The organism is Rhizobium sp. BIGb0125, assembly GCF_024810055.1.
In the GTDB taxonomy this organism is placed as follows: domain Bacteria; phylum Pseudomonadota; class Alphaproteobacteria; order Rhizobiales; family Rhizobiaceae; genus Agrobacterium.
This window is the reverse complement of sequence record NZ_JANUDV010000009.1, coordinates 115,344-225,807: the sequence shown is the minus strand read 5'-3', so window position 1 is coordinate 225,807 and position 110,464 is coordinate 115,344. Positions and strand designations below refer to the sequence as shown.

Genomic DNA, 110,464 nt, shown 5'->3' with positions numbered 1-110,464 from the left:
AACCAGCCATAAAAGCCAATCTATCGTGATTTCTCTAGAACGAAGCAGTCCGTCGCCAGCAGCGCCGCCGCCCTCGTTCAGTGAGCGGACTTATAGAGGGGACATTGCCTTATCGTCAATAGGCCTTTGGAAAAAAATCATAAAAAATATTCGCTTATTATGACGACCTGTGGAAAACGGGACTTCAAAACCCGCCGAAATCCCTGGCTGGCAAGGCGAAAGGGCGCCATCCCCCGACAGCGCCCGGCTTTATTCAGTAGCCAGCCTTATAGACGAGCGGCACCCAATCGTAATTGCTGTCATCACGACGGACATGGCCGATCCCGGGAAAGGCGTGATGGGCGCCGGCCACCAGATATTTCTGATCGGCGGCTTCCGCAAATGCAATGGCGCGGCTGGTTGCTGCCGCCTTCTGATCGACGTCAAAATCAACGGTGACTTCGGGTTGATCAAATTGCAGGACGTCGCCATGGGCGATATCTCCCCAGAAGATGATCTTCTCGCCTTTGCTCTCGACGATAATACCGCTGTGTCCAGGCGTATGGCCGGCATGCAGCACCGAACCGAAGCCCGGAATTGGCGCAGCGTCATCAGCAAAAGTCTCAAACTTGCCAGCTTCGACATAGGGACCGACGCATTTTTCTGCCTGGGCAATCTGCGGGCCGAGTACCTTGTCTACCTTTGCCTTAGCATCTGCCTTCAACCAGAAATCAGCCTCGCGCTGGTTTACATGCAGCACGGCATTTTCAAACACCCGCTTGCCGCCAATAACAAGACCGCCGGAATGATCGGCATGGATATGGGTGAGGATAACGTGGTCGATCTCAGACGTCTTGTAACCTGATGCTTCGATATTGGCGACCAGCTTGCCAAGCGCCGGTCCCATCAGATCACCTGTCCCGGCATCAACAAGCACAAGTTTTTCGCCAGTATTGATGAGGAAGGCATTGACTGAGGTTTCGGCGTCACCGGCCTGAAAATGACCTTCAAGATAGGCCTCGGCATCCGTTTCCTTGATATTCCGGTAAATCTTCGCCATCGGCAATATGACTGTACCATCGGAAAGCGCGGTGATTTCATAATCGCCAAGCTTCAGACGGTAATAGCTGGCGGCTTGCCTGCCGATGATTGCTGCCTTGGCAAGCACCGTGGGCGGCAAGGCAGTGATGACACCGGCGGCAAGAGCGATACCGGCAGAGGATTTCAGTAGGTTGCGACGGGTTTGCATAAAAGGCTCCAGGGATTGTGTTGACATGGTCTTGAAATGACCCGGAGAGCATTTATGTATCGGACTATCAGTGAACAAATCGATGCGGCTCATGGTAACTATCGATCATTTCAATCTTCGCTCTTTTGATCTCAATCTGCTCATCGCTTTTGATGCTTTGATGTCGGAAGGCAACGTGACCAAGGCGGCGAAGCGGCTGAAAATCCAGCAGCCCGCCATGAGCCATTCGCTCTCCACCTTGCGGGTACTTTTACAGGATGAGCTTTTTATCCGTGTCGGCCAGGTCATGCAGCCGACTGCGAGGGCAAGCAGTCTTGCTGTCCCGGTGCGCCACGCGTTGCGGCAGGCTCAACTTGCACTGTCAGGCGGCGTTGCCTTTGATCCGGCGAGCGAGGAGCGCACATTTCGTATCGCCATGTCGCCGGAGATAGAATTGTTGCTGATCCCTGATCTCACCGCACGACTGCGGCAGCTTGCACCGGGCATCAAGGTGCTTGCCCGGGTTTTCCCCTATGAGGCGATGGAGCCTTCGCTGGAGGATGGCAGCATCGATCTGGCCGTCGGCTGCACTTACACCAAAACCAGCCGCCGTGCCTTCGAACCACTATATGCGACGGATTTTGCCTGCTGTTTCAACCCTGCGCTTCTGGATCTATCGAACCCGGTAGATCTTGAAGCATATCTTGCCGCCAAACATGCAACGATCTCACAGAACGAAACCTTGCAGGGCTGCATCAAGGACGCACTGGAAATTGCCGGCGTCGAACTCGACGTGGTGATGGCAGGGCCGGGTTACATGTCGGTACTTTCCGCAGCGCAGATAAGCCCGGTCATCGCGACTGTGCCAAGCCGCATTGCCGAGCGTTACGGGCCTCTGCTTGGTCTAGAAGTAAGCCCGCTGCCAGTACCACTCAGCTTTCCACCCGTTAACATGGTCTGGGCGCAACACGCTGATGGCGACGCCGCCAACGCCTGGCTGCGTCAGCAAATCCGTGAGATCGTCGCTGATGTCGGCATAACCAGGGAATAACTGTCAACGACAGCTGCTCATTGAGATGACGCGGTTGAAACTCCATCCCAAACGCTTTTCCGGGGCCTTTTAACTGTCCGCTCCCCAAAGCTCCGGGTTCTGTCTGAAGTACTCGACCAGCATTTCGGTAAGTACTCGCACTTTCCGGGTGGGATGCTGGCTGGGTGGTCGCACGACATAGACTGCACCCGGAGGAACCGGAAAACGCGTCATGATCGGAACCAGGGTGCCGGCGGCTTCGTACTCATGCGTGATGCACTGCGGGAGCCAGGCGACGCCGAGACCTGCCGCGGCGGCGGCGGCAAGTGCTATGGCGCTATCGGCTTTGAACTTGCCCTGCGGCTGCACCGTAACGATCCTGTCGCCGTCCATGAACTGCCAGGCCTCCGTTCCCTGCATGAGGGCCGGATGGTTGACAAGTTGTTCTATATTGTCCGGCGAGCCGTGTTCCTTGATGTAAGCCGGGCTGGCGACAAGCTTGCCATGGATAGGCCCAACGCGTTTGGCAATCAGGTTCGAGTTCTGAAGATAGGCGCCCCGGATCGCGCAATCAAACCCCTCTGCGATCAGATCGACAAAGCGATCGCTATAAGACGTATGAATGTGAAGCTGCGGATGCAAACGCGCCATTTCCGCAAGTACGGGGGCAAAGTGGGTTGGGCCGAAGGTAAGCGGCATGGCAACCCGCAAACGACCATGCAGTTGGCCTGTAGGATGGATGGTTTCCCGGGCAGTATCAATCTCAGCACTGGCGCGGGCTGCGTGATCCCTGAATGTTACTCCCGCTTCCGTCAACGCAGCACCTCGGGTCGTCCGCGCAAGAAGCTGCACGCCAAGCTCGGCTTCAATCCTAAAAAGCCTGCGACTGACAATCGACTTAGACAGGCCCAGGCGACGGGCAGCAGCCGATACTCCTCCGGCATCAGCCACGGCAACAAATGTCTGCAGGTCCTCAATATCCATCTCAGCGTTCCTGATTCCGCGACACAGCTAGTCCGAACTTGATACTATTACAACATCAACAGGAACGGCAAATTGTCTTCTGGCAGCATCGCTCGCTGGCGTGTGTTTCCTGTGAACCCATGGCCGTCCACAACGGCAAAAAAAAGGAACTCTTGATGACCCCTCGTAACGGCCTCGATTCTCTTCTTCGTCCCGAAGATTCGGTCCTCGTTCTGATCGACCATCAACCTTATCAGCTCGCGAACCTGAACAGCCACGATCCGCAAGCTGTCGTCAACAACACGACCGCGCTGGCGAAGCTGGCAAAAGCCTTCAATGTTCCAACCGTTCTTACCAGCGTCATCGCGACGCGCGGTGGACTGCTTTTCAAGCAGATCACCGACGTCTTTCCAGGCCAGGATGTCATCGATCGCACTTGGGTAAACACCTGGCAGGACGAGAATGTCGTCAACGCCGTCAAGGCGACCGGAAGGAAGCAATTGATCATTGCCGGTCTGTGGACGGAGGTTTGCGTTGCAATGCCCGTGATCCAGGCCGCCGGAGAGGGCTGGGACGTGACCGTGATCACCGACGCATCGGGAGGGATCTCAAAGGAATCCCACGAAGTTGCCGTTCAGCGCATGATCTCGGCCGGTGCCAACGTCATGACCGTCATGGCTCTTGCTGGTGAATTTCAACGCGACTGGGCACGCACCGAGCATGTCGATGAGCTGACTGAGATTCTCATTCAGCACTTCGGCGGCAGCGGCATCGCCTATCTTTGGGAGCAACAGCTCCTCAACACGCCAGTCGCTGACTGATTAGGCGGCTTTAGCAAGCACCTCGGTGAGGGTCAGAACAAGCCGCCCTCACCGCCTTTCTCTCAAGCAATGACAGAGCAACCATGAAAGCAGCGGTCTACGACCACGCCGGGACACCGGATGTCCTCCGTTACGTGGATGTGCCCGATCCAGCCTGCCCAAGCGATGGTGTTCTGATCCGCGTCGAGGCCGCCGCCATTGAAGGTGGCGATCTGATCAATCGTGCGTCCACCCCTCCTCCCCATGCAGCCTTCATCGTCGGTTATGCTGCCGCAGGAGAAATCATTGCGGTCGGGAAAAACGTGGCGGACCGTCACGTTGGCCAGAAGGTGACAAGTTTTGATCTTGCCGGGTCACACGCAGAGCTGCGCGCTGTTGCCGCTGGCCGGACATGGCTTGTGCCTGATGGGCTGGACATGGCCGCCGCCGCTGCTTTGCCAATCGCATTCGGCACGGCGCACCACTGCCTCTTCGCAAGGGGAGATATCAAGCGCGGCGAGACGGTCCTCATTCAGGCGGGCGCTGGCGGCGTGGGGCTTGCCGCCATTCAACTGGCGCATCAGGCAGGTGCTTCGGTGCTTGCAACCGTCTCGGGGGCTGAGAGGACGGAACGCATTCTGCAGCTTGGCCTTGACCATGCAATCGACCATCACGCGACAGATGTCGTCGACGCGGTGATGCACCTGACGGCAGGTCGTGGCGTCGATCTGGTCATCGACCCGGTCGGAGCAACCCTGCAAAATTCTCTGGCGGTTCTGCGTCCCGAGGGACGTCTGGTTTTCGTCGGCAATGCCGGCGGTTCAAAGCTCAGCCTTGACCTGTGGCCAGCACTGCAGGCGAACCAGTCGCTTTTTGGTGTTTTTATGGGAACGCAATTGGAAAAGCCTGATGTCTACGACACAATTTCCCAAATGCTAAAGTGGGCTGCGGCCGGTACTGTCAAAGTGGTCGTGGACAGGACATTCCCGCTTGACGCGGCTGCAGAGGCCCATGCCTACGCCGAAAACAACTCCATCCTAGGTCGCGTTGTCCTCCTTCCCTCGGGTTGAACACTAACGACAAAGAGCAACCGATTTCCAAATCGCCATTTGCGGAAAGCACGCGCCGAATGGCAGCCCAGCATTTTATGAAGCGCCACCAGACGATGGCTTCCTGTGCAGGAAAGCAGTGAGGCGGCAGGCTGATTACGGCTTCAGGGTTATCGTGTTGCACACGCCCTAATCTCCTCAGGCTTTGTGTCTCTCCTGCTTCCGATTGATTGCGGCAAGTTCCAACGCATTGCGAACCCCCATCTTCATCAACACCTTGCCGCGGTGAGCCTCCACCGTTCGCATGGCGATGCCAAGAGTGTCGGCGATTTGTTTGTTCATCGCACCAGTCAACATCAAATCCATGACCTCGACCTCGCGCGCAGAAAGTGAAGCATGCCGGGTCTCCAGATCGCGGCGGCTTTCTGCCTGGGCTTGCATCATCTGGCCGGCTTCGATGGCATTAAGCGCGAGATCAACGATTTGATTGTCGTTAAACGGCTTTTCGACAAAATCGAAAGCTCCCGCTTTCAGGGTACGTACCGCCACCGGCACGTCAGCGTGACCGGTTAGGAAAATGACGGGAACCTCAGATCCCATGATGCGTAATCGCTCGTAGACCTCAGGCCCGGACAGCGCTCCCATCCGCACATCCATGATGACGCAAATCATGTCGTCCAACGGCTGCGCCGCTAGAAAATCTTTCCCTGAAGCCCACGTCCGAGTCTGCACGCCACGGGAGGCAAGAAGGAAAGACAGTGCGTCGCGAATTGCCTCCTCATCATCGACGATGTCAATCAAGTTACCCATCCACATCCTCCCTCATACATCCTCCAGTTCCTCCTGCTTCGAGTAGCCCGCTTCAGCAAGCGGAATGGAAACACTGAATATGGTTCCTCCTCCCTCCACTGGCTGATGCATCAGGTGGCCTCGATGCAATTCGATAATCGTCCGGCAGATTTTCAACCCCATGCCCATGCCCTGCGTTTTTGTGCTCGCAAAGGCATCGAAGATCGTATCGACCATTTCAGCGGGAATTCCGGAGCCTGCATCCTCAACTTCAATCACCGCCTGCCCGTCCCGTTCAAACAAACGAACGGTGACCGCACCATCTCTTCGCGTGTCGGCCATCGCCTCCATTCCATTGCGAATGAGGTTGATGAGAACCTGCTCAAGCAGAATGGCGTCAGCCGCAACCGCGCAGGCTCCCTCCCCCTCGCGCAGAAGCCGCACGCCATGTTCGCGCGCATCGGCCTGAAGGAAATCGAGTGTCTCATCGATGACATCGGACAACTGCAGATTGGTAAACCGTGGCTCGCGTTTTTTGACCAGATCCTGAATACGTCTGATGATGAGCCCTGCCCGATCCGCCTGACGCGCCAGCTTTTCCGTCGCTCCCCGCAAAAGTGTGAGATCCGTGTCCGGCCGGTGCATAAGATTGAGCATGCCAGCCGCATAAGACGCAATTGCCGATAGCGGCTGATTAAGCTCATGCGACAATGTTGAGGCCATCTCGCCAAGCGTCACCAGCCGGCCAGTTCTCGCCAGCGTCTCATCGTGGAGACGAGCCCGCCGGGCGGCCTGTCGTGCTTCGGTTACATCGATGATCGAGCCCATCCAGCCACGATGCTCACCACGCGCGTCAATCAATGGCGCCTCATAGACCTCGACTTCGATCTCGCGTCCATCGCGTGACACAAAATAGGTCTCAAATCGCTGGCTGACGGCACCGCCCGCCGCAAGTCGACGATGGCGCTCTTCCGTTTCAGGCAGATGGGCCGGGTCCCAGTAAGGCAAGGGTGGAGAGCGCCCGATAAGTTCATCTGCGCTCCATCCAACCAGCTTGCAGAATGCCGGATTTACAAAAAGAATCCGGCCATCGTGATCTTTGGCGCGCAATCCGACCGTCAAGCTTTCTTCCATTGAGCGCCTGAACGCGGTTTCTGCCCAAAGACGCATCTCCGTCGCCCGCCTTCTTTTGCTCGACCGGTGCAGGATAATCATCGTCAAAACAGCGAATGCAGCAAGGCCGGCAATTGCTCCAAAAAGAGCCGTCGAAAGAAAGGTCAGCGGGCGACCATAGGCGCTTATGCGAAGCCAGGTGCCGTGTAGAGGCGGATCGATACTGATCACATGTGTCGGGTTTTCAGGATCGATTTCCAACCGTTGCCGGCTAGCGAGCACATTGCCGGACAGATCGACCAGCGTCACGCCATATTGCTCGGCAATCCACCAGGGCAGATGCCGATCAAGCACCGACGGCAGTGAAATGGTGGCTGTCAGAACGCCACGCTGGTCGGCCAGAAAGATGCCGAAAGTCACATGGCCTTCGGGTGTGATTTGTCCATAAACGGGTCTCGATGTGACCGTCGCAACATCCAGGATCTGCGCCGCCAGTGTCGGGTCACCGGGTGCTGCGTTATCCGGGAGGCCTTTTTGTACCTGACCGTCAGAGCCATACCAGAGAATGGAGAGAACTTCAGGGTTGCTCGTGATATGACTACGTGCTCTGGCCGCAATGACCGGATCTGCCGTTTCTCCGGCATGATCCATAGCCAGGCGAACCAGCATATCTTCATCAACACCGAGCTGAAACCGCAGTGTCTGCTCGACCCACAAGGCATCCGTCGCCAACTTGATACGCGCACTTTCGCTATCGTCACGCGCAACAGCCCACACGAATGCCCAGACCATTCCTGCCAAAGCGATGATTGCAATCAATGGAACAATCGACAACAAATCAATGCGCATGGCCAGTGGACCGGGATTATCATCCGACCATGGATACCAGGCCGCATTTGAAGGATTGTTGGTCTCCGTTAGAGAAGAACGCGCTTTTTTTTGAGTTTTCTTGTCTCTCAATACCGGTTCCGTCCCCCCAAACGTCCGCAAGCCTTTCCAGGCTTTGTCCGCACCATAGCCCTTTGTGCGTCAGGCCACTATTGCGGGAATCCACAATAGCGAGATTGCAAACATGGTGGCAAGGAAGCGGATGATAATTGTGTCGCAGCTGGAGGGTTGCGACTTTCAGGAGGAAAAGAATGTTCACTCGTCGTTCGTTAGCGGCCCTCGCCAGCGCTGCTATCATCTCGTTGGCTTCGGCCCTGCCAGCTCTGGCAAACCCTGTCGTCATCAAGTTCAGCCATGTTGTCGCTCCAGATACCCCCAAGGGCAAAGGCGCGCTAAAGTTCAAGGAACTGGCAGAGCAATATACTAATGGCGCAGTACTGGTCGAAGTTTATCCCAACAGCCAGCTCTACAAGGATAAGGAAGAACTGGAAGCACTTCAGCTTGGTGCCGTCCAGATGCTCGCACCATCCCTCGCCAAATTTGGTCCATTGGGCGTTCAGCAGTTTGAGCTTTTCGATCTGCCGTATCTGATGTCTAACTACGATGATCTGCGTAAAATAACCGATGGCGAGGTCGGCCAGCATCTTCTGGGCCTGCTCGACAGCAAGGGCATAAAGGGCCTGGCCTACTGGGATAACGGCTTCAAGCTGATGTCGGCAAATTCGCCGATTGCATCACCCGATGATTTCCTCGGCCTGAAGATGCGTATTCAGTCATCGAAGATCATCGAGGGGCAGATGCTGGCTCTTGATGCAGTCCCGCAGGTTCTGCCATTCTCGGAAGTTTATCAGGCACTGCAAACGGGCGTTGTCGACGGCACCGAGAATCCGCCGTCCAACATGTTCACGCAAAAAATGCACGAAGTACAAAAGCACGCGACCCTGACCAACCACGGTTATCTCGGTTATGCCGTTATCGTCAACAAGGGGTTCTGGGACGCATTGGACCCGGAAATTCGCACACACATTGACCGTGCGATGGACGAATCCACGACCTACGCAAACTCGATCGCCCGCGAAGAAAACGAATGGGCGATGGCCGAAATGGTCAAGACCGGAGCGACAAAGTTCCACGAGTTAAGCGACGAAGAGCGTGCCGAATGGATCGAACGTCTGCGTCCACTGCACGAAAAGATGTCGTCTCGCATCGGTGCGGACCTCGTCAAACAGGCCCATAGCGTTTTAGGTATCCAGTAATTTCTTCAAACAACTTGTCAGTTGCCCAAGGGGGTGCCTATCGCGCCCCCTCTCTTATTCGTGAGGTTTGATTATGCTGCGCATGCTCGACCGTTTCGAAGAAATCCTTATCGCGGCGCTAATGGCGGCTGCCGTGACACTGATCTTCGTCGCTGTTCTTCACCGTTTTTCGATTGGTTATGCTGCCGATCTCGTTCGTTTTGCTCGTGCCAACAACATGCCCGAACTTCAGGCATGGGCGCGCTGGGTGTTTGCCAACATCAACGCCATCAAGCTGACATGGGCCCAGGAGGCTTGCATCTATCTTTTCGTCTGGATGGCTAAATTTGGCGCGGCCTACGGCGTACGTATCGGCATCCATGTCGGTGTCGACATGCTCGTCAACATGCTGGACGACAACCGTCGTCGGGTTGTGACGATAATTGCAATGTCAGGCGGCGTGATCTTCACCGCAATACTTGTCTGGATCGGCTCGACATTTGTCTACCACGTGGGTGTCGGAGGCCAGATTTCCGCCGATCTCGAAATGCCAATGTGGATCGTCTATCTCGCGGTTCCCCTGGGCTCCGCGTTGATGTGTTTCCGGTTTATTCAGGCGCTTCACCTTTACATCACCAAGGGCATCATCATTCACCACGAACTTGGACACGTGGATGGTGTTGAAGACGAGGCCGCCGTTCAGCATGGAGGACATCGATAATGACCGCCCTCATCATTTTTACGATCCTTGCCATTCTACTGGCGACAGGCATGCCAGTTTCGATCGCCCTCGGTTTGACGGTGTTCAGCTTCCTGTTCGCCTTCACCAATATCCCCATGGATTCCATTGCCCTGAAACTTTTCACAGGCATCGAAAAGTTCGAAATCATGGCAATCCCGTTCTTCATTCTGGCGGGCAATTTCCTGACCCATGGCGGTGTCGCGAAACGCATGATCGGGTTCGCCACCTCCATGGTCGGTCATTGGCATGGCGGCATGGGCCTCGCGGCGGTTCTAGCCTGTGCGTTGTTTGCTTCGATCTCAGGCTCAAGCCCCGCAACGGTCATGGCCGTCGGCTCCATCATGATCCCGGCTATGGTCAAAATGGGTTATCCACCTCAGTTTGCCGTCGGTCCGGTCGCCGCCGCTGGTGGTTTGGGAATTCTCATTCCGCCTTCCATCGTGATGGTCATGTATGCCGTCGCAACATCCGGCATGCTTGCAGTTGGACCTAATGGTGAAACGGTGTTTTCTCCATCGATTGGACAGATCTTTATCGCAGGTGTGGTGCCGGGGTTGATCCTCGCCGCCATGTATGCCGCAACCACCGTCTGGCGTGCCTGGAAAAATGGTTATCCGCGTCTGCCAAGAGCCGGATGGCGCGAACGATTTGTCGCGTTTCGAAAGTCGGTGTGGGGCCTTTTGCTGGTCGTTATCATCATGGGCGGCATCTATGGAGGATTGTTCACGCCAACCGAAGCGGCTGCAGTCTCGGCCGTGTACGCCTTCGTGATTGCCGTCTTCGTCTATAAAGACATCCGCATGAAGGATGTGCCGCGTATCCTTTTATGGTCCGCAGCCATGTCAGCGATGCTGCTGTACATCATCACAAATGCCGTGATGTTTGCGTTTATCCTGACATCGGAACAGATTCCGCAGCTGATGTCCGACTGGATCGTCTCGCTTGGTTTCGGCAAGATTGGCTTTCTGTTGATCGTCAACATCATGCTGTTGGTGATCGGCATGGTTATGGAGCCATCGGCAATCATCCTCATCATGGCGCCAATTCTTTATCCGATCGCCGTCAAATTGGGGGTCGATCCGGTCCATTTCGGGATCATACTGATCGTGAATATGGAAATCGGTCTCGCCACGCCGCCAGTTGGACTTAACCTCTATGTTGGTTCCGCGATTTCACGACTGGGTCTGACGGAAGTCTCCAAATCTGTCGTGCCCTGGCTGCTGACAGCCATCGTTTTCCTGATGATGATCACCTACATCCCGGAAATCACGCTCTTCTTGCCAAGGCTACTGGGAATGTAAAAAGCAACCCTTTATTGCCCCAAGCCGCGGTCGACCTTGCGTCAGCCGCGGTTTTGTTTTGCACATGCCTTTGCCTTCGTCGCTCCTCAAAAGCCGCTTGCCAGGACCTTCTCCTGCGGTAGCTTGGTTCTGCACAAAACACGGCAACAAGGGGGAATATATATGGGGAGTTTTCGCAAAGGCCTGCTGTTTCCTGTGGCGCTTATCATTGCTGGCGTGGCGATATTCTTCCTCTACCTGTTCATCATCGGCCATGATCCGGATGAGCGCCCACTGACACTCACGCAATGGGTAATCGGTGGAATTTTGATCGGTCCCGGCTTCGGCTATCTGCTGAGGTGGCGGAAAGCGAAGGATAGAGAAAAGGCGAAATTGGACTGAGCCAAAAATCACATTTTTTTATCATTCAAACGACCTTACTCCGCGTGACCGGACAGCAATGCCTCGAGTTGATCCAATTGCTCCGGCAAAGCGGTCGCCGATCCCTGTAGCGCTTCTTCAAGCCCGTCACTTGAAGGATAGGCCTCATGGTAAGTCAGCAGTGTTTGACCGTCTCGATCCTCAAAGGTCACCGTCGTGATTGCGCCTTCTTCGCCCTCGTCATTGGTCCAGACAATACGCACATTCGGTACGACCTCGAGATACTTGCCATAAAAGGCCATCGTTTCCGCGCCTGTGACGGCAAACTCCAGCCGATATTTACCGCCGGCTCTAACATCCAGCTCACACGAGACAAGCGAAACACTGGACACCGATTGTGGGAACCACCACCGCTGGAACAGTTCAGACTGGCTCCACGCTTCGTACACCCTGCTCCGCGGCGCATCGAACACCCTGATCACAACGAGTTCGCGATCTCCTCTGCGCTCGACTGAAGTACGGCTCTGCGCAGAACCTGCATTGCTAGTGCGCTCGCTCATCGCTTCCTCCTGTTCCACCTCTTGGGTGATGTCATCCAATGCTAGAAATGGATTTCGAAGAATTTGCGGCGGCAATGTCTCCGTCGCTCCCGCATGCACAGCACACACATGGTCTTTCACAGGAGCCCTGCGCCCAGCCTTTCCAGCCGGGCGCAGGTTTTAATTGGTTTAGTGAGCCTTCATCTCGCTAACAATCTGTTTTGCGTTCATCGATGACGGATAATAGGTCGGCCAATTTGTGACTTCTTCCAGAAGCGCGGCACGGTCATTACCCCAGTAGAGATGATAATGGTCGGCTTTTTTCGGTGCGATACCGTGGTCGCTGAACTGGATAAACTGCGGGGCAGCGGCATCACCTTCGGTTTTCTTGAAGATAAACCGCACACCACGATTGCCCTTCTTGTAGGTCAGAGTTTCCTTGCCATCATAGGCATAGCTGGCTTTTGTCGGCTTTCCGTCCTTGTAGAAACTGACAACATCACCCTCGATGGTGATCCGATCCACATCGGTCTTGTAACCAACCTCGTATTCGGCTCGGTATTCCTCGGCACTCATGGAGCCCTTCTCGGCCTTGTGGGACCAGACTGGATCAAGCGTGCCGTCCTGCAGGAACGGATAAACCGACTGCCAATCGCCGGCATAGTCGGACAGTGGGCGGTCTTTGACCTGCGCATCTTCGAAGTAGCCTGCGTAGACCTTCGCATCACCGTGGCTGTGGCCAGCATGGTCATGGTCTTCACCATGTTCATGAACCTTGCCGCTGCCACCTGCTACCGCAATGTTGTACGGTTTGCCTTCAACAACGATCGTGCCAATTTCCTTGAGGTCATCCTTGGAGATACGGCGTACCAAGCCGGCATTCGGATCGCTCATGACAATCTCATCACCGGCCATCGCGATACGGGGGCGAGGATCATTCCAGTGGCCATCCATGGAGTAGGGTTCGGTCACTTTGGCACTCTTGGACAGTGTACCGTCCAGCACATCAACCTGATGAAGGGATCCATCTTCTGTCAGGACATATCCAAACCGGGCATTGGCCGGATCGAGGACAAAATCGATGCGACGGAAAGGAAGCTCGATATAACGGAAGTTGGGGGCATCGACAGGGTCAACGACAACGAGGCCCTTTGCTCCATAATTTCCAAGGAACACCTGCATGCTTTTGGCACCAAGCAAGGTGCCTGTGGTCTCGCCTGGAGGAAGGTCATCCGGATAGTTCAGCATGCTGGTGACCAAACCACCTTTACCTGATGTCACCGTGATGATCCCTTCTTTGCACCCGGCTGCCAGATAGGCACCTGAAAAAGCTTCGCCGTGGATGCCGGTGCACGTTGCAACATCGCCAACGGGCGTGCCGTCGACGCTTACAACTTGCAAGCCGACGCGTGATGGTGCTGCGTCGCCTTCTACAGGTGCTTCAGAGGCAACCGTCGTTACCCAACCCTTGCCGACCGGTGCGACAAATCCATGATGGGCACGCGCTTGTGTCAACCGTGTTGATTTTATTTCACCTTTGGACAAATCGTGTGCCGCGATGATGTCGGCATATCCACCTTTGTCGAAGTGAACGACCACCTTGCCGTCATGATCGATGACGTGGAATGGGCGCGGACCGGTCAGCGTTTCTTTTACGGCAGCCGGGTCAGCAATCTCGATATCGGAATGATCGCCGTGCGAATGAAGCGAAATACCGCTATTGATGAAGTTGACCGCATCATTGTCTGATTGGACGGCAACAATGCCTGCACCCTCATTGACGCTATAGAGTTTGTTCTGGCCGGTGGTATCGAATGTCCAGCGATTACCAGGCTTTTCAAGATCAAACGCGGTAATCTTGCCCTCGGCATGGTCTCCAACAAAGACGCGGTACAATGTTACATTCTCACTAGCTCTATCATCGGCAAAGGCCATGGGTCCGATCAAACTTGCCGATAGCGCAAGGGCGGATACGCCCAAAATTAAGTGTCTCACGTTTCTCTCCTTTTTAATGATATATCATTACGTTTTAAGGTTGTTTGAAACCGGGGAATATCGGGGTTTCAGCCACCGCCTATCGCAGCGGCCAATGTCGAGGTTTCATTCCACACCTCACGAATGCTGAAGCGCTCGAAAAGCATCAGTGACATCGTGTTCCAAGACGTCCGCCATGGCTTTGTGAATGGAGACCTGGATCGTGTCGCCATTGCTCATCACGAGAATGACGGTTTCCTTTGGCGGGCAATCCGGCAGAGCACATGAGATTTCATTGACAGAAACAACCGCAACATCCGGAATTGCCAACACCTGCCGGGCCCATTGTTTGATGGACCGCGCCTTTGCGATGATATCTGAGGTGCCACGCGCCAACGGGTTGTGGAATGCTGCACTCATGTCCTTGCACCTCGTTTTCGCGAAGGACTTGCTGCCACAGCGCGAAACAGGTCGCGAATTGGACCAAGCGGCATATCCAGTCCGATCAGTACGACACGACTGGAACGGTCGTGATCAGGCCACGCACTCAGCCGTTCAATCGGATAGACCCGGTGCTGCACCGCGTGAGCAATGGCCGGCTTTTCCAGATTGTCCGCAAGGGCGAATATGCCTTTCAATCTCAACAGGCCGGACCGGGTATTCGTCGTGATAACATGGAGAAAAGTTTGCAAGGCTTGCGGAGACAGGGGCACATCATGCGTCAACACCACAGCTTCTATCTCGTCACCATGCCGATGAATGTCGTGTGTATGATCTGCATGTTTGGTCAGCGCTTCCATTGCCAACCAGCCGGCCACATCCTCGGCCTTGCCTGAAATGGAATAAGCATCACCGTCCAAGAGATCCGCAATCTTGAAATCGGTATCATTTTTATCGTGAAAATGTGCTGCCGGGTTGAGCAACTTGAGCTCACGCACCCAATCCTTCCTCTCATCGGCCAGATCTGTTTTTGTCAAAACAATATGATCAGCAAAAGCCAGCTGCTTCCAACCTTCGATGACGCTTTGAAGTGTCATGCGGCCGTTCAAAACATCGAAAGTGGTCACAACTCCAGAAAGTCGGAATTGCCTGGCAACCACATGATCTCTCAGAGCGGTGGCAGGCGCACCTCCGGGTATGATGCTGTTTATGATGGGAGCAGGATCGGCCAGTCCGGTGGTTTCTATGAGGACACGATCGATAGCCGGTATTTTCCGCTTTTGCATAGCATCGTGCAATTCATATAGCGACACGCGAATATCGCTGGTCGCGGTACAACAAATGCAGCCGGTTGTTGTTTGGAAATACCGTTCCGATCCGACACGCACCAAACCGTGATCAATAGGCACACTACCAAATTCATTGACGATAACAGCCGTGCCCGCCATGCGTGGATCAGTCAGAATCTCATTGAGCAAAGTGGTCTTTCCAGAACCAAGAAAACCCGTCAGGAGCAATACCGGCACGGAAGCTTCGTTGCTGTGGCCATCGACTTGAGACGGACCAGACGGTTGCGATCTTTTGAACAGCTGGTGGAGCATTACCATCTTGCAGTAAGGACATGAGAATAGTCTTGTTGTCCGCGGCACCCAGATTCGCTGAACTAGGTGCGTTGGGTCAACGCAACCCGAGTATGTTATGACATTACGTGCGTCAAGCATTATGTATTGTTATAACGTAACTTTCTATCTGATAACTGATGCTGATAATGTCATCGATGCTCTCAATGGGCCAAAAGCGCAGAAACTTATCTGCCAAATCGAACCGCGCGTGAAACCATCACTCTGATAAATTGAGTGCGATCCTGCTCAGCAGACGCCAATTCGACTCTCACGAGTTAAGATCGATTTTTCGCCTTACACCAAATATTATGGATGCCCCGCCGAAGAAGGTGGTTCAGGCAAAGGTTTCATGGTCCGTGAAGGCCTGTTCGACGATTTGGACATTGCTTTTTGTTGGCACCCGGCACCGTCTGCCGGCGTCAATGATCCAGTTTCACTCGCCTGCAATGAGATAACGTCATTTCACCGGCCGTGCCGCTCATGCCGCTTCCGCCCCTCACCTGGGCCGAAGCGCACTGGATGCAGTCGAACTGATGAATGTCGGCGCAAATTACATGCGCGAGCATAGGCCCTCATCTGCACGTATTCATTACGCCGTGATGGATACTGGCGGGTTTGCACCCAATGTCGTGCAGGCAAAGGCCGTTGTCCGTTACCTGTACGCGCCCGCAGCCTTCCGGACATGCAATCCCTGCTCGAACGTGTCAAAAAGATTGCGGAAGGTGCAGCCCTGATGACCGAAACCACAGTACGAAGCGAAATCGTCAGTGGTGACGCCAATCTGATCGGAAATGTCCCGCTCGAACTCCTCATGCAGCGCGAGCTTGAGCGGCTCGGGCCGCCTGTCTTCGATGAAAAAGATCAGGAAACAGCGCGGCGCTTTCAAGCAACGCTGACCAAGGAAGATATCGCTGACGCCTTCCGCCGTTTTGGTGTCGAGCCAAAGACCGATCTCGTGCTATGCGATGCTATTTATCAGCCCTACCACGGCGATAATTCCCTAGTCGGGTCGACCGACGTTGGCACGGTAAGCTGGGTTGTCCCCACCGTGCAGATGCGTGGTGCGACCTGCGCTATTGGCACGCCGCTTCATTCGTGGCAGATGGTGGCGCAGGGAAAATTGCCTGCTGCTCATAAAGGAATGGCTCATGCTGCCAAAGTCATGGGCAGCACGGCGGTCGAACTGTTTCGAAATCCCGATCGGATTGCAGAAGCCAAGCGAGACCACGCGCGTAAGCTGGACGGCGTTACGTTCGTAAATCCGATCCCTGACAGCGTGCAGCCGGCTCTGCCCGTCGAAACGAAATGAAAGACAGCTCCTGGAGTTGACGGAAAGTGAAATGACGTTCAATTGCCCCCTCAAATTATGGCCTGATACACCATGAAGGCCTTTTTCGACATTCTCAGCTTCGGTCCTGACGGCTGGGGTTATGTTTTAACCATGGCGGTCCTTGTGACGGTATCGCTGGCGGCGATGGGCTTTGCGCTTGGTGCAGCCATTGGCGTCTTTGCCGCCTGGGCAAAGATTTCCGGCGGGCGTACATTGCGGACAATCGCTGATGGTTACACGACGATCATTCGTGGCATTCCCGACCTGCTGGTTATCTACCTGTTTTATTTCGGCGGCAGCGCAGCCGTGACCGCCATCGGCAAGTTTTTCGGGGCGCAAGGTTTTCTCGGTTTTCCGGCTTTCCTTGCCGGGGTGCTGGCCATCGGCATTTCCTGTGGCGCCCATCATACCGAAGTGTTTCGCGGTGCATTCCGTGCCGTGTCGAAGGGAGAGCTGGAAGCAGCCTCCGCCTGCGGCATGGGACAGGCACTGAAGTTTCGCCGCATCATCGCGCCGCTGGCGCTTCGCCACGCATTGCCCGGTCTTGGCAATGTCTGGCAAGTTGCCCTGAAGGAATCCGCGCTCATTTCTGTCGTTGGTGTTGTTGATATTCTGCGTCAGGCGCAGATCGGTGCCGGGTCTACGGGGTTGCCGTTCAACTTCTTCCTGATCGCAGGCGCGCTCTATCTGCTGATCTCCTCGGTTTCAGGCACGATGCTGCAGGCCGCCGAGCGACACTTCTCACGTGGTGTCAGGAGGGCAAAATGAACCTGGAATTTTACACCGAAGCCTTGATGGCAATGATGGGTGGCGTGCCCCTTACTCTGCAACTGGCAGCCAGCGCCATTATCTGCGGCGCAGTGCTTGCCCTGTTACTGGCGCTGATGCGCCTGTCCGGCGTCACTGTGCTTGACTGGATTGCACGCCTCTACATCTTCGTGTTCCGCGGCACACCACTTCTGGTGCAGATATTCATCATCTATTATGGGCTTAGCCAGTTTCCGGCGATCCGTTACTCCTTCCTGTGGCCCATTCTGCGCGAACCCTACTGGTGTGCGATCATAGCGCTGACCTTGAACAATGCCGCTTATGCCGGTGAAATCATCCGTGGCGGTCTTCTGTCCGTGCCTCACGGCCAGGTTGAAGCAGCCAGGGCCTGCGGCATGTCGCGTTTCACCTGCTTCCGACGCATCGTGATGCCACTTGCCATCCGGCAGGCCCTGCCCGGTTACGGCAATGAGATGATTTCCATGGTCAAGGCAACATCGCTTGCCTCGATCATTACATTGATGGAAGTCACCGGTATTGCGGCGAAACTCATCTCGGAAAGCTACCGCGTCATTGAGGTATTCGTCATTGCCGGTGCAATCTATCTGGCCATCAATTTCGTTCTGACCCGCCTTCTTCTGATCGCGGAATACAGGCTTACACCCTATCTGCGCCAGCCAACGGTCAGCATCCTCACCGAAGGAAAATCACTTTGAGTAAAGTTATCTCTGCCAATGCCCCGGTGGCGCTGAACGTTGAGAACCTGCGAAAAAGCTTCGGCCCGAATGAAGTGCTGAAAGGCATTTCGCTTGAAGCGCGAGAAGGCGAAGTCATTTCAATTCTTGGCTCGTCGGGCTCGGGAAAGTCCACGTTGTTGCGCTGTATCAATCTGCTGGAAATCCCGACCTCCGGCACGGTGACTGTTTCCGGCGAGACCATTCGCATGGCCAAAAATTCGAAGGGTGAGGCTTTTCCTGCCGACAAACAGCAGGTTTCGCGCATCCGCTCTGAGCTGGGCATGGTTTTCCAAAGCTTCAATCTTTGGTCACACAAGACTATTCTCGAGAACATTATCGAAGCGCCGATCTATGTTCAGGGCCGCCCCCGTGCCGAATGTGTCGATGAGGCGGAAGCCTTGTTGGCCAAGGTCGGTATCGCGGACAAGCGTGACTTTTACCCGGCTCACCTGTCCGGTGGACAGCAGCAGCGCGCCGCGATTGCCCGTGCATTGGCAATGAAACCCAAAGTCATGCTGTTCGACGAACCGACATCCGCACTCGACCCGGAACTGGTCGGCGAAGTTTTGCGTGTCATGCGTGGGCTAGCCGAAGAAGGACGGACCATGCTGGTCGTCACCCATGAAATGGGTTTTGCCCGCGACGTATCCAACCGTGTCATCTTTGTTCATCAGGGCGTGGTGGAAGAAGACGGCGCGCCGGAAGACGTGTTCGCCAACTCCAGATCGGAGCGGTTTCGTAAATTCATCAGCCACGAAAATGCGGGCTGAATATTTTAAACGGCATTCATTCATGCCAAACGCGGTTTGGCATTTAACTGCAGTAAGGGAAGTAAAATGAAGACCAAGGGATTTTTGAAAGCCCTGTTCGTTTCAGCCATCGTTGTGACCGCCGCTTCGGCACACGCTGAAGAAAAGACATGGACCAAGATCACCATCGCGACCGAAGGCGCCTTCCGGCCCTACAACTTCACCAAGCCTGATGGCACGCTGGATGGTTATGAAATTGAGTTGAGCAAAGACCTTTGCGCACGCATGAAGGTGGAATGCACCATGATTGCGCAGCCGTTCGACGGCATCATTCCGGCACTCAACGCTGGCAAGTTCGATGCGATTATGGCAGGCCTCACAGCGACCGCGAGGCGTGAAGAAACCATCGATTTCTCGGTATCTTACGGCCTAACACCACAGACCTTTGCGACGCTGAAGGACAGCCCGTTCGCCAAGCTGCCACACACTGGTGAAACGCTTTATCTTGCCAAGGACGAAGCTGCGGCCCAGAAGGCGATTGACGACGTTTCTGCGGAAATCAAGGGACGGACGATCGGCGTGCAGACTGCGTCGCTGGGCCTGACGCTTCTCGAAAAATATTTCAAGGATTCCACTGATATCCGCGAGTACAAGACCACCGACCAGCACGATCTCGACCTGAAGTCTGGTCGTGTTGATCTCGTTGTCGCATCGCTTGCCTATCTGAGCGACACCGTCAAAAAGCCAGGCAACGAAGACATCGTTATGACCGGTCCATTCTTCAAGGGCGGCATTCTCGGACGTGGCGTTGCCGTTGGTCTGCGCAAGGGCGAACCTGAGCTGCAGAAGATGTTCAATGAGGCGATCGACGCTGCGAAAGCAGACGGCACCGTGAAGCGCCTGTCTGAAAAGTGGTTCGGCTTCGACGTCACGCCATAATCTTTGAACACGTTTTTAAAAAAAGGCCGCCTCAGGGCGGCCTTTCTTTTGAGGCGTTACGAGATAAGCAGGTTCTCAGCATTGATCATTTTGAAGCTCATGGCGCATGCCATCAAACGTGCGATCGCTTCACATGAACAATCTCATCGCTGCGAAGACAGCAGCTTTTCCAACAACGCAGACAGGGTTTCCTGCTCATCCTTGTTCAAACCCTCCACAATCAGGTGCTGGTTTGCAACATGGGCAACGACAGCTTTCTCAATCAATTCCAACCCGTCTGCGGTAAGCGCAACGAGCGTACCGCGCTTATCGGATGGGTTTGGACGACGCTCGATCAGCCCGGCTTTTTCCAGCCGATCAATTCGGTTCGTCATGCTGCCGGAGGAGATCATCGCCACTTCGTAAAGTTCAGTCGGCGTCAGCGCGTAGGGAACACCACTGCGTCTGAGCGTCGCCAACACATCGAATTCGCCGGGTTGCAGACCAAAGCTTGTGAAGACCGGGCCAAGCCGGTCGCGACCAATGACCAAAGCGGCCTCGTTCAACCGACCAAGAAGGACCATGGGACCAGTCTTTATCGTCGGCATTTCATTGGCCCACTGTGTGGCCGCAAACATCGCTCTATCCATACCCCACCTATCTTGACGTCAAGATATATTGCCTCTACATCGAAACATATAGCTCTACATAGAGATATAATCCTCGAGCCTTCCCGGCAATAGCTCTGGCAGAAAAATGAACAAGTCTCCTTCTTCTCTCCTGTTTTTTACAAGCGTCATACTCGTTGGCCTTAACCTCCGCCCCATCCTTGCATCCATCGGCCCTTTACTCGATGGCATACAACGAGAGACCGGCCTTAACGACAGCGCCGCAAGCCTTCTGACAACATTACCTGTCGTCATGATGGGCGTTTGCCTTCTTGGAACATCATGGCTTCGACGGACTATCGGCGAAGACAGAGGAATCCTTCTTGGGCTGGCGCTCATTTTCTTAGGCGCTCTCGCTCGGATCAGCGGGCCGACGTCGACAAAATTGCTGCTCACGGCAACATTAGGTGGCATTGGCATCGCAATCGTGCAAGCACTGATGCCGACCGTTGTCAGGAGACGCGCTGGTTCTCAGACCGCTCAACTCATGGGGTTATATTCAACCGCCATTATGGGCGGTGCGCTGCTCGCCAGCATGATATCGCCGTGGCTTGCAAATATTTGGGGTTGGCCGTCAGCACTTGGCGCATGGGCACTCCCTGCCCTTTTGGCAATTGCCAGCTGGCTGATAACGCGAGACGGCCCGCAGGTCATAGCAACCTCATCAGCTTTGAACATTCACAGGTCGCCACGGGCCTGGGCACTGCTTGCTTTTTTTGGATTGGGAACCGGGGCCTACACCCTTGTTCTGGCTTGGCTACCACCATTTTTCACACAGCTGGGCTGGTCGCCTCAGGCAGCAGGAAACATTCTCGGCGCCCTCACAGCCGCTGAAGTCGTCGCGGGAATTGCCGTCTCCTTGTGTGTGGATCGCAGCCATGATCGCAGACCGGCATTGCTAACCGCATTGGCATCTCTGCTTGTCGGAATGCTTATGCTTTGCCTTGCGCCTCTTGCATTTGCCTGGCCAGCTGCAATTTTTGCGGGACTGGGGATCGGCGCACTGTTTCCTTTGTCGCTTATCGTCTCGCTGGACCACGGTGAGGGTAGTGAAGCTGGTGTAATCCTAGGCTTTGTCCAAGGGGGAGGATATGTACTGGCCGCTACACTCCCCTTTGTCGCCGGCATATTGCGACAAAACCTCTCTGACCTGACACCCGCATGGTGGCTGATGTCTGGGCTTTGTGTGGTGCTTGCCACTATCGCCATTCGTTTGCGTCCCACTGACAGAATTCGCTCGTCAGAGATACAATCAACTCAATCTGCGTAGGCAACATGAAGCTGGCAGGCGACGCTCAGCAACGTAAAATCCGCAGCATCGGCAATGTTGCGCCCCGTCAAGGCCTCGATACGGGTCAGCCGCTGATAAAGCGTATTGGTGTGAATTTGTAACGCATCAGCTGTGCGGCCCGCCGACTTTCCCTCCTGCACGTAGCGAAACAGGGTCTGGTAAAGGACGCGATGTTTTTGGTCATTGAGAAGTGGATCCAGGACCTGGCGGGTAAAGCGCAATACTTCTTGCCGGTCACGCCCACCCAATAGCAGTTCGATGCCCATGTCCCTGTTGGTTAGAATGCCTGGACGGCCCCGTCGCAAAAGGCACTCGGCCGCCTTTATGGCTTGGGCCTGTGCAAATCTGTGAAAACCCGGCTGTTCGTAAATATCGCTCGCCCCAATGAATACTGCCACTGCACTGGTCACATCCACCAATACCGCAAGGTTTCTCTCAAGCGCCGCCATGGTCGAGGCCGAAAAAAGCATGACGATCTGCTCGCGCTCATGAAACACAAGAGCATTTGTCAACTTGGTTGCGTTCTGGAGTTCGACCTCATGTTTGTGCAAGGCCAGTTGCGCTCCGACGAGCGCCCGCTCACCGGGAGGCGTCGCAACTAGGATTTGGCTGAAACGATCCGGTCTGAAGCCAAATTGCGATCTGAGAACGTCGCCCTCTATGCCCTCAGCCAGATCCTCGAAATAGGCTTTTTTGCTGGCGTTGAGCACATTGACGCGGGACATGTCTCGAACGAAATCCAGCGCGACAAAGGCGGCCAACGTACCAAACAAAGCGCGGTGAAAACTCGTGTCACCAGACACATCGAAATGGAAATATCCAACCGGCGCTTCAGCCACCTCCACGACTTGCTGCAGTGTTTCGCGCTCGCTGCTCCACTGCCCGGAGTGATAGTCCATACCAAGAACGTTTTCGAACCGAAACTCGACATGGAACAGCTTGGCGACCATGGCAAGTTGTTCAGCCAGTCCGCCGCTGGTCGAGAATATCCGCAGCAATGTGTCGTGTAATTGAACCGCACGATCAAGCTCTGCATTCTTGCGGGCAAGATCGCTACGCATCGCTTCCAGCCGGTCAGATGTCGCAAGCGCGTTCTGGTAGACAAGCGACCTCTGGTAAGCGATCGCGACCTGTGCCGCCAGGGATTCAAGAACCTGCCGGTCAAATACCGAAAAAGCACCGTCGCGTGAAAAACACAGCGTCGTCAGTGTACCAAGGCGCTTACCTTCGGCCATGACGGGCACACACAGTAGCGCATTGGAAATTTGCGAACGTTCCATGAAGGATTGATTTTCAGGGCGCATGACACGGTGGGCATCAATAATGTTTTGACGACCGTTATGGATCGATGGCCGGCCGGTGGTGAACACTTCCCCGGAAACGGATTCGTTTGGTTGCAGGCGATAGTCTTTGTAGTCATCCGGCAGGCCGTCATACGAGACGGGGATGAGATAACCGCTGTCTTCATCAAACAAGCGAAATACCCCGGCATCCGAATGAGGCAAGACATGCATCACTTCGCGCAAGACGTTATCGACAATTTCATTGTCGTCCAGCGAGTTGATGACAGCAGCGTTAACCGATGCCAGCATGCTGACCGTCTTGCTTTGAACGGAAATGATTTCATCCCTGACGATTTGCAGGATTTCGGCGACAATCATCTCACTCTTGCTGCCGAAAATTTCAAACCGCGTTTGCTTTGCAGTAAAATACGAGTGGTCAACGACCAGCAACAAACTGCCACCCGCACGCGTGATTGAGTGGTTCAACGACAGCGGTGCGTTTTCAATGTCGACATCAAAATCCTGAAAACGGATCATCCCGGATCTCGCCAATTCGCGCAGCCGAGAATGAGAGTGCAAATCGATTTTCATAGAAACCTTTATGGCTGAACACACATAACAATAATCATTCTCATGTATGTTTCAACATAGCTTTATTTTGAGGGGGTGCCACAAAGAACAAAAGCCAAAGCAAGGGGAATTCTAGACATGTTTTCGAATATACAACGTCGCCATGTGATCATAGGAATGTTGTTCCTGTGCTGGGTTGTCGGTTTTATCGACAAGACCGCAATCAACATCGCCATCATCCCGATCAGTGAGGAGTTCGGCCTTAGCTCAGATCATCAGGGCATGATCATCAGCGCGTTTTTTCTTGCATATTCGATGACCCAGCTGATCGGCGGTTATCTGGTGGACCGTTTCGGAGCGCGGCGTGTTCTCAGTTCCGCTGTCGCCGTCTGGTCGCTTGGAACGGCAGTCTCCGGCGCGGTGAGTAACGCAGTGGGTCTTGCCGCTGCGCGTGCCGTTACTGGAGCAGGTGAAGCGGTGTTTCCGGCAGGCGGATCGGTTGCCATCACGGAACATTTTGAAAAGTCGCAGATGGCGCGCGCCAAGTCGGTGCTGCAGTCCGGAGCATCGGTTGGTTTTGCCCTCGGCTCCATCGTCATTACAGCACTGATTGCCGCCCATAGCTGGCAGATGATGTTTTATGTACTGGGCGGCGTCGGCATCTGCATGTCAATCGCGCTTTTCTTCGTCATGAAGCCAGTAGATGACCAGTCCGTTGCCAAGGCAAAGGTTGAAAAGGTTTCCGAAAAGAAACGCATTGGTGCGTTGCTGAAAAACTCGCTGACCTGGAAAATCACGCTCGTCTATTTCTTCACCAACATCGTCTTCTGGGGTCTGCAGTCCTGGCTGCCGTCCTACTGGGTGAAAGTGAAAGGTATGAGCATGGTGCAGATGGGCGCCTATTCGATGATCCCACCAGCACTCGGGTTTATTTCCTTCCTGACTTGCGGCTGGCTGCTCGACCGCTACTTCCACCAAAAGGAAAAGTATCTCATCTGCATCGGCTCTGCCGTGTCTGCGATCTTCATCTACCTGATGGCCAATGAAGAATCCATTCCGCTCGCCTTTGCCTATCTCTCGGTTTCCAACGTCTTCCTCAATGCGATCTCGATCAGCGTCTTCGTCAGCATTATGAAGCACTTCCCACAGAACACCGTCGGAACGGCGACTGGCCTGATCAACTCGCTCGCCCAGCTTGGTTCCTTTGCATCCCCGATGCTGATCGGAGCTGTCCTTTCGGCCACCAATCAAAATTACGGCATCGCGTTCTCGGTGATTGTCGCCTGTGCGGTTCTGGTCTGCATCATCGCCACCACCTTTCCCGCCGTGCACGGCAAAAAGCCTGTCGAACAGACCGCCTGAAGGAATAAAATGACTTACCTCGACATTATCGAACGGACCGTCACGTCCCAATCCGACAATCTCAAATCCGTATCCGATGCGATCTGGTCCTTTGCTGAAATCCGTTATGAAGAAACGCGCTCCGCAGCCCTTCTCGCCGATGAGCTGGAAAAGGCTGGCTTTGATGTGACGCGTAATGCCGGCAACATCGAAACCGCCTTCGTCGCCAGCTACGGCGAAGGCCACCCAGTCGTCGCAATCCTCGGTGAATTCGATGCTTTGACCGGCCTGAGCCAGAAGAGCGGTGTCACCAGCCACGATCCAATCGTTGCAGGCGGTAACGGTCATGGTTGCGGCCACAACCTTCTCGGCACCGGCGCGCTTGCTGCCATTCTGGCGCTCAAGGCCTGCAAGGACGAACTAGGGCTGAAAGGCACGATCCGTTATTATGGCTGCCCCGCAGAAGAAGGCGGCGGCGGCAAGGCCTACATGGCGCGCGAAGGCCTGTTTTCGGATGTTGATGTGGCATTCACCTGGCATCCGTGGGATGAAAATCTCGCCTATAATGCCCGCATGCTGGCGACCAATCAGCTGTATTTCACCTTCCGTGGAACAAGCGCTCACGCAGGTTTTGAACCCCATCTGGGACGCTCGGCGCTGGACGCAGTCGAACTGACCAATGTCGGCTGTAACTATCTGCGCGAACACATCCTTCAGGATGGCCGCATTCACTACGCGATCACCGATACCGGTGGGCGCGCGCCGAATGTAGTGCAGTCGCAGGCACAGGTACTTTACAAGGTGCGTGCCCCGCGCATGGATCAGGTCCGTGACATTACCGAACGGGTCGAGGACGTGGCACGCGGTGCAGCGCTGATGACCGGCACTCAACTGGAAATTACCTTTGATGCGGCATCGGCTGATCTTGTGCCGAATGTCACGCTGGCACGGATGATGCATCAGGAGTTCGAAAAGTTCGGTGTTGCCGGTTTTTCAAACAGCGAAAAGGATTTTGCCGGTAGCATCCAGAAAACGTTTTCGAGTGAAGTTCAGGCCCGAATTGCCAAACGCGGCAAGATCCTGTCAGAGGACCTGAACGCATTTGAGGATGTGCCAACATTCCTGCATGGTTCGACCGATGTCGGCGACGTCAGCTGGCTTGTTCCAACAGGCCAGGTCTATGTGGCGACCGAAGCCTATGGCACACCTCCACACACATGGCAGATGGTGACGCAGGGAACCTCGGGTTATGCCCATAAGGGCATGCTGCAGGCTGGCAAGGTGTTGGCTGCATCCGCTGTTCGCGCATTGACCGACCCGGAACTGATTGCCGTCGCAAAACGCGAACACCAGGAGCAGTTGGGCGGCGAAAGTTACATCCCACTGATCCCGGCAGACGCCACCCCGCAGCGTCTCCGCTGACAGACAATCCGCACCAGATCCAACCGCCCTGACTTGAGAAGCGGATGATTACGTGAAGCCAGACATGTTGACCCGCCCGCAGCCTCTTATCAGCGAAGTCGCCAAACGAACGCTCGCCGGCATCAAAACCATTTGTGCGGTCAGGTTAGCGCAAAGCCTTTGTCCGAAAAGGACAAAGGCAGCCTGACTATCTCTTCCGAAGTCGATACTATCGCCCCCTTGCGTTTCCTCATTGGGAAATCAGGCAGCATCTTTCCTGCGGCCGCCGTAGGTGCGCGGATAGACACCGCGCCGTTGCAAAATCGGCACCACTTCATCAACGAACAACACGAGATCATCTGGCAGATAACGAGGCGAGATGGTGAACCCATCGGCGGCACCGGCCTGCCACCAGGAAATCAGATAGTCTGCAATGCCATCGGGTGTGGCGATCAAACCGGGCAGTTTTTCAACCTCCGCCAGTCCGCGCAAGGACAGCCCATTATCAAGGGCGACGGTCCGTCTTGCCCGCACCACACCGATGGGGATGACGCTTTGCGACACATCCTGGAAGTCTGATACTGACAGAACCTTCTCAGCAGTTGTTCGCGTCAAATCGACACCAAGTACACCCGCCAACTGTTCTATATCCTTGTCGGTGACCGGTGCTGCGGCAAGCCTTTCGCGTTTAAAGGCAGCGACCTCTTCCTCCGTCGATCGAATGATCGGCGATATCGCCGGCATCAACTTAGGCAAGGTATTGTTCGGTCGTCCCAGGGCAAGCGCCGCGTCTCGCAACTCGGTACGGAAAGCGCGAGATCCTTCGAGCGAACCACTGGGCGCATAAACATAATCGGCGTAGCGCGCAGCAAGAGCAACGCCGTCGCGCGAGCCACCCGCCTGCACGATCTTGGGCCGACCCCAGGACGGGCTTGGAAGATTGAGCGGTCCGGCAACATTGAAATACTGGCCTTGGTGGTTGATAGGCTTTACATCGCCGTAGAACGGGCTTTGATCTCCTGCTGTTCCATTCCATGGGAATTGCCAACTGTCCCAGAGCTTATGCACGACGTCCACAAACTCCTCCGCTTTGGCGTAACGGGCCGCGCGACCCGGCAACCCATCGGCTGAAAAATTGGCGGCAATTTCAGGATGCCAGCTTGTGACGATATTCCAGCCGATACGACCGTTTGTCAGAAGATTGAGGCTCTGCAGCTGCCGAGCCATCGTGTAGGGATCGCCATAGGTCGTCGACGCTGTGACGATAGCCCCGATATCCGGGACCTGCGACAGCACCGCAGCGAAAATGACGAAGGGGTCAAATGTCTGTTCAGGGCGGGTATTTTCATTGATTAACAACTGCGGCCTGTCCGACATGAAGATGTTGCTAAACACCCCTCTATGGGCAATCCGCGCGTTATCGACATAATAATCCAGGCTGAAGATACGATCGAGCGGCAGATCCGGGCGTCGCCAGGAATCATTTGCCGAGCCGGACGAATTGATCCAGGCATTGAGTTCAAGTTGCTGCGTCATAATAATTCCCGTTAGGCGGAAAGTTGATGGAACTGGCGCTCGGTATGCCGGAACGACGACGTCTCCAATACGTCCTCATCTTCAACTGGCCGCACAGTCGTGATGCCATCCTGCGTGCTGACATCGACTTGCAGATCAAAAACCTGGCTGAGAATATCAGCGTTGAAAACGGCTTGCGGCGAGCCGTCACTAACCAGCCGCCCTTCGGCAATAATCACTGCCCGGTTACAGTAGCGGGCGGCATGATTGAGATCGTGGACAGCCATAAGCGCTATGCCGCCGCTGCGGGTAAAATCTCTGACAAGCCGCATGGTCTCAACTTGATAGCGGAGATCCAACGCGCTGGTCGGCTCATCAAGCAGCATAACGCGTGTTCCCTGCGCCAATGCGCGTGCGATCATCACCCGTTGCTGCTGGCCGCCAGATAGCTCGTTCACATAGCGATCAGCCAGTGCGGCAAGGCCGAGTTTGTCGATGGCGGCGCAAGCCTTCGCATGGTCCTCCTCACTAAAGCGGATGCCTACGTAAGGGCTGCGGCCAAGCATCACCGCATCATACACCCTCAGATCAAATGGCACGGGTGAGGATTGTGGCACATAGGCGATACGTTTGGCGCGATCACGACGCGATAGTCCCAGCAGATCTTCTCCGGCAAGTTTGACAGAACCGTTGGATATGGGAGCAAGCCCGAGCACGGCTTTCGTCAAGGTCGATTTTCCGGATCCATTCGGCCCCAGCAGTGCACAAAAGTCACCCGGTTCGAGCGAAAACGAAATGCCATGCAAGACCTGCCTGCGCCGGTAGTGCAGATTCAGATTCTCGATCTCAAGGCTCATAGCGTATTCCTTTTCCGTAAGATGAGGTAGATGAACAGCGGCGCCCCGACGAGTGCCACGACAATCCCCACAGGGATGACGCGAGGGGGCAGGATCATCCGCCCGACCGTATCTGCAAGAAGCAGCAAACCGCCGCCTGTGACCATCGAAAACGGAAACAGGAAACGGTGGTCCGATCCGACGATCAGGCGGGCGATATGCGGTGCCACTAGCCCGACAAAACCCACCACGCCGATGAAGCTGACAACAAGGCTCGATCCGCTGACGGCCAGGAAAATCAGCGAGATACGCAAAAGATTGACGTTTACGCCAAGGCTTTTTGCGGTGTCATCACCAGCAAAGGCCAGGCTGTTAACCTGCCCCGCCTTCAACTGAAAATATGGCGTTATAACAAGGATTGTCGCCGCCAGCACTACGACATGGGTCCAGCGTGCTTCATTGACCGAACCAAAGGTCCAGCGTGTGATTGCCGCAAGCGCCTCATCATTGGCGATGTATTGCAGACCGGATGTCAGCGCACTGAAAATCGCGGTCAATGCAGTGCCTAGCAGGATCAGGACTGTGATGTTCATTGATTTTGCCGAAGCAAGACCGAGCACTATCAGTGAGCAAGCCAATGAAAACGCGATGGCGCTGAGGCTGATGGTGATGCCGACGCTTGTTCCATTGGTTTGCGCCACAAGAATAGCAAGCGCCGCACCAAAGGCCGCGGCTGGCGAAAGACCCAACGTATACGGGCTGACCAGGGGATTGCGCAGCAGCCCCTGCATGGCGGCGCCGGACAATGACAGTATCGCTCCGGCAAAGATCGCCAGGAGAACACGCGGCAGCCTGAGCTGCAAAAGCACATTGGCAAGCCGCTCATCTTCGCGGGTCAGCTCGACGCCCAACAGCTTTGCGTAAGCAAGTCGATAAAGTTCGCTGAGCGAATAGCTCGATGTCCCCGATAAGGTCGCATAAACAGCCAAGGCGATCAGAAACGCTATGGAAACGAAAATCCAGAATGCTGTTCGCTTGTGGCGGTGGATGCTGTCACGCGACAGCACCACATCTTTCCGGCCTGCAAAAGCCATGTTCATTGTCCGGCCGTCCCGGCCTTGATGAAGTAAACGCCGTTGTCACCCTTGTACGGCACGCCAAGAAACTCTTCATCCCAGCGACGGGCAATGTCCTCGGGGCGATAATCTTTGAACGCTTCGGGATAAAGCCAATCGGCCACATAAAGGGAAGTCAGGGTCTTCGCCTGCTGGCCCAGATGATAGGCGTTGACGATATAGATATTATTGTTCTTGGCCGCTTCGAGATTGACCCAGCCTGGCCGAGACTGAAGTTCCTTCCACTCTCCGTCAAAGACATCTTTGGTAGAGCCCGTATAGTTGTTGCCAAATTCGCGAATGACGAGATCGGGTTCTCTTGTGAGAATTTCAGCCGCATCAATCGGCGTTTTCCAGACAGTCCCCTGCGTGTGGCCTGCCTCACCAAAAACGACATCTTCAAAGAGGCTGCGTCCGCCACCCTTGACGATTGCCTCATAGAAACCAGACCCCTTGGTCGGAGTCTGGTAGGCGATTTCGTTTTCGTAATAGACAGATTTTGGCGTCAGACCGGCTGTGCGTTTTGCAATCTCGGCGTAGATGTCGCTGCGGAAATCCAGAACCTTTTTCGCTCCGTCTTCGCGACCGAAGATCGAGCCGAACAATTCGACATTTTCGTTGAAGCGATCATTGCGCCAGCCGCTGGCAACAACAACAGGGATCCCGAAGGCCCTCAACTGCCGCTCAATCTCTTCCCAACCGCCATTGGCATAGGAAATGACAACATCCGGATCGGCATTGACGATCGCCTCATAATTGACCTCGCCCGTCTCGCCAATATTATAGGAATTGTCCCATTTACCACCGGCCAACTTGTACTGTTGGACATCGCGACCGGTTACGCCCACGATTTTGTCTCGAGATCCGATCGCAGCGACGATATCGACATTGTAGCTGCCAATGACGATGGCACGTTCGGCAGGTTTTTTGAGTTCAACCGTGCGACCCGCCTCGTCTGTCACGGTAAGCGCGGCAGCGGGTGCTGCCCACACCGTGGCAGCGAGTAAAGCGCCCGTCAGCAAGGCCTTGGATTTTGAAACATTTACAATCGCACTCATGATAAACCTCAAAATAATCTACTAATTTAATAGACTATTTTGATGAATGATAATTCTAAAGCGATGGGGTTCTCAAAAACGGCTCAACACTAAAAAATTAATGCGATTGGAGTTTGCACCTCTGCACAATCATCGGGGTTTGAGAAATGGGGGGCGGGAATGAGGATGCAGGGCAAGTTTAAGAAGGTCAGGAATAATAGACATCGACGACGTCCATCCGATGTCCGCCATCAACAGTCATTCCATTGTTCTTCGTGAGAATGTGTGGCGCATAGCGATTGGCGTGGTCAAGATCATGCATCTGGCCCGAGGCTGAAACCATCGCGGTCTTATCAGCACGAAAAAGCCCGGCATTGCTGCCGGGCTTTCACTAATCGACTGAGCGTCAGATCAGAACGAACGGGTCAGACGAACCCAACCGGAAGTCGCGTCGTCGATATTCGCGCTTTGGGTATGACCTTGTAATTCCAATTCAATCAGTGAAGTTCTGCTGATCAAGCCCGAGAGGCGCGGCAAATGCGCCCGAGCATGAGAGCCAGCGCGCATCATGGGGCAGAGAAATTACAATCTTCCGTTGCAAAGCGTAAGGAGTTTGATAGACAAATAGCCCGATAGGCTTTTTGATGACGAGTGACATATGATCGAAACTGATAGGCTGTTGTTACGGCCATACGTGTTGGCTGAATGTCAGTCTTATCTGGCAATGTGCTCCGATCCCCTCGTACTCAAATTCCTGGGTGGAAAACCCTTTTCACCCGAGGATGCGTGGCATCGGATTTTACGCTACACGGGCCACTGGTCATTGCTGAATTATGGCATCTTCGCCGTCATTGAGAGAAGTTCGGGCGAATATATCGGTGAAACCGGGATCGCGGATTTCCACCGGGGACTTGGTGACGCCTTTGATGGGTACGGTGAAGCCAGCTGGACATTCGCTTCGCGGGTGCACGGGCGTGGATTCGCATTGGAAGCGGCCGAGGCAGCGCACAAATGGTACAATGCCAATTTACACCAGAACCGAACCGTGTGCCTTATCGATCCCGATAACGCAGCGTCTCTTAAAATGGCTGGTCGACTGGGCTACACCGCCTTCGATACGAGAGATTATAAAGGGCAGTCCATGATCGTGCTCGAACGCACGGCCTCTGCTTAGTAAACTATCGGCAGGCCTGTATAGGAGGCAGGTCGGCGGAATGATGAAGTACGATATCGACAAAACACGCACATTGGTGATTATTTCTGCTGGCTTTGTAGGGTGTTGACCCGAAGCCCCGTCAGCTCACCGTCAAACGCGATGACGCTCTGGATGATTTAAAATCACTCAGCGATTTTATCGATTTACCGTCATCTATCGATGCCAGATCGAGTATCACAGTATTGGCAATTGTCATGGGCACGACAAGCAACTGCGATTAACCTCGGTCTCCGCGAGACACCAGGATTTGATGATCGGGCGTGGGGTCGATGCGGGTGCCACCAACTTCTGCCACGGCCAATATTTTTGCTCCTGGTTTTGCCGCGAAGTCACGGATTTCCAGAAGAAGAAGCAGCGGCGCCATTCGGAAAGCAAGCAACCATATAACATCATCCTCAGATAAGGTCTTTCTGCTAACTGGTGCATTTGGCTGGCATGATCGATTGCGACAGAACCGGAACGGTTGAGGCGCAGGCTCTGGCGCCTTTGCCTTACAGATCTGTGCTCACCGATAAGTCGAACGAGATGCAATGATCCAGCAGCGTGAGCCGATGGGTGAGTTTTTAGCAGCGCCAGTAAGAGATTGGTCATGGAAACCCCATAGGCTTCTACCGATATGAAAGGCGGTGGCTGCCATGGTTTTATGGGCATGATCGTTGATTACAGTTCACTTTTGATTGCGCTTGCCGTCTCAACGACGTGTCTTGGTGTGACCCTGCTTGGCAGTTGGTTCGCACGCCGCTCCGAGACCTTTCTACTCAGCTGTACGCTAGGGCTGGTGCTTATCGTTGGCGGCATTGTGACCTACGGTTTCTATGTAGACGATCCTGCTGTGTCGTTTGGCGTTGTGTCGTTCATACTTCTTCATGCAGGTTTCGCAATTATCTGGGGAGCGGGCTGCCAATTTCGCAGCAACATCTTGCCGCTGCGAGTGACAATTGCCTGGGCTTTGACAGCAATGCTTGTCTCCATCCCTCCGTTGCTGATCGGTTATGACGGGATCGCATTTATCGCTCAAAATACGGCGATTGCCGCAATGCTCTTCGCGACTGCCTCGCAATATTGGCGCGCCCGCAGGGAAGCACTTGTTCCTCTCATCGGTATTTCCATCCTCTATTGCCTGGCGGCAACATCCTTTGTTGTCTGCGCCGCCGTTCTAGTTGCCGACGGAAAGACCGTACTGGGAGTTGCGCCAAACAATTGGGCCGAGGATCTCAACATCGCTGTCTGCATCGCCGGCATGACCGGCATCGGCGCCCTTTCACTGGCCCTTCACCAATGGCGGCTCGCCGCACGTCACCTTCTGGAAGCCATCACAGATCCACTAACCGGCCTCCTAAATCGCCGTGCGCTATTCGAGCGCTACGGTCAGCGTTTGATCGGGCCGGAAACGGCAGTATTGGTCTTCGACCTCGATCATTTCAAATCCATCAACGACACTTTCGGGCACGCTGCCGGCGACCGGGTGTTGAAGATTTTTGCTGCTGAGCTTGCGGCTAATTGTGGACCCGGCGACACTGCTGCGCGTCTTGGTGGCGAGGAATTCGCACTGATTCTGACCGACGTCATGCCGAATCGTGCCGAGATGGTGGCAGAGAGCATTCGCAAAGCCTTCGAAGATCACAAAATCCATGTGGAAGGCGACACCTTCACGTCCACGGTCAGCGCCGGGATCGCCTTGGGATGTTCTGTCCCGATGGATTTCGACGCTATGCTGAGTGCGGCAGACAAGGCACTCTATATCGCCAAACGCGCGGGCCGTAACCGGATCGAGCTTGCAAGCCACCTGCACGCTGTATCGATTGGTGCCGCTCGAACCGTATCGTAGGCGAACTGTTCATCAAGTGAACCAAGTACAAGGGCGTCACACCGCTCTCATCGTCGATTACAGCCGAAGCAGTTCGACAACTAACTCGACCCTTCGTGCTTGATCGGCCTCGGGCCTGGCGACGACACCATACACGCAAGAAACGCAAGGTCCATTGGCAGGAAGAGCCCATCAGCCACTGCGGACATAAGCGATATCGCCACCATGATTTACCTCGGTTAGCCGAGGCAAACGATTAGGTCCTGGCCTCGCAAACCAAAGATGTGCCCTGGTAGCACACCTAGCCAAGGAAATCAGGGCGTTGTCGGGGCTGCCGTCGTAGAAAAGGCGATCGACCGTCTCCAGACGACTCCGCTGAGAAAATCGAGTTATTCACGACGCGTCAACTGCGGAACAAGGTTCATTCACGCAAATTATGCGCAAAGAAAAAGCCCGGCATCTCTGCCGGGCTTTCATTAATCGACTTTTCGTCAGATTAGAACGAACGTGTCAGGCGCAAGAAGCCAGAAGTGTTGTCGTCGCCAACGTCTGGGCTAACGTAGTCAACAGTCGCACCAACCTTAAGGCCCGTTGCAAGCTGGTATTCAGCCAATACACCAACACCCCAGATGTCGTTGTTGTCCTGCGTGCTCCAGTAAGCAAGGGAAGGAGCGATTGTCAGCTTCTCTGTTGCCTTCAGAGCGTACGAACCGGAAACGGTCCACTCGTAGGAAGTGGCGGCGAAGTCAGAGTCAAAACGGTCGACGTAAACGTTGTCACCCGAAGACCAGCCTGCGCCGAGTTCCAGAGTGCCTGGGCCGATCGGAGCAACGAGCGTTGCGTAGATGGCGCCTTCTTCAGCTTCGTTGTCGTAAACACCGCGCAGTGCAGCGTTTGCGGAACCGAAATCAACCTGTGCGTAACCCTGCAGACCAAATTCGGAACCTGCACGGTCGGAGTATTCGCCAGACAGATCGTTGATGCCAACACCAATGCGGAATGTACCTGCGTCGTAGAGGTAGCTGACAGTGTTGAAGTTTGTTGCAGCTTCAAACGCGTCAAGCTCACCGTAAATGCCGATGTCATCCCACCAGGTCAGAACTTTACCTGCAGTCAGGCCGCCGATGCTGACCCAGGCCTGCTCAAGCTCGAGAGACGAGGAAGCGTTTCCATCGCGAGGACGGTAGTCACCCTCCAAACGAATGTAGGTGCCGATGGTGCCGAGTTCTGAGTCGGTCTTCGTGTCGAAGAACACGCGAGCACGAACCTGGGAGTTCCAGTCAGACGAACGACCGCCTGGAGCCAGACCACCAATGTCCTCGCCGAATGCGACGGTCGCACGAACTTCGCCACCAATGCGCAGGCAGGTTTCAGTGCCTGGGATGTAGAAGTAGCCAGCGCCAAAAGCGTCGCAAACGCGTACGTATTCCAGAGGCTCTGGCTCGGCAGCGACGATAGCGTCAGCGGCATGTGCGCCAGAGACTGCTGCGAGTGCTGCAGCGGAGCCGATGAGAAGGCTCTTGATGTTCATAATGACCTCCAGTGAAGGATTAGATTGCTATCGGTTAGATTTGAGAAAATCATCTCAAAACCTAAACCAGTTAAATAAAAACAGACGAAGCCCGCTTCTTGATCGTTAAAATACGCGACGCACCCACGGTTGCAATCACGTCGCCTCAATTAGTGCAAGTTTTTGGACGCTTCCCGCCGAGACGTTGCAAAATACACACAAAAGTAATGAAGCGGCATCAATCGTCACTTATTTCGATATCCATCTGAAAAACAACGAATTGTGTTAGAAATCTGGTCGAATTACGGCAAAAATATGCCATTTTTTTCGGAATGAAAGCATCAGACAAAGAGGCCGACACGCCTCTTCCGTGAAAACTGAGCGTCTACAAATTTAGCCTGACGACAACAATCATAGATTGTATTTCAATTCAAACATCAGGTCCTCCCGAGCTTTTAAAGCTTGTCGTTAAGGAGAAATCTGAGAAGAGATGCGGACCATCGAGAAGCCATCAAGCCGGTAAATTTGACTTATCTTTCGATCCAGCTGATTCCGTCATCTTCTCGGCACGTTACTCCAAGAGAGCGTGCTGCGTGTTGGAAATGAACTTTCGGAACCGCTCTGATTTAGGATTACGAAACACCTCTTCAGTCGGACCGTCCTCCTCAATGACGCCCTCGTGGAGGAAGACAATACGTGTTGCCACATCGCGTGCGAAAGCGATTTCATGCGTCACTAGCAACATGGTCCTTCCTTCTTTGGCAAGCGCACGCATTACGGCCAGAACCTCGCCCACGCGTTCGGGATCCAGTGCCGAAGTCGGCTCGTCGAACAACATGACCTGGGGATGCATGGCGAGCGCCCGGGCAATCGCAGCACGTTGCTGCTGCCCACCGGAAAGATGACCAGGATAGGCATCGCTTTTGTCGGCAATCCCGACCTTTTCCAGAAGGGCACGAGCTTCAACAACACATTCTGCGCGCGGGCGCCCCTGGACGTGGACCGGTGCCTCGATGAGATTCTCAAGAATGGTCATGTGAGACCATAAATTGAAGCTCTGAAAGACCATAGCGGCGCGTGCACGAATACCATCGATCTGCCGACCATCGGCAATGGCAAGACCGTTACCCTGCTTTTTGAGCTTGACGGCTTCCCCTGTCACCACGACCTCACCAGCTGTCGGAATTTCCAGCATGTTGATGCAACGCAGCATCGTACTCTTGCCGGAACCCGAAGAACCAAGGATCGCGATGACCTCGCCTTTACGGGCATCCAGCGAGATGCCTTTGAGGACTTCGAGCGTCCCGAAGCTTTTGCGCAGGCTGCGCAGAGAGATAACGGGTTGCATGGCTGCCTCTTCAGTCATTGGGCGTGCTCCATTTTGCCGGTTGTCGGAATGCTGCGCAGATGGGGTGTCAACCACCAATCCAAAATCGAGATTGCGCGCGTCAGGAGGAAATTGATGATCAGATATATTGTCCCTGCAGCAATAAACACTTCCACCGGACGGTAAGTCTCGGAGATCAGTCGCGCCGCGATGCCAGTGACTTCCATCATGGTGATGATTGAGACGAGCGAGGTCGCCTTGACCATCAGGATCAGTTCGTTTCCATAAGCCGGCAACGCTTGACGCAGTGCCAGTGGCAGGATGATACGACGGTAGAGTAACAGGCCGGACATGCCGCCAGCACGACCTGCCTCAATTTCGCGTTTGGAGACTGACATCAGGCCGCCACGCAGTACTTCGCTTCCATAGGCAGCGCTGTTGAGCGCCAGCGCAAGAATGCCGCACCAATAGGCTTCGCGGAAGAACTGCCAGAGCCCAAAGCTTTGCAAGGTCGGCCGGAACTGGCCGAGACCATAATAGATCAGGAAGATCTGGACGAGCAGCGGGGTGCCACGAATGGCAAAGACATAAACACTGGCCGGAGCACGCAATATCCAGAAGCTGGAAATTTGCATCAGTGAAATCAGCACTGCCAGCAGCAAGCCCAGACTGAAAGCAAAAACGGTTAGCTCGAGCGTCAGGGGCACACCGGCAATAAGCTGGACGAAGCTGTCGTAGACGAAGCGCGGATCCATCAGGCAAGCCCTCCGGCCATGCGGCGGCGCGCCCGTCTCTCAAGCCATGAAAACACCCGTTGCGACACCCAGGTGATGACAAGGAAAATCGCCCCCGCGATGAGATAGAACTCAAACGGCTTGCGGGTAGATCCAGCGGCGATTTGAGACTGGCGAAGCAATTCGACCAGACCCGTGACGGAAATCAGTGCAGATTCCTTCAGGGCCATTTGCCAGATATTGCCGATACCTGGCAGTGCATGGCGAAAAACCTGAGGTGCAATGATACGACGGAACAGCAAAATAGGGCTCATGCCCGCCGCTTTGCCTGCCTCGATCTCGCCCTTTGCGAGCACGCGGAACGCCCCACGGAACACCTCTGCCTGATAAGCACCGGAAACGACACCGATGGCCGTTGCACCGGCAGCAAAAGGTGGCACGCCGACAAAGCCGGTCTCGCCCCAGAGGTTGAAGAGCCCGGTCACGGCCATGCTACCGCCGAAGTAGAAAAGGTAAATCACCAAGAGGTCGGGAATGCCGCGCAGGACAGTGGTGTAGGCATCGGCAGACAAGCGGACCGGCAAATTACCAGCCAGCTTGCCCCAGGCGATGAAGGCACCAATGATAACACCGATTAGGAAGCCACATCCCGCCACCGCGACAGTCATGAGAGCGGCTGTGAGCAAGGCTGGGCCCCATCCATCGGGACCGAAACTCACCAGTTGCAATAGCTCCATCATCTCTGCCCTGTCCTTCTAAAATCGTTCCGGCAGCGGCTCAAACGTTGAACTGGAAACCGTCGACTGTTAGCGTTTGGCCAGTCATGAAGCACGGTTCGGAGGTTGCGAGGAATGTTACCAGCCGCGCGACGTCATCGGCACAGCCAAGCCGACCGAGTGCAATGCCCTTGATCACCTCATCGGCACGGTCAGTGACGTTGGTGTCGATCTCGGTGCGAATGACACCCGGGCATATAGCGTTGATCGCGATCACGGGCCCAAGTTCCTTGGCCAGTGCACGTGTCATACCGAGAATGCCGGCCTTTGCGGCAGCATAGGCAAAACGGCTGACGGCCGCAGTGACACCACCCGATAGTGCATTGAGGGACGACATGGAGACGATGCGACCCCCGCCCTGCTTCAACATGTGTGGCGCAGTGTGCTGGATATAGTTGAAGCAGCTCTTCAGGTTGATCGCGATGGCCCGGTCGAACTCATCCTCGGAGATATCAAGGATACCCACTGGCGCCGAACGGCCAGCATTATTGAGGAGAAAGTCAATCCGGCCGAAAGCCTCGATGGTCTGCGCAACAACCTCGCCCGCACGCTGATGGCTCGAAACGTCGGCAACGAATGTCAGGACCTTGCGACCTTCCGCCGAAATCAATGCTGCTGTCTCGGCAAGTTCTTTTTCCAGGAGATCAACGAGAACCAGCGTGTATCCCGCTCGTGCAAGATCCATGGCACACGCCTTGCCGATTCCGCGCGCACCGCCAGTGACGATTGCGACCTTCTCATGTGCACTCATGTCTCAAACTACTCCTTTTCAAAATTTCCCACACATGGTATGGCTGCAACAATATTCTTCAATGAGAATTTGGTTCACATATATGAACAACAATACTGACTCTGAAGTGAAGTCCGCCGTTCGTGTTTTGGAAGTTCTGGAGCTTCTTGCCCGCGCACAGAAACCCCTGACCCTGAAGATGATTGTCTCGGAACTGGGATACCCCAAGAGCAGCACCTTCAATTTGCTAGCGACCCTGGTGTCCCGCGCTTACGTCACGCGGGACGAGTCCGAAGCCTATCGTATCCACGAGGCCTTCCGTAACGGACCCGGCTGGTCAAGCGGGCGTGATGCGCAGTTGATCGCGACGGCACAGCCGATCATGGATGCCCTGCGCGATGCCGAGGGAGAAACAGTCTTTCTTGGCGCACGTCGCCGCGATGGTCGCATCAAGCTTCTCGCCAAAAGCGTCAGCCACCAACTGGTGCGGTTTGATTCTGACCTGACCGGGTCAGATGCCTCCTTCTGCACCGCGATGGGCCGTGTTCTGCTCGGTTATTGGAAACCGGAAAAAACGGCAGCCTATCTAGCCCGCGAACGCATCGTGCAGATTACGGATCACACCGTCATCGACCGTGTGCAAATCCGCAGGATTATCGAAACAGCCCGTCAAAACGGATATGCAATCAGCGACCAGGAGGCCGTTGCGGGCGGATCCGGCGTTGCCGCACCAGTTCGCGACGCAACGGGTGAGGTCATCGCTGCTCTCAACATCGCCACTGTCACGGCGCGCTTCGATGCAAGCCGTGACAGAATGATCGCCGCCGTCATCCGCAATGCGGACGAACTCAGCTCCCGGCTCGGCTACAAGAGCCCAAACACGGAAAATCAGTGACATGGATATTCAATTTGAAGGAAAGCGCGTGCTCGTCACGGGTGCTGCCCGCGGTATAGGACGCGCCATCTGCGAAGCCTTTGCAGCCGATGGTGCAGCAGTCGTGGCAACGGATGTCAATCTGGCCGAATTGGAACCCCTGCGCAACAGCTCGATCGCCAAACGCGGAGGCTCAATCATCACTGCCAGGCTGGACGTGACAGATGAGGATAGCATTTCAGAAGTGGTAGCCGAACAAGGCGGTGAATTCGACATCTTCGTTCATGTCGCAGGCGGCGTATTGGGGCAGAAACGTCAGCCGGTCGAGACCGTCCTCGCAGCGGACTGGGACAGCATCTACAACGTCAACGTACGCGGCGCGTTCCTGGTCGCACGCGCCGTCGTTCCCGCCATGAAGGCGCAGGGCGCTGGCAAGATGGTGTTCATTTCGAGTGGTGCTGGGCTCGGTGTCAGCCTCACTGGCATTCAGGCCTATGCCAGTGCCAAGGCGGCCCTCATCAGTCTAGCCCGGCAGCTTGCCCATGAGCTTGGCCCCTTCGGTATCAACGTCAATGCGGTTGCGCCCGGCTTCCTGCGCACCAGCCCGGACTACGAACGCCAATGGGCGTCATATGGCGATGACGGCCAGCAGGCCATGCTCGACCAGATCCCACTGCGTCGTATCGGTCAGCCGGACGACATCTCAAACGCCGTCCTCTTCCTTGCCTCACCCTTTGCCAGCTGGATTACCGGCCAGACCCTTTCAGTCAGCGGAGGACCGGCCTCGTGAGCACCGAAAACACAGTACTTCCCACATGGACCTGGCCTGAAGACCGGCTTCAGGGTTTGATGAACCGTGCTCGCGCCGGGCGTAGTCTCAAACCGACAACCTGGCCAAATGATGCGAAATGTGCCGTCGCGCTTTCGTTTGATTCCGACCACGATACGTTCGAACTGCGCGATGGCGGCAAGTCGATATCCGCCCTGTCGCAGGGTCATTTCGGTCCCCGGCAAGGTATACCGCGTATCCGTCGGCTACTGGCAGAAAAGGCCATCCCGGCAACCTTTTTTGTGCCAGCCATCACCGCCCTGCACTATCCGGACGAACAGCGCGCTGTGATTGCCGAAGGACACGAAATCGGCCTGCATGGCTGGATCCACGAACGCAACACGCTGCTGGATGAAACGACGGAAAGAGATTTGCAGTATCGCGCTGCCGATACTTTAGAAAAGATCACTGGCAGCCGCCCTGTCGGCATTCGTACGCCGTCATGGGATTTCAGCGAAAACACATTGAAGATAACGGCCGAGATGGGTCTGCTTTATGACTCTTCGTTGATGGCGGACGTGGACTGCTATGAGCTGCTGCTTGACGGCGCACCATCAGGCGTCATCGAACTACCTGTCGAGTGGATCCGCGATGACGCCGCCTATCTGGTCATGGATCGCTGGGGCGGACTTCGTCCCCAGATCGCACCGCACGATATTCTGAAAATATTCATGCGGGAATTTGACGAGGCCTATGATGAAGGTGGCCTTTTCCAGTTGACCATGCATCCCGACATCATAGGACATCGCAGCCGGCTGTGGATTTTGAGGGAGCTGATCGGGCACATCCAGACGCGCCAGGATGTCTGGTTTGCAACGCATGCGGATGTTGTGACATACGCAAAATCCTCCTGCCCATAAGGGTAGGCCGCGTTTTACCAAACGCCCCGACCCGGCGCATTCAGCTGCACCGGGTGTTTTCGTTTTGCATCGAAACATTAGTTGTTTTTCTGAACTTAATTCACATACATGAACGCCATTTCTCTTTTCAGGGACAACGCGCAGGTACAAACTGATTGTTAGTCAGGCCCGGCATCACCTAATCCAGGTGCCGGATGTCGGTCTCCGCTACCCAACCAATAAAAATGAGGGAACCATGTTCAAGAAATCCGCTCTCGCAACAGCCACCGCGCTCTGCGCATTTTCGATGCTTTTCGGCAGCACGGCACTCGCCAAAGACTGGAAGCAGGTCACCATTGGTGTCGAAGGTGCATTCCCGCCCTTTAACTCCACCACCGCCAGCGGTGAACTCCAGGGCCTCGACCTCGATGTAATCAAAGAGGTTTGCAAGCGCGCTCAACTCGAATGCAATATTGTTGCACAGGACTGGGATAGCCAGATTCCGTCGCTTCTTGCCGGCAAGTTTGACGCCGTCTTGACCATGGGTCCGAACGAGGAGCGCCGCAAGGTCATCGACTTCTCTGACCCTTACGTCATCACGCCCAACACGTTCCTGGTTGCCGCAGATGGTCCGCTGACGAAGCTGCCGCACACCGGCGAGCATCTCAACACCGACACCGACGAAGGCAAAAAGGCGATTGCCGAAATCAAGGATGCGCTAAAGGGCATGACACTTGGTGCCTCTCTTTCCACCAGCCAGTTGAAATTTGTTGAGCAGAACTTCGGAGACGTCGTCGAAATCAAGACTTACAAGTCCTCCGAGCAGGTGCAACTTGACATCGAAGGCGGCCGCCTTGACGGGCAGTTCGACAATGTCGTGTTTGCCCGCGACCGCGCAGAGGCCAGCAAAGGTACGCTGGCAACCAGCGGTCCACTGCTTGTCGGCGGCATTCAGGCGACCAATGTTTGCATCGGCCTGCGCAAGGAAGAACCGGAACTTAAGGCCATCCTCGACAAGGCACTTGGCGAAATGGCCAAGGATGGCACGCTCGCCGAACTTTCGACGAAATGGTTTAAGGCGGATCTCAGCCCGAAGGGTTAATTCAAAGCAGTTAACTTTAGCGCATCATATCGACCCCGCGAGACAGCGGGGTTGTTCAATCAGAACCTTTTCACAATGAAAACTTCGGCTCTTGACCCTTTCTAGAGCTCCAGACTTCCGCTAACGCGGATCTTTAACTCGGCACTCTCAACGCATTGACGGCATCAAAGCGAACGAAGACGCCAACGACGTCACTAGTTATGATCTCGCGTCTTCCATCTCATCCACTTCCGGGCCGAATATCATGGCTCGCACGTCCATCTGATCGACCGTGCGTTGTCGCAGATATCCTCTTCAGCTTGGGCCTACTTCGATAACATCGGAGCCGAGATCATGGGAGCCGGCAAATTCGGCCTGCACAACCTCCTAGATAACATTCGCCTGCGAAGACGACTTTGGACCGGTCGTGTTGAGGAACTCGTCATTGTCGTAGCGACCGGAACGCTGCTATCTCCTCGCTATGGCAAGGGAACGCAATGCCACCACGGTGGCTTAATGATAAGTGTGGCATCTACGTTTTGTAGCTGGGGTGATACGGGTGCAGAACTGTTCGCTCTATTGTCTAGCCACGACGTGCGCGGTTTCACCCGCACTGGACTCACCCTCTATTACCCCGGCCAGCGACAGGCTGGCCAAGGGTGATCATCGACAGGTGGTAAATATTGCACTCCCATACGGGATCAACATTTCAGCACCTATTGTCGTCATATGGGGCACACAGCGCTGCTCCTGCCCCATACGAGTGTAGATTTTAGAAGTGGTAGTTCACGCCAGCCTTGACTGTGTGATCGCTTACGGTCGTTTCGCTAAGCGGGCCACCGGTGCTGCTGCGCACATCGCCAGTGCGCGCGTAGTTGTATTCTACTTTGCCGGAAATCTGCTGGTTGAACTTGTGTTCAACGCCAGCGCCGACCAACCAGCCGGGCTTCCAGCCGTCGGGACCCTGCGCCGTACCGTCGCGCATGCTGGTAATCGTGGCGCCTGCCGTGCCGTAGACCAGTGTATCGCCAAGAGGCATGCCTGCCTTGGCCTTGGCAGAGACGCGGTAGCGCTCTTCCAGATTGCCGCCTGGTACGAGCACCTTGGTGTCGCCCAGGTGTGACAGTTCCCCTTCGCCGCCGACGACGAAACCGTTCGTTTCCATGTTGTAGCCACCCTGGATGCCACCCATGAATTCACGGTCGCCGGAGAAAGGATTGCCATGGCGCGAAGCCGTACCGGCATGAAGACCGACATAACCACCGGTCCAGCCGGAAGACTGGGATGCCGGCTCGTTGTACGACGGTGCTTCATAGGAATTGGTGAGGTCGGCTGCGAAAGCAGGACCGGAAATGACAGCGGCTGCAAGCACTGATGCGATGTACTTCTTGATCATGACTTTACTCCATACACAGCCCGCAGATGGTGAATGCGCAGGCGAAACATCGGCTTTCGCCACGGGTGAGTTCAAATCGGAACAGCTTAGTCGCTGACCGTAAGCACACCCGCACCGGTATGCCTTTCATTTTCATTAAAACATTAACAGCCTGTTAACCGAGAGAGGCGAGGTGCCGAGATGAAGTGTTCAATTGGTCGGCTTATACGGTGGCTCACACCGCAATAGTGTAGGGGGGCAGAACGCGAGAGACAACGGAATCAAATGCTTGCAATAGATCCAGGGATCGCCATCCTTCGATTTCCAAACAGAGAACATTTTTTCGTGAGCGTTGCGCTAAAATTACGTGATCGCGACGTCTCGAAACACGATCCATAGACTTTCGTCTGCAGGTGGTATGACAATCGGGTTTCCCGCGGCAATAACCGGCGGCCCTTCTATCATCGTACTCCATTGGCACTATTGCGGCGCTCTGACCAACTTCATCGCGCAATGTTCAAACAACGTGCCAACACCAGGGCCGGTATTGCCTGGCACCGTCTTGGGACGACCTTATGAGCGCATGTTATTCTTGAGCCCACCCTAGGCGCCCCTGCGGTCCATCCGGATCATATCCGCTGCCTTTTCGGCAATCATCACCACTGGCGATGCGGTGTTGCCGGAAATGATACGCGGCATGATAGAGGCATCGACAATACGCAATCCTTGAATGCCTTTTGCCCGCAACGCCGGGTCAACGACCGCGTCGGCGTCCACTCCCATGCGGCATGTGCCGACCGGGTGGAAGATGGTAGTGGCAATGTCGCCTGCTTTTTCCAGGAGCGCGTCATCACTTTCGAACTGGCGGCCGGGAAGAATCTCCTCGGGCTGGTAGGGGCGCAATGCGTTGGCCGCCATTACTTGCCGGGCCTGACGGATCGCTGCGATAGCAACAGAGCGGTCATGGTCGGTCGACAGATAGTTTGGCCGGATTTCCGGTTGCTGGTGCGGATCGGTCGAGCTGATGTGGCATGTGCCCACACTGCTCGGGCGCAATTGGCAGACCGAAACGGTAATGGCCGGGAACGGATGCAGCGGATCGCCGAGCTTGTCGGTGGAGAGCGGCTGGACGTGGTACTCTATATCAGGACGGTTTGCGCCAGGAGTGGATCGCGTGAACATGCCAAATTGGCTCGGTGCCATCGACATCGGTCCGGAGCGCATCAGCGCATATTCCGCTGCGATCCTGATCTTGCCCCGCCAGGAGTTGGCAAGCTGGTTGAGTGTGATGGTGTCCTTGACTTTAAAGACGGTCCGGATTTGCAAATGGTCCTGCAGATTTTCACCGACAGTGGATTTCGCCAGATTGACCTTGATGCCAAGCGATCCGAGACGGCCGGGATCACCGATGCCGGACAATTCCAGCAGCTTCGGTGAGTTGATGGCGCCGGCCGACAGGATCACTTCACCGCTGGCTTTCGCATGAAATGAGCCTTCGGATGTGCGATACTCGACACCGGTGACGCGGCTTCCCTCTATCGTCAACCGCTCCACCAGCGCATGTTTGATGAGGCGCAGGTTTGGGCGCTTCAGAGCGGGTCGCAAGAAGCCGCGCGCCGTGTTCCAGCGCACGCCCTTATACTGGTTCACGTCGAAGAAACCCGATCCTTCATTGTCGCCATCGTTGAAGTCCGCACGAGGCTCAATGCCGAGTTCGCGGGCACCCGTCTGCACCGCCTCGAGGATCTTCCACTTCAGCCGCTGGCGACTGACCTTCCAAGGTCCACCGGTCGAATGCATGTCGCCTTGCGGACCATGGAAATCTTCGGAGCGTTTGAAATAGGGCAGCACATCCGACCACCCCCAACCGTCATTGCCGAGTTCGCGCCAGCCATCATAATCGGCCGCTTGGCCACGCATATAGATCATGCCGTTGACCGACGTGCAGCCACCCAGCACCTTGCCGCGCGGGTAAGCGAGACTGCGCCCATTGAGGCCTGCCTCGGCAGCTGTGCGCATCATCCAATCGGTTCGTGGGTTGCCGATGCAATAGAGGTAGCCCACGGGGATCTGCACCCAATGATACCGATCGGAGCCTCCGGCTTCCAGCAGCAGGACACGTATGGTTGGATCTTCCGTAAGGCGGGCGGCCAACACACAGCCTGCCGTCCCTGCCCCGACGATCACATAGTCATATTGGCCATCCAAGCCAGTCGTTTCCGCCATGGTTCCTATCCTCATTGGCAAGGGTAGTCGCGTTACATCCTTGCGAACCACCTCACCCTAATTTTTCAATGCGTTCCAGAAATTCCGCATCTGGCCTGTGAGCGCCGCGTAGATGGCATAGCGTCTGCGAAAATGCTCGAACCGCTTGGCTTCAGGGCGAAAGTCGCGGGCAACCCGGGTCATTGCCTGAACGGCATCTTCGTAAGAAGGATAATGGCCAACGGCGACTGTCACGCCAATCGCAGCCCCCAACGCTCCCGTCTCCCTCGCTTCTGCCACGGTCAGCGGGATTTCCAGAACATCCGCCATCATTTGCGGCCAGTGTGGGCTTCGAGAGCCACCGCCCGACATGACAGCCCTACTGACAGACAGTCCGGCATTTTCCAGTACCTCGATATGGCGGCGATGCTCGAAACATACGCCTTCGAACAGCGCCCTCAGCATATGCCCTTCACCGTGCCAGCCCGCCAGCCCATAGAAGCCACCGCGAAACTCCGCCCCTAAACGCGAGCCGAAAATGAAGGGATGGAAGAACGGATCGTCGGCGCGTGGCACGACTTTGCCGACTTCCTGATTGCAGCGCTCGAAGGCCCGATCGCCATGGTCGCCGCGCATGCGGTGAACATACCATTCAAGATTGGCAGCAGAGGTGGCGCTGGACTCGATGTTGACATATCGGTCCTTGCCGAAGACCGTCACCATAAAGACCTCATCACTGATAACCGGCTTATCGGCAAAGACCTGGTTGATACTCCAAGTTCCAGCCACCACCGAGGCCTCTCCTGCGTGAATGACGCCGGAGCCCAGCGCACTCGACACCACATCGAAGAAGCCGCCGATGACGGGTGTTCCCTCGCCAAGTCCGGTGGCCTGCGCCGCCTTGGCGCTCACACGTCCAACGATCTCCGCCGATTCAACGCGATCAGGAAAGAAGGAAAGCGCATCCTCCAAATGGTAGAGGCTCAGCAAAGCCTCGTCGAGCACGCTTTCCGGCATGGCGAGAAGCCCGGCACCACTCAGGTCGGAAATGTCGTTGGTCAGACGGTCCGTCAGGCAGAAGTTGATGTAGTCCTTGCAAAACAGCACGGCGCCGATCCGGGCGTAAAGCGCTGCTTCGTGACGTTTGACCCAAGCAAGAAGTGTCGGCGTTTGCGATGGCCAGGGTCGTTGCAGGCACCGCGCCTGAAGAGCCGCGCCGTTTTCTTGGTCGAGTTCGGTGGCAATATCACAGGCGCGGCTGTCGAGAGACTGGATGCCCTTCAACGGGCGCATCTCCTTATCGAGCAGATAAAGCCCGTTGCCATGGCCAGCGCAGCCAATGCCGAGGATCTGGCTGGGATCGACCCCGGAGCTTGAAATAACCTCGCGGATAGCCCTGCAGCCATTCTCCCAGAGCTCGGATAGATCGCGTTCGACATGCCCGGGTTCCGGGAGGCTCGATTTTCCGTCGAGCGCGCATTGCGCAACCTGATGCCCTTTTGTGTCGAACAGCACAGCCTTGATAACCGTGTTGCCCACATCGACGCCCAGAACGTAATTTGTTTCAGCCACGGTTGTAGATATCCCACGCTTCTTCGCCACCGGCACGCTGATGAATGATAGCCATCAGCGCCTTTACGACGGCCTTCGGATTATCATGTTGATAGATATTGCGGCCATAGACCATACCGTTTGCGCCCTGCTCCATGATAGCAGCAGATTTTGCCAGCACGGTACGCAAATCCTCCTTCCCGCCGCCGCGCACCAGAACCGGGCAACGGGCCGCTTCGATCACCTTGTGGAAATCCGCAGGGTCCGTCGTCGGATCGGCCTTGATGATATCGGCGCCCATTTCTGATGCCAGGCGCACCAGGGTTACGATCTTTTCGGCATCTCCATCCACCTGATAACCGCCACGTACATCATTGGGCAGCATCACCAGCGGCTCGATCATCAGGGGCATGCCGTAGCGATGGCAATCTGCGCGCACGCGGCTGATGTTTTCGACGCATTGGCGAAACAGTTCCGGTTCGTCCGGCAGCATGAACAGGTTGACGACAACGCAGGCCGCATCCATTTCGAGCGCGCCAATGATCGGCTCTTCGTGATTTTGCAGTTGCGACCACATGCTGCGGTGGCGCGTGGAATTGTAAGGATTGCCCATATCAATGCGCATCACGAGTGCCGGCTTGTCGCGCTCCGGTCTGGATTGCAGCAGGTCGGCCTGACCATAGGCCATCTGAATGGCATCTGGTCCGGCTTCAATGAGTTTGCCAACAACACCGGCCATGTCTTCCAGACCGACGAGAAAGCTCGGCTCGTTGCAGACCCCGTGATCGAGTGCGACATCGAGGCAGCCGCCTTGACGAAACAGCCTGTTCATTCTTGCCTTGCGGGAAACGCGTATCATGATGCCTTATCCTTTGCTTTACATCTATCCTGAAGCATTTCGATCGACACGCCGTAATAGGCCTGAAGTTCGTCGATCACCTGTCGCCGTTCGGCGAATGCGTTGTCAGTTGTCCATCCGAGTTCGCGCGATGCGACGGCAAGCAGCGTGTCGATGATGTCGAGATCAAGCTCGCCGGTAATGGCGAGGCTAGTGCGTCGCAGCACCAGATCGGACAGGTGCCGCACGTCCTCTGCCTGAATAAGCCAAGCAATCTCGGCGAGCGTCATGGCCGTCGCGGAAGAGAACGAGACATCATCGGAGCGCGAACGGCAGAAGGTCATCAATTCGAAGGCCCGCGAGCCATAGGTGGTTGCCAGATGATCGGCACGCGCCTTGCCGATGGCGAACTCACGGGAGAGCTGTTGGGACAAGAGATCCGCGTTACCCGGGTGGTTCATGCCGCCGCCAATGGGGCGATTGTTCGTCGAGGTGACGCGAGACCGTCCTATTCCAGCCAACACCTCGTCGGTAAGCTGCTCTCCAAATGCGCGGAAGGTCGTCCACTTGCCGCCGACCATGCACAATTGCGGCGGGTTGGAATCGACGCGATGGATCAGATGGCTGCGCGAAATCTTTCCCGTGAATTCCGCTTCGCTGCGCGGCAGAGGGCGAATACCGCTATAGCTGAAGACGATATCCGAGGCCGCAACATTGATGTTGGGAAAAACGGTGCGCACCGCATCCAGGATGTAGTCGCGCTCTTCCGGTTCGCAGCGTGTCCGGCCAGGCGTGTTCACCTTGATATCGGTTGATCCGGCAAGGACGCGTCCGAGATAGGGAAAGAGAATACAGACCCGATTATCGACATTCTCAAAGAAGATCATGTGCCCGTTCAACGCCTCATAGAGCGCCTGATTGGCAAGGATGATATGGGAGCCCTTGGTGCCGGTAACGCTCGGCTCACTGGTTTTTGCGGCATTGCCAAGAGCGCCGATCGTCTCGTCGATCCAGGCCCCCGTTGCGTTGACGATCATCCCTGTGCGGATCACCAGTGGTTCATCCGCCTCTTCCGCCAAGAGATGATAAGCGTCGCCGCTTCGGTTCAACTGCGCATAGTTCAGGGCGATTGCCTGCGGCGCATCGCGACGCGTATCCAGCACCAGTTCCAATGCCAACCGCTCGGGCTGACGGATCCAGGCGTCGTAATAGGTTGCCGAGGAGCGCACGCGCACATCGAGTTCTGGCCACCGCGATCTGGTGGTGCGATTGTTGTGAAACTCGTGCCGTGGCAGGAGACGGTTCTTGCGAGTGACGAAGTCATAAAGCGCAAGCCCGATCTTGATCGCCACCGCCCCACGGCTCGCTGGCTTGCCCGATGAACCGAAGAACGTCGCCGCAGCATTGAAGAGACCGCCAAAAGTCGAATGGATGGGAATGGTCGTGGGCAAGGGATGGACCAGATGCGGCGCCAGGCGCAGCAGTGTATCGCGCTCCATCAGCGATTCCCGCACAAGGCCGAACTCGCCATTTTCCAGATAGCGGAGACCGCCGTGGATCATGCGGGACGGAGCGGCACTGCACCCGGAAGCAAAATCATTGCGCTCCACTAGAAGCACTCTCAGACCCTGCAAAGACAGGTCGCGGTATGCACCGATACCATTGATCCCGCCACCGACAACGACGACATCAAAATCGGCATCTTGTCGAATTTGTCTGAGCGCGTCCTCGCGGAAATTGGACATGAAAATACCGTTCGCTGGTTTTCAAGCCAACGTCCCAATCTGGTGTTGCGGTGTTTGAGACTTAGAGCACCTCCGGGGAACATGAGTTCACCTGCACTGCTCTAACTATTTGTTTTTACGCATTTCCGGGCGCAAAGCCGAGTAAGCGTTCAGGAAATGCTCTAACGGTCCAGCTCGACCAGATGCTTTGCAATGCCATCAGATATTATCGACACCTCGTGCGCTGTCAGGCGCAAGCGCGCCGCTCCAGCATTCTCGATGGCTTGTTTGGGATCACGGGCCCCGCACAGGGAAAAAGTGATCCCAGGCTGGGCCACCGTCCAGGCAATCACCACCTGCGCGATGGTTGCCTGATGACGATCCGCCACCGGAGTTACGACCTCCATGAGGCGCGCCACTTTCTGACGATTGCCGGGGCTGAAGCGCGGATTGTCTTTCCTCTGGTCATCACCAGTGAAGATCCTATTCGGCCCCATCTTGCCAGAGAGAAGACCAAGCGCCAGCGACGAGTAGCTGAGGATGGAGACGTCATTGGCAAGGCAAGTCGGCACGAAACTGGTTTCGATGTCGCGCTTGACCATCGAGTATTCTTCCTGGATGGCATCGAGGGCACCAGTAGCGATGTAGGCGGCAAGCTCTTCCTTCGAAACGTTGCTTGCGCCAATCGATCGGATCTTGCCCTCCTCCTTAAGCCTCGCCAGTTCACCGACTGTGTCTGCGATCGGTGTCGTGGCGTCCTGCCAATGGGTGACGTAGTGATCTATGTAGTCAGTGCCGAGCCGTCTGAGGCTATGTTCGATCTCGTAGCGAATGGAGTGCGGACCAAGGTAGCGGTGCACTGGCTTGCCATCCTGGTGAAAGAAATAGGCGCCTTCCGCCACATTCCAGACTAGGCCGCATTTGGTCACGAGCACTACCTTGTCGCGCTGGCCAGCAATGGCTTTGCCGACGATCGTCTCTGCGAGACCCATGCCGTAAGCAGGCGCCGTGTCGATGAGAGAAATGCCAGCGTCGATGGAGGCTCGGATTGCATCGATCGATGCCGTCTCGTCGGTGCCACCCCACATCCAGCCGCCGATCGCCCAGGTACCGAGCCCGACAGCAGACGCTTCGATGCCGCTTTTTCCGATCGGCCGCTTCAAGGCAGGTGCGTCATTCATTCGTGTTATCCTTCCCCTAAAGTTTCAAGCGCCTTGGCGATTTCCTCATCGACAACCAGCGATGTCAGGAACCGCCCCGCAAGCGCTGCGGACACCGGGCCCGCCTTCAATTCACCCGCAGCAACCCCGATGACCGAAGGGCAATTGGCCAGTTGCTGCGGATCGAGAGCCATGACCCGCGAGTTCAAGTCACTGTCGGCAAGCGAACCATCCGCACGGATCAGGTGCGCCAGGAACTCGCCTGCAATACCTGCATCCATCAGCGCCTGGCTGCCTCGGGCCGGATCCGGTAAGAGATCGTAGTAGCCCGAGCCCGGAGCCTGGACAGATCCGATGCCGACCAGCGCTACCGTTGCCTGACGCGCCAAATCGAACACGTCGCGGATCGAGGCGACATTCATCAGCACATCACGTTGCTGCTTGTCCTCGACGAACAGAGGCGCATGAACCAACTGTGCCGTGCCGCCGAGCTTTTCCGCCAACTGGGTGGCGAGATGGTTGACGTCGGTATAGTGCTTCCCCTGCACCCCCCCTGTCAGCGGCACCACCCGCACGTCAAAGCGCCGCTCCGCCTCCAGACTGTCAACGACTGCGCTCACTGCCTTGCCGCCGGTGATGGCGATGACATCGCCGTCACGGATCGTTTCAAGCAGATGGTTCGCGGCAACGCGTCCGACCATCTGCAAGGTTGTCTCGGGATTGTCCGAAACGGTCGGCGTCACCATGGCCTGCTTGAGGCCGAACCGTCCGACGACGTTATTTTCCAGATCGACGAGCCGCTGGTAGGGGCTTGAGATGCTGATCTTGACCATGCCCGCCTTGCGGCCAGCGGCAATCATTCTGTTGACCTTCGTGTGAGAGAGATTGAGCTTTTCAGCGATCTCAGACTGTTTCACACCCTCGATAAAATGCAGAACGAGAACGGAATACATCTGGCGCTGCTGATCGAATTCATCCCTGTAGTCCACCATGATGTATCGTCTCCTTCTTGATCGTCGGCACTTTAGCGGCGGCGCTTGACCAGGTAATGGTCGAAGAGCACGGCGGCGAGCAAGATGCTACCCCGAATAATGTCCTGCCAGTAAACGGAAACGTTGAGCAAGGCGAGCGAGCTTGAAACAACCGAAAGCAGAACGGCACCGAGAATTGCGCCGAGGATCGTACCAGATCCGCCCGAAAGGCTTGCCCCACCGATGACTGCAGCAGCGATCACGTTAAGTTCCATGCCGACACCGAAGCTTGGTTGAGCCGAGCCGAAGCGGGCCATGTAGATCACCCCTGCCACGCCGCAAAGCATTGAGCAAAGCGTGGTCGTGGCGAAGACGACGCGGCCGACCCGGATGCCAGAATAGGCGGCGGCTTTCGGGTTGCTGCCGACGTAGAAGACTTTACGGAAGGCCGTCGTGCGGCGCAGCATCAGATCGAAGGCAACGACGACCAGCACGAAGATGATGAGCACGAGCGGAACGCCATAGACCGAACCTTGGCCGATGAACTTGAATTCCGGCGGCAGAGAAAAGAGGCTAAGTGGCCGGCCACCCGTCGCAAGCAGGCACACGCCTCGAGCAATGACCATCACGCCAAGCGAGACGATGAAGTGGTGCAGTCCAACGACCGTCGTCAGAAAGCCCATGGCCATACCGATACAGGTGGTGGCCAGAATTGCGAGAGCGGCGGCGGCCCAGGGGTCTACACCGTTTAGGAACAGCCAACCGGCAACCACCATGGCAAGTGCCGTGACCGAACCGACCGACAGGTCGATGCCGCCGGAAATCAACAGGATCGTCATGCCGACGACGACGATGCTTTCCACCGCGAAGGCCATGGCCATAGCTCGAAGGTTGTCGACCGTCAGGAAGTAGGGCGAGATGAAGGACATCACGGTAAAGAGCGCCAGGATGATGACGATAAGGCCTGTCTCGCGCGCCTTGATCGCGGGCGTCCACCACCGCACACGGGCTTCTGCCGCCGTCGGTGCGTGATGCTGTGTATCGATCGTTGCCATGTCTGCTATTCCCCTCACGCTTCGCAGAGCTGCGATTGACTGCTGATCGATGCGAGATGCATGATCTGTTCTTCCGTCATGTCCGCACCGGTGACCTCGCCGGTGATCCGCCCTTCCCGCACCACGAGAATTCGGTCGCTCACACCGATGAGCTCGGGGAGTTCGGACGATATGACCACCACACCGACACCCTCATTGGCGAGATCGCGGATCTGTCGATGGATTTCCGCCTTGGCGCCGACATCGACACCGCGCGTCGGCTCGTCGAGAAAAACAACCTGCGGCTCGACCGACAGCATTTTCGCCAAGGCCACTTTTTGCTGGTTGCCGCCGCTCAGCGTATTGACCGCCTCACCGACACCATTGGAGCGCAACTTCAGCCGGTCGCCGAAGTCGCTCGCACGCGCAGCCTCTTTCCGTCGGCTGATAAGGCCCAACCCGTTCGAGACGCGTCCGACATCGAGAGCCGAAACATTGGCAGCAATCGACATGTTGAGAAACAGACCGTCTCCCTTGCGGTCTTCCGAAACGTAAACCAGCCCCTCGCGAATGCTGTCGCGATAGTCGCATAACGAAAGCTTTCGACCTCTGAGTCTCACCTCGCCCTCCGGCTTGCCTTCCAGCCGACAGATGGCGCGCACGATCTCGCTGCGCCCTGCCCCGATCAGGCCCGCCAGCCCAAGAATTTCACCGTTATGCAGATCGAAGTTGACATCGCGGACGCGACGCCCCTCGTTAAGTCCGCGCACCGACAGGATCACCTCGTCGGACTTTGCATTCGGTGCCTGTTTTGGCGGATAGAGCTTGTCGAGCACGCGCCCGACCATGCTGTTGACAACATCTTGCGGGTTGACCGAAGCAATATCCGCCGTCTTGATATGGCAGCCATCGCGCATGATGGTGATCCGGTCGCAATGCTGGAAGATTTCCGCCATACGATGGGAAATATAGATAATCGCAATGCCGCGCTCAGCGAGGCGATGCGTGATCTTGAACAGTGTCTGCGCCTCGGACTCGGTCAAGGCGGCGGTTGGTTCGTCAAGGATGAGAATGCGGCAATCGAGCGTCAGCGCCTTGGCGATTTCGACGATCTGCTGCTGCGAGATCGAGAGATCGCCGGCACGGCACCTCGGATCGATATCGCCAAGTTCCGTCAGGATGTTTTCGGCACGCACGCAAAGCGAACGATAGTCCATCAATAGCGTGCGGCTACGACCTGTTTCCGCCATGAACATGTTTTCTGCGACCGAGATTTCCGGGCAGAGTGCAATCTCCTGATGGACGAAACCAATACCGAGGCGATTGGCGGCATTGGGTGAGGATATGCGAACTGGCGCACCGTCCAGACGGATTTCACCGCTGTCCGGCTGCAGAATGCCGTCGATGATATGCATCAGGGTCGACTTGCCGGCACCATTTTCACCCGCCAAAGCGTGGATCTCGCCGCGGCGCAATTCAAGCTCGGCGCCCCGCAAGGCCCGGACAGGCCCGAATGACTTGTGAATATTCGTCATGCTGAGTACGACCTCTGCCATGACACCCTCCCGATCAATCATTGTTGATGCCCCCGGCAGTGCAAGCCGCACCGCCGGAGATCTCTAGGGACGTCGCTCAGCGACCCTTCATGTAGGTGTTGAGGTCGAAGGAGTCGGCGTTGTCCTTGGTGATCACAGCAAAACCATTGTCCATTGACGGGATCTGCATCGGATTGAAACCGGAGACCTTATAGTCGTTGAACGGATCGCTTAGATCGGGATGCGCGCCGAGGAAGGTATTGATAAACCCCATGAAGCCCTGAATGCCCTGGTTAGGGTTGATCGCCATATGGATGTTTCCCTGCTTGATTTGCTCAAGCGTTGCGGGCGTGATATCCGCGTGCAGAATAAGGACCTTCTTCTTGGCGGCAAGGACGGCAGCAACTGCACCTTCGGCAGAACCCGCTTCAGGAATCCAGAGAGCGCCGAGGTTCGGATTGGCCTGCAGCATGGCGGAAACCGCCTGATAGGCCGCGTTGGAATCTTGGTTCGTCGCCTGGCGGGCAACGAGCTTCATGCCAGGATGAGTGGTGCCCATGTAATCGACAAGTGCGGTGACACGCAGGTCATGGTTGCTCTGGCCGGGATTTTCGAGGACGGCATATTCACCCTTCTCACCCAGCACCTTGACGATTTCGTCCGCGGCAAACTTGGCCTCAGCGACGTTATCGGAGGTGATGTAAGCCGTGCGCTTGGATTTCGGAGAGTCTGCGGCGAAGGTTGTGATGGAAATACCGGACTCGATTGCCTTGTTGATCGGCTCGATGAATGGGTCGGCCTGCATCGGGTGCAGCAGGATGCCCTTCGGCTTCTTGACCACTTCCTGTTCGAAGGAGGCGATCTGCTTGGTGATGTCATATTCCGGCGTGCCGGTGAAAACGGCCTCGCAGCCAAGAGACTTGGCTGCCTGCTTGAAGCCTTCGAAGACTGGCACCCAATAAGGATGGCTCGAGACCATCACGTTCATCGCATAGGTTTCACCTGGCTCGCAGGCAAACTTTCCCTCAGCATTGGCAGACTTAACAGACCAGGCAGCAACAACTGCAGCAATCAGAGCCATAGCGGTCGCGGCTTTCAAAGACTTCAGCATTTTCCCCTCCCAGAGATAATTCAGTCAATGAAATAAATATCTCTATGAGAAATTTATTGCACGAAGTGATAACTAACCTACGGCCAAGCTCACGTCAATGGTCCTGCATAATATTTCCATCTATGCAATTTATTTCAACTCGGGGAATGATGAAGATAAAATCAAACGGATCACGGTCCGCATGCGCATCAGCTGTACGGCGTCCCAGACCCAAACACTGTCCGAGGCATTGCTGGCTACAGTGCGAAACTCGACGGGAGCCACGTAATGTCAGCTTCGACATACTTCGTTCTACCGGGCAACCGGTAAGCTTTCTGTTGTTGGAGGTATTCGAAGATGACGAGCGCTTGTTACAATTTTGTGGATGGCTTCTTTCCGTGTAATACAACGAAGTAACCGCTCGGCGGCGTGCTCATATAAGCCAACGAGCGTGTCGTTTGCTGACATTTCCACATTCTTAAGATCGCCTTTCGCGACAAAGTCAGCAATCCGCGAGATGAAGGTGGACGGAAGCTCGCCAACATTTGCATGCCTCCCGTGCAAGCAGATGCCTACAATCCTCCCTTCAAATTGCTTATTTTACAGGCAACAGAGTTACTGGAGAACGATCATGAAATTTCGTGAAAAGCTTAAGAAAATGGTTCAAAATCGCCGCGCATTCCGCGAACTGTCGTCGCTTGACGATCGCACATTGGAAGATCTCGGTGTATCGCGTTCGAACATTCTCGCAGCTGTAGAAGGTCGTCGTTGAATTTCAAAATATGCGAACTGACGAATTTTATATCGGTTTGCAAAAGTCTCTACAGGGCGAACAATCGCCCTGACTTTCCGGAAATCGCGATTTTTTACGGTCCGCATTCGTGGAAATGTACTGACGTATGTTCCAACTTGTGCTGCCGCTATCCTTTATCGAGCCTTTGCGATGGATCGGAGTTGGTTCGAAATGTCTGCCAGATGTGTGTAAAACTCTGGAGATGCACGACGATCTTCACCATCTGTGCCCAATGACAAACGGATCTCTTTGACGAAGCGCCCCGGCGATCCGGCCATCAAGACGATCCGATCGCCAACAATCAATGCTTCTTCTACCGAATGGGTAACAAGAACAGTTGTCATGGATGCCTCCGATGATAGCGATGTCAGGTTCGTTAACACGCCCTGCATGTCTTCCCTCGCGAGCGGATCGAGATTGGCAAAGGGTTCATCAAGCAGCAAAAGAGGAGCTTGCAGAGCCATCGCCCTGGCCAGTGCCAGACGTTGTTTCATGCCGCCCGAAAGTTCATGTGGCCATTTACATGCATGATCCCGCAGCCCAACTCGCGACAGCAACTCATCAACGCGCTGTTTTTTCTGCTGTTTTGATTGCGATTTCAAAACCACGTCGATGTTGCCTGAAGAATTTCGCCATGGCAGCAAGCGCGGATTCTGGAACACCAGCGCTGAACTTACACCCGGCTGTGGCGCTTTTCCGTCAACGTCGACGGTACCGCTGCGAGCGGACATAAGACCGCTCAATATGTGTAAAAGGCTCGTCTTGCCGCAACCGGAAGGTCCCAGAATGACGACCCTTTCTCCCGTTGCAACCTCAAGATTGATGTCGCTCAATACCGCGACACCTGAGTAGTCATGGTTCAGAGCCTTAACAACCAAAAGGGGGCGTTGCACACTGGTCATTCACGATCCAACGGATCGCCAAGATCGGAAGTGCCGATTTTTGTGAGGACACGATCCATGGGATGGAAGTTTGCCCAGTTTTCAACTTCGATACGAAATGGTGTATCCTCGCCATCCACTTTCAGAACAACACCTGACTGGGTGTTCTTGGCAGTATAAATCAGCTCTCCAAATTGCAAGCCCCCATTGACCGTCCAGCTACCCCGATAAATTTTTGCCAATTCGGAAAGTGTTGCGAGTTTGACGTCGGGTCGTGCCCGTTCCATGGCTTTCACCCATTTTTCAGGTGACTGTGCATAATCCCTGGCCGCCAGGGTCAAGGCCTCCAGAACCTTGTCCACCTCGTCTGCGCGTGTCTCAAGTGTACTGCGCCGCACGACGTCAACCTTTGTCACCAGCGGAACGGTCTCAAAGAAATCCGTCACATCGACCAAAATCTTGAAACGGTCGCGCTCCGGCATGGCAAGAAACGAACCGATCGAGAAGGTGGTTGCATCAATACGTCCTGTCGCTAGCGCCTGGGCTCGCACCTTCGGTTCACCAAGGGGCACAAGTTGCAAGGTGTCGATATTCACTCTGTGACCTTCCAGAACTCGGCTGGACAATTCATGGTCGAGGCTACGAATACGGCCTATTCCAAATGAGGATCCGGCCATGGTTTCAAGCGTCAAATCTTTTCGCCCGGCGATCACATAAGGAATTGTTTTGCCCGAGGAATGAATGGCAACCACATCATTCACGCCTTCACGATGCAAGGAAATCAGCGCATCAACGGAGATGTTGGCCATTTCGCCCTGCCCCGAGCGAAGGGCCGCCACGGCCATGGGCGTTTGCGCTGTTGGCACCAGCTTCACGTCGACACCAGCCCTGTCGAAGTAACCTTCTTCCTTGGCCAGATAAAGAAGCGAGTTTGGAACGAGCGGTGTTTCGGTTTCCGTCACAATAATGCGAAATGGATCAGCAAGCACAGGCCCCGCTGAAAAGCTCAGGCCGAACGCTATGGTGACACCGATAGCCTTGATAATCTGTTTCATCTCATTTGTTGCCTATCAGGGATATTGGAAGGTTTCAGGCCAGGTAGCGGCGTCGCGATGGCGGTGAAAGACGATTTTCGAGCAAGGATAACAGGCCGGTGAACACAGTGCCGATAGCCGCATAAGTCAGGACAACCGCCAGATAACGGTCCATGCGGAAACTGTTGCCATATGCCTGCAGGAGGGCTCCAAGACCGGTCATTGCGGTGTAGAAATCCGCAATAACCGATGTGACAAGTCCAGCAATCGCTCCAAGGCGCAACCCGGCCATGATCTGCGGCAATGCTGCAGGCAGGTAGAAATGCCTGACGCGGCCTGTCAAAGAAACATTATACGCGGCGGCCATCTCGCGCAAATCGGAGTCCAGGCTTTGTACGCCTGTCTGGGTGTTTACAAGCACAGGCATGACCGCACCCAGAGCGATAATCAAAACCTTTGCCTGCCAGCCTAACCCAAGAAGCAGAACGATAAGCGGTATCAGTGCAATGACGGGCAACGCTGCCACGGCATGGATGAAGGGCGCGAAGGTTCTCGACAAAAGCGGTATGCTGCCAAAAAGCGCACCGAGCAAAATTCCTGCCACGGCGGCGAGCAGAAATCCCGAGAGATAGACAAAAACTGTTGTCCCCAATGCGATCAGGAAATCCTGACGATTGTCAGCCAGCATCAGGAAAAAGGCATCAACGGTCAGTGTTGGCCCGGCAAAGAAGCCGTTTGGAAGGATGCGGGACAGCCATATCCATGCCAACAAGACAAGCAGCAATACAGGAAGGCGAAGCCAGACATGCAATGGCACACGCCAAAGCCAATCCAGGTCATCGCGGAGCGAACCCAGCTCGTTGCATATCCATGCCTTAAGTGACGTCATGAAATTCATCCCGCCGTAAACGACACGGCATTTTACAGAATATCACCTGCGACCGACGTGTAACCGGCGCGGTCGAGTTTGCCCGCGCCGATCTTTCATAGGCTAACTTAATCCAGCCTGTAGGCTATGACGGAATCTCCGGCAGTGGTGCCCAACGATCCGTGGCCACCTGCGGCAATGACAACATATTGTTTGTCGTCTTTACCACGGTAGGTCATCGGGGTCGCCTGGCCGCCTGCTGGCAACTTGTGCTGCCAAAGCGTCTTGCCGGTCTGCATGTCATAGGCGCGGATGATGTCATCAAGAGCCGCGCCGGTGAATGCTACGCCACCTGCCGTTGTCAGTGTTCCGCCATGGGCAAGCATGCCCATTTCGAACGGGATCGGGAACTGGATGCCGGCGACCTTCTGGCCGGCAACAGTGCCATTGCGGTGTTTCCATGCGGTCGTGCCATCAGCGAGATTGACCCCAACCCTAACACCCCATGGCGGTGTGTTGCATGGCACCTGCAGCGACGAACGCATGTGGGAAATGGACACGGCATATGGACCGCCAAGGTTTTCATTACCCGGTTTGGACTCACCACCTGCTTCACCCGGCTTGCCGAACATACGCTTGTTCAAGTCGCCTTCCGGACGCGGAAACAGCTTGTAGACGTATGGCAGATATTGCGGTGTGGCGATCATCCACCGGTTGACCGGGTCAACCGCGACCGAACCCCAGTTGAAGACACCGATATTACCCGGCCAAACAATCGAACCAGTCGTTGTTGGAGGGGTGAACGAATTGCCGTCATAGCGGTTTGAGCGGAACGTGACCCTGCATTCGATCTGGTCGAAAGGTGTTGTTCCCCACATGTCGGCTTCTGTCAGCGGTGCAGGCGTAAAGCTCAGGCCCGACATGGGCTGCACAGGTGACAGTTTTTCGTTCGGTATATCGGTTTCAGTCGATACCTTCATGTCCCGAACTGGCTGGATTGCTTTGCCGTCACGGCGATCTAGAACCCAAATATTACCAATCTTGGTCGGGATGAGGATCGCAGGAACGTCTGCACCATCATGTGGCAGATTCAGCAGAACTGGCTGTGACGGGTTATCACGGTCCCAGAGATCGTGGTAGGACGTCTGGAATTTCCAAACCATTCGGCCGGTCTTGACATCGAGTGCTGCAAGAGCATCGACATAGGCCTGATCTTCTTCCGAACGGAACACGCCAACCTGGTCTGGAGACTTGTTGCCAAACGGCACATAGACGAGACCGAGGTTTTCATCTGCTGCAAACTGTGTCCAGGCAACTGCCGAGTTTGGCTCGTAGAGTTCACCGGCTTGTAGCGGACGTGTGTCGTCCGGCTTGCCAGCATCAAATTTCCAGACGATTTCGCCGGTGCGCACGTCATATGCGCGAATGACGCCCGATGGGTTATTCTCGTAGTAGTTATCGGCAATTGCGCTGCCGAGGATGATAAGATCCTTGGTCACGAGTGGAGCGGACGTTTGCTGATAGGTCGCCCGTTGCAGGTTCGGCATCTGCGCTTTGAGGTCAACATAGCCGTTCTCGCCGAAGGTCGTGCAAAGCGCACCGGTATCAGCATTCAAGGCGTAGAGGCGCGCATCGACAGACGAGGCGATAATGCGGCGTGGGCACTCGGCCACCGCGGCAGAAATCGCCTGTACCTTGACAGGATCGGTGTCAGCAGGTGGAACATAGGCGCTGGAATCGTCGTAGGATACACCACGGCACGTCTGATGCTGGAACTGGTTGTCGCGCTGCATCTTCGGATCGAAGGACCATGCGAGCTTGCCGGTTTCCGGCTCCAAAGCCTGGACGATGTTGTGCGGCGTGCAGAAATAAAGCAGGCCGTTCACTTTGATCGGCGTCGCCTCAAAAGTGTATTCTTTCGCGTCAACTGCGTCACCTTCGCGAAGATCGCCCGTATGGTGCTCCCACGCGACTTTCAAACCGGTGATATTGGTGGTGTTGATGTCTTTCAGCGCGGAATAACGCTGGCCGAGATTTGTGCCGCCATAGGCAATCCAGTCATTGGCAGGATAGGCCACACCGCTGGGATCGACTGCGGTGTCGCCAGCCGTCGCAACCTTTTCAAGGGTGCCCTGCTTTTCCATCGGATCGATGAACCAGACGGCAAGTCCCATGACGGCGATGAGGGCAACCACAGTGCGCAATGCAAGCGGACCGTTGGTGAGGCTGAAGGACCAGAGTTTTGCAGGCTTGTCGCGCAAACCATTGACGACAAATGGCAGGGAAAGCAGCAAGCCGATGAAAATGATCAGCGCGCCTCGTGGAATCCACTGCCACTTATCAAGCCCAACTTCATAGAGGGTCCAGATGAATGACGCAGCAAGGGTCAATGCATATATGCCCAAGCCGTTCTGACGTTGCCGGGCGATTTGAATTCCTGCGATCAACAGGCCGATGCCCATAACCACATAGAAAAAGCTGCCGCCGATGATTGCAAGCCGCGCTCCATAATAAAGGATCGCAGCTCCCAGTAGTGCGGATACAATACCGCCTAACCGAGCTAGCATGGCTCAAACTCCTATTTAATTTCATTGGGGAGGACTGAAAGTCCCGAGATGAGTGCTGAGGCAGAATGTCACATCAGCCTCTATTTAACGTGATAAATGTCAATGCTGCATTGCACAATAGATTAATCAACCGATCTCGAAAATGTTGGATTTTTTATCTACTTTATAGGCGCCTCCAAGAACCTGCATGCGCTGGCCATCGTTTTAAGTCACGGTAGGCGTGTGTAGATCACTTTGATTTCGCTGACTATTTTTACTGTTGCACCCCATCACGTTGACACGTTTGCCTCTATTCCCGCTACGAGGCTTGTTACTTTTCAAGGCGCGCCGGTGGGTGTCTCGCGCGTGCTCAAGGCTGTGATGGTCGTTAATCAGGTTGCGTTACTGTTAGCCTGTCTGTGGCAAATTGAACGCCCCGCTCTGCTGCCTGTCGCAACGGCAAATCGGATAACCGCAGTGGTTCGTCTCATCGACAGGACTGCTGCGAAAGATCGCACATGGCCCGCACAATGTGAGAGATGCCTTGGCAGCGGACATTTTGACAATCACGTGATCATATGAGCAGGCGAGTATGCAATTCACGATACTCCCAGCACCGGTCAACGTCACCATGGCCGCCTCCCGCTATAGGAAACGCTGGCCTGAACTCCTCAACGCATCATCGCGTTAAACCGGACAGGGTTCCTAGAAGAAGCAGTCAGACCAGAAGTGTGCCGAACGGCAGGTCAATGATGATGTCTACACCGTCATTGCGCCATTCGTATGTAATCCTGCCATTCAAATTGCCCACGGTGCGCTTGATCAGCGTCGAACCAAATCCGGTATGATCCGACACGCTTTTTGCCGGTCCATCCCGTTCACTCCAGGTGATTTGCACGCTGTCAACATGTCGACATGAAATGACGAGGTGGCCTTGATCAGAACTTAACGCCCCATATTTCGCGGCATTGGTGGCAAGCTCATGGAGGATCAGGGCAATACCGGTAATGTGCGCCGACGGAACGCGAATATCATCTGTTCCGACAAAGGTGATTTTTTCAGAGGACGCTTCACCGTCATACGGTGCCAGAATATCCGCCATAATCTGCCGAAGCGGAACGGCAGCGTCCGAAAGGTCCTGTGTTGCAGAGGTAGTCTTGGGACGAACGAGATCATGGGCAAGTGCGAGTGCACGCAGACGCCCCCTGACCGCTGCAGAAAAATGATCTACGCCGGTCGCAGATTTCGCGGTCATTGCGACCATCGCATCTGCCAGCGCAAACACGTTTTTCACCCGGTGGTTCAGTTCATGGATGAGAAGAAGACGCTGCTCTTCAGCACGTTCGCGGGCCAGTTCGTTGCGATAGCGCTCAATGGCAATCGCGGTCGTTCGCGTCACCATGCCAATAACTTCGAGGTCTCGCTCGGTCGGCTCACGTGGTTCCTGGTAGTAATTGGCGAAGGTTCCCAGGATGGTGCCATCCGCAGCGCGGATCGGCATTGACCAGCAGGCACGTAAACCATGCTTCAGCGCAATATCACGGTAGTTTGTCCAAAGCGGATCGACAGCGATATCGCTGACCATGACCTGCTCTCCCGTAAAGGCAGCAGTACCACAGGATCCAACCCCGATGGCAACCGGGATACCGTCTACCGCCGCGTTGTATTCCGCAGGCAGGCTTGGCGCCGCTCCTTCAACGAGATTTTTGCCATCCTCTGTGGTCAGAAGTATCGACGCAAGCAACTCGCCATTCGCCGGCTTCTCAATGAGAAGAATAATGTCCCTCAGCACATCCTTGAGTGGGCCACCCAAGGCAACACGTGCGAGAATGTCTCGCTCGGCGATTATCAGGTCAGACGAGACCGACGGGCTGTTTATGTATGTCATCGTCCGTTCTTCTCTGTTGAAGAGAGCCGAATGTCAACGACAGCGGCAAGTTTGTTACAATAGGATATTTGAATCAAAAGTCATCCCAATTGCGGCGCTGAAAGAGGCCTGCGCAAAAATGCAACTTGAACAGGAATTCTCATGACTTACCCGTCAAATCCGCAACGCGTCTCGCAAGTGCATCGGCTGCCACTGGTTTGGTGAGCACCTGCATGCCTCGCTCAAGATGGCCATGGTTCAAAACGGCGTTTTCAGCATAACCCGTTACAAACAACACTGGCAGATCCGGCTGACTGCTGCGCGCGGCATCGGCAAGTTGTCGTCCATTTATACCGTTTGGCAAGCCAACATCAGTGACAAGAAGGTCTATGTCATTGCGGGACGCGAGGACCTTCAACGCGGAGGGTGCGTCTTCCGCTTCAAGAACAAAATAACCAAGTTCCTCAAGCACTTCGACCGCTACCATACGGACCAGAGGTTCGTCATCAACGACCAGAATCGTTGTTTTTCCTGACGCTGGCGCTGCAGGGGTTTCCAGCGCAACAACCTCTACCACTTCGCCATCAGCGTGATGTCGCGGCAAATAGATACAGACCATCGAGCCCTTGCCAACCTCGGAATATATTCGTGCCGCGCCACCCGATTGACCCGCAAAGCCGTAGACCATTGAAAGACCAAGTCCGGTTCCCTGCCCGGTCGGTTTTGTCGTGAAAAATGGATCGAAGGCCCGGGATATAACGTCCTGTGTCATACCCGTCCCGGTATCGCTGACGCACATTGAGACATATTGGCCGGGCTGGACGCCGCGCTCCCTGGCGGCACGTTCGTCGAGCCAGCGGTTTCCCGTCTCAATGGTCAGCTTGCCACCGTCAGGCATCGCATCTCGGGCATTGATACAGAGGTTAAGCAGTGCATTTTCAAGTTGGCCCACATCAACGAAGGCCGTCCAAAGCCCGCCTGCGCAGGCAATTTCGACATCGATTGCCGGCCCGACGCTGCGCGTCACCAGGTCCTGCATGTCCGTGACGACGCGATTGATATTCGAGGGTTTTGGATCAAGTGTCTGGCGCCTTGAGAACGCCAACAGACGCTGTGTCAGACCCGCGGCCCGTTTAACAGCGCCTTGTGCTCCCGTCAGATAGCGGTCAATGTCACCAATACGCCCCTGAGCCATTCGCATCTTCATCAGCTCAAGGCTACCGCCAATACCAGCCAGAATGTTGTTGAAGTCGTGAGCAAGTCCACCCGTGAGTTGCCCAACGGCCTCCATTTTCTGAGACTGTCGCAAAGCATCTTCGGCCTGCATGAGGGCTTTCGTTCGATCCTCGACGCGCTGTTCAAGCGTTTCGGTCAAGGCACGAAGTTCACTTGTCGCCCTGTCCCGTTCCTGCTCAATGGCACGGCGATTTTCGATGTCGAGCAGCACTCCGGGAAAAAGCATCGCACGGCCGTCGGGGCCAAGATCAACACGACCATTTGCCTCCAGCCATCGGTAGTGTCCGTCCGAGCGCCTTGTTCTATACTGGTGAAGAAACGGTCCTCCCCGTTTCAGCGCCTCATCAATCGCTTTGGACAAACTGGCCTGGTCGTCAGGATGGACCGTCTCGACAACCTGCGCCAGACTGAGCCCTGTCCTGCCAAGAGAATGGTCAAATCCGAATGCTGTTGCAAAGGCATCATCGACGGTGAATTTGTCCGCTTGAACATCCCAAGACCATGTGCCGATAATGGCCCCGGCAGCCAGCGCAAGCTGAACACGCTGGATATTTTCTCTTGCCACAGCCTCGCTTTCGCGCAGAGCTTTTTCCGCTTGTTTGCGGGTTGTGATATCCCGGAAGAGAACAGAAACCTGCTTGAGGCTTGCAGGCTCAAGTCGCGTTGCAGATACTTCAATGTGGCGATTGATCGCCTTGAACTCCTGCTCGAAGCGCACCGTCACGCCAGTTGTCAGGACATCCCCGTAAATCTTCAGCCAAACGTCGGCGTTATCAGGTTCGATCTCGCGAAGACGCTTTCCCACAATTCCTTTGATACCAGTCTGGCGTTCATAGCCCGTGTTGGACTCCACATGAACATAATCACTCATCGGGCCATCGGGACCGTCGATAAATTCTATGATGCAAAAACCGTCATCAATCGCTTCGAACAAAGCACGCCTGCGAGCGTCGCTGCGAAATAGCGCATCATCGTCATCACGTTCGGGCTGCTTGACCAAGTTTTCGTTTGTCACCGATGATCCTCAAGGCACACTCGTCCGCTAATAGATATGTGGCTTCGTCTCGAAGTCAATGAAAACACTTGACGATTCGAAAAATTACAAAGGCCAGTAAGCCTCTTGGCTTAAGGGTTGCGTACAACTTTGGCCTATTCTAGTTTTTGCGGCTCAGGAACCAAAATCAACCAGCTTCATTGTGAAGTAAGTTGTGCAGAGTACGGAACCAGAATGACGGATAAAGAGCAGCAACAAACTGATGCCCGCAGTGCCGGTGATCGCCTAGTGTCCGGGCACGTTAGCGAAGATCCATTTGCTGCAGCCTTTAAGGCAACACGGATGCCGATGATCGTCACCGACCCCAATCAACACGACAATCCCATCATCTTCTGCAATGCTGCGTTCAATAAACTCACCGGCTACACCAATGAAGAAGTCATTGGGCAGAACTGTCGCATCTTGCAGGGTCCCGAAAGTGATCCCACGGCCGTTGAAAAGATGCGGAAAGCAATTGCGGCCGGTGAAGACGTCGCGGTCGACGTCACCAATTACCGCAAGGACGGGTCGACATTCTGGAATGCAGTGTTCATCAGCCCCGTGCGAGACGATAGTGGCAAGATCATATACTTCTTCGCTTCGCAACTTGACTTCACGCATGTGAAAAGCCGTGAGGCAGACCTTGCCGCCGCTCGACACAAGGCCGAGGAGGAAGTTGCCAGCCAGACTGCCAACCTTCGGTCTGCACTGTCTGCCAAATCACTCCTGGTTCATGAAGTTGATCACCGCGTAAAAAACAACCTACTGACGATGGCCTCCATCGTAAAAATGCAGGCGCGCGTAACCACTGACCAGGGGCAGAAGCAGGCGCTTGAATCCGTTCTTAACAGGATCGAGGCCCTGAGTACCGTTCAGCGCAAACTTTTCACCTTGGATGATGTCTCGAAGTTCGACATTTCCGAGTTCACCCGTGAACTCGTCACCGACCTGGTCGAGGCAACTGGCCGAAAAGACATACACCTGTCCCTTGATCTCTCACCCGTGCATGTTCCGGCCGTCAAAGCAACACCACTATCGCTTGTCGTCAACGAGCTGGTCGGTGATGCGGTATTGCGAGGACTGAGCCAAGGGGGAGATATACATGTTGTCGTCCGACGGACTAACGGTCATTTTATCATCGTGGTTGAAGATACATCAGAGCCGATTGAGGTGGATAAGGAGCGCGCGCAGTTCAGTCGAAAGCTGCTCGAAGCTTCCGCTTTGCAGCTTGGTGCAAAAATCGAGCGGACCGTACAGAACCGAAAGACAAGTGTAAGCGTTACTGTGCTTGTTGATGTAAACTTGGAGACGACGCATTGAAGGTAATGATAGTTGAGGATGAAATGCTGCTCGCAATGGAGCTTGAGAGCGAAGTCGAGCTGGCAGGTCATGAGGTTACTGACATGGTAATGAGCAGCGACCAAGCCCGAAGGGCACTAGCCTCGACAAAACCAGATTTTGCATTTGTCGATATTCATCTCATGGACGGAGCTACCGGCATAGATTTCGGACGCGAACTATCCCAAAACGGCGTACCCTACGTCTTCGTCAGCGGAAACATCAAAAAAATCCCGGACGATTTTGCCGGAGCACTCGGTGCGATCGAAAAACCGTACACCGCAAACGGGATGAAAAATGCTCTGACCTATCTCTCGGCAATCGTCGACGGAGACGAAAGTCTTGAGCCGCCAGCAAGCCTTGTATTGGCGGATGATGCGCGGGCAAGCCGCCGCTCTTAAAAGTAAGACGAGCGTCTGCCACCGGGCTGGCTAACTCCCAGCGACCAGCCCGTCAGCCGTTCGAAAACGACCTCGAATAGCGAACGCAGTTGACGCAGAAAAGCTGAAACACCTACCGAAGTGGATCAGATCTCCTCTACCTCGTTCTGGCTGCTCTCTTCTTCAACAGCCGAATGTGCGACAGTCTTGTGATAGCTGTCATCGGAAAGCTCCGCCGCTTGCTCTGTATTCATGATGCCGAATGGCGTGAGATTTCCGTCCGAGTCAGATACGGACACCTCGATTAGCGTTTTTTTCGTCAACGTCATTTCCTCAGCAATTTCCTGGAGCGGCCACAGACCGATCAATAAAAAAGGCAGCAACCTGTGCAGAAAATGCGCTCGACGAATCATTGTTCCATGATGTGGTGCCGCAAAGGGACGATTTCTGAGCTAAAGCCTGCTGTGTGTCTGGGATACATCGGCGAACAGAACGAGGCCCATGATGACCTCGCCGATTTGCGCGAATTAGCCGTGGAATTGTGTTGCAGTCGACTTCGCAGTTGTCGCACTGAGCCTAGAGTGCTGGCTCGAAAAGATCGACAATTTCGGGCGTCCCTGCAACATATGCAAGCCTATCTTCTAGGCCTGTCGCATTCCAGTCGATTGAACATTTACCGCCCATTCGATCAACAATTGCCAGTCCTGCCATCACGTCCCAGCTGCGTGCGCCAAAGCCAAGAACTGCATCGATTTGACCCGTGGCCATCATCATGAAGGCGACTGTCGTGGAGCCGCAGTTGCGGTAGGAAAACTTCAGATCCTCGAGGATAAAGCGCAGTGCCTCAACTTCCGAAGCGACGGGGGTGTCGGTGCTAAAGCCAAGCGATACCACCCCTCTTGAACGATCAAGAACCGCCAGTTGGTCCAATCGCTTTCCGTTGAAGACAACGTCAGCACCTACCCCCCCCGAAATGGTCTCCTGCCGTGCGGGGGCGTGGATCACGCCGTAAATGGGTTTTCCGTTTTCAAAAAGGCCAATTGAAACAGCCCATTGATCCATTCTTCGTACGAAATTGAATGTGCCGTCTATCGGGTCGATCACCCACTGCCGTGCCGCCGCAGGGTTGATCACGGATCCTTCCTCTCCAACTATTCCGTCGTCGGGATAGCGTTTCAGCAGTTCTGCAACGAGGAAGCTCTCCACATCCTTGTCGGCGCGGGTAACAAGATCGAGGTGTCCCTTCTCTTCAACTTCTGGAGCGATGTCTCCGTTGAAATAGGCCAGTGCGATCTCGCCAGCCTGCTGCGCAATTCCGATTAGTACTTCCCGCATTTGCTCTCTCCCTCAACGCTGAAAACACAAATGTCATACGGCATTGACAACTGTCAACAGCCGTGACTAACATTGTGACAGTCGGGAGGAGAGACCGGCTCGTCCGGTTAAATGCCGGACCAATTTCTGGTTTGTGGAGGACCGAAATCATGTCAAATACGCTTTTGAACGTACTCGCATTGACAGGACTATCGTTGCTGGCGGGGACTGCTGCTTGGGCGCAAGGCGCCGATCACGAGAAAAATCTCGTTGTTTATGCTTCCCACCCCTCGGAGATGGTGGATTATTTCACGCAGGAATTCGGGAAGAAATACGGCATCAACGTCACGACTGTGAAGGCCGGAACGGGGGAATTGCTCAACCGTATTCGTGCTGAAAAGGACCGTCCGGGCGGTGATGTGCTCTGGGGTGGATTTTCCGACACCGGGGGCTCGGCCCCTGAACTCTTCGAGCAGTATAAGTCAACGGAACTTGCCAATATTGAGCCTGCTATGCTCGACGCGAAAGGTTACAACACACCGTTCGCAGCCAGTCTCATGGTCATCATGAGCAATTCAGGCCTTGTCAAGCAGGAGGACGAACCGAAAAAATGGACTGATCTCACTGCTCCTCAATGGAAGGGCAAGGTCGTTCACGCCGATCCATCCAAATCAAGCTCGTCGCTTGCAGCGCTGAATACCTGGCTCATGATATACGGTCGCGGTGACGAGGCATGGAAAATCGTCGAGGATATGACGGTCAATATGAACATCGTTCTCAAGTCGAGCCTTGTTTTCCAGCAGGTCGGCCGTGGCGAATACCCTCTCGGCGTCACATATGAAGAAGCAGCCTTCAATTACGTGCTCGCCAACACCGCCAATATTATCTACCCGGAAGACGGCACCCTGGCACAGCCGGAAGGCATGTTCCTGATTAAAGGCTCCACCAATCCCAATGCTGCCAAGCTTTTTTCGGATTATCTGTTGTCAGAAGAGGCTCAGAAGAAACTCGTTGAGCATTTCCCAGGTCGCAGGCCGACCCGTAAGGGCATTGAGAGCCATCCCAAGATGACGCCTTTGAGCGAAATCAAGATCATCGATTACGATAGTGACTGGGCAAGCGCAAAGCGCGGCGAGATTCTTGCACGGATGCAGAAAATCATCATCAAAACCCAGTGAGATTAAAACGATGCAGGGTTTGAATGCCCTGCATCTTCTCCAGCGGCTTTCTACCCTTCGCTTGCCTCGTGGTTTTCTCCGCGCGGACAGGGACATTCATGCAATCAAGGTGCCTGCAAGATGACGACATCTGTCACGATCAATTCTGTAACCAAACGTTTTGGCGATACGACCGCGGTCAACAACGTGAATTTCGAGATCGCCAAGGGTGAATTCTTCACGCTGCTCGGCTCCAGCGGTTGTGGCAAAACCACGCTTTTGCGCATGATCGCCGGCTTTATGCGTCAAACATCCGGCAATATCAGCTTCGGGGACCGGATCATCGACGATGTGCCGCCGCACCAGCGAAATACCGGCATGGTGTTTCAGAATTACGCGATTTTTCCTCATCTCACCGTCTTTGACAATATAGCCTACGGTCTGCGGGCGCGCAGGCGTAGCGCTGCCGACATTGAAAAAGAAGTTCGCCGAATGCTTGATCTCGTCCGCCTAGGCCATCTTGCGCACCGGCGACCGCGTGAGCTTTCCGGGGGGCAACAGCAACGGGTGGTATTGGCCCGTGCCATGGTCATCCAGCCGGACGTGTTGCTGATGGATGAACCACTTTCCAACCTCGATACCGAAATGCGTGTGCATTTGCGCTCGGAAATTCGAAGCCTGCAACGGCAGATCGGCATAACCACGATTTACGTTACACACGATCAGGAAGAAGCCCTGCTGATGTCCGATCGCATCGCGGTGATGAGCGGCGGGCAGATCGAACAGATAGACACGCCGCACAGGACCTACTCGGAACCACAAACGCTGTTCGTTGCGGGCTTCATTGGCGAAAACAATCTTCTTCCGGCATCCATTATTGCCACGGACGCGGATGGCACAACTCTGATTGAGCTTCCGGGCGGCGGACGCATCAAGGGCACGGGTTTTGGCAACCGACAAGCCGGCAGCAGCTGTACGGTATCCATCCGCCCTCAAGACATCGATATTTCGCCCATCGACGGTTCACTCGTCGACGCATTTCAGGGAACGCTGTTTGACCTGCAGTTTCTGGGCGGAGCATTGAAGTTGATCTTCGACATCGGTGCAGAACGATTGCTGACAGTTTCGCTTCAGGGACGACGCGGCATGGAAATGCCAATCATCGGTGGGCGATATCTCCTCAACGTGTCGCGACAGGCTGTCAGAATATTCGAACAGGGGGCGCAATCATGAGCCCTTCAAAGACAAGCCAGATGCAATCCGGGCAGAGTTCCATCGGAAGAATCTTCAGCTTCTGGCCCATTGTTACCGTGTCGGCGCTGGTTATCACCACCCTGCTGCTGCTGTTGCCAGTCTACAATATTATCGGCCTGAGTTTTTCCGGCAAGGATGCCCATCAGAGCATCTTTGATAACTACATCATGTTCTTCTCTGAACCGTATTACTACCGGTCCATCATAAACAGCTTCATTGTCAGCATAAGTGCGACCGTACTGGCGCTTCTGGTCGGGATACCCGCAGCATATTACGTCAACCGCTACAACATCTGGATGCGCAGCCTGATCAAGACGGTTGTTGTACTAACCTTTGTTTCGCCGCCATTTATCGGGTCTTACTCCTGGGTGATCCTGCTCGGCCGAAGCGGCTTGCTAACGACATTTTTTGCACAATACGGCATACCGCTCCCTTCAATCTATGGCGCACCTGGCATCATCTTTGTCTTCACGCTGCAATATTTTCCCTTCGTATTCCTACTGGTCTCGTCCGGTTTGAAATCCATCGATCAGAGTGTTGAAGACGCGGCACGCAATCTCGGTTCAGGGGAGTTTGCAACGTTTGTGAAGGTCATTGCTCCCCTGCTTTTGCCCTCGATCACAACAGCGGGTTTGCTGGTTTTTATCGCATCCTTCACCGATCTTGGAACGCCAATTATTCTTGGCGAAAAGTTCCGTGTTCTGCCGGTCCTGATTTACGGCGAGTTTGTGAATGATTTTGGCGGACAGCCGGTGCTTGCCAGCACACTTTCAGTCTTACTTTTGGCGGTGACAACTGCGGCATTGCTGTTACAGCGCTGGTTTTCGGCCCGCTTTTCCTATGCGACGGCGGCCATACGTCCTTTGACCTTGCAGGAGCAGACATTTGGCAAGCGGCTCGCCGCAGCAGCATATGTCTATACGTTGATGGGTATTGCGGTTTTACCGCTGATCAACATCCTCGTCTCGTCGTTCCTCAAATCCAACGGACCCGTTCTGACTGCAGAGTTCACGCTTGATAACTATCGCAGGATTGCCGCCACGATCTCGAAACCCCTCTGGAACACCATTCTTTACACCAGTAGCGCGACAATACTGTGCGCAATAATTGGCACCATGATAGCCTACATCATTGTCAGAAGACCGGGCAGGATCAGTGCGCTGCTCGACACGATCGTCATGTTCTCCTACGCGGTTCCAGGCATCGTGCTGGGCGTTGGGCTGGTGGTGACATACCATCATCCTCCCTTTGCCCTGACAGGGACAGCACTCATCCTTATCCTGGCCTATTTCATCCGTCGCTTGCCATTCTCTGTCCGCTCGTCGGTCAGCACGCTTCAGCAATTGTCACGCGACACGGAAGAGGCTTCGGTCAATCTGGGGGCCGGGCCAGCCATGACGTTTGTAAAAGTCACGGTGCCCCTTCTCTCCATGGCAATCCTGTCGGGCGTGCTTCTTACCTGGTCGAACACGATCCGCGAACTCAGCGCCACCCTGATCCTGCAATCGGGAGCAACCACGACAGTGAGCATCGAAATCTTCAATGAGGTGGTCAATGGCAATTTCGGGGTCGCATCGGCACTGGGCGGCGTCCTAATTTTGCTGACATTTTTACCCCTTATTGTACTTTTCACATTCATGGGCAAAAACGAGGAGGCATTGGTATAATCACAGCCCCCCAGCCAGATTTCAGGAGCAAAAGGTGCCGCCAAAAAAAGCAGTATCAATGAGCCGCGGCCAGCCGTTTGTTGATGACATCATCCTCGAGGCGGCATGGCTCTATTATTATGAAGAGCGTAACCAGAACGAGATCGCTGAAGCTCTTGGTGTTTCCAGAAGTTCAGTGGTTGGTTATCTACAGCATGCCCGCGAGCGCGGTATCGTTGAGGTCCGCCTCGATCCTTCCAGCTTCGCACGCCATCGATATGCCCGTGAGTTGAAGGAAAGATATGGCCTCATTGATGTTCAGATTGCGCCAGGTGACGGTTTTTCGCTGGATCGGGTCGCTATACTGGCAGCGCGCTGTCTGCCCGATCTCGTCGTGGCAGGCGATACACTCGGCGTTGCCTGGGGACAAACCGTTTTCACGCTCTCCGAACATATCGTGCCGCGGCTTATTCCTGAACTGACCGTTGTGCAGATGGTTGGTGCGATGAGTTCGCCTTATGGCTTCGATACCGAAAGCTGCGCGTCCCAGATTGCCGCATCACTGGGTGGGCGCTGCGTCAATTTGCATGTGCCCGCCATCGTCTCCAGCCATGCCATGGCAGTCGCCATCCAGCAGGAGGCCATTATTGCATCGCAACTTGAAGAGCTGACGCATATCAACAAGGTGCTGTTTGCCGCCGGGTCTTGCAATGCAGACAGCCATATCGTTTCCAGCGGCATAGCATCACTTGATGATCTCGCGGAATATCAGCGCAACGGCGCAGTCGGTGTCGTCTGTGGCCGCTTCATTGACAACCGTGGTCAGCACATCAAAGGCCACCTTGATGATCGGCTGATCGGGGTAACACCGGACCGGGTACGCGGACTTGAGACTGGAATACTGGTCTCCTGTGGTCCGGACAAGATTGAGGCGATCCACGCAGCACTGCTGGGCGGCTATGCTACCCACCTGTTTACGGACATGCCGACTGCGGCAGGTATTTTGCGCTTGAACCAGTAGGAAACGCTGATCCCGGCCGTTGCGGCCACCGTCAAATGTCTATGTGTCTGCAAAGCGGGAACAACATCTGCCCTCGATGGTTCGGCTCAATAACCAACAGCCGACGGTTCGACCGAGGAGATGCCACATGCCACTCAAAGCTCTTGCCCTGAACGGAACTCTGAAACCATCCTCGACGAAAGACAAATCCTCCACGGAAAAGATGCTGCAGCTTATCGCTGACGAATTCTCCGCCCATGATGTGCAAACAGAAATCCTGCGCCTGGCCGATTACGACATCAAGCCGGGCGTCACATCAGACGAAGGCGACGGCGATGCATGGCCGGAAATTCGTGGGAAGATTCTTGCCGCCGATATACTCGTTGTCGGAACTCCAATCTGGCTTGGACATCCATCCAGCGTCTGCAAACGCGCACTTGAACGCATGGATGCCTTTCTCGAGGAAACCGACGACAACGGAAGAATGGTGTCCTACGGAAAGGTCGCTGCGGTTGCGGTCGTGGGGAACGAAGATGGAGCCCACCATGTATCTGCCGAGTTATTCCAGGCCATGAACGACGTCGGTTTTACACTTGCCGCCAACGCAGTGTCATATTGGGTGGGTGAAGCCATGGGCAACAAGAACTTCGTGGATTTCAAAAAGCCGCCTGAAACGGTCACAACCATGGTTTCCATGTTGGCGCGCAACACGGTTCACCTCGCCACGCTGCTCAAGAACAAACAATATCCCGGAGAAAGCGCGAATTGAGGCACGTTGTGAGCAAGTAAAGACGGCGAGAACGTATCGCTATTTTGACTGGTATCGTTGGGTGCGATTCAAGGCCTTGCACTCCGTTTAATGCTTCCCATCTGAGCGGTATTACAGAAGGGAGCATCGTCATGAAACAGTCCAAAGCCGATACTCTGTCGGAATGCAAGATCGAAATCCTGCCACCTGACCGCAGATGCGCACCGGGTCCCAAAACCGTCACCTGCCCTTGCTGCCAAAAAGCGCGACCCGCCTCGACCATGGACGCCGATGGCTGCGGTATTTGCGACGAGTGTCTCGCACCATGATAAATGATGCAGTTAACGAGCCAAAATCTCGACAACGTCTCCTTTTTGGAACTCCAGGGCGTTCGCGGCGTTTGTGATGAGAGTATTTAAAGAAAGGTATTTCATGACGCCGAACGCCCCTGACGACCCAATCTTGCGCAAAACGGAACCGAACGACAGCAAACCGGAAAAGCGGCGGGCTGGTAAATTCGTTATGGCGGCAATCATCATTGTCTGCGTGGTGGTCGTCATAATTTACGCAGCTCTCATCGGCTTCAGTGTTTCGGGGGCTTAGGTGTCTAAATCGACCGATTGCCACGACTCATCGCTGACAGCTTCGCACCTCGAGCTTCCAAATGAGCCCCTGCAATGCGGGGGCTTATCCTTATGATCGAATGGCTCAACTCGCTAGGCGTTCAAATCAATATTGTCCCACACTTGGTCGCACTCCTTTTCGCCTACCTCCTCGCATTGCCGATAGGGTGGGACCGGGAACGCAACGAACGGAGTGCAGGCCTTAGAACGTTTCCGCTGGTGGCAATTGCTGCCTGTGGCTTTATCCAGGCAGCCGAAACAGTGACAGCCGACAATCCCGAGGCCACAGCACGAATTGTTGAAGGCCTTATCAATGGCGTTGGCTTCATTGGTGGTGGCGCCATCCTTGTGGGCAAGGCAAGTACCCGTGGAACCGCGACAGCCGCCAGTCTTTGGGCAACCGGGGCAGTGGGCGCCGCTGTAGGCTTAGGGGCTTACGACACTGCAATCGTATTATCGATTATGACATTTGCAACCTTGCGGCTCTTGTCCGGCTTCAAGTCGGAAACCAATGACAAGGAGCCACCTGCCGGTGATAGCACTGGCGAAAAGGTGGTTTCCTCCGTCAAGAGCGGCGCCGAGACATAGGCAGTAACTCGCCGTTATGGTGTGGTTATCGGTCTCGCAAATAGAGATAACCATAGGTCACGCCGACGATCGCACCCCCGAAGATGTTTCCAAGTGTCGCGGCTGCGATGTTGCTGGCGATTGCCGACATCGCAATGCCGGACAATTCATCTGAGCTGAGCTGAACAATATACCCGTACGGCAGCAAAAACATGTTTGCAACCGAGTGCTCGAACCCACCTGCCACGAAGGCAGCAACAGGCAAAAGCAAACCCAGCAGCCTATGTGAAACAGTATGTCCGGCAAGTGCCAGCCATACACCCAGACACACAAGGAAATTAGCAATTACGCCGCTGAAAAACACCGCGGTGAATGCCTTGTTACCCTTGGTGACGGCAAGTTCCACTGCAGCACCGGCCACGGCATCATCGCCGCCAAGATGAAAGCCGGAGAGAAACACTATCCCTGCCAGTAGCAGAGAACCGGCAAAATTCGCCAGGTAGGCCACGCCGAGAACACGCATAACCGGCCAGAAGGCCAGTTTGCCAAAGGCAACTGACCCAAAGAACAGAGTATTGCCGGTGAAAAGCTCCGCTCCCGCGATTACGACCGCCACTAGGCCAAGCGCAAAAACCAGTCCGGAAAGCAACTGGGCAACACCAAACGGCATGGCGTCAGCACCCGATAAAACTGTGATCGCGAAAACGCCCCCCAGACCAATGAACACGCCCGCAAGGGTGCCGAGGATTGCTATCGTCTTCAGCGGTTGAGAGGCTTTGTCCTCAAGCGTTTCAAAATTCGACGCTGTCAATTCTGCAGGTGTCGGGAATGTACTCATACCGGCACCACGCGCACCGGGACCGATTTGGCGGCGGGTGTTTTACTCTCTTCAGCAAATTGCCACAGAGGGATCAGATTATTGCATTCGGGGTAATAGGCTGCGCAGCTGCCCGGAGGAATATCGTAATCGATAACCTGCAGAACGATATCCCGGACGATGCCGTCATCAACGGCAGTGGACACTTTCGCAAATCCGTCCTTTTGAATGCCTGCGCGAACTCGATCATCGGCGTTCATCATGATGATTAATCGGGACTTGTGAATGCCTCTCAGACGGTCATCGTAGCCATAGACCGTGGTATTGAACTGGTCATTCGATCGAAGGGTTATCAGCCGGAAGATGTCACTGTCGTCAATGCTTGCGAAACTCGAAGAGAGCGCCTTCGGCAGCAGGAAGTTCGCCTTGCCGGTTTCCGTCTCCCACTCGCGGTTACGCGCCGCCACAGGTCTGGGAAATCCTCCTGGAATGTCCAGTCGCTTGTTGAATTCACAAAACTGCTCTGGGAAGGTCGCTTCAATCGCATCTCGAACCAGGGCGTAATTACCGACCCATTCGTCCCACGGAACCGCCGGGTTTGGTGGCAGTGCATGCTTGGCAATCTCTGCAACAATGGCCGGCTCCGACAGAAGCGTATGGCTTGCCGGCTGGTATTTGCCACGTGATGCGTGAATACATGTCGTCGAATCCTCCATCGACACGATCTGTGGTCCCGATGCCTGCTTGTCGATCTCGGAGCGCACAAGGGTGGGCAGGATATAGGTCGTCGCGGTGGTGATCAGGTGGCTGCGATTGAGCTTGGTGGCAATTTGCACTGAGAGATCAAGGTCACGCCATTTTTCTTCCATCAGGTCGCGCTCAGGAATGGCACGCACGAAGTTGCCGCCGAGACTGATGAATGCCTTGATGTGCCCTTTGACGATACTTTCACACGCCTCGACAGTGTTGAGGCCGTCATTGCGTGGTGGCTCAAAGCCATACTGCTCTGCGAGCCGGTCCAGCGGCACCAATTCGGTTTTTTCCGCAATGCCGACTGTTCGCTGGCCCTGAACATTCGAGTGCCCGCGCACAGGACAGATGCCGGCGCCCGGTCGACCGATATTGCCGCGCATCAACAGCAGATTGATCAACATCTGCACATTGCTGACACCGTAACGATGCTGTGTCAGCCCCATGCCATAGATGGCAATGACGGATTTCGCATTCGCGTAGGTACGTGCAGCGGCCTCGATCGACGCCCGGCTCAAGCCGCTGACGTGGAGAATATCCGTCCAGCTCGTGGTGCGGACCATTGTCTCAAAATCAGAAAAACCGTGTGTATGCTCTTGAATGAACGTTTGGTCGATGACCCTTTCGCGGCCATGTAGCTGTGCCTCATCATCCCATTCCAACAGGAACTTGGCCATTCCCATCATGACCGCGATATCGCCACCGGCATTGACCTGATAATATTGCGTGGCAATTTCGGTAGGCTTGTTGGTGATCATCTGGCCGGGTCGTTGTGGATTGACGAACTCTTGCCAGCCGCGTTCTTTCAGCGGATTGAAAACGATCACTGGAGAGCCGCGCTCCCGCACCTCCTGCAAACTGTGAAGCAAGCGCGGCGCATTTGTTCCGACATTTTGACCGAAGGAAAGGATGCAGTCCGTATGAGCGTAATCCTCCAGCAGAATGGTGCCGACAGGCGTGCCGATACTCTGGGGAAGTGCAACCGAGGTTGTCTCATGACACATGTTGGAACTGTCGGGCAGATTGTTGTTGCCATAAAGTCTGGCCAACAGCTGATACATGTAAGATGTCTCGAGAGATGCCCGCCCCGAGGCATAAAATACGACGCTCTGCGGATCGTAGCTTTTCAGCTTTTGACCAATATCGGAAAAGGCCTCCGCCCAACTCACTTCGACATATTTGTCACTTGAGGGATCGAAGCGTAACGGGTGCGTCAGGCGCCCCTGGTTTTCCAGTTCGTAATCAGACCAGCCAAGCAATTCAGTAACGGTATGACGCGAAAAGAAATCGGGTGTTGTTCGTTTCGCCGTTAAATCCCAGAAGGTTGCTTTGGCACCGTTTTCGCAGAATTCCGCCAGATGTGGCTTGCCAGGCTTTGCCCACGCACAGCTAGTGCACATGTAGCCGCCGGTCTTGTTATGATCCTTCAACAGTCCTGGCAAAGTTTTCACGGCCCGTTGCTGCACCGCGTTTTTTGCCAGCGACTTGACGGAGCCCCATCCTCCCGTTGGCATAGTGTATTTGGCATATTTGACTTTGTCTTTCACTGGTACAACCTTTCGCAACTGGCGGGGAGAGCGCCATTCTGACAATCTGCTGGGCTCGATTTGGGCAGCCGCGCTATTGGGCGTTGGCCAGCTTTTGAAATGCATCCTTCACTTCAAAGAAGCGCTTTTCGGGCACCATCACCCTGACGATGGTCGAGCCATGTTTGAGTTTACGGTCCACATCTTCGGGTTCTTCGATGCCACTGCTCATCAGAAACCCAAGTGCCCCCCCTGCGGTTCCCCCGGTCGCAGCACCCGCCATACCTCCTGTGATCGCAGTCACCAGCCAACCGGATGCAACGAGGGGGCCAGCACCAGGTATGGCGACCAGCCCAAGGCCCGTGAGAGCACCGCCAACTGTACCCAGAACTCCACCAATACCAGCGCCGGCTGTTGCGCCCTGCTTGGCGTCCGGATGCGGGGCCAGATCGGCAGTTGGGTCATAAGCGATGATTGAAATTTCGGCGGGATTGATGCCGATATCCTCAAGGTATTTCACCGCGCGGCGGGCACCGTTGAGATGTTGAAACAAACCTGTGACATCTGGCATACGAACCTCCTTAAGCACAATCCAAGGTTAGGTAACGGGCAAAACTCATGCATTGTTCCGATGAAATACCTATTTCAGGTTGTCTCTCACATTTTCCCGACAAATCTTGGAACCGTTGGGAGCCAGACGCGTTGCGATAACTGAACGGATCTCCGAAATCGGACCAAAGGGGGCACCAAAATTTGTCGCGCGTGTTTGAGCCCTACTGCGGCGCTGCTCCCATGCCTGCTAACCTGTCCTCTTCGTGGAATTTTGATCCCGCCCTGATCATCATCTTGGCTGCGGGGCTAACTGCGTTGTATTTCGCGCAACCGCGCGCGCAACGCGGATTGACGACAGCACTTGGCATCGTTGTGTTTGCCGCCTTCATCTCTCCGCTTTGTGCCCTCTCAAGCGCCTTGTTTTCAGCCCGCGCGGTACATCATATTCTTGTTGGAGCAGTCGCCGCACCGATGATTGCGATGATGCTGCCCCTTATGCTCACCTCTCGTGTTAAAGTACCGGTTGAGCTGGTGTTTGTGCTGCACACCGCTATTTACTGGTTGTGGCACTTTCCCGTCGCCTACGACTTTGCGCTGTCTGGCTCATGGCAATACTGGCTGATGCAAAGCGGGCTAATTCTCGCATCTGTCTGGCTTTGGACTGTCATGCTGTCACAGCGCACATCTGTTTTTGCAGCGATCGGTCTGTCAGTCGGCACGATGGTCCAGATGGGATTTCTGGCCGCAGTCATAACCTTCGCGCCTTATCCGATTTTTGAAGCGCACTTTTTGACGACCGAAGCATTTGGTCTCAATCCACTTCAGGATCAGCAACTTGCCGGCCTTTTAATGTGGACCGTTGGTATTTTGCCTTATGCCGTCACTGCGATCTGGATGGTAAGTTCACGGTTGATGGCCCCCGTTGAGCGACGGGGCGGCAACTGATGGTGATGCTCGTCAAATTTATTCATTTGGCTGCAATATCGATCTGGGCCGCCGGCATCGTCAGTTTGCCGGGTCTCTATGTTCAAAGAGCCCATATCCGCAAAGATGATGAACTGTACCGTCTGCAGAAGATCGTCCGGTTTTCCTATGTCAGGATTTTGTCTCCCGCAGCCTTCGTCGCCATCGCCACAGGCACAGGCCTGACGTTCCTGCAACATCCCTATAGTGGCTGGTTCTCTTTGAAGCTGGTACTCGTCGGGATGCTGATTGTCATACATGTCCTGACGGGCCTCGTGATTATCCGCCTGTTTGGAAAGGGAGAGGTATATCCCGTCTGGAGATTTATCATTGCCACCATGCTGAGCTGCCTGGTGGCTGGCGGCATCATTTTTGTGGTGTTGGCACGGCCAGATATCAACTTGACCCTTCCACCTGGCGTTTTTGAACCTGGTGGGCTGAAAAAACTCGTGTCGGAAGTCAGTCCTTGGGAGATACCATGAGGCCGATACCGTGATCAAATATCAGCTTACCGCCGTGCCAGCCTGCCAGTCCTGTGAGCATTGTCGCCAGCACCGACAGACCCAAGCCATGTGGCAAGACAGCAATCACATCCGTGACACGCCCTCCCCAGTTCGCTCCCGCTACAGCGATAAGGCCCATGGCTGCGATGCCATGCGCCCAGCTTGCAACCCGCGCCCTTATGCCGGCTACCAGCAAAAGCTCGGCGGTACCGATCAAACCAGCGGCAACACCACTAAAAAAAGCACCACCCGCCGCCCACAGCCCTGCTCTTTGCCAAAAGGTGTCAGCCGTCCACCAGAACATGATATCGGCAGCAAGGGTGGCGATGACCAAAGCAATGGGAAAATGAACCGTCATGGCATGAAGTGGATGACCGGCGACGGCCACTGCAGAACTGGTCGTTTTCTCTTCAAGTTTGGAAATGACCGGGTTCGGACCTTTAGTATCTGGCATATCTTCTCTCCTGTGTTCAGACCAACACGCGAAGCACTGATCAGGTTCCAGCATCTCTTGGTTGCAGGCCTCGCCACATCCCTGTTATCCAGCTGCCGCAGTGATCTGTCGACACTCGACCCTGCTGGACCTTCCGCAAGCATGGTCGCCGATCTCTGGTGGGTCATGTTCGGTGGGGCCGCGGTTATTTTTGTACTGGTCATGGCTCTGTTCGCGATGGTGATGTTGCGCACAGACAAGGTACGCCACATCAGCGCAAAACACTGGATTGGAATTGGCGGCATCGGCATGCCTGTTCCGGTCCTTATCGCGCTTCTGATCTTTGCATTTTTTCAGGGCGAAACGCTTTTTGGGGCTAACGCGCCGAAACCCGACGTCACGATAACGGCGACATCGCGCATGTGGAGTTGGGAGTTTACCTACACCATCGATGGAGACCAGGTGCACAGCCGTGACGTTCTTCATATGCCGGTAGGACAAACAGTCCAGATCGACACGACAAGCATCGACGTCATCCATAGTTTCTGGGTGCCAAGGCTGGGCGGCAAGATCGATTCCATACCGGGACAGGTCAACAGCATCGTCCTGAAGGCAGATGTCGAGGGTACGTTTGGCGGTATCTGCTCAGAATATTGCGGAATAGGCCACGACCAGATGAGCTTCCGCGTCAACACGCACAGCCCGAATGATTTTGAAGAATTGCTGAGGAATTTGCGCCAGTGATGGATCGAACAGAAACCCGACGAACATCATCTTTGGCACTGCACCGCCAGCTGGAACATATCTGGGAAACGGGAACGGGTCTGCGCCGCCTTTCAGCGGTCAATCACAATGTCATAGGCAAACGGTTCATGGTAACGGCCCTGGCTTTTTTCGCCATTGGTGGCTTTCTCGGCATGCTAATCCGCACACAGCTTGCAACCTCTGCAAGCGCCTTCATGGACGCTGGCCAGTATGCCCAAGTGTTCACCATGCACGGCACCATCATGATGTTCCTGTTCGCCATACCACTCTTCGAGGGTCTGGCGATCTATCTTTTGCCCAAGATGCTGGGCGCGCGAGACCTCGCATTTCCCCGCCTGTCAGCATACGGCTACTGGTGTTACCTGTTTGGCGGCTCGATGCTTGTTCTTGCCCTGCTGGGTGGCGTGGCGCCATCGGGCGGTTGGTTCATGTACACACCGCTATCGTCGTCAAAGTTTAGTCCTGGCATCAATGCCGACATATGGCTACTGGGCATCACCTTCGTTGAAATCTCGGCAATCAGCGCCGCTATCGAAATCGTCGTGACCATCCTGCGCATGCGCGCGCCTGGTATGTCGCTGGTTCGAATGCCAATTTTCGCATGGTATATGCTGGTCGTTGGCGGCATGATGCTGGTTGGTTTTCCGCCACTTATTCTGGGCTCAATCCTGCTTGAGGCAGAGCGGGCATTTGATCTGCCATTTTTCGATCCAGACAGGGGTGGTGACCCCTTGTTATGGCAGCATCTGTTCTGGCTGTTCGGGCACCCCGAGGTCTATATCATATTCCTTCCGGCAGCCGGCGCACTGTCAACGATTATACCGGTTCTGGCCCGCACGACATTAACGGGCTACCACCTGATTGTTGCGTCTCTGATCGCCATGGCATTTCTTTCGTTCGGCCTGTGGGTACATCATATGTACACGGTGGGCATTCCGCACGTTGCCCTCTCGTTTTTTTCTGCCGCCAGCGCTTTGGTTACCATACCAACGGCCATTCAGATTTTCAGCTGGCTGGCGACACTTGCCCAGGGGCGCCCTCAACTCAACGTCCCGATGCTTCACGTCTTCGGGTTCTTTTTCGTCTTTATCATCGGCGGCTTGACCGGCGTCATGCTGGCAATGGTGCCGTTCGATCAACAGGCCCATGATACCCACTTTGTCGTGGCTCACCTGCATTATGTACTGGTTGGCGGATTCCTGTTTCCCATGCTTGCAGGCCTCTATTACTGGGTGCCCCACATGAGTGGTCGCCAACCCGTTCAGCACCTCTCTCGTGCGGCATTCTGGATGATATTTTCAGGTTTCAACCTGACATTTTTCATGATGCATCTGACCGGTCTGCTTGGCATGCCGCGCAGGATTTCTACCTATCCCGAAGCGTCACCATGGGAGTGGCTGAACCTGTTGTCATCCTTTGGCAGTTTCGTCATGGCGATGGGCTTTGTTCTCGCCGCCCTGGATATCGTGCTGATCTTCCTCTACGGCAAACCCTTCAGGAGAAACCCCTGGAAGGCCGGAACACTTGAATGGGCAATGCCTACGCCGCCAGCGTCCTACAGTTTTGCATCGATCCCGCATGTTTCAAAGAGAGCGGACGATTTGCCAATCGATCAATTGGGAGCAGAGTTGGCAGCGGGAAAGGGCTACCTCGGTTTCGCACGAAACGGCTGGATGGAATCCATCGGCGTGGATGCGGTATCCGGAGAGGCCAATCAGATCATCATCTTGCCCAGACCGACCTACCTGCCGCTACTGACAGCTATTGCGACTGGCGGATTTTTCGTATGTCTCCTGTTCAAATTATACGGCCTCGCGGTCGTGTTTCTGCTCGCCACGCTCGGCATCTTTCTGCTGTGGACAAGAAATGGCGATGCGCGCCGGGATCGCGGCCCTATGTCTGCGTCACCTGAAAGCACGCTTCCCTTGAACTTCGAGAGCCGGGATGCGCCCAGCATACTTGCAATGCGCCTGACACTGGTCGCTAACTCCACCTTGTTTTCGTCCCTGCTGTTTGGCGGTCTTTTCCTCTGGGTTTCCGCAGCACCGGCGACAAGCGCGATCGCGTCCGAAAACAACATTATCTGGATCACGGCCACCGCCATGGCCGCGAGCCTATCCGGAATACTGGCCGGATATCGCAAAACATGGAATTACGCGTTTCCGGCAGTCGCTTTTGTCGGTTATCTGATCGCGTCGGCCCTGACGTTGAATGAGTTGCTTCAACAGACATTGGCAACCTCGCACGCGCTTGAGGCGGTGAAGTTCGCCGTTTTCACCTATTTGACAATTCATCTCATGCTGGGGGCGGTGTTTTCCGCCTTTTGCGGCTTCAGACTGTATCGCGGCTACATTTCGTCAGTCCGCCAAAATGACCTGCTGATTGCACGCCTGTGGCACGGTTACTGTCTGGCAGTCACTATCGTTGCAGCCATCTACCCCTTCATTTTCACGGTCGCGCTGAAGGGGAGCTGACGATGACGCGTTATCGAATCATGATGATTTTGATCGGACCTCTCCTGCTTTGGGCCATGTTCTTCAGCCTGTTTTATGCAGTGCAATCCGTTGGCTGCCGCGCCGGTTGGGATCTCGTCTTGTGGGGAGACATCAGCCAGTTGCGCGTCCTCATCGTCGCCGTGCTGGGTTTGGCCTTGATCGTGTCGGCCTATGCCTATTTCGCGGTGATCAAAAGCGAAGCGGCAAGCGGCGGCATCAACCGTATAGGACGGTATTGCGCCATCGCCGGAATGGCATCGACCATACTGGTGTTCCCGGGGATATTCTGGCTGCAACTGTGCTGATAGATGGCGGCCGGGTGGCGCAGAAGACCGTAAACATGCTTTAGACGGGAGCCGTCAAAGCCGGTTACGATAATGCCCTCGGCGGCATGGTGTCACCGAGGGCATACTAAACCGTGGCTTTTGCGGCTAGGCAGCATTGACCCGATCAGCGACAGTTTTCCAATTGATCAGATTGGTCAGCACAGCTTTGATGTGTTCTGGTTTTCGATTTTCATAATCAACGTAATAGGCGTGCTCCCAGATATCGATGCCGAGATAGGCCGGGCGTCCGACTGCCACGGGATTGTTGCCGTCTTCATATCCGACAAGTGCCAGTTTGTTGCCATTGTCTCGTGTCAACCACACCCAGCCGGTCCCAAATACCTCGTCGGAGGCCGCCACGGCCTTGTCGATAAAAGCTTCATAATCGCCGAACGTCGAGGTCAGCTCTTCTGCAAGTTTACCGTCGGGCCTGTTGGGACCACCCGGTGTGAACTGCTGCCAATATACAACGTGGTTCCAAGCCTGTGCAGCGTTGTTGAAAATCTTAGTGTCCTTGTTCTTGGCGGAAGCAACGACGATGCCTTCCAGGTCCATATCCGCGTAGGGCGTGCCTTTCACCAAGGGGTTCAGCTTGTCAAAATATCCCTTGTGATGTTTTCCGTAATGCAGGGCGACGGTTTTGGCCGAGATATGCGGCGCAAGCGCATCCTCCTTGAACGGAAGGGCAGGAAGCTCAAACGGTGCTGCGGCAGCAGCTACATGTGGACTGCTCAAAATGCCAGCAGCCGCAGCTGCACTTGTGACGACCATCAGGTCGCGTCTCGTCATATGCATGGATCTGTCTCCTGTTCCGGTTCTAGCAGTAGGGCTAACCATTCTGCGGATCAAAAGTTCGCCATTTCTTTTTGTCTCACCGAAAAACCTGACAGACCGGGCACGATCGCAAGTTCTACGATGGCTGTATATTCCGATATGCGACTTTAGACCGCGTTTAAGCTGCTTTTGCAGCCCATCCAATCTTTCAGGTTTAAATGGCTGCAGGACTTCGCTAGTTACTTGCGGCAGGTAATGCGTAGGCTATGAAATAGTCCCCTATCGGGGTTTCCATGAAATCGTGACCACCCGCGTTGATAACCACTATTTGTCGGCCGTTGGCTTCGTAGATCATCGGCGTTGCCTGGCCACCAGCCGGGAGCTTTTCCTGCCAAACCTCTTTACCCGTGCGGATATCCACGGCACGCAGTATGTCATCCGTCGCGGCAGCGATGAAAAACAATCCTGATGCAGTGACAACCCCACCCCCATTATTTGGTGTTCCGATATCCACTGGCAACATCGAAGGGATACCAAATGGCCCATTCTTTCGAGCGGAACCGAATGGACGATCCCACAGAACTTTTCGGGTGTTGAGGTCGATCGCTGTCAAACCGCCATAGGGGGGCTGTTTGCAAAGAAGACCTGTCAACGGCACCCGCCAACCTGCATTCACACGAATTCCATAGGGCGTAAGGGCTTGCGGATTGATGCTGCCGTGCGAACCGGAGCCGGCGTCAGGATTGTAGTTGGGATCGGTAATCGGCAACACACCCATGGCATCAACTTCCTCTCGCGGAACCAGCTGATTGTAATTGGGCATATTGTTGTAATTGGCGATCATAATGTTGTTGACCGGATCCACGGCAACGCCGCCCCAATCCGAGCCGCCGTTGTAACCGGGAAACTGTATCCAAGGCCTGTTGACCGTCGGCGGGGTGTAGACGCCATCATAGGCAGCCTGGCGGAACTGTATCCGGCACCAAAGCTGATCAAGTGGTGTTGCACCCCACATATCGGCTTCAGTCAGCTGTGGTTTGAGTAGGTTCGGAAAATCGGTGACAAACGGCTGGGTGGGCGACAAACGCTCCGGCTCCACACCACCGGTCGGTGCAGCTCGCTCCTCGATATTAACGAGAGGTTCACCAGTCGCCCGATTGAGAATGTAGAACTGTGCCTGTTTCGACGGCATCATGATGGCTGGTACCGGTCCATTCGGTGTAGGGAAATCGACCAGACTTCCCTGTCCACCCAAGTCATAGTCCCATACGTCGTAGTGCACGGTCTGATAATGCCATGCGACCTGCCCTGTCTCGACGTTCAAGGCAACGATGGCAGTCGAGTAGGTGTTTTCTTCGTCGGAGCGATCACCACCCCAATAGTCGACAGCTGAGTTACCCATGGGAAGGTAAACCAGTCCCAATTGGTCATCGCCAGAGGCTATGGTCCACACGTTGGGTGTTCCCGGCGTGTAGATTTCACCCTCTGGCGGAGCTCCGGTCTGCCCGGGCTTTCCCATATCCCAGGCCCATGCAAGTTCGCCCGTCACTGCATTGTAGCCACGGATAACGCCTGAGGGGGCTTCCCGTGTTTGTCCGTCACTGACCTGGCTGCCGACAACCAGGATGTTTCGAACAAGGGTTGGTGGTGATGTGGGCGAATAAAAGCCTGGCGCAGAGTCGCCGATGCCATCCATCAGGTTGACGATGCCCTCCTTACCAAAGCCGGAGCAAAGTTGACCGGTTTCCGTGTCGAGGGAAATCAAGCGCGCATCAAGGGTTTGAACAACTACACGAGCAGCACACAGTTCGTCTGTTTCAGCTGCCGGGTTCTTGTAATACGCAAGACCACGGCAAGTGGCGTTGTATCCAATTGCGTCCGTGGACACTTCGGGATCGTAGGTCCAGAACTCTGTTCCCGTTGCAGCATCAAGTGCTGTTACCTTGTTCAGCGCTGAACATACGAACAACCGACTACCAACTTTTACCGGCGTGTTCTGATTACCGAAAGCTTCATTTCCCTCGGGCAGGTCGCCGGTCCGGAACTCCCATATTTTCTCAAGCTTTCCAACATTGTCAGGTGTTATCTGATCAAGGGGCGAATAGCGCTTTGCTTCATGCGTCCCGCCATAGGCGGGCCAGTCAGATCCGGCTTCCAACACTTCATAGTTTGCCTGTGTGGCGGATGGCTGAACAGCGGAAGAAGGTGGTTGAACACCTTGCGCGTCGCTTGGTTCAGAGTTGTCGGGCTGCGGCTGTGAGGGGGAGACATCTTGCGCAAGTGACGGAGGAGCGCCGACGTCCCTCAGGACTATTGCACCTCCCAGAAGGAAAAAACCGATGCCTATCGAAGTCAATGCGGTTCGCAGCCTGGTTGGGCCCCGTAACATCGGAAATGCAGACACGACAAGAAGAAGAACAACAGTCGGCGCAACGAGCCTCGGAACTTGTGCCCACCCGTTAAAACCGGCTTCCCACAAAGCCCAAATGACCGTCGCAGCAAATGTGACGAGATAGACCCAAAATGCCGCTTTGTCCCGGCGTATCAAGAAATAGGCGGTCGCCAGCAATCCCAGTCCAGCCGGCACGTAATACCAGGACCCGCCGAGTGTTATAAGCCATATGCCACCCGCAAATATCGGGACACCGAAAAGTATCAGGACAATTGCGACGGCGACTGGCCACCAAGATCCATTACGCGCGTCTCGAACCGTTCCTGTCACTTCCGACATCATCCACCTCCAGTTGTATCTTTTTGCGAACGTCGCAGGACTGACATTGTTCCGACTTTTTTTGTTTGACTGGAGGATCATCCTGTTATCGTGGTTGTCAGAGGAGAACTTGGCGAACATTCCGAATAATGTCGCCTAGCGTACCAAGCCTCTTGTATTGAAGGGCCGCCGGGAACCAACCACGGCCCCTTCAGTTACCCTAGAGAGCGCGAACCGTGTCAACCGGACGCGACAGGGATGGTGAACATCGCGGTTTTTCCGGTTTCTCGCGATGGCCAACGAAACGGCAGACGAGCGCCCCACCTGTCCGGCTTCGCACTCGACCCATCATGGAAGGGTAAGATTACATCACCAAGTTGATACATATCCTGGGGCTTGCATCACGTGTCACACTATCATCTGGATGCAACCCCTTGACGAAGGTTTCGAATGAAATCGTTTCCGTTGGCGGCAGCCGAACAATTTACGACATCCGCCGTCCCCGCAGCATTTGATGCCGGCGATCAAAGTCAAATGTTTCAACACCAATTGCCTCAAGGGGGCGCGAGTTTCTCCAGTTGTTTTCGGAGTTTCCGGGCAGTGACATCTCTGGCAATTCCAATAAAACCTATTGGTTTACCCTAGTGATAGAGCTAAAACTCTCCCTTTCGCGCGATCCCTGTGATTTCACCGCTGTCAGCTTTGCGAATACAGTACTTCACCTCGGTGGCTGCATCGCCATAACGTGACCTTGATGGGCGGGATACCAAGCTATCGTCGTTCATTTATCTGTGCGAGCAAGCGGAAATTCATCTTCGTCAGCGAAATGACGTGTTTTGATCGGCCTCTAGCACCCCCACAATTTGCCACTCGGGTGGATATGACGGCCTAAGGCATCGATGCCGAGCGGAGCGAGCTTTGCAAGTTCAAACCGTGCATGGCGGGAAAGACTTGCTGAGATAGTTGGATCCGCTCAGTCCAAACCGCCAGGGCACATCTTTGGCCTTTGAAATTCCTATCCGAGGTCCGCATTGCAGCGGCGAGTGCGACACAGGGATCGTCAGCGAAAAAATTGGCAACTCGAGCGACAGGCCATTGAACTTTCCGGTGATGTCCAGTGCCTGGCACAGTCTGCCCGGCCCTGCACACAGTAGTGTATCATTATGCATTTTCCTGCGCGCATACATCTGGGCCAGTCCGTGCTCGGGTGCAATTGCCCGGATCAGGACGGCACTTGCAGGTAGGCAAACGAAATTGAGACACCAATGAAGGCCATAGGAACGATAGACATAAATATCCCCCGGCTTGCCAAACATCACGCTGTTGCCTGGCGTTTTACCCCTGAAGCTGTGAGAGGCCTCGTCATCGGCTGTATAGGCTTCTGTCTCGACGATGACGCCGCCAACCTTGTCGACGGTGAAAGTCGCACCAACAAGGTCTCTCGCGACATCAGCAGCATGTCTGGCAAAAAACTGTTGGTGTGACATCGACCTTAACCTCGCCCGGTTTGCCTCAAGCAAGCATGTGATCCCCTACATATTTCACGCCTCAGTCTGATCGCAACAAAACAACACTGCGATCGGCCACCACATACTCATTGGCGTCTAGCTGCTGCTCCTTGACATCTGGATCGGTCGTGGTCAGCACCGCCGTCCATTTCCCGTTCGCTTGAGGAAGAACGAAGGGCACAGCGGCATCATGAGGATTGAACAATATCAGAACGTCTTTCCAGCCCTCTTCGTCACTGTCATCTCGCGATAGACGCAGCGCCATGGTCCTGCTTCTCGCATCTGCCCATTGTTCGCCACCACGCTCACTTCCATCGGGATTATACCACGTCACGACTGTTCCGTCGTGCCAGCTGTCGCGCCGGAGGATGGAGTGATTTTGCCGCAGCGAAATGACCTCCCTGGTGAACTCGCGCAAGCCATGCGTGCTTTCAGGAAGGTTGTCCCAATGCACCCAGCTCAATTCGTTATCCTGGCAATATCCGTTGTTGTTACCCATCTGGCTGCGGCCGAACTCGTCGCCTGCCAGGAGCATGGGCGTGCCGTGAGAGAAAAGGAGCGTCAGGAGGAAATTGCGCTTCTGTCTTTCGCGTACCGCAATGATATCCTGATTATCGGTAGGGCCTTCCGCGCCGTAGTTGAAGCTGCGGTTATGGTCGTGGCCGTCCTTGTTGTCTTCGCCGTTGGCGTCATTGTGCTTGTCATTATACGAAACGAGGTCGTGCAGCGTAAAACCATCATGGGCCGTCACGAAATTCACACTGGACCACGGACGCCGGCCGCGCTGGTCATAAATATCGGCTGAACCCAAAAGTCGCGACGCGAATTCCGGGGCAGTGCCATCTTCATTTTTCCAGTATTCGCGCACAGTGTCCCGGTATTTGTCATTCCATTCTGCCCATCCCGGTGGAAAACCACCGACTTGGTAGCCCCCTGGGCCAATATCCCACGGCTCTCCGACCAGTTTCAGGCGAGAAAGCACCGGGTCCTGCCCGACCGCATCGAAAAATCCGCCGCGTTGATCAAAACCCTCAGGTTCACGTCCCAGAACCGTCCCAAGATCGAAGCGGAAACCGTCGACATGCATCTCCTGCGCCCAATAACGCAGCGAGTCCGTAATCAGCTGCAAGACGCGCGGATGCGAGGTGTTTACCGTGTTCCCGGTCCCGGTATCATTGATGTAATACCGCGCCTCATCGGGCATCGTGCGATAATAGGAAAAGTTGTCGATGCCTTTGAATGAAAGCGTCGGCCCAAGCTCGTTACCCTCGGCTGTGTGGTTGTAAACGACATCGAGGATCACCTCGATCCCGCCGTCATGGAAGGCACGTACCATATCACGGAAGCCCGCAAGGCCGCGCGGCCCGTAATAGCGGGGTGCGGCGGCAAAAAATCCAAGCGTGTTGTAGCCCCAGAAGTTTTTAAGCCCATTGTCGAGCAGGTGCGCATCATCTGGAAACCAGTGGATGGGCAGCAACTCGACGGAGCTGATGCCAAGACTTTTGAAATAATCCACGATCTGTCGGTGACCGAGGCCCTCGAAAGTGCCTCTCACCTCCTCCGGCAATTCAGAGAAGAGCTGCGTGAACCCTTTGACATGTGTCTCATAAAATATGGTCTTGGACCATGATATTCCGGGCGTGATATCGCCCGCCCAATCATAGTCCCTGGGATCGATGATCCGCGCCTTCGGCATAACGGGCGCGCTGTCCGTTTCATCGAATGACAGATCCTTGTCTTCACTGTCGAGACCATAACCAAAATGCGGTTGGCCCCACTCAATGTCGCCAACAATTTCGCGTGCATAGGGGTCAACGAGCAGTTTGTTGGCGTTGAAACGGTGACCCTTTGCGGGCTCATAGGGGCCATGGACGCGGTATCCATAAAGGGTGCCCGCCTTTAAAGCGGGGACAAAACCGTGCCAGACCTCGTTGGTGTATTCTGGAAGCTCAATGCGTTCGATTTCACTTTTTCCATCCTCACTGAAAAGGCAAAGCTCGACCCGTTCAGCATGGGCGCTGAAAATTGCGAAATTCACGCCGTCATCATTGAGCGTTGCCCCTAAGGATGTGTAGTCTCCCGCCGTTATGCGGGCATTGTTTTTCGGCATCGATCGACCTCGCGTAGATCCAACAAGAAAGAGATGAAGACACGCGAAGCTGATCAGCCTGCGATGAACCGAAAGACAGCCGGTTCACGGTTGGCATAACCACATCAGGCGAAAATGGTTCCCGCGATGCAAACGCGACAGCGGTTCTCACTCCAGGTCTGTCTGAATCCAGCGCGGCGAATGGTGAATGTCGATCGTCTGAAGTCGACCAGGCCCAAGATTGATAAAACGATGCGGTAAGCCTGCTGGTCCCAGAACTGCCTGCCCGGCTTCGGCCTCGATGACCTGATCTCCGACAAAAAAGCGGGCTCGACCGGCGACAATGACGAAGGTTTCATCATAGGGGTGAACGTGAAGGCGCGGACCTTCACCCGGCGTGTCGTTACCATAGGCCAAAACGGTAACCGGTGAGCCCAGCATTTCTCCAGGCAGCGAGCCACGCCATGGACCATCTGTTTCGAGACTGAAAAGCGTAGCTTTAGCCGCTGGCCGACCATCTTGTCTGACTGTATCGGGATCAAAGTCCTTACGTGCCATCGCAACCGTCCTCCGCACTGGTTTCCATCCTAAGCGGAATTTCGCCAACAGCGAAGTGAATTGATCATCGCGACCAAAAGCTCAACTATAGAAAGTCGAACGTGAGTGGAAGTGGGAGGATGTGTTGGCACCACCCCATTCCTCAAAGAACGACTGTATCCGACGGAACAGAATGCCTCGCATCCGGTTTGTTGTTCACAACAGGAGGAATGCCCCCATGAGTATCAGCTATAACAACGATGCGCCTCGATTGGGAGACGCAGCGACCACGAGCAACCTGACCGCCCTATTCGATAATCGCGCCGATGCCGACAGTGCCGTAAAGCGACTGAAGGCGGCTGGAATTGATGAAGTCCGGCTACTGCCCGGATATGAAGCCAGCGAAGGCGCGGCAACGACGCTCGATCAAAGTGGCTTTTGGGCCAAGCTGGAGGACTGGTTTTTTCCGGACGATGACCGGGCGACTTATGCTGAAGGATTGAAACGAGGCGGTTTCCTTGTTTCAGTCGATGTCGATCGCGAAAGATACGACACCGCCCATGACATCCTCGATGATGACGGCACGATCGACATCGATGACCGGGCCGATCTCTGGCGGCGTGAGGGCTGGGATACCGACAAGGCAATCTCGGAATTCAGACAAGTGCAAACGGACCCGGTTTCCACTGTCGCTGACGCGGACCGACGTCAACAAGCCGCAGGCGCGACAGATGATATTTTTGCCGGAGATCCATCAGGCAATGCTGGCGTCGGGCGGCTTACGCGCACAGCAGAGCCCCGCTCGGGGCGGGTCAGGTCTTATGATGTCGATATTTCGGAGATCCCGGACGATCTTAGAGACGATATCCTACCGACTGGCCATCAGCTTTCGGTAGACGAAGCTAACGACACGGCCAAGAGGGAGATGCGTCAGTCTCAGGACATTGACGGACTGCGGCAGGATCAAATCCTCAACCGTGATCGATGACAAAATATCGGGCGTTCACCCGTCAGTGAGCGCCCGACATTGTCTGCTGGTAAACAACCCGAACGAATTCTTGACTGGTGAGGTGAGGATGATTGAGAAAGTCGAGGCCACACGAGGCACAGAGCGATCAACCGCAACACGGGTCGGCGAGAGCATGTCGATCACGTCAGAGCCGGACAACACTTGGTTTGCCAAACGCCAGTCGACAATAAATGAAAATCTGCACAAGCGTTCCGTGCTGGCAGACACTGGTGATGATCGCTCACCCAGTGAAGAAAATGACGCCAGTCAGAATTCAGCCGACGGCGACAACTCCAACGACGATAAACTGTTGTCAGGCGAAAGCCCTCGAATTGGAACTGGTAATTGGGATGACGATGTTCCGGATGGCGAGCACGTTGGATATCTGTAATCTCCGCCTTGGATACGAACCGGGCACACCAACCTCGTGACGAATTTACTCATCATAGACGGATAATATTGCTATCATTGATGTCTCCCGCCAAGTTGGAGAAAAAGGGGCGGCAGATATGATTTCGACAAAAGCCATCGCAAAAACGCACATAAAGAGTGCTCTTTCTTGCCGACCTCGTGGTCGACCTGTCAAAGGTAGTGAGATGGCGGTGGTTCAGGACATCGTTACCGCAGCCCAGACATTATTTTTCCAGAATGGTTATGAGCGCACAAGCATAGACCAGGTGGCAGCGCTCGCGAAGAGTTCAAAAAGAACTGTGTACTCGAAATTCGCGACCAAGGCTGAATTGTTTGATGCCGTGGTCCGACGCTTCATCGGAGAAAAACAGGCTATTGCAGATCCGTATGTTCTATCTGGAACGACGCTGCGAGAACGGCTGATGAACATGGCTGAAAAATCGGTTGAAGGCTTTTTGCAGGAGGATGTAAGGGCACTGTACTTTCTCGTGCATCGGGAAGCCGACATGTTTCCAGAGTTGGTGCGGATCGTCGAGGAGGCAGGGCGTAAACCCGCTCAGAGGCGGATCATGATTTTACTCGCCGAAGGTGGAATTGAGGGGGACCACAGCTTCCTTGCTGAGCAGTTTTCATCTCTCCTCTATTGGCCACTGACGCGTCGCGTCATTGCAGGCGACACAGACGTCACCGATGAGGTGCTCGCGAGTGCCCGATCATCTGTAGAATTTTTCTTACGAGGCTGCGGCTATGGCGACCCTTGAAAACCCCGGCCCTTACAGACCGAGGTCATAATCACGACTACTGGTAATCAACGTAATCAATAATAGGGCGACTGGCACGTTGCACGGACGCCAACTCGCGGTACGTATGTGTTATCGTAGGCGCGATATGTGCGGTAGCGCGCAGAGCACCACTGATAATGACGTGGGTTTACACCAGAAGTTGATGGCCGCGAGTTACTGATTGCACCACCGATCACCGCACCTGCTCCGAAGGCGGCCAGCGGATACCACCAGCCATCGGAATGACGACGATAGCCGTGGCGATACTCGCGGTGTCCGCGGTGACCACCATACCAGCCTCTACGATCATGACGATCATGGCGTCGGAAATCTCGGTGGTCTCGCCGAAAATTACGATGGTCGCGACGGTACTGAACAGTCTCCACGTCCTTATGGTCTGAGATTACCGGCTTCATCACAGTCATTGGTACCGCGGATGCGGGAATGACAGATGTCATCACGGTGACAGCGGACAATGCTGCGATCAAAGTCTTCTTGAAAAGCATCTCGTTCTCCTGATTTCCAAGTCCCTAACTATCGATGGATAAATATTGTTCCCGACAATATAAACTCATCAGTACCTTTTTTATGTCACGTTACGGTGAGCACCGTATTTTTGCCGATCCCAACGAGGGGTTCTTTTTTCAAAAATTCGAGATAGATATCAGGCAGTTTCAGTCAGAGGTTTTTTCGTGCTCCGTATCGTGGTCCTGTTCTGCGTTCTCTTCCTCAGTGCATGCGCGCGTCCTGGGCCAGCCACCCTCGCCCTCGTGGCACCACTCCCTGATGCGAAGACCGTATCGATCCTCGTGGCTTCAAATCGCGTTCCCGCCAAAGATGACTTCCAGTCTTTTACCTCCGGCAGGTCGGATCGGCTCCGCTATCTGGAAGTGACGGTGTCCATCCCGCCGGGCCACAAGGCGCCGAACATCGAATGGCCTACCGCCAAGCCTGATCCCCGCACATCTTTCGCAGTCGTCTCGCACCGGAATCTTACGAAGACCGAGTTCATCTCGCGTGCGAAAGAACGCGCCAAGGCAACTCCAACCGGAATATTTGTGCACGGCTATAACTACAGCTATCAGGAGGCTCTGTTCCGGCTTGCGCAGATGGCCGCTGATTCTTCCGCCGCAGATGTTCCGATTTTGTTTGACTGGCCGTCGCAGGGATCCGCGACCGGGTACCTCGCCGACAGAGATTCTGCTGCATTTGCGCGAGATGATCTCGCATCCGTACTGACCGATCTTGGCAGAGCAGATGTTCGCAGCATCGTGCTGGCCCATAGCATGGGAGCCTGGCTTGCCGTTGAGGCGGTCAGGCAACTAAGCCTGACAGGACGAAAGGATGGCCTCAGTAAGATCGATCAAATTGTATTGGCGGCGCCAGACATCGATGTCGATCTTTTGAGCAAACAACTTGCCATGACCGGTCGCCTGAAAAACCCGATCGTCATTCTGGCGGCCAAGGACGATCTCGCACTTAATTTGTCACGCAGGCTCGCAGGCTCGGAATTCAACGCTGGGGCTCTTGATGTAAATGACCCACGAACTCGCGCTCTTGCCGTACGGGAAAACCTTCAGATCATTGATATTTCAAGCCTTCCATCTGCCAATGGGAGTAACCACGACCGGTTCGCAGCACTGGCGGCAGCTTACCCGCAACTGCGGAATGAAAGAATTGCCAATCCCGTGGCCGGAACCGGCTCGCTTGTCCTGAATGGAGTGGGTGCGGTTGTCTCTGCTCCGTTCCGGTTGGGCGGCGCGCTACTCAGCCAATGACATCGATCGATTATCGCGGGAGCAATCTTCGCTCTACTTGGATCTCACAGCAAGTATGACCAACTACCGACCTGCGAGGGCGCATTTCGATCTTGTGACGGAACTGCAAACATCTTCCGAGGGTTATGTCTGCTTCCGAAGCAAGCCGGCGGCTGACAATGTGAAAATTCCGGCCGACTTTATCTCAAACGGGGCCATATGAACGTTGAACACGTAATTTTTCAATCAAGCGCCTGGGTCCCGAACAATCCAAACCTCCCGGTTTTACTTTATCGAGCCGCGTTGCAGGAGTTAGACTGGTCGGACTTCGAAACGGCCTTCGCCGCCAACGGCTGGACGGGAATATGGCGAGACGGCGTATTTGATTTCCAGCATTATCATTCTGGCGCTCATGAAGTGCTTGGTGTGGCCAGCGGTGACGCAGAGCTGTTGATTGGTGGTGTTGGTGGTCACGTCTTCAATGTCGTGAAAGGTGACTGTCTCATTCTGCCAGCAGGTACCGGTCATCAGAATTTGGGAGCATCACCCGACTTCGAGATTGTTGGGGCTTATCCGAAGGACCAGTACGCGGATATTCAAACGGCCGCCCCTACGCAGGCAATGCAAACGACAATTTCAACACTGCCAATTCCCGATATAGACCCTGTGTTTGGTTCGAACGGTGGGGTGCTGGAATACTGGCGCTAGAACGACAGAATCTGGTCGGAGAGAACGGGCCCGTCATTAGCTTCGCCACAACCAGCGCAGCCCTTCTTGTCGTACTTTATCGCTTAACAGGAACCACAGCATTAGCGCGAGCATTATAAGTGGGGAATATTGCAAAGGAGCGTATTGAATGGCACTTGTTACCTATCACGTCGACGAGCATGACGGCGGTTACGCATACCGGTATGGCGATGTCTGGTCTGAAACATTTCCAACTCACGATAATGCGCTGGCCGCTGCCAGATCTGCGGCGGAGCGACAGCAGCTTGAAGGCAGCGATGCAGAAATTTCATTCCAACTCGCCGACGGTAGCTGGAAGACCGAACATGCATCGGGTGGCGACCGGCCAGACACAGAGATCGTTGACGACACTAAGGCAAGCAGCGAATGAAAGCCGTCAGGTTCTTACAGTAGCCCTTCAAAAATGGAGCGACTGACAGGGCTGCTACATACGTAGCAGTCCGCCAGTCGAGGCGATAGCTTGAGCGGTATCTACGTCACACGTTGCAGCGGATCCGATATCGACCAGCCTGGTATCCAACCCACTCCTTTTGATCGCCATTTTACCCCCATCTTCGTCCCCCAGCGTTTGCATGGCCCCAAACAATGTCATTGGAATGATGACCGGGTGGCCGGGGATACTGCCATTGGCTCCTCGCACAACAACTTGCCCGTCAGTCGACGTGAATGCTAGCAGCAACTGATCGATGTGCTTGGCCTCTATGATGGGCATATCCGCCAGCATAATGAGGACACCGCCACAGTCGGACAAACCCTGATACCGAAATCCGCTGGCGATCGATGTTCCGAGGCCTTTCGCAAAATCGGGGTTGTTCAAGGTGATGACAGGGAGTCCACGAAGGGCCGCTTCTACCTCATGTCCCCGATGCCCGGTAACGGCAACAACAGGCGACAGTTTGCTCTCCAATAATGTTGATGCAGACCGCCGAACAAGGGGTATGCCATCAAACTCAGATAGCAATTTATGAAAGCCTCCTGCGACCCGACTTGATTGTCCCGCAGCGAGAAGTAGTCCTGCGACATTGATACCATCTGGTCTCATCGACGTCATGCAAATGCCTCAAGCCGGGCTGCGGCGACGTCGGCCAGGATCGAAATGGCCAGCGAAACGGCATCACGTGTCGGCCCAAATATACCGATAGGTGCTTTGATCCGGTTGAAACTCTCTGCGGGTACGCCAGTGCACCGTAACCTTTCTACACGAAGGCGATGGGTACGCGTACTGCCGAGCGCCCCGATGTAAAACGCCGGCGATGAGAGCGCCCGATCCAGAACGCGCGTTTCCCGATCGAGATCATGATGCAGTAGAACAACCGCAGTAAACGGATCAATATTCAATGGTACTCCCTGATCACCGCAAACGACTTGATAACCCGCAGCTTCAGCAAGGCGGCAGACCACCTCCACCTCCGCGGTCTGGCCTGAAACGACCAGACGCGTCTGCGGGCGATAAACCGTCAGAAACTCGCCTCCTCGCCATCCGCATCTGGCAGGTATTCTGTCAGAGAGCGTAAGCTGCTGGGCCTCAGTGTCCAGGACAAGTCCGACCGACTGACGTTCGGAAATTGCCGCAAGTATTCCAGAGATAGGGTCAATCGTGCGCAGCACATGGATCGCCACCGTTATGCCTCCACCGCAGGGCAGAGCGATGTCGAAAAACGGCGAGCCTTCACCAAATTTGACGATGCGGTCAACACCCTCAGCAATGGCTTCCAAAGCTTCTGCAGCAACAGCGGTTTCAACGCAGCCCCCTGAGACATAACCGCAATATCTGCCGTCGGCCGCGACCACAACGTGCGCACCAAGTGCGCGAGCGGCACCTCCCCTGATTTCAACAAGAGTGGCAAGCGCCGCCCCGCCACACCGCATTGCGTCCACAGCGAACTGCAGAATCTCTGCAGGATCATCTCCAGCACGAGCTCGAACAGGTATAACTCTCGTCGTTGATGTGACATCACACAACATGTTGCCTCCGACACTTGACGCTTGTTCGGTCCACTCCTTGAGTCCAATCATCCGACTTCGGGCAGCTTGCTTATCAGCTTATCCAGCGTGATGGGGTACTGCCGAACTCTGATGGCGGTAGCGTTATAGATAGCGTTAGCGATTGCGGCTGACACACCACACAGGCCAAGCTCTCCTATGCCTTTCGCTTTCATGGGTGATGAATACGGATCCGTTTCATCCATGAAAATAACGTCCTGGTGTGGAATGTCTGCATGGACAGGCACCTCGTAACCAGCGAGGTCATGATTGACGAAGAAACCGTGGCGGGTATCGACAGCCAGTTCCTCCGACAAGGCCGCTCCGGCCCCCATTGTCATTGCGCCAATGACTTGGCTTCGAGCCGTGATCGGGTTCAAGATACGGCCCGCTGCACAAACCGCGAGCATGCGCCGGATCCGCGTTTCGCCGGTTGCGATATCCACGCCAACTTCAACGAAGTGACTCCCGAAAGTCGATTGCTGGTGCGTTTCGGTCAACTTCCCCCATTCAATCGTGTCTTCGCCAACCAGCCCCTCAGCTCCCGCAGCATCTGCCAGAGCTACCATACGGTTGCCACTTCTCACCTGTCCGTTTTCGAAAACAACCTCAGAGGAGTTGAAACCGAGTTTGCTCGCGACCGCCTCTCGCAACTTTACACAGGCAGCGTAAACGCCAGACGTTGCAGAGTTGGCACCAAATTGTCCACCTGACCCTGCCGACACTGGAAAGCGGGAATCCCCCAGCCGCACGTCGACACGTGTAACATCAACGCCAAGCATCTCTGCTGCGGTCTGGGCAATGATGGTATAACTGCCAGTTCCAATATCGGTCATATCGGTTTCGACGGTGATCATTCCGGTTTTATCGAGCATCACCCGAGCGCCGGAAGGCATGACGAGATTGTTGCGAAATGCCGCCGCTACTCCCTGCCCGATCATCCAAGTACCTTCGCGCCGTTGAGCAGGTAGCATGCGCTTTTCCCATCCAAATTCTTGGGCACCTCGTCTGAGGCAGCCGACGAGGTCACGATGGGAAAATGGCCGTCTGGGATTTTCGGGGTCCACGAGTGTGTCGTTTAAAATACGAAACTCTATCGGATCCATGTTAAGCTTCTCAGCCATCTCATCCATTGCAATCTCGAGCGCCATCAATCCCGGAGCCTCGCCAGGTGCACGCATTGCATTGCCCTCAGGAAGATCAAGCGTCGCCAGTTTCGTCGCAGTCATCCGGTTTTCGCCTGCATAAAGAAGGCGTGTTTGCATGACCGCTGTTTCCGGTCCACCGCCTGGCAGATCGCCTGACCAGCTCTCATGTGCGATTGCCGTGATCTTCCCGCTGTTTTCGGCGCCGATGCGAATTCGCTGAATTGTTGCTGGCCTGTGGGTGGTGTTGTTTGCGATCATAGGGCGTGGAAGGGCAACTTTGACCGGGCGCCCCACTGCTTTTGCTGCAAGGCAGGCGAGAACACAATCTACCCTGAGAAACAGCTTGCCCCCAAAACCTCCGCCGATGAACGGCGACTTCAGGTGAATTTTTTCTTTGTCTACTCCAAGCGTGATCGCCAGGTCAGATCGCCACCAATCGATCATTTGACTTGAAGTCCAAACGGTAAGCTCATCGCCGTTCCACTGAGCGATAGATGCATGCGGCTCCATCATTGCGTGAGATTGATCAGGAGTGGCGTACTCGGCCTCTAGCGTGACTGGTGCTGTTGCGAAGGTTGCTTCGAAATCCCCTGACGACGATTCAGGCTCGGTTGACGGATCAGGTGCGGTCGCATTTGCCATTTCCGACCGGAGATCAAATCGCCCTTTTTCGGTTGCATATTCAACATCGAGCAGAGCTGCGGCGGCGCGCGCTTCCTCAAACGTATTGGCAACTACCACGGCAATAGCTTGGTGATAGTGCTGAACTTCAGTGCCACCAAACAGCTTTGCCGTATTGAGTTTGCCCTTGTTTAGCTCCGGATTATCGAGGGTGGTGATGATGCCCAGAACGCCGGGAGCGGCTTGGGCGGCCGCTGTGTCTATAGAGATGACATGGCCTTTGGCGATGGTCGAGCCGACAGGATAACCATAGGCGTAACGCAGGTCTGGATCTGACCACTCGTAGGCATAAACTGCGCGCCCACTGGTTTTCAGCTCGCCATCAACCCGGTGGACAGGTCGTCCAACCACTTTGAGCTGATCGATTGGGTTGATTGTTGCTGGCTTGTCAAATTGCATGACTTATCCCCTTGCCTCAGCCAGAACGGCCGCAATTGTTCGTTGGACCAGCTCGATCTTGAATTGGTTCTGATCTGTGGGATGGGCACCCGCCATGAGTATGGCGTTCACGTCACGCGATCCCTTTGAAATCTCCTCGTCGGCGGCTTCGTCCCGCCATGGTTTGTGCGCTACGCCCCCAACGGCGATTGCACCTTTTCCATCGGGTTGGATAATCGCAGCGACCGAGACCAGGGCAAAGGCGTAAGAGGCGCGATCACGAACCTTGCGGTAAATCTGGCGACCACCGACTGGTGGCGGCAACACAACGCCGGTAATCAACTCATCTCTGGCCAGTGTGGTGTCGATGTGGGGTTTGTCTCCTGGCAGCCGATGGAAATCGGCTATTGGAATTGAGCGTTTCTGGCCATCAGGCTTCACGGTTTCAACCACGGCATCCAGAGCCCGCATGGCAACTGCCATGTCGCTTGGATGCGTCGCAATACAAGCCTCACTAACACCCACAACACCAAGCTGGCGACTAAAGCCGCCAATTGCCGAACAGCCACTTCCGGGACTACGTTTGTTGCAGGCTTGGGCAGGGTCGTAAAAATACGGGCAGCGTGTGCGCTGCATAAGATTGCCCGCGGTGGTGGCCTTGTTGCGCAACTGGCCAGAGGCACCGGACAAAAGGGCTCGAGACAACACGCCGTAGTCGCGCCGGACGGTGTCATCGGCAGCAAGATCCGTATTGCGCACGAGCGCCCCAATTCGAAGGCCACCGTCCGAGGTCTTTTCCACTTTGTCGAGACCGAGACCGTTTACATCAACGAGGTGGCTTGGGGTTTCGATTTCCAGCTTCATCAGATCCAAGAGATTGGTACCGCCGGCGATAAATTTTGCATCCGGATTATTTGACACCGCAGCCGCAGCAGCCTGCGCAGATGAAACTCGTTCATACGAAAACGCTCTCATGCTGGCACCTCTGCGACTTCGTTGATCGCGTCAAGAATGTTTGAGTAGGCTCCGCACCGACAGATATTGCCACTCATACGTTCCCGGATTTCCTCCGATCCTATAACGACCGGATCTGTCAGGCATTTGGTGACGTGGCTGGGTATATTTGACCTCATTTCTTCCAGCACCGCCACCGACGAACAGATTTGTCCGGGCGTACAGTAACCACACTGGAAACCGTCATGCTTGATGAATGCCGCCTGCATCGGATGAAGGTTGCCAAGGGCTCCCAATCCTTCGATCGTGGTGATTTTATCATCCTCATGCATCACCGCCAGCGTCAGGCAGGCGTTGATGCGACGCCCTCCTACGATCACTGTACAAGCGCCGCATTGGCCATGATCACAGCCTTTTTTTGTCCCAGTCAGGTGTAAATGTTCGCGCAATGCGTCGAGCAGTGTCGTTCGATTATCCAATGTGAGATGAACGACGTTTTCGTTGACCTGGAAAGAAACTTCGGTTTTCGTTTGCAATATTACCACTCCCTAAACGGGCGCGCCAAAGAAGTGCCGCTGGCGCTGAGTTTCATGACCCTGGACAAAAGCAGTTGCGGTCCCGAAAGTTCCATGAAGCGCAGGCTGCGCTTAAGACATTTCAATGGCTAAGAAGCACCTCTTCGGCCGAGAGCGGCTGAAAGCTAAGGTCCATCACGCTTGGCGATGGAACAATCCAATACGCAAAACAATTTAGCCCCGAAGATCAGTCTCAAAACTGACTGAAGTGTTTTGGAGGAAACATCATTATGATCTTTAACCAGCCCACATCCCCTGACGAACAAGATACTGGCACATTCCCCGACGGTCTGATCCGCTTCGACAAGCAGCAAATTGTACCAAGCAATCAGTTCAAGCGTCGCGAAACGGCACATGAGCGTGACTATGGAGAGCGTCGCACTGTCAACAGATCAGCGATCGGGTTGGTGTGACCGGTATCTCTCACAAGAGCAGACTGCAGCATTCCCTCATAAGACAATATCTTGAATGCTGCGCAACCTAGTGCCGAACAAAGCGGTCAATCCGGAGTTCGGGATCGGATACCAATATTCTTAGTTGAGGGTTGATCCAAATGACACTTTCTCCACCTGTGCCCTTTTCTCCAGAACTCGAAACCTTCAGAGCAAATGAAACGGAAACAATCGACGGTCTGAAAGATGCTTTTGACGCGATAATGGATAAGACAGCAAACGACTATGGTCATGCTGTCCGGTCTGTTCACGCAAAATCTCACGGCATTCTCAGCGCGAAGATGACTGTTCACTCGGATTTGAGCAATGAGTTGGCGCAAGGTCTGTTTTCCCAACCTGGCACCTACGGCGTCCATATGCGGCTTTCTACGAACGCCGGCGACATCCTCCCCGACACCATTGCTTTACCGCGGGGGTTGGCGATGAAGGTTGTGGGCGTGCGTGGCAAGCGCCTGCCTGACGCAGATGGTACAAGCCAAGACTTCGTGATGGTCAACGGCCCGGTCTTTCAAGCGGTAAATGCAGAGAAGTTTCTCGGTAATCTCAAACTGCTCGTGAAGACGACCGACAGGCTGGAAGGGACAAAGGAGGTCCTTTCCAGCGTCTTGCAAACAGTCAATAAAGGTATGGAAGCCATAGGTATTTCCAGCCCCGCGATCCAGTCACTAGGAGGCGCGCCCAACGTTGATCCACTTGGCGAAACTTACTTCAGTGTCACGCCATTCCGATATGGTGATTTTGTCGCGAAGTTCCGATTGAAGCCTATCTCAGCTGGTCTCGTTGAACTTTCCGGCCGGGAAGTCGACACGAGTACCGGTGACGATGCAATCCGGAACACTGTTCAGGCCGAGATGCTCAGCATTCGGGCCGAATGGGAGTTCCAGGTGCAGCTCTGTCGCGACGTGAGTAAACAACCCATAGAAGATCCAACAGTGGAATGGAGCGAAAGTGACACACCTTTCGTCACTGTCGCGACGGTCGCGGCCGACCCTCAAGACACGTGGCGTGCAGAAAGCGTCCAGGAAGTCGACGAAATGATGCGCTTCAGCGTATGGACAGGGCTTGCCGCTCACCAACCGCTGGGTAACATCAACCGGGCCCGAAAAGCCACGTACCAACGTTCCGCAGAGTTTCGCCAGTCATTTAATCGCTGTCCGATCCGTGAACCCAACTAGATACAGCGAGTGGCTTCTTGAATGACAAGTGCTCATTCGGTTTTCAGATAATCGCACGGCGCGCCAATTGGAAGTAAAGCATGGCAAATTTTGATCTTTACTACTGGCCGGTTCCTTTCCGAGGACAATTCGTCAGAGGCATTCTGGCCCATGGAGAATGCTCCTGGGATGAACATGATGCCAACACCATTGAAGAAATCATGGGCCGTGACGTCGACAAGCAGCCGATTGGGTTTATGGGACCGCCAGTTCTCATTGACCGAGATAGTGGCTTTGCAATTTCTCAGATGCCGGCCACAGCGATGTATCTTGGAGAGCGCCTTGATCTCCTCCCCACCACCCCAGAAGGTCGAGCCCTGACTGCGAAAATCGTAAACGATGCCAATGACGTCCTTGATGAGCTCACCCTCGACGGCGGGCGAGAAATGTGGACGATCGAAAAATGGACTAATTTTGTCCCCCGTTTACAGAGGTGGATCACTATTTTCGAGGATAGTGGAACCCGAAATGGTCTTTCGGCAGGATCAGGGTTTATGCTTGGCACTGAAAATCCCGGTGTTGCTGATATCGTTACCTCCATCCTATGGATAACTGTCGCTGACCGATTTTCTGTCATCAGGCGTATAATCGAAGACACCTCGCCGACGATATGGTCACTTTCCAAACGAGTTGGAGATACCGCACGCTTGGCCGCGTTAAATCAAAAAAGTTTCCAAGATTATGGAAATGCTTATTGCGGCGGGGAGATCGAAAAATCTCTCCGCCATGTATTGGCTAGTTAGCCACATGTATTGGCCTAGTTAGCAAATAGAAAAGTCAGCGCCACAGGCCGTTGAGTGAGGGGATCACCCACGTCCTGAGAAGCATCGCCCCTAACAGACAATAGATCGTCGGCATATACAGGAGAAAAACTCACGTCTTTCGTTAACGATCAGACTCTTCCTCTTCTTTCAGGGGCACAGGGTTGGCCACGTATAATGCGCTCGCCTTCGACAAAGTAACCGTTAAATCTGCGTGATCGTAAGGTTTTGCGAGAATGAGCGCGTCATGCTGCCCCTTCACCGCCGTCGGATCGCCAGTCGCAAATACAATTGTTATTGATGGTCGTAGTTTCCTCGCCTCGCTTGCTAGCTCAACGCCTGACGCGCCCGGCAGATTGAGATCAGTGACCAGAATATCGACCGGCAACGTCTGCAGTGCCGTGAGGGCATCTTCAGCGCTTGCGGCATCGACGACTATATAGCCTGCATCCTGCAACATTTCAGCTGTCGTCAGTCGGATCAGTCCATCGTCCTCGACCAGCAGCACCGTCTTTGCGTCAGCTGTAAGCCGAGCCGATGTGATTGGCGTGGCAATCTGCTCCACGGTATCTGAAACCGGTGTCGCCGTATTCTCTACGGCCCGCTGTTTCTGGTTTGCCAATACATGGCGGAACTTCCGAGCGAGCGCCTCACGGGTATAAGGCTTGGACAGCAACTCGACCCCCGCATCAAGCTTGCCCCCATGCACGATCGAATTTTCCGTATAGCCTGATGTGAACAGCACTGCGATATGAGGCAGGCGTTCTTTGGCCTTGCGTGCCAGTTCCGGGCTTTTCAAGGTCCCGGGCATGACGACATCGGTGAACAGAAGGTCAATCGGTATTCCGCTGTCGATTACTGTCAAAGCACTCGCCGCGTCCACTGCTTTCAACGTGCGATATCCGAGGTCAGCCAACAGCGCTACCACAGTTTCCCGGACTTCCTCGTCATCCTCAACGACAAGAACGGTCTCCGTTCCACCGGTGATCGGACCATTGTCGACGACAACCTCGACATCCTCGGATTCCAGTGCGCGAGGCAGGTAAAGTTTGATCGTCGTGCCGTGACCTACTTCGGAATAGATTTTGACATGGCCGCCTGACTGTTTGACGAAGCCATAGACCATTGAGAGGCCAAGCCCCGACCCCTTTCCCTCTCCTTTGGTGGAGAAAAACGGCTCAAAAACCTTGTCAATGATGTCTGGCGCCATCCCGCTGCCGGTGTCTGTCACAGCCATCATAACATACTGGCCGGGTGAAACTTCGTCGTGACTGCGTGCATAGGCATCATCTAGATGTGCATTGCACAGCTCGATCGTCAGTTTACCTGTTCCCTGCATCGCATCGCGGGCGTTGATCGCCAGATTGAGAAGGGCATTCTCGATCTGGTTGGGGTCGATAAAGGTATTCCACAAACCGCCTGCGACAACGGTTTCAACCTCGATAGCCTCCCCGATCGCCCGGCGGATCATGTCATCCATATCACGCACAAAACGACTGACGTTCACAACCTTGGGCTCAAGTGCCTGTCGTCGACCAAAAGCAAGAAGTTGGCTGGCAAGCTTTGATCCGCGACTAACACCCGCCAATGCATTCGAGATCCGCATTTCGGCACGTTCGTTGCCGACAACTTCTTTCGACAAGAGCTGGAGATTGCCAGATACGACCTGAAGAAGGTTATTGAAATCATGCGCAACTCCACCGGTCAGCTTGCCCACGGTCTCCATCTTCTGCGACTGGGCGAGTTTGGTTTCCGCTTGCCGCCTTTCGGAAATCTCTGCGATCACCCTTGTTTCAAGAGTATCGTTCAGTTGTCGAAGCTGCTCTTCCGCTCGCTCCCGATGTCGAATCTGACGCGACAGGTTTTCTGCCTGTTCACGGAGTGCTCTTTCGGCAGCTCTTTGATGAGTGATGTCCGTATGGACGCCGACCCATTCGACAATTCTGCCAGACGAGCCTAACAAAGGCAGTCCTCTTATTGCGAATTGCCGCCATTCGCCGTCATGCCGACGCACGCGATGCTCATGCACGTACATGGATTTGGTGGCGACCGCATCATTCCATGACACCGTTGACGCTTCTCGATCGTCTGGATGAACCGCATTTACCCAGCCAAACCCTTGGTATTCATCAAAGCTCTGACCTGTGAGTGCCGCCCAACCCGGTTGTTCGCCGACCATTTGTCCATCCGCGGAATTGGTCCACAGCACTCCATGAACCGCATCCATCGCAGTTCGGAAACGGCTATTGCTGATTTCGAGTTCGGCCTCGCGTACCGCACGTTCCTCGATATCAATGCCAAGGATATGCACGCCTGGTATCGAACCGTCAGGCTCGACATGAGGAACATACCGGATTTCCAGCCGTCGGGGCGCACCTCCCCCATATGGCATATCTGCCTCTGCAATACATGCCTCTCCGGCGAGAGCACGATCAAGGTCCGGACGGCGATTGGAATAGGCCTCATCACCAACAACTTCCGACACATGTCGCCCCACCATATCGGCAGGTTTGGACCCGAACCAACTGTCGTAAGCCGCGTTTGCAAAACGATAGACATGGTCCCGGTCCACATAGGCAATCAGCATGGGAATAGCGTCAGTCACGCGACGAAGTTCTGCTTCATTTGCCGCAATCTTGGCTTTCATCGCAGAGCGATCGCTGTTGTCAACCACGGTACACAGCACGCCACCAACCGTCCCATCCGCTTCGTAAACTGGCGTGTAAAAGAGGTCGAAAATAAATGTTTTCGGAATGCCTTCTCGGACAAGTTCCATGGGCTGGTCGCGGTAGGAACGGAGTTCCCCGCGAAAGCCAGCTTCAAGCATTTCCCTGTTCCAGTCCCATATCTCAGGCCATATGCCCGGGACGGTACCACCCAGAGCATGTGGATGGTTGGCACCGGCTATCTCCGCGTAACGATCATTGTAGATCATCACGTGGCTCTCACCCCACATTAAAACTTTTGCCACAGGTGAATTCACGACATTTGCAACGGTGGTCCGCAGTTCAACAGACCATGTCTGAACAGCTCCAAGCGCCGTTGATGCCCAATCAAACCCGCGGATCAGCTGGCCACACTCCCCGCCGCCGATTGGCCACTCTATTGTGCTAACCGGCTTTGCTTGAACTGGTGCAGCACGCAGGGTTTGAAGAGCCGCGCAAACCACTTCGCTTGCGTTGGCATACTCCCCCTTTTGAAGGCATTCATCAATGAACGCCTCGAACTCGGAGGTCAGCAAAATGTCGTATGAGAATTTATTGGCCATGAGCTTTCGTCGCAGTTGGATGGTGGTGTGTCAATAACCACCGGACACGAGAAAATGCCAGCCAGATTTATTCCACACCTTGTCTGGCGTTGCGCATCCAAACACTCAGTTCGGAAAGGTCGTAGGGCTTTTCAAAAAACTTGACGCTACCTGGCAGAGCAGACTGTGATGGCCGAACCATGCCAGAAGTCATAACCACGCTCATCGAGGGCCATCGCTGCCGGATGAGCCCTGCCAGTTCCATTCCGTCGATTGAACCAGGCATGTTCACATCGGTAAACACGACCTCAATATCTTCGCGATGCTCGAGTATTGAAATTGCTTCGTCAGCATTCGCAGCTTCAATGGTCACAAACTGATCGTCAGACAGATAATCTGCGACATCCATGCGTATAAATGCCTCGTCCTCGACGATGAGGACCGTAATGGGGGGAGAGATCGCTTCTTTCAAATCTTGCATCCGTACCAGTTCTTTTCTCGAAAATCGCGATTCCAAGACATGACTGCGATTTGATCGCTTGCCACAACGTGGAAGCACACGAATGGTTCCAGCCCTTTTTTGATTAAGCAATCAATATTCAAAAACCGTTGATGTTGCCAACCAGGCTCTTCAATGTTTGCAGAACGAAAGCGCGATGTCATTGCAGGTGAGCCACTGAGCCACTTCGAGTTTTCAATAGGTGATAATGGTATCACCATTAAACAGTGTTGCTGCGCACCGTGTCACGACAACTCCAGTGAACAATACTTGCAACGATCGGGACTGGCGCAAACATCTGCCCGCGTCGATAACTGCGATCTCGACACCATTTGCGATTATTCATATGCCCCCTTGTAGAGACGGATATGCAGGCGACTACCAGAAGCCAAGAGAAATGGCCATGTCGGCACACAAGCCGCCTATCTTCGTCAAGCAAATGGCTTACGGTGCCCAATTGTCTTCGCGCACCGTGTTCACGCAGTTGCTATCGATGTTTATATTCATGACAGGTCC

At 54.8% G+C, this 110,464-nt stretch carries 100 protein-coding genes and 1 pseudogene; 45 read left to right on the top strand and 56 right to left on the bottom strand.

Features of this window, described 5'->3' with window-relative positions:
• Positions 1-253: 253 nt before the first annotated feature.
• Positions 254-1,228, bottom strand: a complete 975-nt coding sequence (locus M2418_RS22945; protein ID WP_259149319.1) for an MBL fold metallo-hydrolase — start codon at positions 1,226-1,228, stop codon at positions 254-256.
• A 91-nt stretch (positions 1,229-1,319) separates the two neighbouring features.
• Between M2418_RS22945 and M2418_RS22940 the strand changes: the two genes are divergently transcribed.
• Positions 1,320-2,258: a LysR substrate-binding domain-containing protein gene (locus M2418_RS22940; RefSeq protein ID WP_259149318.1), complete on the top strand. Its 939-nt coding sequence runs from the start codon at positions 1,320-1,322 to the stop codon at positions 2,256-2,258.
• Positions 2,259-2,327: 69 nt separating this feature from the next.
• Here the strand turns inward: M2418_RS22940 and M2418_RS22935 are convergent, their stop codons facing one another.
• Entirely contained in the window at positions 2,328-3,221 is an 894-nt protein-coding gene (locus M2418_RS22935) for a LysR family transcriptional regulator (RefSeq protein ID WP_259149317.1), read from the bottom strand.
• Positions 3,222-3,376: 155 nt separating this feature from the next.
• On the opposite strand from M2418_RS22935, the gene M2418_RS22930 reads away from it, so the two are divergent.
• Together M2418_RS22930 and M2418_RS22925 are read left to right on the top strand one after the other, a co-directional pair.
• On the top strand, positions 3,377-4,021 hold the full coding sequence (locus M2418_RS22930; RefSeq protein WP_259149316.1) for a hydrolase: 645 nt from the start codon (positions 3,377-3,379) through the stop codon (positions 4,019-4,021).
• 83 nt (positions 4,022-4,104) lie between these two features.
• Positions 4,105-5,070 carry a zinc-binding alcohol dehydrogenase family protein gene (locus tag M2418_RS22925; protein WP_259149313.1) on the top strand — a complete coding sequence of 322 codons (966 nt, stop codon included), beginning with the start codon at positions 4,105-4,107 and terminating at the stop codon, positions 5,068-5,070.
• 177 nt (positions 5,071-5,247) lie between these two features.
• Here the strand turns inward: M2418_RS22925 and M2418_RS22920 are convergent, their stop codons facing one another.
• Both M2418_RS22920 and M2418_RS22915 read right to left on the bottom strand, forming a co-directional pair.
• On the bottom strand, positions 5,248-5,859 hold the full coding sequence (locus tag M2418_RS22920) for a response regulator transcription factor (RefSeq protein ID WP_259149312.1): 612 nt from the start codon (positions 5,857-5,859) through the stop codon (positions 5,248-5,250).
• A 12-nt stretch (positions 5,860-5,871) separates the two neighbouring features.
• On the bottom strand, positions 5,872-7,911 hold the full coding sequence (locus M2418_RS22915) for a nitrogen regulation protein NR(II) (RefSeq protein WP_259149311.1): 2,040 nt from the start codon (positions 7,909-7,911) through the stop codon (positions 5,872-5,874).
• 179 nt (positions 7,912-8,090) lie between these two features.
• Between M2418_RS22915 and M2418_RS22910 the strand changes: the two genes are divergently transcribed.
• The 4 genes from M2418_RS22910 (at position 8,091) to M2418_RS22895 (ending at position 11,498) form a co-directional block, all read left to right on the top strand.
• The gene (locus tag M2418_RS22910) at positions 8,091-9,095 is read left to right on the top strand and encodes a TRAP transporter substrate-binding protein (RefSeq protein ID WP_259149306.1); all 1,005 of its coding nucleotides are present in this window, start codon (positions 8,091-8,093) and stop codon (positions 9,093-9,095) included.
• A 73-nt stretch (positions 9,096-9,168) separates the two neighbouring features.
• Positions 9,169-9,795, top strand: a complete 627-nt coding sequence (locus M2418_RS22905) for a TRAP transporter small permease (RefSeq protein WP_259149305.1) — start codon at positions 9,169-9,171, stop codon at positions 9,793-9,795.
• Positions 9,795-11,117, top strand: coding sequence for a TRAP transporter large permease (locus M2418_RS22900; protein WP_259149304.1), 1,323 nt, complete (start codon positions 9,795-9,797; stop codon positions 11,115-11,117). The genes M2418_RS22905 and M2418_RS22900 overlap by 1 nt, the downstream gene beginning before the upstream one ends.
• 162 nt (positions 11,118-11,279) lie before the next feature.
• Positions 11,280-11,498 carry a hypothetical protein gene (locus tag M2418_RS22895; protein WP_259149301.1) on the top strand — a complete coding sequence of 73 codons (219 nt, stop codon included), beginning with the start codon at positions 11,280-11,282 and terminating at the stop codon, positions 11,496-11,498.
• A 35-nt stretch (positions 11,499-11,533) separates the two neighbouring features.
• Here M2418_RS22895 and M2418_RS22890 read toward each other — a convergent pair whose 3' ends face one another.
• From M2418_RS22890 to M2418_RS22875, 4 genes are all read right to left on the bottom strand, one after another.
• Complete coding sequence (locus M2418_RS22890; protein ID WP_259149299.1) at positions 11,534-12,037, bottom strand: SRPBCC domain-containing protein; 504 nt, start codon at positions 12,035-12,037, stop codon at positions 11,534-11,536.
• Between the two features lie 168 nt (positions 12,038-12,205).
• Positions 12,206-12,853, bottom strand: a complete 648-nt coding sequence (locus M2418_RS25710) for a ZinT family metal-binding protein (protein ID WP_405049471.1) — start codon at positions 12,851-12,853, stop codon at positions 12,206-12,208.
• Positions 12,854-14,128: 1,275 nt separating this feature from the next.
• Entirely contained in the window at positions 14,129-14,410 is a 282-nt protein-coding gene (locus M2418_RS22880; RefSeq protein ID WP_259149296.1) for a hypothetical protein, read from the bottom strand.
• Positions 14,407-15,531 carry a GTP-binding protein gene (locus M2418_RS22875; RefSeq protein ID WP_259149294.1) on the bottom strand — a complete coding sequence of 375 codons (1,125 nt, stop codon included), beginning with the start codon at positions 15,529-15,531 and terminating at the stop codon, positions 14,407-14,409. Before M2418_RS22875 ends, M2418_RS22880 begins: the two co-directional genes overlap by 4 nt.
• Before the next feature lie 322 nt (positions 15,532-15,853).
• Between M2418_RS22875 and M2418_RS22870 the strand changes: the two are divergent.
• The 5 genes and pseudogenes from M2418_RS22870 to M2418_RS22850 all read left to right on the top strand — a co-directional run.
• Positions 15,854-16,861, top strand: a pseudogene (locus tag M2418_RS22870) (peptidase dimerization domain-containing protein); the annotation flags it as partial.
• Between the two features lie 72 nt (positions 16,862-16,933).
• Positions 16,934-17,650 carry an ABC transporter permease gene (locus M2418_RS22865; protein WP_192490289.1) on the top strand — a complete coding sequence of 239 codons (717 nt, stop codon included), beginning with the start codon at positions 16,934-16,936 and terminating at the stop codon, positions 17,648-17,650.
• Positions 17,647-18,366: an ABC transporter permease gene (locus M2418_RS22860; protein WP_259149291.1), complete on the top strand. Its 720-nt coding sequence runs from the start codon at positions 17,647-17,649 to the stop codon at positions 18,364-18,366. The genes M2418_RS22865 and M2418_RS22860 overlap by 4 nt, the downstream gene beginning before the upstream one ends.
• Entirely contained in the window at positions 18,363-19,157 is a 795-nt protein-coding gene (locus M2418_RS22855; protein ID WP_259149289.1) for an ABC transporter ATP-binding protein, read from the top strand. The genes M2418_RS22860 and M2418_RS22855 overlap by 4 nt, the downstream gene beginning before the upstream one ends.
• Positions 19,158-19,223: 66 nt before the next feature.
• Positions 19,224-20,075 (top strand): transporter substrate-binding domain-containing protein, encoded by an 852-nt coding sequence (locus tag M2418_RS22850; RefSeq protein WP_259149287.1) that lies wholly within the window; start codon positions 19,224-19,226, stop codon positions 20,073-20,075.
• Positions 20,076-20,218: 143 nt separating this feature from the next.
• On the opposite strand, the gene M2418_RS22845 is transcribed toward M2418_RS22850, so the two are convergent.
• Entirely contained in the window at positions 20,219-20,704 is a 486-nt protein-coding gene (locus M2418_RS22845; protein WP_405049465.1) for a MarR family winged helix-turn-helix transcriptional regulator, read from the bottom strand.
• A gap of 106 nt (positions 20,705-20,810) precedes the next feature.
• On the opposite strand from M2418_RS22845, the gene M2418_RS22840 reads away from it, so the two are divergent.
• Positions 20,811-21,992: an MFS transporter gene (locus M2418_RS22840; RefSeq protein WP_259149283.1), complete on the top strand. Its 1,182-nt coding sequence runs from the start codon at positions 20,811-20,813 to the stop codon at positions 21,990-21,992.
• Here M2418_RS22840 and M2418_RS22835 read toward each other — a convergent pair.
• Positions 21,980-23,833: a GAF domain-containing protein gene (locus tag M2418_RS22835; RefSeq protein ID WP_259149281.1), complete on the bottom strand. Its 1,854-nt coding sequence runs from the start codon at positions 23,831-23,833 to the stop codon at positions 21,980-21,982. The two genes, M2418_RS22840 and M2418_RS22835, sit on opposite strands and share 13 nt — an antisense overlap.
• A 171-nt stretch (positions 23,834-24,004) precedes the next feature.
• On the opposite strand from M2418_RS22835, the gene M2418_RS22830 reads away from it, so the two are divergent.
• Positions 24,005-25,228: an MFS transporter gene (locus M2418_RS22830; RefSeq protein ID WP_259149280.1), complete on the top strand. Its 1,224-nt coding sequence runs from the start codon at positions 24,005-24,007 to the stop codon at positions 25,226-25,228.
• A gap of 9 nt (positions 25,229-25,237) precedes the next feature.
• Positions 25,238-26,629: an amidohydrolase gene (locus M2418_RS22825; RefSeq protein WP_250985825.1), complete on the top strand. Its 1,392-nt coding sequence runs from the start codon at positions 25,238-25,240 to the stop codon at positions 26,627-26,629.
• A 240-nt stretch (positions 26,630-26,869) separates the two neighbouring features.
• Here M2418_RS22825 and M2418_RS22820 read toward each other — a convergent pair whose 3' ends face one another.
• The 5 genes from M2418_RS22820 to M2418_RS22800 all read right to left on the bottom strand — a co-directional run bounded on the left by M2418_RS22820 (position 26,870) and on the right by M2418_RS22800 (position 31,454).
• On the bottom strand, positions 26,870-28,144 hold the full coding sequence (locus M2418_RS22820; RefSeq protein ID WP_250985824.1) for an NtaA/DmoA family FMN-dependent monooxygenase: 1,275 nt from the start codon (positions 28,142-28,144) through the stop codon (positions 26,870-26,872).
• An 11-nt stretch (positions 28,145-28,155) separates the two neighbouring features.
• The gene (locus tag M2418_RS22815; protein ID WP_250985823.1) at positions 28,156-28,980 is read right to left on the bottom strand and encodes an ABC transporter ATP-binding protein; all 825 of its coding nucleotides are present in this window, start codon (positions 28,978-28,980) and stop codon (positions 28,156-28,158) included.
• The gene (locus M2418_RS22810; protein WP_250985822.1) at positions 28,977-30,059 is read right to left on the bottom strand and encodes an iron ABC transporter permease; all 1,083 of its coding nucleotides are present in this window, start codon (positions 30,057-30,059) and stop codon (positions 28,977-28,979) included. Before M2418_RS22810 ends, M2418_RS22815 begins: the two co-directional genes overlap by 4 nt.
• On the bottom strand, positions 30,056-31,132 hold the full coding sequence (locus M2418_RS22805; protein ID WP_250985821.1) for an ABC transporter substrate-binding protein: 1,077 nt from the start codon (positions 31,130-31,132) through the stop codon (positions 30,056-30,058). Before M2418_RS22805 ends, M2418_RS22810 begins: the two co-directional genes overlap by 4 nt.
• Positions 31,133-31,319: 187 nt before the next feature.
• On the bottom strand, positions 31,320-31,454 hold the full coding sequence (locus M2418_RS22800; protein ID WP_259149273.1) for a hypothetical protein: 135 nt from the start codon (positions 31,452-31,454) through the stop codon (positions 31,320-31,322).
• A 315-nt stretch (positions 31,455-31,769) separates the two neighbouring features.
• Between M2418_RS22800 and M2418_RS22795 the strand changes: the two genes are divergently transcribed.
• Together M2418_RS22795 and M2418_RS22790 are read left to right on the top strand one after the other, a co-directional pair.
• Positions 31,770-32,285, top strand: a complete 516-nt coding sequence (locus M2418_RS22795; RefSeq protein ID WP_250985820.1) for a GNAT family N-acetyltransferase — start codon at positions 31,770-31,772, stop codon at positions 32,283-32,285.
• Between the two features lie 691 nt (positions 32,286-32,976).
• Positions 32,977-34,155 (top strand): GGDEF domain-containing protein, encoded by a 1,179-nt coding sequence (locus tag M2418_RS22790; protein ID WP_250985819.1) that lies wholly within the window; start codon positions 32,977-32,979, stop codon positions 34,153-34,155.
• 475 nt (positions 34,156-34,630) lie between these two features.
• Here the strand turns inward: M2418_RS22790 and M2418_RS22785 are convergent, their stop codons facing one another.
• The 5 genes from M2418_RS22785 to M2418_RS22765 all read right to left on the bottom strand — a co-directional run bounded on the left by M2418_RS22785 (position 34,631) and on the right by M2418_RS22765 (position 39,232).
• Positions 34,631-35,665, bottom strand: coding sequence for a porin (locus M2418_RS22785; RefSeq protein ID WP_192490275.1), 1,035 nt, complete (start codon positions 35,663-35,665; stop codon positions 34,631-34,633).
• A 550-nt stretch (positions 35,666-36,215) separates the two neighbouring features.
• The gene (locus tag M2418_RS22780) at positions 36,216-37,010 is read right to left on the bottom strand and encodes an ABC transporter ATP-binding protein (RefSeq protein ID WP_259149272.1); all 795 of its coding nucleotides are present in this window, start codon (positions 37,008-37,010) and stop codon (positions 36,216-36,218) included.
• Positions 37,007-37,726: an ABC transporter permease gene (locus M2418_RS22775; RefSeq protein ID WP_259149271.1), complete on the bottom strand. Its 720-nt coding sequence runs from the start codon at positions 37,724-37,726 to the stop codon at positions 37,007-37,009. Before M2418_RS22775 ends, M2418_RS22780 begins: the two co-directional genes overlap by 4 nt.
• A complete protein-coding gene (locus tag M2418_RS22770; RefSeq protein WP_250985853.1) occupies positions 37,726-38,442 on the bottom strand; it encodes an ABC transporter permease in 717 nt (238 codons plus the stop codon). Before M2418_RS22770 ends, M2418_RS22775 begins: the two co-directional genes overlap by 1 nt.
• A gap of 40 nt (positions 38,443-38,482) precedes the next feature.
• Positions 38,483-39,232 carry an SDR family NAD(P)-dependent oxidoreductase gene (locus M2418_RS22765; RefSeq protein WP_192490272.1) on the bottom strand — a complete coding sequence of 250 codons (750 nt, stop codon included), beginning with the start codon at positions 39,230-39,232 and terminating at the stop codon, positions 38,483-38,485.
• Between the two features lie 82 nt (positions 39,233-39,314).
• On the opposite strand from M2418_RS22765, the gene M2418_RS22760 reads away from it, so the two are divergent.
• The 4 genes from M2418_RS22760 (at position 39,315) to M2418_RS22745 (ending at position 42,855) form a co-directional block, all read left to right on the top strand.
• A complete protein-coding gene (locus M2418_RS22760) occupies positions 39,315-40,106 on the top strand; it encodes an IclR family transcriptional regulator (RefSeq protein WP_250985816.1) in 792 nt (263 codons plus the stop codon).
• A gap of 1 nt (position 40,107) precedes the next feature.
• Complete coding sequence (locus M2418_RS22755; protein ID WP_250985815.1) at positions 40,108-40,875, top strand: SDR family NAD(P)-dependent oxidoreductase; 768 nt, start codon at positions 40,108-40,110, stop codon at positions 40,873-40,875.
• Between the two features lie 59 nt (positions 40,876-40,934).
• The gene (locus M2418_RS22750) at positions 40,935-41,774 is read left to right on the top strand and encodes a polysaccharide deacetylase (protein WP_250985852.1); all 840 of its coding nucleotides are present in this window, start codon (positions 40,935-40,937) and stop codon (positions 41,772-41,774) included.
• 235 nt (positions 41,775-42,009) lie between these two features.
• Positions 42,010-42,855 carry a transporter substrate-binding domain-containing protein gene (locus M2418_RS22745; protein ID WP_250985814.1) on the top strand — a complete coding sequence of 282 codons (846 nt, stop codon included), beginning with the start codon at positions 42,010-42,012 and terminating at the stop codon, positions 42,853-42,855.
• Between the two features lie 751 nt (positions 42,856-43,606).
• Here the strand turns inward: M2418_RS22745 and M2418_RS22740 are convergent.
• From M2418_RS22740 to M2418_RS22695, 10 genes are all read right to left on the bottom strand, one after another.
• Entirely contained in the window at positions 43,607-44,230 is a 624-nt protein-coding gene (locus M2418_RS22740; RefSeq protein ID WP_192490268.1) for an outer membrane protein, read from the bottom strand.
• A gap of 582 nt (positions 44,231-44,812) precedes the next feature.
• Positions 44,813-46,435 carry a GMC family oxidoreductase gene (locus M2418_RS22735; RefSeq protein WP_259149269.1) on the bottom strand — a complete coding sequence of 541 codons (1,623 nt, stop codon included), beginning with the start codon at positions 46,433-46,435 and terminating at the stop codon, positions 44,813-44,815.
• Positions 46,436-46,492: 57 nt separating this feature from the next.
• Positions 46,493-47,965: an FGGY-family carbohydrate kinase gene (locus tag M2418_RS22730; RefSeq protein WP_405049470.1), complete on the bottom strand. Its 1,473-nt coding sequence runs from the start codon at positions 47,963-47,965 to the stop codon at positions 46,493-46,495.
• 13 nt (positions 47,966-47,978) lie between these two features.
• A complete protein-coding gene (locus M2418_RS22725; RefSeq protein ID WP_250985851.1) occupies positions 47,979-48,821 on the bottom strand; it encodes a class I fructose-bisphosphate aldolase in 843 nt (280 codons plus the stop codon).
• Positions 48,821-50,548, bottom strand: coding sequence for a glycerol-3-phosphate dehydrogenase/oxidase (locus tag M2418_RS22720; RefSeq protein WP_259149267.1), 1,728 nt, complete (start codon positions 50,546-50,548; stop codon positions 48,821-48,823). Before M2418_RS22720 ends, M2418_RS22725 begins: the two co-directional genes overlap by 1 nt.
• A 161-nt stretch (positions 50,549-50,709) precedes the next feature.
• A complete protein-coding gene (locus M2418_RS22715) occupies positions 50,710-51,708 on the bottom strand; it encodes an aldo/keto reductase (RefSeq protein WP_259149266.1) in 999 nt (332 codons plus the stop codon).
• Between the two features lie 5 nt (positions 51,709-51,713).
• A complete protein-coding gene (locus tag M2418_RS22710) occupies positions 51,714-52,679 on the bottom strand; it encodes a sugar-binding transcriptional regulator (protein WP_259149265.1) in 966 nt (321 codons plus the stop codon).
• A gap of 32 nt (positions 52,680-52,711) precedes the next feature.
• Positions 52,712-53,713 carry an ABC transporter permease gene (locus M2418_RS22705; protein WP_250985808.1) on the bottom strand — a complete coding sequence of 334 codons (1,002 nt, stop codon included), beginning with the start codon at positions 53,711-53,713 and terminating at the stop codon, positions 52,712-52,714.
• A gap of 14 nt (positions 53,714-53,727) precedes the next feature.
• Entirely contained in the window at positions 53,728-55,248 is a 1,521-nt protein-coding gene (locus M2418_RS22700; protein WP_259149264.1) for a sugar ABC transporter ATP-binding protein, read from the bottom strand.
• Between the two features lie 76 nt (positions 55,249-55,324).
• The gene (locus tag M2418_RS22695) at positions 55,325-56,308 is read right to left on the bottom strand and encodes a substrate-binding domain-containing protein (RefSeq protein ID WP_405049469.1); all 984 of its coding nucleotides are present in this window, start codon (positions 56,306-56,308) and stop codon (positions 55,325-55,327) included.
• Positions 56,309-56,948: 640 nt separating this feature from the next.
• Between M2418_RS22695 and M2418_RS22690 the strand changes: the two genes are divergently transcribed.
• On the top strand, positions 56,949-57,089 hold the full coding sequence (locus M2418_RS22690; RefSeq protein WP_192490258.1) for a DUF1127 domain-containing protein: 141 nt from the start codon (positions 56,949-56,951) through the stop codon (positions 57,087-57,089).
• Positions 57,090-57,244: 155 nt separating this feature from the next.
• Here M2418_RS22690 and M2418_RS22685 read toward each other — a convergent pair whose 3' ends face one another.
• The 6 genes from M2418_RS22685 to M2418_RS22660 all read right to left on the bottom strand — a co-directional run bounded on the left by M2418_RS22685 (position 57,245) and on the right by M2418_RS22660 (position 66,557).
• Positions 57,245-58,012, bottom strand: coding sequence for an ABC transporter ATP-binding protein (locus M2418_RS22685; protein ID WP_259149261.1), 768 nt, complete (start codon positions 58,010-58,012; stop codon positions 57,245-57,247).
• A complete protein-coding gene (locus M2418_RS22680; RefSeq protein ID WP_259149260.1) occupies positions 58,009-59,046 on the bottom strand; it encodes an ABC transporter substrate-binding protein in 1,038 nt (345 codons plus the stop codon). The genes M2418_RS22685 and M2418_RS22680 overlap by 4 nt, the downstream gene beginning before the upstream one ends.
• Positions 59,047-59,080: 34 nt before the next feature.
• A complete protein-coding gene (locus tag M2418_RS22675) occupies positions 59,081-59,914 on the bottom strand; it encodes an ABC transporter permease (RefSeq protein WP_259149259.1) in 834 nt (277 codons plus the stop codon).
• Positions 59,915-60,021: 107 nt separating this feature from the next.
• Positions 60,022-62,460, bottom strand: coding sequence for a membrane-bound PQQ-dependent dehydrogenase, glucose/quinate/shikimate family (locus tag M2418_RS22670; RefSeq protein ID WP_250985802.1), 2,439 nt, complete (start codon positions 62,458-62,460; stop codon positions 60,022-60,024).
• Positions 62,461-63,157: 697 nt separating this feature from the next.
• Positions 63,158-64,327, bottom strand: coding sequence for a sensor histidine kinase (locus M2418_RS22665; protein ID WP_250985801.1), 1,170 nt, complete (start codon positions 64,325-64,327; stop codon positions 63,158-63,160).
• Positions 64,328-64,466: 139 nt separating this feature from the next.
• Positions 64,467-66,557, bottom strand: coding sequence for a response regulator (locus tag M2418_RS22660; RefSeq protein ID WP_250985800.1), 2,091 nt, complete (start codon positions 66,555-66,557; stop codon positions 64,467-64,469).
• A 213-nt stretch (positions 66,558-66,770) separates the two neighbouring features.
• Between M2418_RS22660 and M2418_RS22655 the strand changes: the two genes are divergently transcribed.
• Both M2418_RS22655 and M2418_RS22650 read left to right on the top strand, forming a co-directional pair.
• On the top strand, positions 66,771-67,895 hold the full coding sequence (locus tag M2418_RS22655; protein WP_250985799.1) for a PAS domain-containing protein: 1,125 nt from the start codon (positions 66,771-66,773) through the stop codon (positions 67,893-67,895).
• Positions 67,892-68,314, top strand: a complete 423-nt coding sequence (locus M2418_RS22650) for a response regulator (protein ID WP_250985798.1) — start codon at positions 67,892-67,894, stop codon at positions 68,312-68,314. The genes M2418_RS22655 and M2418_RS22650 overlap by 4 nt, the downstream gene beginning before the upstream one ends.
• A gap of 125 nt (positions 68,315-68,439) precedes the next feature.
• On the opposite strand, the gene M2418_RS22645 is transcribed toward M2418_RS22650, so the two are convergent.
• Positions 68,440-68,622, bottom strand: coding sequence for a hypothetical protein (locus tag M2418_RS22645; protein ID WP_259149254.1), 183 nt, complete (start codon positions 68,620-68,622; stop codon positions 68,440-68,442).
• A gap of 247 nt (positions 68,623-68,869) precedes the next feature.
• Positions 68,870-69,628, bottom strand: coding sequence for an inositol monophosphatase (locus M2418_RS22640; protein ID WP_250985796.1), 759 nt, complete (start codon positions 69,626-69,628; stop codon positions 68,870-68,872).
• A gap of 149 nt (positions 69,629-69,777) precedes the next feature.
• On the opposite strand from M2418_RS22640, the gene M2418_RS22635 reads away from it, so the two are divergent.
• The 6 genes from M2418_RS22635 (at position 69,778) to M2418_RS22610 (ending at position 75,741) form a co-directional block, all read left to right on the top strand.
• Positions 69,778-70,785 (top strand): extracellular solute-binding protein, encoded by a 1,008-nt coding sequence (locus M2418_RS22635; RefSeq protein ID WP_250985795.1) that lies wholly within the window; start codon positions 69,778-69,780, stop codon positions 70,783-70,785.
• Between the two features lie 120 nt (positions 70,786-70,905).
• The gene (locus tag M2418_RS22630; protein WP_259149251.1) at positions 70,906-71,997 is read left to right on the top strand and encodes an ABC transporter ATP-binding protein; all 1,092 of its coding nucleotides are present in this window, start codon (positions 70,906-70,908) and stop codon (positions 71,995-71,997) included.
• Positions 71,994-73,685 (top strand): iron ABC transporter permease, encoded by a 1,692-nt coding sequence (locus M2418_RS22625; RefSeq protein ID WP_250985793.1) that lies wholly within the window; start codon positions 71,994-71,996, stop codon positions 73,683-73,685. The genes M2418_RS22630 and M2418_RS22625 overlap by 4 nt, the downstream gene beginning before the upstream one ends.
• A 58-nt stretch (positions 73,686-73,743) precedes the next feature.
• Positions 73,744-74,685: a sugar-binding transcriptional regulator gene (locus M2418_RS22620; RefSeq protein WP_250985792.1), complete on the top strand. Its 942-nt coding sequence runs from the start codon at positions 73,744-73,746 to the stop codon at positions 74,683-74,685.
• Between the two features lie 127 nt (positions 74,686-74,812).
• A complete protein-coding gene (locus M2418_RS22615; protein ID WP_250985791.1) occupies positions 74,813-75,433 on the top strand; it encodes a flavodoxin family protein in 621 nt (206 codons plus the stop codon).
• A gap of 131 nt (positions 75,434-75,564) precedes the next feature.
• Positions 75,565-75,741: a hypothetical protein gene (locus M2418_RS22610; protein WP_192490248.1), complete on the top strand. Its 177-nt coding sequence runs from the start codon at positions 75,565-75,567 to the stop codon at positions 75,739-75,741.
• A 12-nt stretch (positions 75,742-75,753) separates the two neighbouring features.
• Here the strand turns inward: M2418_RS22610 and M2418_RS22605 are convergent, their stop codons facing one another.
• Complete coding sequence (locus M2418_RS22605) at positions 75,754-75,972, bottom strand: hypothetical protein (protein WP_250985790.1); 219 nt, start codon at positions 75,970-75,972, stop codon at positions 75,754-75,756.
• 135 nt (positions 75,973-76,107) lie between these two features.
• Here M2418_RS22605 and M2418_RS22600 point away from each other — a divergent pair, with 135 nt between their 5' ends.
• Positions 76,108-76,623, top strand: a complete 516-nt coding sequence (locus M2418_RS22600) for an MgtC/SapB family protein (RefSeq protein WP_192490246.1) — start codon at positions 76,108-76,110, stop codon at positions 76,621-76,623.
• 25 nt (positions 76,624-76,648) lie between these two features.
• Here M2418_RS22600 and M2418_RS22595 read toward each other — a convergent pair whose 3' ends face one another.
• From M2418_RS22595 to M2418_RS22585, 3 genes are all read right to left on the bottom strand, one after another.
• Positions 76,649-77,440, bottom strand: a complete 792-nt coding sequence (locus M2418_RS22595; RefSeq protein ID WP_250985789.1) for a formate/nitrite transporter family protein — start codon at positions 77,438-77,440, stop codon at positions 76,649-76,651.
• Positions 77,437-79,716 (bottom strand): FdhF/YdeP family oxidoreductase, encoded by a 2,280-nt coding sequence (locus M2418_RS22590; protein ID WP_250985788.1) that lies wholly within the window; start codon positions 79,714-79,716, stop codon positions 77,437-77,439. Before M2418_RS22590 ends, M2418_RS22595 begins: the two co-directional genes overlap by 4 nt.
• Before the next feature lie 73 nt (positions 79,717-79,789).
• Entirely contained in the window at positions 79,790-80,266 is a 477-nt protein-coding gene (locus tag M2418_RS22585) for a hypothetical protein (protein WP_250985787.1), read from the bottom strand.
• 221 nt (positions 80,267-80,487) lie between these two features.
• Here M2418_RS22585 and M2418_RS22580 point away from each other — a divergent pair, with 221 nt between their 5' ends.
• Positions 80,488-81,192: a cytochrome c oxidase assembly protein gene (locus tag M2418_RS22580; protein ID WP_250985786.1), complete on the top strand. Its 705-nt coding sequence runs from the start codon at positions 80,488-80,490 to the stop codon at positions 81,190-81,192.
• Positions 81,192-81,692 (top strand): CopD family protein, encoded by a 501-nt coding sequence (locus M2418_RS22575; protein ID WP_250985785.1) that lies wholly within the window; start codon positions 81,192-81,194, stop codon positions 81,690-81,692. Before M2418_RS22580 ends, M2418_RS22575 begins: the two co-directional genes overlap by 1 nt.
• On the opposite strand, the gene M2418_RS22570 is transcribed toward M2418_RS22575, so the two are convergent.
• Complete coding sequence (locus M2418_RS22570) at positions 81,670-82,167, bottom strand: DUF2231 domain-containing protein (protein WP_250985784.1); 498 nt, start codon at positions 82,165-82,167, stop codon at positions 81,670-81,672. The two genes, M2418_RS22575 and M2418_RS22570, sit on opposite strands and share 23 nt — an antisense overlap.
• A 12-nt stretch (positions 82,168-82,179) precedes the next feature.
• Between M2418_RS22570 and coxB the strand changes: the two genes are divergently transcribed.
• The 3 genes from coxB to M2418_RS22555 are packed head-to-tail and all read left to right on the top strand — an operon-like array spanning position 82,180 to position 85,711.
• Positions 82,180-82,890 carry a cytochrome c oxidase subunit II gene (gene coxB, locus M2418_RS22565; protein ID WP_259149243.1) on the top strand — a complete coding sequence of 237 codons (711 nt, stop codon included), beginning with the start codon at positions 82,180-82,182 and terminating at the stop codon, positions 82,888-82,890.
• Positions 82,890-85,385, top strand: coding sequence for a cytochrome c oxidase subunit I (ctaD, locus tag M2418_RS22560; RefSeq protein WP_259149327.1), 2,496 nt, complete (start codon positions 82,890-82,892; stop codon positions 85,383-85,385). The genes coxB and ctaD overlap by 1 nt, the downstream gene beginning before the upstream one ends.
• Positions 85,386-85,387: 2 nt before the next feature.
• The gene (locus tag M2418_RS22555; protein ID WP_192490239.1) at positions 85,388-85,711 is read left to right on the top strand and encodes a hypothetical protein; all 324 of its coding nucleotides are present in this window, start codon (positions 85,388-85,390) and stop codon (positions 85,709-85,711) included.
• 126 nt (positions 85,712-85,837) lie between these two features.
• Here the strand turns inward: M2418_RS22555 and M2418_RS22550 are convergent, their stop codons facing one another.
• From M2418_RS22550 to M2418_RS22530, 5 genes are all read right to left on the bottom strand, one after another.
• A complete protein-coding gene (locus M2418_RS22550) occupies positions 85,838-86,527 on the bottom strand; it encodes a superoxide dismutase (RefSeq protein WP_259149239.1) in 690 nt (229 codons plus the stop codon).
• Between the two features lie 214 nt (positions 86,528-86,741).
• Positions 86,742-89,237, bottom strand: a complete 2,496-nt coding sequence (locus M2418_RS22545) for a membrane-bound PQQ-dependent dehydrogenase, glucose/quinate/shikimate family (protein WP_259149238.1) — start codon at positions 89,235-89,237, stop codon at positions 86,742-86,744.
• 905 nt (positions 89,238-90,142) lie between these two features.
• Positions 90,143-90,703, bottom strand: a complete 561-nt coding sequence (locus M2418_RS22540; RefSeq protein WP_250985780.1) for a DNA-3-methyladenine glycosylase — start codon at positions 90,701-90,703, stop codon at positions 90,143-90,145.
• Between the two features lie 61 nt (positions 90,704-90,764).
• Positions 90,765-92,834: a glycogen debranching protein GlgX gene (gene glgX, locus M2418_RS22535; RefSeq protein ID WP_259149236.1), complete on the bottom strand. Its 2,070-nt coding sequence runs from the start codon at positions 92,832-92,834 to the stop codon at positions 90,765-90,767.
• A 147-nt stretch (positions 92,835-92,981) separates the two neighbouring features.
• Entirely contained in the window at positions 92,982-93,371 is a 390-nt protein-coding gene (locus tag M2418_RS22530) for a cupin domain-containing protein (protein WP_250985778.1), read from the bottom strand.
• A gap of 217 nt (positions 93,372-93,588) precedes the next feature.
• Between M2418_RS22530 and M2418_RS22525 the strand changes: the two genes are divergently transcribed.
• From M2418_RS22525 to M2418_RS22515, 3 genes are all read left to right on the top strand, one after another.
• Complete coding sequence (locus tag M2418_RS22525; protein ID WP_259149235.1) at positions 93,589-94,338, top strand: hypothetical protein; 750 nt, start codon at positions 93,589-93,591, stop codon at positions 94,336-94,338.
• Positions 94,328-94,750, top strand: coding sequence for a hypothetical protein (locus M2418_RS22520; RefSeq protein WP_259149233.1), 423 nt, complete (start codon positions 94,328-94,330; stop codon positions 94,748-94,750). The genes M2418_RS22525 and M2418_RS22520 overlap by 11 nt, the downstream gene beginning before the upstream one ends.
• Before the next feature lie 118 nt (positions 94,751-94,868).
• Positions 94,869-95,531, top strand: a complete 663-nt coding sequence (locus tag M2418_RS22515; RefSeq protein ID WP_250985775.1) for a TetR/AcrR family transcriptional regulator — start codon at positions 94,869-94,871, stop codon at positions 95,529-95,531.
• A 56-nt stretch (positions 95,532-95,587) separates the two neighbouring features.
• Here the strand turns inward: M2418_RS22515 and M2418_RS22510 are convergent, their stop codons facing one another.
• Positions 95,588-96,058, bottom strand: a complete 471-nt coding sequence (locus tag M2418_RS22510) for a BA14K family protein (protein WP_250985774.1) — start codon at positions 96,056-96,058, stop codon at positions 95,588-95,590.
• A 186-nt stretch (positions 96,059-96,244) separates the two neighbouring features.
• Here M2418_RS22510 and M2418_RS22505 point away from each other — a divergent pair, with 186 nt between their 5' ends.
• The 3 genes from M2418_RS22505 to M2418_RS22495 all read left to right on the top strand — a co-directional run bounded on the left by M2418_RS22505 (position 96,245) and on the right by M2418_RS22495 (position 98,426).
• The gene (locus tag M2418_RS22505) at positions 96,245-97,330 is read left to right on the top strand and encodes an alpha/beta hydrolase (protein WP_250985773.1); all 1,086 of its coding nucleotides are present in this window, start codon (positions 96,245-96,247) and stop codon (positions 97,328-97,330) included.
• Between the two features lie 198 nt (positions 97,331-97,528).
• On the top strand, positions 97,529-98,017 hold the full coding sequence (locus tag M2418_RS22500; protein ID WP_250985772.1) for a cupin: 489 nt from the start codon (positions 97,529-97,531) through the stop codon (positions 98,015-98,017).
• Between the two features lie 148 nt (positions 98,018-98,165).
• Positions 98,166-98,426: a DUF2188 domain-containing protein gene (locus M2418_RS22495; RefSeq protein WP_250985771.1), complete on the top strand. Its 261-nt coding sequence runs from the start codon at positions 98,166-98,168 to the stop codon at positions 98,424-98,426.
• A 54-nt stretch (positions 98,427-98,480) separates the two neighbouring features.
• On the opposite strand, the gene M2418_RS22490 is transcribed toward M2418_RS22495, so the two are convergent.
• The 5 genes from M2418_RS22490 to paoA are packed head-to-tail and all read right to left on the bottom strand — an operon-like array spanning position 98,481 to position 103,736.
• A complete protein-coding gene (locus M2418_RS22490) occupies positions 98,481-99,107 on the bottom strand; it encodes an NTP transferase domain-containing protein (protein ID WP_250985770.1) in 627 nt (208 codons plus the stop codon).
• Positions 99,104-100,021 carry an XdhC family protein gene (locus tag M2418_RS22485; protein WP_250985769.1) on the bottom strand — a complete coding sequence of 306 codons (918 nt, stop codon included), beginning with the start codon at positions 100,019-100,021 and terminating at the stop codon, positions 99,104-99,106. The genes M2418_RS22490 and M2418_RS22485 overlap by 4 nt, the downstream gene beginning before the upstream one ends.
• Before the next feature lie 47 nt (positions 100,022-100,068).
• On the bottom strand, positions 100,069-102,267 hold the full coding sequence (paoC, locus tag M2418_RS22480; RefSeq protein ID WP_259149226.1) for an aldehyde oxidoreductase molybdenum-binding subunit PaoC: 2,199 nt from the start codon (positions 102,265-102,267) through the stop codon (positions 100,069-100,071).
• Positions 102,268-102,270: 3 nt separating this feature from the next.
• Complete coding sequence (locus M2418_RS22475; protein ID WP_259149225.1) at positions 102,271-103,221, bottom strand: xanthine dehydrogenase family protein subunit M; 951 nt, start codon at positions 103,219-103,221, stop codon at positions 102,271-102,273.
• On the bottom strand, positions 103,218-103,736 hold the full coding sequence (gene paoA, locus M2418_RS22470) for an aldehyde dehydrogenase iron-sulfur subunit PaoA (RefSeq protein ID WP_259149223.1): 519 nt from the start codon (positions 103,734-103,736) through the stop codon (positions 103,218-103,220). The genes M2418_RS22475 and paoA overlap by 4 nt, the downstream gene beginning before the upstream one ends.
• A 269-nt stretch (positions 103,737-104,005) precedes the next feature.
• On the opposite strand from paoA, the gene M2418_RS22465 reads away from it, so the two are divergent.
• From M2418_RS22465 to M2418_RS22455, 3 genes are all read left to right on the top strand, one after another.
• Positions 104,006-104,188, top strand: coding sequence for a hypothetical protein (locus tag M2418_RS22465; protein ID WP_192490222.1), 183 nt, complete (start codon positions 104,006-104,008; stop codon positions 104,186-104,188).
• A 140-nt stretch (positions 104,189-104,328) separates the two neighbouring features.
• The gene (locus tag M2418_RS22460; RefSeq protein ID WP_259149220.1) at positions 104,329-105,402 is read left to right on the top strand and encodes a catalase family protein; all 1,074 of its coding nucleotides are present in this window, start codon (positions 104,329-104,331) and stop codon (positions 105,400-105,402) included.
• Between the two features lie 80 nt (positions 105,403-105,482).
• Entirely contained in the window at positions 105,483-106,184 is a 702-nt protein-coding gene (locus tag M2418_RS22455) for a glutathione S-transferase (protein WP_259149219.1), read from the top strand.
• 142 nt (positions 106,185-106,326) lie between these two features.
• Here the strand turns inward: M2418_RS22455 and M2418_RS22450 are convergent, their stop codons facing one another.
• Positions 106,327-109,470 (bottom strand): PAS domain-containing protein, encoded by a 3,144-nt coding sequence (locus tag M2418_RS22450; RefSeq protein ID WP_259149218.1) that lies wholly within the window; start codon positions 109,468-109,470, stop codon positions 106,327-106,329.
• 67 nt (positions 109,471-109,537) lie between these two features.
• On the bottom strand, positions 109,538-109,921 hold the full coding sequence (locus M2418_RS22445) for a response regulator (protein WP_259149217.1): 384 nt from the start codon (positions 109,919-109,921) through the stop codon (positions 109,538-109,540).
• Between the last annotated feature and the right edge of the window lie 543 nt (positions 109,922-110,464).

Coding starts and splice junctions, on each gene's coding strand:
- M2418_RS22655 (WP_250985799.1), top strand. CDS start 66,771: ATGACGGATAAAGAGCAGCAACAAACTGATGCCCGCAGTGCCGGTGAT.
- ctaD (WP_259149327.1), top strand. CDS start 82,890: ATGGATCGAACAGAAACCCGACGAACATCATCTTTGGCACTGCACCGC.
- M2418_RS22540 (WP_250985780.1), bottom strand. CDS start 90,703: ATGTCACACCAACAGTTTTTTGCCAGACATGCTGCTGATGTCGCGAGA.
- M2418_RS22550 (WP_259149239.1), bottom strand. CDS start 86,527: ATGCATATGACGAGACGCGACCTGATGGTCGTCACAAGTGCAGCTGCG.
- M2418_RS22460 (WP_259149220.1), top strand. CDS start 104,329: ATGACACTTTCTCCACCTGTGCCCTTTTCTCCAGAACTCGAAACCTTC.
- M2418_RS22690 (WP_192490258.1), top strand. CDS start 56,949: ATGAAATTTCGTGAAAAGCTTAAGAAAATGGTTCAAAATCGCCGCGCA.
- M2418_RS22910 (WP_259149306.1), top strand. CDS start 8,091: ATGTTCACTCGTCGTTCGTTAGCGGCCCTCGCCAGCGCTGCTATCATC.
- M2418_RS22795 (WP_250985820.1), top strand. CDS start 31,770: ATGATCGAAACTGATAGGCTGTTGTTACGGCCATACGTGTTGGCTGAA.
- M2418_RS22665 (WP_250985801.1), bottom strand. CDS start 64,327: ATGACATACATAAACAGCCCGTCGGTCTCGTCTGACCTGATAATCGCC.
- M2418_RS22865 (WP_192490289.1), top strand. CDS start 16,934: ATGAAGGCCTTTTTCGACATTCTCAGCTTCGGTCCTGACGGCTGGGGT.
- M2418_RS22640 (WP_250985796.1), bottom strand. CDS start 69,628: ATGCGGGAAGTACTAATCGGAATTGCGCAGCAGGCTGGCGAGATCGCA.
- M2418_RS22875 (WP_259149294.1), bottom strand. CDS start 15,531: ATGCTCCACCAGCTGTTCAAAAGATCGCAACCGTCTGGTCCGTCTCAA.
- M2418_RS22825 (WP_250985825.1), top strand. CDS start 25,238: ATGACTTACCTCGACATTATCGAACGGACCGTCACGTCCCAATCCGAC.
- M2418_RS22895 (WP_259149301.1), top strand. CDS start 11,280: ATGGGGAGTTTTCGCAAAGGCCTGCTGTTTCCTGTGGCGCTTATCATT.
- M2418_RS22780 (WP_259149272.1), bottom strand. CDS start 37,010: ATGACTGAAGAGGCAGCCATGCAACCCGTTATCTCTCTGCGCAGCCTG.
- M2418_RS22845 (WP_405049465.1), bottom strand. CDS start 20,704: ATGGATAGAGCGATGTTTGCGGCCACACAGTGGGCCAATGAAATGCCG.
- M2418_RS22880 (WP_259149296.1), bottom strand. CDS start 14,410: ATGAGTGCAGCATTCCACAACCCGTTGGCGCGTGGCACCTCAGATATC.
- paoC (WP_259149226.1), bottom strand. CDS start 102,267: ATGCAATTTGACAAGCCAGCAACAATCAACCCAATCGATCAGCTCAAA.
- M2418_RS22755 (WP_250985815.1), top strand. CDS start 40,108: ATGGATATTCAATTTGAAGGAAAGCGCGTGCTCGTCACGGGTGCTGCC.
- M2418_RS22620 (WP_250985792.1), top strand. CDS start 73,744: ATGAGCCGCGGCCAGCCGTTTGTTGATGACATCATCCTCGAGGCGGCA.
- M2418_RS22770 (WP_250985853.1), bottom strand. CDS start 38,442: ATGGAGCTATTGCAACTGGTGAGTTTCGGTCCCGATGGATGGGGCCCA.
- M2418_RS22530 (WP_250985778.1), bottom strand. CDS start 93,371: ATGGCACGTAAGGACTTTGATCCCGATACAGTCAGACAAGATGGTCGG.
- M2418_RS22815 (WP_250985823.1), bottom strand. CDS start 28,980: ATGAGCCTTGAGATCGAGAATCTGAATCTGCACTACCGGCGCAGGCAG.
- M2418_RS22685 (WP_259149261.1), bottom strand. CDS start 58,012: ATGACCAGTGTGCAACGCCCCCTTTTGGTTGTTAAGGCTCTGAACCAT.
- M2418_RS22575 (WP_250985785.1), top strand. CDS start 81,192: ATGGTGATGCTCGTCAAATTTATTCATTTGGCTGCAATATCGATCTGG.
- M2418_RS22710 (WP_259149265.1), bottom strand. CDS start 52,679: ATGGTGGACTACAGGGATGAATTCGATCAGCAGCGCCAGATGTATTCC.
- M2418_RS22595 (WP_250985789.1), bottom strand. CDS start 77,440: ATGAGTACATTCCCGACACCTGCAGAATTGACAGCGTCGAATTTTGAA.
- M2418_RS22515 (WP_250985775.1), top strand. CDS start 94,869: ATGATTTCGACAAAAGCCATCGCAAAAACGCACATAAAGAGTGCTCTT.
- M2418_RS22605 (WP_250985790.1), bottom strand. CDS start 75,972: ATGACGACCACCACGCAGACAATGATGATTGCCGCCATAACGAATTTA.
- M2418_RS22705 (WP_250985808.1), bottom strand. CDS start 53,713: ATGGCAACGATCGATACACAGCATCACGCACCGACGGCGGCAGAAGCC.
- M2418_RS22500 (WP_250985772.1), top strand. CDS start 97,529: ATGAACGTTGAACACGTAATTTTTCAATCAAGCGCCTGGGTCCCGAAC.
- M2418_RS22495 (WP_250985771.1), top strand. CDS start 98,166: ATGGCACTTGTTACCTATCACGTCGACGAGCATGACGGCGGTTACGCA.
- M2418_RS22805 (WP_250985821.1), bottom strand. CDS start 31,132: ATGAGTGCGATTGTAAATGTTTCAAAATCCAAGGCCTTGCTGACGGGC.
- M2418_RS22490 (WP_250985770.1), bottom strand. CDS start 99,107: ATGACGTCGATGAGACCAGATGGTATCAATGTCGCAGGACTACTTCTC.
- M2418_RS22735 (WP_259149269.1), bottom strand. CDS start 46,435: ATGGCGGAAACGACTGGCTTGGATGGCCAATATGACTATGTGATCGTC.
- M2418_RS22775 (WP_259149271.1), bottom strand. CDS start 37,726: ATGGATCCGCGCTTCGTCTACGACAGCTTCGTCCAGCTTATTGCCGGT.
- M2418_RS22465 (WP_192490222.1), top strand. CDS start 104,006: ATGATCTTTAACCAGCCCACATCCCCTGACGAACAAGATACTGGCACA.
- M2418_RS22475 (WP_259149225.1), bottom strand. CDS start 103,221: ATGAGAGCGTTTTCGTATGAACGAGTTTCATCTGCGCAGGCTGCTGCG.
- M2418_RS22750 (WP_250985852.1), top strand. CDS start 40,935: ATGAACCGTGCTCGCGCCGGGCGTAGTCTCAAACCGACAACCTGGCCA.
- M2418_RS22940 (WP_259149318.1), top strand. CDS start 1,320: ATGGTAACTATCGATCATTTCAATCTTCGCTCTTTTGATCTCAATCTG.
- M2418_RS22570 (WP_250985784.1), bottom strand. CDS start 82,167: ATGCCAGATACTAAAGGTCCGAACCCGGTCATTTCCAAACTTGAAGAG.
- M2418_RS22890 (WP_259149299.1), bottom strand. CDS start 12,037: ATGAGCGAGCGCACTAGCAATGCAGGTTCTGCGCAGAGCCGTACTTCA.
- M2418_RS22670 (WP_250985802.1), bottom strand. CDS start 62,460: ATGCTAGCTCGGTTAGGCGGTATTGTATCCGCACTACTGGGAGCTGCG.
- M2418_RS22555 (WP_192490239.1), top strand. CDS start 85,388: ATGACGCGTTATCGAATCATGATGATTTTGATCGGACCTCTCCTGCTT.
- M2418_RS22615 (WP_250985791.1), top strand. CDS start 74,813: ATGCCACTCAAAGCTCTTGCCCTGAACGGAACTCTGAAACCATCCTCG.
- M2418_RS22580 (WP_250985786.1), top strand. CDS start 80,488: ATGCCTGCTAACCTGTCCTCTTCGTGGAATTTTGATCCCGCCCTGATC.
- M2418_RS22760 (WP_250985816.1), top strand. CDS start 39,315: ATGAACAACAATACTGACTCTGAAGTGAAGTCCGCCGTTCGTGTTTTG.
- glgX (WP_259149236.1), bottom strand. CDS start 92,834: ATGCCGAAAAACAATGCCCGCATAACGGCGGGAGACTACACATCCTTA.
- M2418_RS22700 (WP_259149264.1), bottom strand. CDS start 55,248: ATGGCAGAGGTCGTACTCAGCATGACGAATATTCACAAGTCATTCGGG.
- M2418_RS22765 (WP_192490272.1), bottom strand. CDS start 39,232: ATGAGTGCACATGAGAAGGTCGCAATCGTCACTGGCGGTGCGCGCGGA.
- M2418_RS22525 (WP_259149235.1), top strand. CDS start 93,589: ATGAGTATCAGCTATAACAACGATGCGCCTCGATTGGGAGACGCAGCG.
- M2418_RS22860 (WP_259149291.1), top strand. CDS start 17,647: ATGAACCTGGAATTTTACACCGAAGCCTTGATGGCAATGATGGGTGGC.
- M2418_RS22830 (WP_259149280.1), top strand. CDS start 24,005: ATGTTTTCGAATATACAACGTCGCCATGTGATCATAGGAATGTTGTTC.
- M2418_RS22625 (WP_250985793.1), top strand. CDS start 71,994: ATGAGCCCTTCAAAGACAAGCCAGATGCAATCCGGGCAGAGTTCCATC.
- M2418_RS22820 (WP_250985824.1), bottom strand. CDS start 28,144: ATGACGCAGCAACTTGAACTCAATGCCTGGATCAATTCGTCCGGCTCG.
- M2418_RS22905 (WP_259149305.1), top strand. CDS start 9,169: ATGCTGCGCATGCTCGACCGTTTCGAAGAAATCCTTATCGCGGCGCTA.
- M2418_RS22680 (WP_259149260.1), bottom strand. CDS start 59,046: ATGAAACAGATTATCAAGGCTATCGGTGTCACCATAGCGTTCGGCCTG.
- M2418_RS22790 (WP_250985819.1), top strand. CDS start 32,977: ATGATCGTTGATTACAGTTCACTTTTGATTGCGCTTGCCGTCTCAACG.
- M2418_RS22675 (WP_259149259.1), bottom strand. CDS start 59,914: ATGACGTCACTTAAGGCATGGATATGCAACGAGCTGGGTTCGCTCCGC.
- M2418_RS22745 (WP_250985814.1), top strand. CDS start 42,010: ATGTTCAAGAAATCCGCTCTCGCAACAGCCACCGCGCTCTGCGCATTT.
- M2418_RS22610 (WP_192490248.1), top strand. CDS start 75,565: ATGAAACAGTCCAAAGCCGATACTCTGTCGGAATGCAAGATCGAAATC.
- M2418_RS22945 (WP_259149319.1), bottom strand. CDS start 1,228: ATGCAAACCCGTCGCAACCTACTGAAATCCTCTGCCGGTATCGCTCTT.
- M2418_RS22645 (WP_259149254.1), bottom strand. CDS start 68,622: ATGACGTTGACGAAAAAAACGCTAATCGAGGTGTCCGTATCTGACTCG.
- M2418_RS22455 (WP_259149219.1), top strand. CDS start 105,483: ATGGCAAATTTTGATCTTTACTACTGGCCGGTTCCTTTCCGAGGACAA.
- M2418_RS22630 (WP_259149251.1), top strand. CDS start 70,906: ATGACGACATCTGTCACGATCAATTCTGTAACCAAACGTTTTGGCGAT.
- M2418_RS22585 (WP_250985787.1), bottom strand. CDS start 80,266: ATGCCAGATGTCACAGGTTTGTTTCAACATCTCAACGGTGCCCGCCGC.
- M2418_RS22740 (WP_192490268.1), bottom strand. CDS start 44,230: ATGATCAAGAAGTACATCGCATCAGTGCTTGCAGCCGCTGTCATTTCC.
- M2418_RS22510 (WP_250985774.1), bottom strand. CDS start 96,058: ATGCTTTTCAAGAAGACTTTGATCGCAGCATTGTCCGCTGTCACCGTG.
- M2418_RS22485 (WP_250985769.1), bottom strand. CDS start 100,021: ATGTTGTGTGATGTCACATCAACGACGAGAGTTATACCTGTTCGAGCT.
- M2418_RS22850 (WP_259149287.1), top strand. CDS start 19,224: ATGAAGACCAAGGGATTTTTGAAAGCCCTGTTCGTTTCAGCCATCGTT.
- M2418_RS22450 (WP_259149218.1), bottom strand. CDS start 109,470: ATGGCCAATAAATTCTCATACGACATTTTGCTGACCTCCGAGTTCGAG.
- M2418_RS22635 (WP_250985795.1), top strand. CDS start 69,778: ATGTCAAATACGCTTTTGAACGTACTCGCATTGACAGGACTATCGTTG.
- M2418_RS22925 (WP_259149313.1), top strand. CDS start 4,105: ATGAAAGCAGCGGTCTACGACCACGCCGGGACACCGGATGTCCTCCGT.
- M2418_RS22800 (WP_259149273.1), bottom strand. CDS start 31,454: ATGGTTTCAGCCTCGGGCCAGATGCATGATCTTGACCACGCCAATCGC.
- M2418_RS22720 (WP_259149267.1), bottom strand. CDS start 50,548: ATGTCCAATTTCCGCGAGGACGCGCTCAGACAAATTCGACAAGATGCC.
- M2418_RS22810 (WP_250985822.1), bottom strand. CDS start 30,059: ATGAACATGGCTTTTGCAGGCCGGAAAGATGTGGTGCTGTCGCGTGAC.
- M2418_RS22785 (WP_192490275.1), bottom strand. CDS start 35,665: ATGAACATCAAGAGCCTTCTCATCGGCTCCGCTGCAGCACTCGCAGCA.
- M2418_RS22695 (WP_405049469.1), bottom strand. CDS start 56,308: ATGGCTCTGATTGCTGCAGTTGTTGCTGCCTGGTCTGTTAAGTCTGCC.
- M2418_RS22715 (WP_259149266.1), bottom strand. CDS start 51,708: ATGAATGACGCACCTGCCTTGAAGCGGCCGATCGGAAAAAGCGGCATC.
- M2418_RS22840 (WP_259149283.1), top strand. CDS start 20,811: ATGAACAAGTCTCCTTCTTCTCTCCTGTTTTTTACAAGCGTCATACTC.
- M2418_RS22930 (WP_259149316.1), top strand. CDS start 3,377: ATGACCCCTCGTAACGGCCTCGATTCTCTTCTTCGTCCCGAAGATTCG.
- M2418_RS22600 (WP_192490246.1), top strand. CDS start 76,108: ATGATCGAATGGCTCAACTCGCTAGGCGTTCAAATCAATATTGTCCCA.
- M2418_RS22920 (WP_259149312.1), bottom strand. CDS start 5,859: ATGGGTAACTTGATTGACATCGTCGATGATGAGGAGGCAATTCGCGAC.
- M2418_RS22835 (WP_259149281.1), bottom strand. CDS start 23,833: ATGATCCGTTTTCAGGATTTTGATGTCGACATTGAAAACGCACCGCTG.
- M2418_RS22545 (WP_259149238.1), bottom strand. CDS start 89,237: ATGTCGGAAGTGACAGGAACGGTTCGAGACGCGCGTAATGGATCTTGG.
- M2418_RS22900 (WP_259149304.1), top strand. CDS start 9,795: ATGACCGCCCTCATCATTTTTACGATCCTTGCCATTCTACTGGCGACA.
- M2418_RS22935 (WP_259149317.1), bottom strand. CDS start 3,221: ATGGATATTGAGGACCTGCAGACATTTGTTGCCGTGGCTGATGCCGGA.